Origin of the sequence: Microbacterium sp. MYb72, assembly GCF_002979415.1 — a bacterium.
GTDB lineage: Bacteria > Actinomycetota > Actinomycetes > Actinomycetales > Microbacteriaceae > Microbacterium > Microbacterium natoriense.
Genome location: NZ_PCOT01000001.1, coordinates 1 through 114,153, shown reverse-complemented (window position 1 = coordinate 114,153; position 114,153 = coordinate 1). Strand labels below are relative to the sequence as shown.

101 protein-coding genes and 1 tRNA gene (1 of these 102 only partly in view) are annotated in these 114,153 nt (G+C 70.5%); 57 read left to right on the top strand and 45 right to left on the bottom strand.

The annotated features are described in order from the left end of the window. Both CQ047_RS00505 and CQ047_RS00500 read left to right on the top strand, forming a co-directional pair. On the top strand, positions 1-355 hold the 3' portion of the coding sequence (locus CQ047_RS00505) for an aldo/keto reductase family oxidoreductase (RefSeq protein WP_105672322.1). Its footprint begins 575 nt before the window's first position; only the last 355 of its 930 coding nucleotides appear in the window; its start codon lies off the left edge, out of view; the stop codon is at positions 353-355. Between the two features lie 44 nt (positions 356-399). Continuing rightward, positions 400-774: a PLDc N-terminal domain-containing protein gene (locus CQ047_RS00500; RefSeq protein ID WP_105672321.1), complete on the top strand. Its 375-nt coding sequence runs from the start codon at positions 400-402 to the stop codon at positions 772-774. Here CQ047_RS00500 and CQ047_RS00495 read toward each other — a convergent pair. Genes CQ047_RS00495 through CQ047_RS00485 form a run of 3 tightly spaced genes read right to left on the bottom strand, consistent with a single transcriptional unit; the run spans position 771 to position 2,983 of the window. Then, positions 771-1,730 (bottom strand): epimerase, encoded by a 960-nt coding sequence (locus tag CQ047_RS00495; protein ID WP_105672320.1) that lies wholly within the window; start codon positions 1,728-1,730, stop codon positions 771-773. The two genes, CQ047_RS00500 and CQ047_RS00495, sit on opposite strands and share 4 nt — an antisense overlap. Continuing rightward, a complete protein-coding gene (locus CQ047_RS00490) occupies positions 1,727-2,347 on the bottom strand; it encodes a DUF4166 domain-containing protein (protein WP_105672319.1) in 621 nt (206 codons plus the stop codon). The genes CQ047_RS00495 and CQ047_RS00490 overlap by 4 nt, the downstream gene beginning before the upstream one ends. Before the next feature lie 9 nt (positions 2,348-2,356). Continuing rightward, on the bottom strand, positions 2,357-2,983 hold the full coding sequence (locus CQ047_RS00485) for a TetR/AcrR family transcriptional regulator (protein ID WP_105672318.1): 627 nt from the start codon (positions 2,981-2,983) through the stop codon (positions 2,357-2,359). 112 nt (positions 2,984-3,095) lie between these two features. On the opposite strand from CQ047_RS00485, the gene CQ047_RS00480 reads away from it, so the two are divergent. Next, positions 3,096-3,902 carry a sugar phosphate isomerase/epimerase gene (locus tag CQ047_RS00480; RefSeq protein WP_105672317.1) on the top strand — a complete coding sequence of 269 codons (807 nt, stop codon included), beginning with the start codon at positions 3,096-3,098 and terminating at the stop codon, positions 3,900-3,902. Beyond that, entirely contained in the window at positions 3,902-5,041 is a 1,140-nt protein-coding gene (locus CQ047_RS00475) for a Gfo/Idh/MocA family protein (protein ID WP_105672316.1), read from the top strand. Before CQ047_RS00480 ends, CQ047_RS00475 begins: the two co-directional genes overlap by 1 nt. A gap of 13 nt (positions 5,042-5,054) precedes the next feature. Here CQ047_RS00475 and CQ047_RS00470 read toward each other — a convergent pair whose 3' ends face one another. The 3 genes from CQ047_RS00470 to CQ047_RS00460 are packed head-to-tail and all read right to left on the bottom strand — an operon-like array spanning position 5,055 to position 8,338. Continuing rightward, on the bottom strand, positions 5,055-6,014 hold the full coding sequence (locus tag CQ047_RS00470) for an NYN domain-containing protein (protein ID WP_105672315.1): 960 nt from the start codon (positions 6,012-6,014) through the stop codon (positions 5,055-5,057). Next, complete coding sequence (locus CQ047_RS00465; protein ID WP_105672314.1) at positions 6,007-7,017, bottom strand: Gfo/Idh/MocA family protein; 1,011 nt, start codon at positions 7,015-7,017, stop codon at positions 6,007-6,009. The genes CQ047_RS00470 and CQ047_RS00465 overlap by 8 nt, the downstream gene beginning before the upstream one ends. A gap of 28 nt (positions 7,018-7,045) precedes the next feature. Continuing rightward, on the bottom strand, positions 7,046-8,338 hold the full coding sequence (locus CQ047_RS00460) for an O-acetylhomoserine aminocarboxypropyltransferase/cysteine synthase family protein (RefSeq protein WP_105672313.1): 1,293 nt from the start codon (positions 8,336-8,338) through the stop codon (positions 7,046-7,048). A 117-nt stretch (positions 8,339-8,455) separates the two neighbouring features. Here CQ047_RS00460 and CQ047_RS00455 point away from each other — a divergent pair, with 117 nt between their 5' ends. From CQ047_RS00455 to CQ047_RS00420, 8 genes are all read left to right on the top strand, one after another. Then, positions 8,456-9,826 carry an NtaA/DmoA family FMN-dependent monooxygenase gene (locus CQ047_RS00455; protein WP_105672312.1) on the top strand — a complete coding sequence of 457 codons (1,371 nt, stop codon included), beginning with the start codon at positions 8,456-8,458 and terminating at the stop codon, positions 9,824-9,826. Between the two features lie 110 nt (positions 9,827-9,936). Further along, the gene (locus CQ047_RS00450; RefSeq protein WP_105672311.1) at positions 9,937-11,571 is read left to right on the top strand and encodes a TIGR04028 family ABC transporter substrate-binding protein; all 1,635 of its coding nucleotides are present in this window, start codon (positions 9,937-9,939) and stop codon (positions 11,569-11,571) included. Then, on the top strand, positions 11,571-12,518 hold the full coding sequence (locus CQ047_RS00445; protein WP_105672310.1) for an ABC transporter permease: 948 nt from the start codon (positions 11,571-11,573) through the stop codon (positions 12,516-12,518). The genes CQ047_RS00450 and CQ047_RS00445 overlap by 1 nt, the downstream gene beginning before the upstream one ends. Then, positions 12,515-13,393 (top strand): ABC transporter permease, encoded by an 879-nt coding sequence (locus CQ047_RS00440; protein WP_105672309.1) that lies wholly within the window; start codon positions 12,515-12,517, stop codon positions 13,391-13,393. Before CQ047_RS00445 ends, CQ047_RS00440 begins: the two co-directional genes overlap by 4 nt. Then, positions 13,390-15,081 carry an ABC transporter ATP-binding protein gene (locus CQ047_RS00435; RefSeq protein WP_105672308.1) on the top strand — a complete coding sequence of 564 codons (1,692 nt, stop codon included), beginning with the start codon at positions 13,390-13,392 and terminating at the stop codon, positions 15,079-15,081. The genes CQ047_RS00440 and CQ047_RS00435 overlap by 4 nt, the downstream gene beginning before the upstream one ends. Continuing rightward, a complete protein-coding gene (locus CQ047_RS00430) occupies positions 15,078-16,094 on the top strand; it encodes a putative FMN-dependent luciferase-like monooxygenase (protein WP_105672307.1) in 1,017 nt (338 codons plus the stop codon). The genes CQ047_RS00435 and CQ047_RS00430 overlap by 4 nt, the downstream gene beginning before the upstream one ends. Then, entirely contained in the window at positions 16,091-16,675 is a 585-nt protein-coding gene (locus CQ047_RS00425; RefSeq protein WP_105672306.1) for a CMD domain protein, read from the top strand. The genes CQ047_RS00430 and CQ047_RS00425 overlap by 4 nt, the downstream gene beginning before the upstream one ends. Then, positions 16,672-17,280, top strand: a complete 609-nt coding sequence (locus CQ047_RS00420; RefSeq protein WP_105672305.1) for an alkylhydroperoxidase domain protein — start codon at positions 16,672-16,674, stop codon at positions 17,278-17,280. The genes CQ047_RS00425 and CQ047_RS00420 overlap by 4 nt, the downstream gene beginning before the upstream one ends. Before the next feature lie 3 nt (positions 17,281-17,283). Here CQ047_RS00420 and CQ047_RS00415 read toward each other — a convergent pair whose 3' ends face one another. The 3 genes from CQ047_RS00415 to hrpA are packed head-to-tail and all read right to left on the bottom strand — an operon-like array spanning position 17,284 to position 22,912. Further along, positions 17,284-18,087: an alpha/beta fold hydrolase gene (locus tag CQ047_RS00415; protein WP_105672304.1), complete on the bottom strand. Its 804-nt coding sequence runs from the start codon at positions 18,085-18,087 to the stop codon at positions 17,284-17,286. Further along, entirely contained in the window at positions 18,084-19,028 is a 945-nt protein-coding gene (locus CQ047_RS00410; protein WP_105672303.1) for an NADP-dependent oxidoreductase, read from the bottom strand. The genes CQ047_RS00415 and CQ047_RS00410 overlap by 4 nt, the downstream gene beginning before the upstream one ends. A 53-nt stretch (positions 19,029-19,081) precedes the next feature. Continuing rightward, positions 19,082-22,912, bottom strand: coding sequence for an ATP-dependent RNA helicase HrpA (hrpA, locus tag CQ047_RS00405; protein ID WP_105672302.1), 3,831 nt, complete (start codon positions 22,910-22,912; stop codon positions 19,082-19,084). Positions 22,913-22,955: 43 nt separating this feature from the next. Here hrpA and CQ047_RS00400 point away from each other — a divergent pair, with 43 nt between their 5' ends. Then, positions 22,956-24,092 carry a heparan-alpha-glucosaminide N-acetyltransferase domain-containing protein gene (locus tag CQ047_RS00400; RefSeq protein ID WP_105672423.1) on the top strand — a complete coding sequence of 379 codons (1,137 nt, stop codon included), beginning with the start codon at positions 22,956-22,958 and terminating at the stop codon, positions 24,090-24,092. A 5-nt stretch (positions 24,093-24,097) separates the two neighbouring features. On the opposite strand, the gene CQ047_RS00395 is transcribed toward CQ047_RS00400, so the two are convergent. Continuing rightward, positions 24,098-24,883, bottom strand: coding sequence for an SDR family NAD(P)-dependent oxidoreductase (locus CQ047_RS00395; RefSeq protein ID WP_105672301.1), 786 nt, complete (start codon positions 24,881-24,883; stop codon positions 24,098-24,100). Positions 24,884-24,962: 79 nt separating this feature from the next. On the opposite strand from CQ047_RS00395, the gene CQ047_RS00390 reads away from it, so the two are divergent. The 4 genes from CQ047_RS00390 (at position 24,963) to CQ047_RS00375 (ending at position 28,878) form a co-directional block, all read left to right on the top strand. Continuing rightward, positions 24,963-25,550 carry a TetR/AcrR family transcriptional regulator gene (locus CQ047_RS00390; RefSeq protein WP_258132417.1) on the top strand — a complete coding sequence of 196 codons (588 nt, stop codon included), beginning with the start codon at positions 24,963-24,965 and terminating at the stop codon, positions 25,548-25,550. 20 nt (positions 25,551-25,570) lie between these two features. Then, positions 25,571-26,407 carry an aldo/keto reductase gene (locus tag CQ047_RS00385; protein WP_105672421.1) on the top strand — a complete coding sequence of 279 codons (837 nt, stop codon included), beginning with the start codon at positions 25,571-25,573 and terminating at the stop codon, positions 26,405-26,407. Between the two features lie 76 nt (positions 26,408-26,483). Then, the gene (msuE, locus tag CQ047_RS00380) at positions 26,484-27,053 is read left to right on the top strand and encodes an FMN reductase (protein WP_105672420.1); all 570 of its coding nucleotides are present in this window, start codon (positions 26,484-26,486) and stop codon (positions 27,051-27,053) included. Between the two features lie 25 nt (positions 27,054-27,078). Further along, positions 27,079-28,878 carry a thioredoxin domain-containing protein gene (locus CQ047_RS00375; protein ID WP_105672300.1) on the top strand — a complete coding sequence of 600 codons (1,800 nt, stop codon included), beginning with the start codon at positions 27,079-27,081 and terminating at the stop codon, positions 28,876-28,878. Between the two features lies 1 nt (position 28,879). Here CQ047_RS00375 and CQ047_RS00370 read toward each other — a convergent pair whose 3' ends face one another. Next, a complete protein-coding gene (locus tag CQ047_RS00370) occupies positions 28,880-29,098 on the bottom strand; it encodes a hypothetical protein (RefSeq protein WP_105672299.1) in 219 nt (72 codons plus the stop codon). A 22-nt stretch (positions 29,099-29,120) separates the two neighbouring features. Beyond that, on the bottom strand, positions 29,121-30,170 hold the full coding sequence (trpS, locus tag CQ047_RS00365) for a tryptophan--tRNA ligase (RefSeq protein WP_105672298.1): 1,050 nt from the start codon (positions 30,168-30,170) through the stop codon (positions 29,121-29,123). A 310-nt stretch (positions 30,171-30,480) separates the two neighbouring features. Here trpS and CQ047_RS00360 point away from each other — a divergent pair, with 310 nt between their 5' ends. Genes CQ047_RS00360 through CQ047_RS00350 form a run of 3 tightly spaced genes read left to right on the top strand, consistent with a single transcriptional unit; the run spans position 30,481 to position 33,413 of the window. Then, on the top strand, positions 30,481-31,542 hold the full coding sequence (locus CQ047_RS00360) for a histidinol-phosphate transaminase (protein WP_105672297.1): 1,062 nt from the start codon (positions 30,481-30,483) through the stop codon (positions 31,540-31,542). Beyond that, positions 31,539-32,927: an amino acid permease gene (locus CQ047_RS00355; protein ID WP_105672296.1), complete on the top strand. Its 1,389-nt coding sequence runs from the start codon at positions 31,539-31,541 to the stop codon at positions 32,925-32,927. Before CQ047_RS00360 ends, CQ047_RS00355 begins: the two co-directional genes overlap by 4 nt. A gap of 3 nt (positions 32,928-32,930) precedes the next feature. Next, positions 32,931-33,413: an Lrp/AsnC family transcriptional regulator gene (locus CQ047_RS00350; protein WP_105672295.1), complete on the top strand. Its 483-nt coding sequence runs from the start codon at positions 32,931-32,933 to the stop codon at positions 33,411-33,413. Here the strand turns inward: CQ047_RS00350 and CQ047_RS00345 are convergent. Both CQ047_RS00345 and CQ047_RS00340 read right to left on the bottom strand, forming a co-directional pair. Further along, entirely contained in the window at positions 33,410-34,300 is an 891-nt protein-coding gene (locus CQ047_RS00345; protein WP_105672294.1) for a DUF2262 domain-containing protein, read from the bottom strand. The genes CQ047_RS00350 and CQ047_RS00345 overlap by 4 nt on opposite strands. Further along, positions 34,300-35,853 carry a dolichyl-phosphate-mannose--protein mannosyltransferase gene (locus CQ047_RS00340; RefSeq protein WP_105672293.1) on the bottom strand — a complete coding sequence of 518 codons (1,554 nt, stop codon included), beginning with the start codon at positions 35,851-35,853 and terminating at the stop codon, positions 34,300-34,302. Before CQ047_RS00340 ends, CQ047_RS00345 begins: the two co-directional genes overlap by 1 nt. A gap of 35 nt (positions 35,854-35,888) precedes the next feature. On the opposite strand from CQ047_RS00340, the gene rsmI reads away from it, so the two are divergent. The 5 genes from rsmI to CQ047_RS00315 are packed head-to-tail and all read left to right on the top strand — an operon-like array spanning position 35,889 to position 41,373. Beyond that, entirely contained in the window at positions 35,889-36,710 is an 822-nt protein-coding gene (gene rsmI, locus CQ047_RS00335) for a 16S rRNA (cytidine(1402)-2'-O)-methyltransferase (protein ID WP_105672292.1), read from the top strand. Continuing rightward, complete coding sequence (locus tag CQ047_RS00330) at positions 36,707-37,360, top strand: class I SAM-dependent methyltransferase (RefSeq protein ID WP_105672291.1); 654 nt, start codon at positions 36,707-36,709, stop codon at positions 37,358-37,360. Before rsmI ends, CQ047_RS00330 begins: the two co-directional genes overlap by 4 nt. Then, positions 37,357-38,874 (top strand): molybdopterin-dependent oxidoreductase, encoded by a 1,518-nt coding sequence (locus CQ047_RS00325; RefSeq protein WP_105672290.1) that lies wholly within the window; start codon positions 37,357-37,359, stop codon positions 38,872-38,874. The genes CQ047_RS00330 and CQ047_RS00325 overlap by 4 nt, the downstream gene beginning before the upstream one ends. 42 nt (positions 38,875-38,916) lie before the next feature. Continuing rightward, positions 38,917-40,494, top strand: coding sequence for a methionine--tRNA ligase (metG, locus tag CQ047_RS00320; RefSeq protein WP_105672289.1), 1,578 nt, complete (start codon positions 38,917-38,919; stop codon positions 40,492-40,494). A 3-nt stretch (positions 40,495-40,497) separates the two neighbouring features. Next, on the top strand, positions 40,498-41,373 hold the full coding sequence (locus CQ047_RS00315; RefSeq protein WP_105672288.1) for a TatD family hydrolase: 876 nt from the start codon (positions 40,498-40,500) through the stop codon (positions 41,371-41,373). Here the strand turns inward: CQ047_RS00315 and CQ047_RS00310 are convergent. Then, the gene (locus CQ047_RS00310) at positions 41,355-42,581 is read right to left on the bottom strand and encodes an MFS transporter (protein ID WP_105672287.1); all 1,227 of its coding nucleotides are present in this window, start codon (positions 42,579-42,581) and stop codon (positions 41,355-41,357) included. The two genes, CQ047_RS00315 and CQ047_RS00310, sit on opposite strands and share 19 nt — an antisense overlap. A gap of 36 nt (positions 42,582-42,617) precedes the next feature. Here CQ047_RS00310 and rsmA point away from each other — a divergent pair, with 36 nt between their 5' ends. The 5 genes from rsmA (at position 42,618) to CQ047_RS00285 (ending at position 47,010) form a co-directional block, all read left to right on the top strand. Beyond that, positions 42,618-43,475, top strand: coding sequence for a 16S rRNA (adenine(1518)-N(6)/adenine(1519)-N(6))-dimethyltransferase RsmA (gene rsmA / locus CQ047_RS00305; protein WP_105672286.1), 858 nt, complete (start codon positions 42,618-42,620; stop codon positions 43,473-43,475). A gap of 9 nt (positions 43,476-43,484) precedes the next feature. Next, entirely contained in the window at positions 43,485-44,552 is a 1,068-nt protein-coding gene (mgrA, locus tag CQ047_RS00300) for an L-glyceraldehyde 3-phosphate reductase (RefSeq protein WP_105672285.1), read from the top strand. Positions 44,553-44,559: 7 nt separating this feature from the next. Beyond that, the gene (locus CQ047_RS00295) at positions 44,560-45,492 is read left to right on the top strand and encodes a 4-(cytidine 5'-diphospho)-2-C-methyl-D-erythritol kinase (RefSeq protein WP_105672284.1); all 933 of its coding nucleotides are present in this window, start codon (positions 44,560-44,562) and stop codon (positions 45,490-45,492) included. A 138-nt stretch (positions 45,493-45,630) separates the two neighbouring features. Beyond that, positions 45,631-46,479 carry a universal stress protein gene (locus CQ047_RS00290; protein WP_308737037.1) on the top strand — a complete coding sequence of 283 codons (849 nt, stop codon included), beginning with the start codon at positions 45,631-45,633 and terminating at the stop codon, positions 46,477-46,479. 111 nt (positions 46,480-46,590) lie between these two features. Next, positions 46,591-47,010, top strand: coding sequence for a hypothetical protein (locus CQ047_RS00285; RefSeq protein WP_105672283.1), 420 nt, complete (start codon positions 46,591-46,593; stop codon positions 47,008-47,010). Positions 47,011-47,208: 198 nt separating this feature from the next. Here CQ047_RS00285 and CQ047_RS00280 read toward each other — a convergent pair whose 3' ends face one another. The 13 genes from CQ047_RS00280 to CQ047_RS00220 all read right to left on the bottom strand — a co-directional run bounded on the left by CQ047_RS00280 (position 47,209) and on the right by CQ047_RS00220 (position 66,299). Continuing rightward, entirely contained in the window at positions 47,209-48,831 is a 1,623-nt protein-coding gene (locus CQ047_RS00280) for a helix-turn-helix domain-containing protein (protein ID WP_219844571.1), read from the bottom strand. 148 nt (positions 48,832-48,979) lie between these two features. Continuing rightward, a complete protein-coding gene (gene menC / locus CQ047_RS00275) occupies positions 48,980-50,086 on the bottom strand; it encodes an o-succinylbenzoate synthase (RefSeq protein ID WP_105672282.1) in 1,107 nt (368 codons plus the stop codon). After that, positions 50,083-50,958: a GNAT family N-acetyltransferase gene (locus CQ047_RS00270; protein WP_219844570.1), complete on the bottom strand. Its 876-nt coding sequence runs from the start codon at positions 50,956-50,958 to the stop codon at positions 50,083-50,085. Before CQ047_RS00270 ends, menC begins: the two co-directional genes overlap by 4 nt. After that, a complete protein-coding gene (locus CQ047_RS00265) occupies positions 50,955-52,070 on the bottom strand; it encodes a M20 family metallopeptidase (RefSeq protein WP_181155781.1) in 1,116 nt (371 codons plus the stop codon). Before CQ047_RS00265 ends, CQ047_RS00270 begins: the two co-directional genes overlap by 4 nt. After that, positions 52,070-55,402: a serine hydrolase gene (locus CQ047_RS00260; protein ID WP_105672281.1), complete on the bottom strand. Its 3,333-nt coding sequence runs from the start codon at positions 55,400-55,402 to the stop codon at positions 52,070-52,072. The genes CQ047_RS00265 and CQ047_RS00260 overlap by 1 nt, the downstream gene beginning before the upstream one ends. Before the next feature lie 19 nt (positions 55,403-55,421). After that, a complete protein-coding gene (locus tag CQ047_RS00255; RefSeq protein WP_105672280.1) occupies positions 55,422-56,465 on the bottom strand; it encodes an ABC transporter ATP-binding protein in 1,044 nt (347 codons plus the stop codon). Beyond that, entirely contained in the window at positions 56,462-58,372 is a 1,911-nt protein-coding gene (locus CQ047_RS00250; RefSeq protein ID WP_105672279.1) for a dipeptide/oligopeptide/nickel ABC transporter permease/ATP-binding protein, read from the bottom strand. Before CQ047_RS00250 ends, CQ047_RS00255 begins: the two co-directional genes overlap by 4 nt. Further along, positions 58,372-59,370 (bottom strand): ABC transporter permease, encoded by a 999-nt coding sequence (locus CQ047_RS00245; protein ID WP_105672278.1) that lies wholly within the window; start codon positions 59,368-59,370, stop codon positions 58,372-58,374. Before CQ047_RS00245 ends, CQ047_RS00250 begins: the two co-directional genes overlap by 1 nt. A 16-nt stretch (positions 59,371-59,386) precedes the next feature. Further along, positions 59,387-60,979 carry an ABC transporter substrate-binding protein gene (locus CQ047_RS00240; RefSeq protein ID WP_105672277.1) on the bottom strand — a complete coding sequence of 531 codons (1,593 nt, stop codon included), beginning with the start codon at positions 60,977-60,979 and terminating at the stop codon, positions 59,387-59,389. Between the two features lie 54 nt (positions 60,980-61,033). Continuing rightward, positions 61,034-61,957, bottom strand: coding sequence for a serine hydrolase (locus CQ047_RS00235; protein ID WP_105672276.1), 924 nt, complete (start codon positions 61,955-61,957; stop codon positions 61,034-61,036). Further along, positions 61,954-63,342: a serine hydrolase gene (locus tag CQ047_RS00230; protein WP_105672275.1), complete on the bottom strand. Its 1,389-nt coding sequence runs from the start codon at positions 63,340-63,342 to the stop codon at positions 61,954-61,956. Before CQ047_RS00230 ends, CQ047_RS00235 begins: the two co-directional genes overlap by 4 nt. A gap of 141 nt (positions 63,343-63,483) precedes the next feature. Then, positions 63,484-64,815, bottom strand: coding sequence for a serine hydrolase (locus CQ047_RS00225; RefSeq protein ID WP_105672274.1), 1,332 nt, complete (start codon positions 64,813-64,815; stop codon positions 63,484-63,486). Beyond that, positions 64,812-66,299: an amidohydrolase family protein gene (locus CQ047_RS00220; RefSeq protein WP_105672273.1), complete on the bottom strand. Its 1,488-nt coding sequence runs from the start codon at positions 66,297-66,299 to the stop codon at positions 64,812-64,814. The genes CQ047_RS00225 and CQ047_RS00220 overlap by 4 nt, the downstream gene beginning before the upstream one ends. Before the next feature lie 179 nt (positions 66,300-66,478). On the opposite strand from CQ047_RS00220, the gene CQ047_RS00215 reads away from it, so the two are divergent. The 4 genes from CQ047_RS00215 to CQ047_RS00200 all read left to right on the top strand — a co-directional run bounded on the left by CQ047_RS00215 (position 66,479) and on the right by CQ047_RS00200 (position 71,692). Further along, complete coding sequence (locus tag CQ047_RS00215; protein ID WP_105672272.1) at positions 66,479-67,492, top strand: LacI family DNA-binding transcriptional regulator; 1,014 nt, start codon at positions 66,479-66,481, stop codon at positions 67,490-67,492. A 154-nt stretch (positions 67,493-67,646) separates the two neighbouring features. Continuing rightward, positions 67,647-69,167, top strand: coding sequence for a multiple monosaccharide ABC transporter ATP-binding protein (gene mmsA / locus CQ047_RS00210; protein ID WP_263294988.1), 1,521 nt, complete (start codon positions 67,647-67,649; stop codon positions 69,165-69,167). Then, positions 69,164-70,513, top strand: coding sequence for a multiple monosaccharide ABC transporter permease (mmsB, locus tag CQ047_RS00205; protein WP_105672270.1), 1,350 nt, complete (start codon positions 69,164-69,166; stop codon positions 70,511-70,513). Before mmsA ends, mmsB begins: the two co-directional genes overlap by 4 nt. Before the next feature lie 60 nt (positions 70,514-70,573). Further along, positions 70,574-71,692: a sugar-binding protein gene (locus CQ047_RS00200; RefSeq protein WP_105672269.1), complete on the top strand. Its 1,119-nt coding sequence runs from the start codon at positions 70,574-70,576 to the stop codon at positions 71,690-71,692. An 89-nt stretch (positions 71,693-71,781) separates the two neighbouring features. On the opposite strand, the gene CQ047_RS00195 is transcribed toward CQ047_RS00200, so the two are convergent. The 3 genes from CQ047_RS00195 to CQ047_RS00185 all read right to left on the bottom strand — a co-directional run bounded on the left by CQ047_RS00195 (position 71,782) and on the right by CQ047_RS00185 (position 74,654). Beyond that, a complete protein-coding gene (locus CQ047_RS00195) occupies positions 71,782-72,252 on the bottom strand; it encodes a hypothetical protein (protein ID WP_105672268.1) in 471 nt (156 codons plus the stop codon). A 323-nt stretch (positions 72,253-72,575) separates the two neighbouring features. Next, the gene (locus CQ047_RS00190; RefSeq protein ID WP_105672267.1) at positions 72,576-73,127 is read right to left on the bottom strand and encodes a hypothetical protein; all 552 of its coding nucleotides are present in this window, start codon (positions 73,125-73,127) and stop codon (positions 72,576-72,578) included. 138 nt (positions 73,128-73,265) lie between these two features. Continuing rightward, positions 73,266-74,654 (bottom strand): HNH endonuclease signature motif containing protein, encoded by a 1,389-nt coding sequence (locus CQ047_RS00185; protein WP_105672266.1) that lies wholly within the window; start codon positions 74,652-74,654, stop codon positions 73,266-73,268. Between the two features lie 100 nt (positions 74,655-74,754). Here CQ047_RS00185 and CQ047_RS00180 point away from each other — a divergent pair, with 100 nt between their 5' ends. From CQ047_RS00180 to CQ047_RS00155, 6 genes are all read left to right on the top strand, one after another. Then, a complete protein-coding gene (locus CQ047_RS00180; RefSeq protein WP_105672265.1) occupies positions 74,755-75,513 on the top strand; it encodes an alpha/beta fold hydrolase in 759 nt (252 codons plus the stop codon). Positions 75,514-75,540: 27 nt separating this feature from the next. Then, entirely contained in the window at positions 75,541-77,334 is a 1,794-nt protein-coding gene (locus tag CQ047_RS00175) for an ABC-F family ATP-binding cassette domain-containing protein (RefSeq protein WP_105672264.1), read from the top strand. A 53-nt stretch (positions 77,335-77,387) separates the two neighbouring features. Continuing rightward, positions 77,388-79,115, top strand: a complete 1,728-nt coding sequence (locus CQ047_RS00170; RefSeq protein WP_105672263.1) for a Na+/H+ antiporter — start codon at positions 77,388-77,390, stop codon at positions 79,113-79,115. Positions 79,116-79,205: 90 nt separating this feature from the next. Further along, on the top strand, positions 79,206-80,117 hold the full coding sequence (locus CQ047_RS00165; protein WP_105672262.1) for a MetQ/NlpA family ABC transporter substrate-binding protein: 912 nt from the start codon (positions 79,206-79,208) through the stop codon (positions 80,115-80,117). Between the two features lie 75 nt (positions 80,118-80,192). Beyond that, positions 80,193-81,236: a methionine ABC transporter ATP-binding protein gene (locus CQ047_RS00160; RefSeq protein WP_105672261.1), complete on the top strand. Its 1,044-nt coding sequence runs from the start codon at positions 80,193-80,195 to the stop codon at positions 81,234-81,236. Beyond that, positions 81,236-81,895, top strand: coding sequence for a methionine ABC transporter permease (locus CQ047_RS00155; protein ID WP_105672260.1), 660 nt, complete (start codon positions 81,236-81,238; stop codon positions 81,893-81,895). The genes CQ047_RS00160 and CQ047_RS00155 overlap by 1 nt, the downstream gene beginning before the upstream one ends. Here the strand turns inward: CQ047_RS00155 and CQ047_RS00150 are convergent. After that, on the bottom strand, positions 81,882-82,802 hold the full coding sequence (locus CQ047_RS00150; protein ID WP_219844574.1) for a pseudouridine synthase: 921 nt from the start codon (positions 82,800-82,802) through the stop codon (positions 81,882-81,884). The two genes, CQ047_RS00155 and CQ047_RS00150, sit on opposite strands and share 14 nt — an antisense overlap. 16 nt (positions 82,803-82,818) lie before the next feature. After that, positions 82,819-83,757: a GlxA family transcriptional regulator gene (locus tag CQ047_RS00145; protein ID WP_219844569.1), complete on the bottom strand. Its 939-nt coding sequence runs from the start codon at positions 83,755-83,757 to the stop codon at positions 82,819-82,821. Between the two features lie 107 nt (positions 83,758-83,864). Here CQ047_RS00145 and CQ047_RS00140 point away from each other — a divergent pair, with 107 nt between their 5' ends. Next, a complete protein-coding gene (locus CQ047_RS00140; protein WP_105672257.1) occupies positions 83,865-84,806 on the top strand; it encodes an NADP-dependent oxidoreductase in 942 nt (313 codons plus the stop codon). 18 nt (positions 84,807-84,824) lie between these two features. Here CQ047_RS00140 and CQ047_RS00135 read toward each other — a convergent pair whose 3' ends face one another. Then, complete coding sequence (locus tag CQ047_RS00135; RefSeq protein WP_105672256.1) at positions 84,825-85,574, bottom strand: SDR family oxidoreductase; 750 nt, start codon at positions 85,572-85,574, stop codon at positions 84,825-84,827. A 61-nt stretch (positions 85,575-85,635) separates the two neighbouring features. Here CQ047_RS00135 and CQ047_RS00130 point away from each other — a divergent pair, with 61 nt between their 5' ends. Then, positions 85,636-86,100, top strand: coding sequence for an Rrf2 family transcriptional regulator (locus tag CQ047_RS00130; protein ID WP_105672255.1), 465 nt, complete (start codon positions 85,636-85,638; stop codon positions 86,098-86,100). A 6-nt stretch (positions 86,101-86,106) separates the two neighbouring features. On the opposite strand, the gene CQ047_RS00125 is transcribed toward CQ047_RS00130, so the two are convergent. Further along, positions 86,107-86,601 (bottom strand): MarR family winged helix-turn-helix transcriptional regulator, encoded by a 495-nt coding sequence (locus CQ047_RS00125; protein WP_105672254.1) that lies wholly within the window; start codon positions 86,599-86,601, stop codon positions 86,107-86,109. 73 nt (positions 86,602-86,674) lie between these two features. On the opposite strand from CQ047_RS00125, the gene CQ047_RS00120 reads away from it, so the two are divergent. From CQ047_RS00120 to CQ047_RS00095, 6 genes are all read left to right on the top strand, one after another. Beyond that, a tRNA-Gln gene (locus CQ047_RS00120) sits at positions 86,675-86,746 on the top strand. 1 nt (position 86,747) lies between these two features. Beyond that, entirely contained in the window at positions 86,748-88,178 is a 1,431-nt protein-coding gene (glmU, locus tag CQ047_RS00115; protein ID WP_105672253.1) for a bifunctional UDP-N-acetylglucosamine diphosphorylase/glucosamine-1-phosphate N-acetyltransferase GlmU, read from the top strand. Positions 88,179-88,184: 6 nt separating this feature from the next. Beyond that, positions 88,185-89,219, top strand: a complete 1,035-nt coding sequence (locus CQ047_RS00110) for a ribose-phosphate diphosphokinase (protein ID WP_105672252.1) — start codon at positions 88,185-88,187, stop codon at positions 89,217-89,219. An 86-nt stretch (positions 89,220-89,305) separates the two neighbouring features. Then, entirely contained in the window at positions 89,306-89,776 is a 471-nt protein-coding gene (locus CQ047_RS00105; protein ID WP_105672415.1) for an FMN-binding protein, read from the top strand. Positions 89,777-89,791: 15 nt separating this feature from the next. Next, complete coding sequence (locus CQ047_RS00100) at positions 89,792-90,643, top strand: FAD:protein FMN transferase (RefSeq protein WP_105672251.1); 852 nt, start codon at positions 89,792-89,794, stop codon at positions 90,641-90,643. Between the two features lie 28 nt (positions 90,644-90,671). Further along, positions 90,672-92,219 carry an FAD-dependent oxidoreductase gene (locus CQ047_RS00095; RefSeq protein WP_105672250.1) on the top strand — a complete coding sequence of 516 codons (1,548 nt, stop codon included), beginning with the start codon at positions 90,672-90,674 and terminating at the stop codon, positions 92,217-92,219. Positions 92,220-92,249: 30 nt separating this feature from the next. Here the strand turns inward: CQ047_RS00095 and CQ047_RS00090 are convergent, their stop codons facing one another. The 3 genes from CQ047_RS00090 to CQ047_RS00080 are packed head-to-tail and all read right to left on the bottom strand — an operon-like array spanning position 92,250 to position 95,499. Beyond that, positions 92,250-93,713 (bottom strand): cell wall metabolism sensor histidine kinase WalK, encoded by a 1,464-nt coding sequence (locus CQ047_RS00090; protein WP_105672249.1) that lies wholly within the window; start codon positions 93,711-93,713, stop codon positions 92,250-92,252. A gap of 26 nt (positions 93,714-93,739) precedes the next feature. Continuing rightward, entirely contained in the window at positions 93,740-94,468 is a 729-nt protein-coding gene (locus CQ047_RS00085) for a response regulator transcription factor (protein ID WP_105672248.1), read from the bottom strand. Positions 94,469-94,512: 44 nt separating this feature from the next. Then, complete coding sequence (locus CQ047_RS00080) at positions 94,513-95,499, bottom strand: acetylxylan esterase (RefSeq protein ID WP_219844568.1); 987 nt, start codon at positions 95,497-95,499, stop codon at positions 94,513-94,515. Between the two features lie 100 nt (positions 95,500-95,599). On the opposite strand from CQ047_RS00080, the gene CQ047_RS00075 reads away from it, so the two are divergent. Continuing rightward, entirely contained in the window at positions 95,600-99,622 is a 4,023-nt protein-coding gene (locus CQ047_RS00075; RefSeq protein WP_146114241.1) for a hypothetical protein, read from the top strand. A gap of 69 nt (positions 99,623-99,691) precedes the next feature. Here CQ047_RS00075 and CQ047_RS00070 read toward each other — a convergent pair whose 3' ends face one another. Beyond that, positions 99,692-100,852 (bottom strand): mandelate racemase/muconate lactonizing enzyme family protein, encoded by a 1,161-nt coding sequence (locus tag CQ047_RS00070; protein ID WP_105672245.1) that lies wholly within the window; start codon positions 100,850-100,852, stop codon positions 99,692-99,694. A 91-nt stretch (positions 100,853-100,943) separates the two neighbouring features. Continuing rightward, entirely contained in the window at positions 100,944-101,747 is an 804-nt protein-coding gene (locus tag CQ047_RS00065) for an IclR family transcriptional regulator (RefSeq protein ID WP_105672244.1), read from the bottom strand. Positions 101,748-102,078: 331 nt separating this feature from the next. Between CQ047_RS00065 and CQ047_RS00060 the strand changes: the two genes are divergently transcribed. The 3 genes from CQ047_RS00060 to CQ047_RS00050 are packed head-to-tail and all read left to right on the top strand — an operon-like array spanning position 102,079 to position 105,124. Next, on the top strand, positions 102,079-102,909 hold the full coding sequence (locus tag CQ047_RS00060) for a carbohydrate ABC transporter permease (RefSeq protein WP_223586148.1): 831 nt from the start codon (positions 102,079-102,081) through the stop codon (positions 102,907-102,909). Then, positions 102,909-103,766 (top strand): carbohydrate ABC transporter permease, encoded by an 858-nt coding sequence (locus CQ047_RS00055; RefSeq protein WP_105672242.1) that lies wholly within the window; start codon positions 102,909-102,911, stop codon positions 103,764-103,766. The genes CQ047_RS00060 and CQ047_RS00055 overlap by 1 nt, the downstream gene beginning before the upstream one ends. Before the next feature lie 50 nt (positions 103,767-103,816). Further along, complete coding sequence (locus CQ047_RS00050; RefSeq protein WP_105672241.1) at positions 103,817-105,124, top strand: ABC transporter substrate-binding protein; 1,308 nt, start codon at positions 103,817-103,819, stop codon at positions 105,122-105,124. Positions 105,125-105,197: 73 nt separating this feature from the next. Here the strand turns inward: CQ047_RS00050 and CQ047_RS00045 are convergent, their stop codons facing one another. Both CQ047_RS00045 and CQ047_RS00040 read right to left on the bottom strand, forming a co-directional pair. Beyond that, positions 105,198-105,917 (bottom strand): SDR family NAD(P)-dependent oxidoreductase, encoded by a 720-nt coding sequence (locus tag CQ047_RS00045; protein ID WP_105672240.1) that lies wholly within the window; start codon positions 105,915-105,917, stop codon positions 105,198-105,200. Then, positions 105,914-106,807: a dihydrodipicolinate synthase family protein gene (locus CQ047_RS00040; protein ID WP_258132416.1), complete on the bottom strand. Its 894-nt coding sequence runs from the start codon at positions 106,805-106,807 to the stop codon at positions 105,914-105,916. The genes CQ047_RS00045 and CQ047_RS00040 overlap by 4 nt, the downstream gene beginning before the upstream one ends. 136 nt (positions 106,808-106,943) lie before the next feature. On the opposite strand from CQ047_RS00040, the gene CQ047_RS00035 reads away from it, so the two are divergent. The 3 genes from CQ047_RS00035 to CQ047_RS00025 all read left to right on the top strand — a co-directional run bounded on the left by CQ047_RS00035 (position 106,944) and on the right by CQ047_RS00025 (position 110,125). Next, positions 106,944-107,828: an SMP-30/gluconolactonase/LRE family protein gene (locus tag CQ047_RS00035; protein WP_105672238.1), complete on the top strand. Its 885-nt coding sequence runs from the start codon at positions 106,944-106,946 to the stop codon at positions 107,826-107,828. A gap of 87 nt (positions 107,829-107,915) precedes the next feature. Continuing rightward, the gene (locus tag CQ047_RS00030) at positions 107,916-109,370 is read left to right on the top strand and encodes an ABC transporter permease (RefSeq protein WP_105672237.1); all 1,455 of its coding nucleotides are present in this window, start codon (positions 107,916-107,918) and stop codon (positions 109,368-109,370) included. A gap of 29 nt (positions 109,371-109,399) precedes the next feature. Next, on the top strand, positions 109,400-110,125 hold the full coding sequence (locus CQ047_RS00025; RefSeq protein WP_105672236.1) for an ABC transporter ATP-binding protein: 726 nt from the start codon (positions 109,400-109,402) through the stop codon (positions 110,123-110,125). 57 nt (positions 110,126-110,182) lie between these two features. Here the strand turns inward: CQ047_RS00025 and gndA are convergent, their stop codons facing one another. Together gndA and CQ047_RS19020 are read right to left on the bottom strand one after the other, a co-directional pair. Then, the gene (gndA, locus tag CQ047_RS00020; RefSeq protein ID WP_105672235.1) at positions 110,183-111,631 is read right to left on the bottom strand and encodes an NADP-dependent phosphogluconate dehydrogenase; all 1,449 of its coding nucleotides are present in this window, start codon (positions 111,629-111,631) and stop codon (positions 110,183-110,185) included. 118 nt (positions 111,632-111,749) lie between these two features. Then, on the bottom strand, positions 111,750-111,875 hold the full coding sequence (locus CQ047_RS19020) for a hypothetical protein (protein ID WP_258132415.1): 126 nt from the start codon (positions 111,873-111,875) through the stop codon (positions 111,750-111,752). 223 nt (positions 111,876-112,098) lie between these two features. Between CQ047_RS19020 and CQ047_RS00015 the strand changes: the two genes are divergently transcribed. Together CQ047_RS00015 and pth are read left to right on the top strand one after the other, a co-directional pair. Next, positions 112,099-112,701: a 50S ribosomal protein L25/general stress protein Ctc gene (locus CQ047_RS00015; RefSeq protein ID WP_105672234.1), complete on the top strand. Its 603-nt coding sequence runs from the start codon at positions 112,099-112,101 to the stop codon at positions 112,699-112,701. 99 nt (positions 112,702-112,800) lie between these two features. Further along, entirely contained in the window at positions 112,801-113,382 is a 582-nt protein-coding gene (gene pth / locus CQ047_RS00010) for an aminoacyl-tRNA hydrolase (protein ID WP_105672233.1), read from the top strand. Between the two features lie 12 nt (positions 113,383-113,394). On the opposite strand, the gene CQ047_RS19015 is transcribed toward pth, so the two are convergent. Then, a partial coding sequence (locus CQ047_RS19015; RefSeq protein WP_258132414.1) for a hypothetical protein occupies positions 113,395-114,153 on the bottom strand: 759 nt, incomplete at its 5' end.

Below are 114,153 nucleotides of genomic sequence, written 5' to 3'. Positions count from 1 at the left end.
TGAGGAGCAGAGCGTCGTCCGCGACGGCGGCGGGATCGTCGACTACTGCCGCGTCAACGGCATCACGATCCAGGCCTGGTCGCCGTTCCAGGGCGGCTTCTTCACCGGGGTGTTCCTCGGCAACCCCGAGTACGCCGACCTCAACGCGGTGATCGACCGGCTCGCGGCCTCCTACGGCGTCGCCCCGATCGCGATCGCGACGGCGTGGATCACCCGCCACCCGGCGAAGATGCAGGTGGTGCTGGGCACCACGACGCCCGGGCGGGTGCGGGATGCCGCGGCCGGAGCCGACGTGGAGCTGACCAGGGCCGAGTGGTACGAGCTGTTCCGGGCGGCCGGGCACCTTCTGCCCTGATCCGGTGCTGCCCTGATCCGGCGGGCGTCGTCTACCCTGAGATCATGCCGTTCCTGTTCTCGCTCCTCGTCATCGCGCTGATGGTCGGCGCGCTGATCGACATCATCACGCGCGAGGACTCGCAGGTGAAGTACCTCCCGAAGATGGTGTGGATCATCCTCGTCATCCTCCTGCCGCTGATCGGCGGCCTGCTCTGGTTCGCGCTCGGCAGGGAGTACGGCGACGGCGGCATCCGGATCCCGCAGATGCGCCGCGCCGCTCCGACGACCCGCACGGCGCCCGCTCCGCCGGCTCCGCCCGCCGACCTGCGGACCACAGAGCAGCAGATCGCCGACCTCGACCGTGAGATCGAGGAGTGGCGGCTCCGCGAGGAGCTCGAGAAGCGCAAGCGCGACCAGCCGCCTGCGGCCGAGGGCTAAGCCCGCGCGAAGGACTCCCGCAGCGCCTCGTCGAGAAGCGGATAGCGGAACTCGAAGCCCGCGGCGGTGAGCTTCTCGGGCAGCACCCAGCGGCTCTTCAGCACGAGCTCCGTCTCGGTGCGGATGCCGATGGCTCCGAGCTCGAGCATCCATCGCGGCATCGGCGGCCCGATGCGCGCCCCGAGCACGGCCCGGACCGCCGCCATGAAGCCGACGTTGTCGACGGGGTTCGGCGACGCCGCGTTGACCGGGCCGTCGAGCGACGGGGTCTGCTCGAGGAAGTCGATGATGCGGGCGATGTCTTCGACGTGCACCCAGCTGAACCGTTGCCGTCCGCGCTTCGCCCCGGGGAAGTGGCCGGTGCCGGCCGCGCGCCGCGCTCTGCTCACGGGCCAGCGGCCGTCGTACTGGGGGCCACCGAGGCCCAGTTTCGCCAGGGTGCGGAGCGGGCCGAGGACTCCGCCGTCGCCCAGCACGATCGCGCTGCGGAGGGCCACCCTGCGTGTCGACGGGAGGTCCTGCGCGAACAGGGCCTTCTCCCACGCCGTGGCGACCTCGACGGAGAAGCCCGTGCCGATCTCACCCGTGGACTCCGTCATCGGACGGTCTTCGGCGTGGCGGTAGATCGTCGCGGTCGAGGAGTTCACCCACAGCGGCGGCGGGGAGTCGGCCCGAGCGATGGCTGTGGCGAGGGAGGAGGTGGTGTCCAGGCGCGACCGGAAGATCTCCGCCCGGTTCTCCGGGGTGTAGCGGCAGTTCACGCTCTTGCCCGCGAGGCCGATGACGAGAGCGGCGCCGTCGACGGCGCGGTCGATGCCCGCCTGGTCGCCCCAGCGGAGGTCGGCGTGCGAGCGGGAGATCGTGATGACCTCTCGCCCGGCCTCGCGCAGCCGCTGCTGCAGATACCCGCCCATGAATCCGGTGGAACCGCCGATCACGACGTGACCCGTGCTCATCCCTGTGCCTCCTCGATGCGATAGTCGAAGTCCCCGCGGTACTCGTACACGCGTCCGATGAACGGCGCATCGACGGTGAGGGCGATGCGCTGGCGTCCGACCTCGTCGTCGAACCTCTCGGTCAAGCGCACGACGGGGGAGAGCGCGCGCGGCGCGCGGAGCCGCAGACGACCGAGGCGGACGCCGACCGCGCGGCTCGTGAGACGGAGGGCGCCGTCTCGCACGTCCACGTCGAAGCACGCGACGACGACGCCCGGTTCGCCGAGCTCATCGACCACGCGGCCGTGGCGGGAGAGGACGACGGCATCGCGCATGGTCCAGGCGCCGGTGGGGAAGTCGAACCGGCGCATGCCGATCGCCCGCGAGGCCACGGTCACGTTCTCGACCCGGAACGGCACGTCGCGCTCCCACCGGGCGGCCACGACGCCGCGGCGCTCCAGTGTGCGCAGCAGCGGCCACAGCCAGCGCCGCGGAGTGCCGACGCGCTGGAAGACCCCTTCGCCGACCCCGACATGGCCGTCGGGGACGCCGCGGAAGTACTCGCGGAGGCGCGGATGCAGCTCCTCGATGCGGTCGCCGAGCGCCCTGGCATACGGGGACTGCGGAACCGGCGTCACGCTCCGAGCCTACCGACCTCGTGCGGGAGGTCGTGCCGGGGAGCGGAGCATCAGCTCGAGCGCGGCGAGGGCGTCGTGCTGCGGGGCGCTGTCGTCGAGCAGCCACTGCGTCTGCAGGCCGTCGGATGCCGCGATGACGAGAGCGGCGACCGCGTCCGGCGGCACGTCGTCGCGGATGAGACCCGACTCCTGCTGCAGCCGTACGCGCTCGGAGAGCTCGTCGCGCAGCCGGGCGAAGCGGGTGGTCGCGAACTCCCGTGCGGCGGGGTGCCCCTCTTCCAGGGCGGTGGCGATGAGCGAGGAGTACAGCTGCACGAGCCCCGGCACCTCGCGGTTGGTGCGGGCCGACTCGATCATGAGCTCGACCGGCGTCATGTCGTCGGGGATGGGCTGGTGCTCGTCGTCCTCATCGCCGCTGGCGAGGTAGACCGCGACGAGGAGCTCTTCCAGAGAGCCGAAGTAGTGGGTGAGGGCGGCGTGCGTGACGCCGACCTCCTTGGCGATCGCGCGCAGGCTCGTGCGGTCGGCGCCTCTCGCCGCGAACACCTCGATCGCCCTGTCCAGGATCTCCTGGCGGCGAGCGACGCCCTTGGCGTAGGCCCCCCGCTGGCGTGGTCGCTCGTTCTGTCCGGACATGACGCGAGTCTATCGAACTAAAACTTCCGCTTGGAGGTTTTCGGTGATAGCCTCCTGTGCACAGGGCGGCACCGGCCCGCGCGTCACCGAAGACCACGAAGGAGCACCACCGATGACGGTTCAGACATCCATCCAGCTGTTCACGCTCAAGAACGAGCTCGACGCCGATCTCGACGGCACGCTCGCCGCCGTCGCCGCCCGCGGATTCGTCGCCGTCGAGCCCTACGACTTCGTGCACCGCGCCGAGCCGCTCGCCGCGGCCCTCGCCGCCGCCGGCCTGGTCGCACCCAGCGGTCACGCCTTCCTCGCCTCGGAGTCCTTCGTCAACCCCGACGGCAGCGGCACCAGCGTCCCCGTGCCGACCCCCGCCGAGGTGTTCGCGGCGGCGAAGACGCTCGGCATGGGCACCGTCATCGACCCCTACACCGAGCCCGCCCGCTGGGAATCGGTCGAGCAGATCGCGGAGACCGCGCGCCTGCTCAACGCGGCCGCCGAGATCGGCGCCGCATCCGGCATCCGAGTCGGATACCACAACCACGCCCACGAGCTGGAAGCGGTCTTCGACGGCGTCACCGGTCTCGAAGTCCTCGCCGGGCTCCTCGACGAGCGCGTCGTGCTCGAGGTCGACCTGTACTGGGTCGCCCGAGGCGGCGTCGATCCCGTCGCGCTGCTGCAGCGCCTCGGCAGCCGTGTCGTCGCCGTGCACGCCAAGGACGGCACGCTCGATCCGGAGCTCGTGAACGCGTACCCGCCCGCCGACCAGGTCCCCGCAGGAGACGGCGCCGTGCCGCTCGTCGCGGCGATCGCGGCCGCACCGGCGCTCGAGCTCGCGATCGTCGAGTTCGACCACTACGAGGGCGACCTCCTCGACGCCGTCGAGCGCAGCCGCATCTACCTCGACGAGAACGTGGCCGCCTGATGGCCGCCGACAGCACGACGGTGGGTGTCGGCATCATCGGCGCCGGCAACATCAGCGACCAGTACCTCAGCAACCTCACCACCTTTCCCGACGTGCGGGTGCTCGCCATCGGAGACGTGATCGTCGAGCGCGCCGCTGCACAGGCGGCGAAATACGGAGTGCCACGCTCCGGGGGCGTCGATGTCGTGCTCGACGACCCCGAGATCGACATCGTCGTGAATCTCACGATCCCGGCCGTGCACGTCGAGGTCTCCGAGGCGATCATCGCGGCGGGCAAGCACGTGTGGACCGAGAAGCCGCTCGGAGTGAGTCGCGAGGAGGCGCGCGGACTGCTGGAGAAGGCGGATGCCGCCGGCCTCCGCGTCGGCGCGGCGCCCGACACCGTGCTCGGCCCCGGAGTGCAGACCGCCAAGCGTCTGATCGCCCGCGGCGACATCGGCCGTCCGCTCTTCGCGCAGACCACCTTCCAGTGGCAGGGTCCGGAGATCTTCCACCCCGACCCCGCTTTCCTGTACGCCAAGGGCGGCGGTCCGCTGCTGGACATGGGACCGTACTACGTCTCCACCCTCGTGCACGTGTTCGGCCCGGTCGCGACCGTGGCCGCACTCGGGCTGAAAGGTGCAGAGACGCGGCGCGTGCAGCAGGGGCCTCTGGCCGGACAGGAGTTCCCCGTCGAGGTGCCCTCGACGCTGAGCGTGCTGATGGACTTCGAGCGCGGCGGTCAGGCGCAGAGCCTGTACAGCACCGACTCCCCGATGCTCCGTCAGGGCATCGTCGAGATCACCGGCACGGAGGGGACCCTCGTGATCCCCGATCCGAACACCTTCGGCGGTGCGATCTCGATCACCCGCCCGCTCACGCGGATGTTCATCCCGCCGGAGCCCATCCAGCAGGAGATCGTCGACGTCGAGCAGGAGGGCGTGCTCTCCGGCCGCGGCATCGGACTGCTCGACATGGTGCGCTCGGTGCGCGACGGCCGTCCGCACGTCGCGACCGGCGAGTTCGGCTACCACGTGCTCGACACGCTGCTGTCGATCGAGGAGGCCGCGGCCTCGCGCTCCTTCGTCGCCGTGGAGAGCACTCTCGACGAGGTCGGGGCGCTGGACGCGTCGTTCGACCCGTACGCCAGGACGTTCTGAGGCGGGCGCCTGGTCAGGCCGCGGGTTCGCGGAGCCTGACCAGGCGCTCGTGACCGGTCTCCTCGAGCTCGGCGATGTCATCGCGCGACTTGAGGAAGTCGGAGAACGAGCGATAACCCAGGGCCTTCTCGCTGAAGGACGGGTCCATGCGCCGCATGTGGGTCTTCACCGCCGAGCTGTGCAGCCACTCGTCGGCATCCGCCTTGTCGTGGCCCAGACGCAGCGCGCGCTGCAGCAGCGCGGTCGCCTCGCCCTGCTCGTCGAGCTTCGCGGGAGCGGGCGCATCCGCCGTCGATGCGGCCTTCGAGCGGGAGGCCTTGGCCTTGGGCGCCGCCTTGGCCTTGGCGGCGGGCTCAACCTGATCGACGGTCTCGGGCGCGGGGGCAGGAGCGGCGATCCGCGTCGGCCTGACCACGCCAGGCAGCGAGTCGTACGACTCGAACTCGTCGCACGCGGCCGCGAGGGACTTCGCGGTCGATCCGGCGACGCCGACGCCGATCACGTAGCGCCCCAGCCGCTTGCAGCGCTGGGCGAGGGGCACGTAGTCGCTGTCGCCGGCGACGATCACGGCGTGGGTGAGGTCGGGGAGGCGGAACATGTCCTCGACGGCATCCACGGCGAGGCGGATGTCGGCGCCGTTCTTCGCGTACGCCGCGGCGGGGAAGAGCTGCACCAGGTCGACGGCGCGGGCCACGAGCTGCGTGCGGTACTCGGCGTTCACCGGCGACGACCAGTCGGCGTAAGCGCGCGTGAGGACGAGGGTGCCGAACGACGCGGCGTAGTCGATGATGGCGCCGACGTCGATCATCGCGGCGCGCAGTCGCTCGGTCACCTCGGGGTCGTCTGGGCGCTCGGTGATGCGCTGGCGGTCCTTGCCGTAGGCGTTGCGCCCGTGCACCCGGTCGTACCAGGAGATGACGATGTTGTCGAAGTCGAGGTAGACCGCGACGCGGGCCTCCGATGCCTCAGCCATTGTGCGACTCCTCTGTGGGGTAGGTCACGCCGATCTGAGCGCGGATCTCGTCGAGCGTGCCCATGATCGCCACGGTCTCGGCGATCGGCAGGATGTCTCCGTCGAGGAGCCCGTCGCGCACGAGGCGCTCGGCGGCGTGGGCCTCGTGCTCCATGCCGCGGGGCGCATCCGGAGCCGGTGGGCCGCCGATCTCCTCGAGGACGGTGCCGTCGGGGGCGATGAGGCGGAGGGTGGATGCCGACGACCACGCCGGCTGGATCTCGATGCGCGCCCTGGTGCCGAGGATCGACGCCGTGTTCGACCCGGCCGCTCTCGACGAGGAGAAGCTCGTCGAGACGGCGCCGCCCTCGTGGACCATGACCGTGGCGACCTCGGCGTCGGCGCCGGTCTCGACGAGACGGCCCGCGGCCTGGATGCTGGTCGGGGCGCCCAGCACGTCCCAGATGAACGAGATCGGGTAGATGCCGAGGTCGAGCAGAGCGCCGCCGCCGAGTTCCAGCGCGTTGAGGCGGTGCGCGGGGTCGGAGGGGAGGAGCTGGGTGTGCGAGGCCGACACCGTGCGGATCTCGCCCAGGGCGCCAGAGGCGATGAGCTCGCGCATCCGCACCATCTGCGGGAGGTAGCGCGTCCACATGGCCTCCATCACGAGCAGGCCGCGCTCGGCGCCGAGGCGCTGCAGGGACTCGGCCTCCGCCCGGTTGACCGTGAACGCCTTCTCGACGAGGACGTGCTTGCCGGCCTCGAGCGCGAGTCGCGCGTTGTCGTGGTGCATCGGGTGCGGCGTCGAGACGTACACGATGTCGACGTCGGGGTCGGCGACGAGCGCCTCGTAGGTGGGGTGGGTGTGCTCGGGGGCGATGCCGTGCGCGGCGGCGAAGGCGTCGGCGGACTCCTGCGAGCGTGAGCCGACAGCCACCAGATCGAGCCCTGCGCTGCGCAGATCGGATGCGAACGCGCCGGCGATGCCGCCGGTCGCGAGGATTCCCCAACGAAGACCAGTCATGGTCTCAGCGTAGAGGGTAGGGGCGCGGTCAGGCCTTCGCGAGCGCCTGATCCAGGTCGGCGATGAGGTCGCGGGGATCCTCGAGGCCGGCGGACAGTCGGATGGTGGTGAGCGAGATGCCCGCCGCCTCGCGCTGCTCGGCGTTCAGGTGCGAGTGCGTCATCGACGCGGGGTGCGCCACCAGGCTGCGCGCATCGCCGATGTTCGCGACGAGACGGACCACCCGCAGGGCGTCGATCACCCGGCCGACGCGCTCCTGGGCGCCCTCGTCCGCAGGGCCGGCCAGGTCGAAGGAGAACACCGACGGCACGCCGTCCGGCAGGTAGCGCTGCGTGAGCCCGTGCCAGGGATTGCCCTCGAGACCGGGGTGGTTGACCCTGGACACCGAGGGGTGCTCGGCGAGGAAGCGGGCGACGGCGAGGGCGGTGGCGCTCTGCCGCGACACGCGCAGGTCGAGGGTCTCGATGCCCTGCAGGATCTGCCAGGCGTTGAACGGCGAGAGGGACGGGCCGAGGTCGTGCACGTACTTCGACTTCACCAGCGCCGCGAACGCCTGCCCGATGCCGAACCGCTCCCACAGCACGAGCTCGCCGAAGCGCTTGTACGGGGCGGTGAACTGCGGCCAGCGGTCGGGCTCCGCTCCGAAGTCGAACGTGCCCTGGTCGACGACGACCCCGCCGAGGGAGGTGCCGTGCCCGGAGAGGAACTTGGTGGCCGAGTGCACGACGAAGTCGGCGCCGTGCTCGCCGGGGCGCACCAGGTACGGCGTCCCCACGGTGTTGTCGATCACGAGCGGCACCCCGGCCTCGTGCGCGATGTCGGCGACGAGTCCGATGTCGAGCACCTGAGCGACCGGGTTCGCGACGGACTCGGCGAACAGGGCGCGGGTCTCCGGACGGATCGCGGCCCGCCAGGCGTCAGGGTCGTCCTGATCGACGAAGGTCACCCCGATGCCGAAGTCCTCGAACGTGTCCTGGAACAGGTCGACGGTGCCGCCGTAGAGCTGGTTCGCGGCGACGATGTGGCCGCGCACGCCGACGAGCGCGAGCAGGGTCACCGCGACGGCGGCCTGACCGGAGGCGACGGCGACCGCGGAGGCGCCGCCCTCGAGCGCCGCGACGCGCTCCTCCAGAACCTGCTGGGTCGGGCTGGCGTTGCGGCTGTAGAGGTTGCCCGTGGTGCGCAGCGCGAACAGGTCCGCAGCATCCGCGAGCGAGGAGAACTGGTACGCGGCCGTCTGGTAGATCGGCGGCACGGCGCTGTTCTGGGGTGTCCCTGGGACGTAGCCGGCCTGGATCTGCCGGGTCGCGAACTCGCTCATCAGACCATTGTGATGAGCGAGCGGTCCGTGCTTCGGCGTGTGTCGAACTGTTGCACCGCGTGAACCTCCGAATCGCCGCCGTGGCGCGGTGGAGCGACCGCTCGTACCGTGGCCGCCATGACCGAACCGCTCATCATCGGCGCCATGGTGCGCACTCTCGGCGCGTACCCCTCCGGGTGGCGTCACCCCGACGCCCACCGCGACCCGTCCGCCGACCACGCCGTCCTGCGGCGCATCGCGGAGGAGGGAGAGGATGCCGGTCTCGACTACCTCTTCTTCGGGGACTGGCTGGCCACGGGGCCCGACCTCGAGTTCCGCGACCCCTACCTGCTCGCACGGATCGACCCGGTGAGCGCCGTGCTGTTCCTCGCCGGGCTCACCTCCCGTATCGGGCTCATCGCGACGGTGAACACCACCTACGCCGATCCCTACACGACGGCGCGCTCGCTCGCATCGCTCGACGTGCTCTCCGGGGGCCGCGCCGGCGTCAACCTCGTCACCGGCGCCGAGCCGCGGGCTGCGGGCAACCACGGCCGCGACGCGCACGCCGACAACGAGGGCCGCTACGACAGGGCGGAGGAGTTCGTCACCGCTCTCCGCCGACTGTGGGACTCGTGGAGCGAGGACGCCTGGGTCGCCGATGCCGAGCGCGGCGTGCTCATCGATCCGGAGGGTCTGCGCCCCGCCGACGTCCGCGGCGACCACGTGCGGGTGGACGGTCCTCTCAACGTCGCCCGACCTCCGCAGGGGCAGATCCCGATCGTGCACGCGGGCACCTCGCCCCGGTCGCGCCACCTCGCCGCGACCGAGGCCGATCTCGCGCTCATCGCGGCGCCGACCCTCGCGGACGCGATCGCGACGCGCGGCACTCTGCGCGACATCGCGGCAGAGGCCGGACGCTCTCCCGACGACGTGAAGGTCATCGCCCCCGTGCTCCCGGTGGTCGCGGAGTCGGATGCCGAGGCCCACCGCATCGTCGAGAGGCTGCTCTCCCTCGTGCCGCTGGCGGAGGGGCATCAGCGGGATCGGACGGCCTTCCCTCCGAACCGCACGGTCGAGGCGGTGGCCGACGCGCTCGGGGTAGCGGCCGACGACCCGCTCAGGGCGGCGTCCTTCGATGCGCCGGTGACCGCCCACGAGGCCGCGCGGCTCGGATCGGCGGGAGAGGCGCTGATCGCCCGCGTCGCGCGCATCGCCGGTCTCGGCGTCGGCGGAGAGCATCCGGTGACCTGGCGTCATCTCGTGGCCGCGCACGCGGTGCCGGCGGCCTTCGTGGTCGGCGACGCCTCGGCGATAGCCGACCACTTCGAGACCTGGCGCGACGAGGGGGCGGCCGACGGATTCAACGTCCTCTCCGCCTTCCAACCCGCGCAGTTCGAGGCGTTCACCCGGCTCGCCGCCCCCGAGCTGCGCCGCAGAGGGCTGCTCGGACGCGACGGCGGCACCCTCCGCGACCGCCTGCGCATTACGTCGCATGTCGATGCGTGACAGCGGGTGACCGCTCGTGAACGGTCGTGTCCGCCGCATCGTCGCCCGGCATCCCTCGTCCCTAACGTGAGTCGCACCCTGCATACCCGAACCCTCCAGGAGGCCCCCGCATGAATCGTCGCCTTGTCCGCGCCGTCGCCGTCGCACTCCCGCTCGTCATGGCGGCCGGTCTCGCCGCCTGCGCCTCGTCTCCGGCGCCGGCGAACGCGCCCTCCGCCGGCGGCGACCCCGTCACGGGCGGCACGCTCACCTACCTCGAGCACCAGACCTACACGAACCTGTACCCGCCGCAGGCCGGCTTCTACCCGAACGGCGGCATCGTCAACAACATCACCGCTCGTCTGACGTGGCAGAACCCGGAGACGCTCGAGATCGAGCCCTGGATCGCCTCCGACTGGACGGTGAACGACGACGCGACCGAGTACACCTTCGACCTCCGCCCCGGGGTCACGTTCTCCGACGGCACCCCGCTCGACGCCGCGGCGGTCGCGAAGAACTTCGACACCTACGGGCTCGGAGCACCGGATCGGGGGCTCACGGTCTCCGAGGCGGTGAACAACTACGCCAGCAGCGAGGTCGTCGACGACGACACCGTCACGTTCCGCTTCTCCGCCCCGTCTCCCGGGTTCCTGCAGGCGACGTCGACCATCAACTCCGGGCTGCTCTCGCCGGACACGCTGGACGGCACGATCGAGGACTTCGGCGCAGGCAACGCGGCCGAGATCATCGGCTCCGGGCCGTTCACTGTGACGGGGGAGAAGCTCGGCACCGAGTACACGCTCCAGGCGCGGAAGGACTACGCGTGGGCTCCCGAGAGCGCCGCGAACCAGGGCCGCCCGTACCTCGACGACGTGCACGTGATCGTGACGCCGGAGGACTCCGTGCGCATCGGCTCGCTGCTCGCCGGTCAGGCCGACCTCGTCCGGTACGTCCAGGCCTTCGACGAGGCCCGCGTCTCGGGCGCCGGCTTCACGCTGTACGCGCCGCAGACCCGCGGTGTGAACAACTCGATCGCCCTCCGCCCGGGGAACCCGATCCTGAGCGACATCACGGTCAGGCAGGCGCTCGTCGCGGCGGTGGACGCCAAGGAGGTGGTCGACACCCTCTTCACCGAGAACTACCCGGTGGCCACGTCGGTGCTCTCCTCCGAGGCGCTCGGCTACAAGGACGAGTCCGAGCACTACGTCTACGACCTCAAGAAGGCGAAGAAGCTCCTCGATGAGGCCGGGTGGGAGGTCGGAGGCGACGGGATCCGCGAGAAGGACGGCCAGCGGCTCTCGATCACCGTCTACGAGGCCAAGCCGCAGCCGCAGTCGAAGGCCACGCTCGAGCTCGTCGCCCAGCAGCTCGCCAAGGCGGGCGTCGAACTGACCGTCAAGCCGGGAGACGCGGGCAGCTACGCCGAGGACACGCGCGATCCGCTCAAGACGGGCTTCTACCACTCGATGGTCGGCCGCGCCGATCTCGATGTGATCAAGAGCCAGTTCTTCACGAAGAACCGCGACGTGCTCATCTCCGAGGATGCCGAGCTCGACCGCCTGCTGCTCGCCGTGGCCTCCGAGCCCGACGCCGACAAGCGCGTGAAGGCGTCGCAGGCGGTGCAGGACTACATCGCCGAGCAGGCGTACGTCATCCCGCTGTTCGAGGAGCCGCAGGTGTACGGAGCGGCGACCTACGTGCAGGGCTTCGCGTCCGAATCGGTCGGCCGCCCGACCTTCTCCGAGGTCTGGCTCCAGGAGCACTGATGACCTTCGTCCTCCGACGAGCCGGGCAGGCCGCGATCGTTCTGATCGCGGCCTTCACGGCCACCTTCTTCCTGCTGCAGCTGCTGCCGGGGGATGCGATCCTCATCAAGTTCTCCGACCCGAGTCTGGGGCTCTCGCCCGAGCAGCTCGACGGCATCCGCGCGGCCTACGGCGCCGACGTGCCGTGGTGGGAGCAGTACGTGCACGCGGGCCTCGGCTTCGTCGCCGGGGACTTCGGCTACTCGACCCAGTTCGGCACCCCGGTGCTCAGGATGCTGGCCGAGGCGCTGCCCGCGACGCTGCTGCTGGCCGCGCTCGGTCTCGTCGTCGCCCTGCTGCTCGCCGTGCTCATCGCGGCCGTGTCGTCTCTGGCCCCGTTCGCGTGGCTCCGCGACGGACTGCGTCAGGTGCCCGGCCTCTTCGTCGCCGTGCCGGTGTTCTGGCTCGGCATCCTCCTCATCCAGGTGTTCTCCTTCGGCCTCGGCTGGGTGCCGATCGTGGGCGCCGATCCGGTGCGGGGGCTGATCCTGCCGGTGCTCACGCTCGCCGTCCCGATCTCGGCTCCGCTCGCCCAGGTGCTCGTGCGCGCCGTCGATCAGGTGCAGGCGCAGCCCTTCATCACCGTGGTGCGCGCGAAGGGCGCCCCTCCGACGTGGGTGCTCACGCGATCGGTCGCGCGCAATGCGGCCGTCCCCGCGCTCACGATCGCGGGCGTCCTGTTCGGCGAGCTCGTCGGCGGCGCCGTCGTGACCGAGACGGTGTTCGGACGCACGGGCATCGGCAGGCTCACGGAACAGGCCGTGGCGAACCAGGACATCCCGGTGCTGCAGGGCGTCGTGCTGCTGTCCGCCCTCGGCTTCGTGCTCATCTCCTTCGCCGTCGATCTGGTCACCCCGCTCATCGACCCGCGTCAGCGTGTCCGCCCCGCGATCGGAGTCCGTTCATGACCGCGCTCGTCGCTGCTCCTGCCCCTGCGCCGGTGTCCGAGGACGTCGCCCGGGTCGTCGCCAGCCGTCGGCCCCGTCGGCCTCGTCGCCCGTGGGGCCTCTACGTCGCGGTGGCCCTCGTCGCGGTGGTCGTGCTGTGGGCCGTGATCCCCGGGGTGTTCGCTCCGGGGGATCCGCTCTCCGGGGCGCCGGCCGACAAGCTCCTCCCGCCGAGCGGGTCGCACTGGTTCGGCACCGATGCCCTCGGCAGGGACCTGTTCGGGCGCGTCGTGCACGGGTCGGTGCACTCGCTCTCCGGGGCGCTCATCGCCGTCACGGTCGGGCTCGGCCTCGGCACCCTGATCGGCGCGGTCGCCGGGGCGCTTGGCGGCATCGTCGACGACATCCTCATGCGGGTCGTCGACGTGCTGCTCGCGATCCCCGGACTGCTGCTCTCGCTCTCGGTCATCATCCTCCTCGGGTTCGGGACCGTGAACGCCGCGATCGCTGTCGGTCTCGGCAGCATCGCCGCCTTCGCGCGGCTGATGCGCTCCGAGGTCGCGCGGGTGCGGCGCACCGAGTACGTCGAGGCCGCGTACGGGAGCGGGGGCACCTTCTTCGCCGTGCTCCGCCGGCACGTGCTCCCGAACTCTCTCACGCCGATCGTCGCGCTCGCCGCCCTGCAGTTCGGCACCGCGATCCTCGCGATCTCCACCCTGGGCTTCCTGGGGTACGGAGCCCCGCCGCCCACCCCGGAGTGGGGTCTGCTGATCGCGGAGGGACGCAACTACATCTGGACGTCGTGGTGGCTCACGGCCCTCCCCGGTCTCGTCGTGGTCGCCGTCGTGCTCAGCGCCAACCGCATCAGCCACCGCCTCGGAAGGAACATCCGATGACCGTCAACGCTCCCACGGGCGGGACCGTCCTCACCGCCGCCGACCTGCGGGTCTCCTATGCGGGCCGAGAGGTCGTGCACGGGGTGTCGTTCGAGCTGAACGAGGGGGAGACCCTCGCCCTGGTCGGGGAGTCCGGATCGGGCAAGTCCACGACCGCGCACGCGATCCTGGGGCTCCTGCCGGAGGGCGGCCGCGTCGACGCGGGCTCGGTGCGCCTCGGCGACCTCGACGTCTCGGGGTGGTCGGACCGGGCACTGCGCGGCATCCGCGGTCCGATCGTCGGCCTCGTGCCGCAGGATCCGGTGACCTCCCTCGACCCCGTGCGGCCGATCGGCGCGCAGGTCGAGGAGATCCTGCGCCTGCACGGTCATCGCGACCGCCGGCGGCGTCGCGCCCGCGTGCTCGAGCTGCTCGACCGGGTCGGCATCGACGACCCCGACCTGCGGGCGCGCCAGTACCCGCACGAGCTCTCCGGCGGCATGCGCCAGCGCGTGCTGATCGCCACGGCGATCGCCCTGCGACCGCGCGTGCTCATCGCCGACGAGCCGACCAGTGCGCTCGACGCCACGGTGCAGCGGCGCGTGCTCGATCTGCTCGACGAGCTGCGGCGCGAGGAGGGCACCGGCATCCTGCTCGTGACCCATGACCTCGGCGTCGCCGCCGACCGCGCCCAGCAGCTGGTGGTGCTGAAGGACGGCGCCATCGTCGAGCAGGGCGCGAGCGCCGACGTGCTGGCGGCCCCCTCCGACGCCTACACGCGGCAGCTCCTCGCCGACGCCCCGGCGTTCGTCACCGGCTTCCGTCGTCCCGAGGCGCCGCCGTTCCTGCGCGACGCCGCCGCCGTCGCCGCCGAGGATCCGTACGCGATCGTCGCCGAGGGGCTCGTGAAGGAGTTCAGGGTCAAGAGACGCGAGAGCTTCCGCGCGGTCGACGACGTCTCCTTCCGCGTGCGCCGTGGCACCACCCACGCGCTGGTGGGGGAGTCGGGGTCGGGCAAGACGACGACGGCGCGGCTGATCACGCGCTTCCAGCGGGCGGATGCCGGAACGATACGGCTGGACGGGGAGGACGTCACCGGGGTGTCCGGCGAGGGACTGCGGGCGCTGCGCCGACGGATCCAGCTCGTGTACCAGAACCCCTTCGCCTCGCTCGATCCGCGACAGCAGGTTGCCGACATCGTCGCCGAGCCGCTGCAGAACTTCCGTGTGGGGTCGAAGGCCGAGCGGCGCGAGCGCGCTCTCGCCCTCATCGACAGGGTGGCGCTGCCCGCCGATCTGGCCCGGCGGACTCCGCGCGAGCTCTCCGGAGGCCAGCGGCAGCGCGTCGCGATCGCGCGGGCGCTGGCCATCGACCCCGAGATACTCGTGCTCGACGAGGCGGTGTCCGCCCTCGACGTCACCGTGCAGGCGCGCATCCTCGAGCTGCTGGCCTCGCTGCAGGCGGAGCTCGGGCTCACGTACCTGTTCATCTCGCACGACCTCGCGGTGGTCCGCAGGATCAGCCACACGGTCTCGGTCATGCGCCGCGGCCGGATCGTCGAGGAGGGCGCCACCGAGGAGCTCTTCCGCGACCCGCAGCACGACTACACCAGGGAACTGCTCGCCGCGGTCCCGGGACGCGCTGCCGAACGCACAGCCGAACCGGCAGCCGCACTCACCGCCGCACTCACAGGAAGAGCCCTCTCATGACCGCGCCCACTGTCGCCTTCTTCACCCGGCTGCTCGACGACGCCGCCCCGGCGGAGCGCTACGCGCTCGCGACGGAGCAGATCCAGCAGGCGGAGAGGTACGGCGTCGGCCGCGCCTGGGTCGCGCAGCACCACTTCCGCGCGGCGGAGGGAGGCCTGCCGTCGCCGCTCGTCCTGCTCGCGAACGTCGCGGCGCGCACCACGAGCATCCGCCTCGGCACCGGCGTCATCACTCTGCCTCTGGAGGACCCCGTGCGGGTCGCGGAGGACGCGGTCGTGACGGATTTGCTCTCTGGTGGGCGGCTGGACCTCGGTCTCGGCAGCGGCGGCACGCCGTCGTCGTTCGCGCCCTTCGGGGAGGACGTGCGCGCGAAGGCGGCGACCTACGACCGCAAGCTCGGGGTGCTGCTGGATGCGCTGGCCGGACGCGACATCGGCGCGGACAACACGCTCTACCCGGATGCCGGCTCGCTCGCCGACCGCATCTGGCAGGCGACGTTCTCGGCGCCGGGCGGTCACAGGGCCGGCGTGCACGGTCACGGCCTGCTGCTCTCGCGCACGCAGCCGCGTCGCGCCGACGACCTGCACGCCCCGCTGTCGGCACTGCAGGACCCGATCATCGACGCGTACCTCGAGGCGCTGCCCGAGGGCGTCGCGCCGCGGATCACGGCGTCCCGCACCGTGTTCGTGGCGGATGACAGGGCCGAGGCGCTGCGCTTCGCCGAGGTCGGGCTGCGCCGGGCCGCCGAAGGCTTCCGGAGTCAGGGGCAGACGATCCCCGGCGACGACCTCGACGACCTCATCGCGGCGCTCGACACCCACCTGGGCACGCCGGACGAGGTCGCCGAGTCGCTCGCCGCCGACACCACGCTCGCGCGGGCCACGGAGGTCGCGTTCCAGGTGCACTCGGTCGACGCCCCGCACGAGCACGTGCTGCGCTCGATCGAGCTCTTCGCCGACAGGGTCGCCCCGGCCCTCGGCTACACCCTCGACACCATCAAGGAGAAGGCATGACCACCGACATCGTCGATCAGATCGCGGGGGTGACGCCCGAGCTCGACGAGCTGCGGCGCCGCCGTCCGGTGACCAGGGAGCAGCTGCAGGCGAGCTTCGACGCGCTGTTCCGGCCCGTCTCCGTCGCGCACGTCTCGCAGGAGGAGCGGGAGCTGGTCGCGGCCTTCGCGACGCGGCTCGCCGGCGACACCGACGCCACGGGCACGTTCTACGCCGACCGCGCGCTCGCCGCCGACCCGCGGCGAGCGGCGATCGTCCTCGCGGAGGCCGCCGAGGCCGCGACGACGGGCCCGTACGGCGCCTACACGGAGGAGGGGCTGCGCTCCGAGAGCACGGACGGACCCCGCTACACCCCGGACGGTGACGCCGTCGATGCGCTCGGGTCGCGGCTGGCCGCTGCGCTCGCGCACACGCACCTGCTCATGCTCCGGCCGCGCGAGGCGTCGGGCGACGACATCGAGCGACTGCTGGACGCCGGCTGGTCGGCAGACGGCATCGTCACGCTGTCGCAGCTCGTCTCCTTCCTCGCCTTCCAGCAGCGGGTCGTCACCGGCCTCCGCGTTCTGGGGGCGGCGGCATGACCGTCGCGGACTCCGTGCTCGTGCACCACGACGCCCCGCATCCGCACGCCTTCACGCGTGCCGAGGTCGGCTGGCGACCCCACCTCGCGCCGCTCGCCGAAGAGGAGCTCACCGAGCGCCACTACGACGGACTCGTCGAGGCGGCGCGCGCGAAGAACGACTACTTCCGGCTGCTGGCGCGCGACCCCGAGGTGCTGAAGGCGCGCACCCTGGTCGACAAGGACATCTTCTACAACGTCGCGGAGGGCCTTCCCCGTGCGGAGCGCGAGCTGGCGGCGACGGCCGCGTCTCGTCGCAACGGCTGCGTGTTCTGCGCCTCCGTGCACTCGCGGTTCGCGGCGCACTACGGCAAGCGGCCCGACGACGTCGACCTCCTCCTCGACGAGGGGACGGACGCCGATCTCGGCGAGCGGTGGAACGCCGTGGTCGCGGCATCCGTCGCCCTCACCGACACTCCGAGCGCCTTCGGCCCCGCTGAGGTCGCCCGGCTGCGTGCGGCGGGTCTCGACGATCTCGAGATCTCCGACGTCATCCACGGCGCGGCGTTCTTCAACTGGGCCAACCGGCTCATGCTGTCGATCGGGCGTCCGGTTGCGCCGGACTGATCCTCAACGCGCCGCAAGGAACCCCGCGACGGCGTCGAGTGCTCCGTCGTGCGCCTCCAGATGGGGGAGGTGAGCGACATCCCGCAGCTCGAGGAACGTCGAATTGGGGATGCTCGCGGCGACGTGGAGGGCGTAGCGCCGGATGTGTTCGAGGTCGAGGTCGCCGACGATGACGAGCGTCGGCACCGCTATATCGCCGAGGCGCGTCCAGGCGTCGCCAGGCTCGGACTGCTCACCCGGATCGGCTGCGCGCAGGGCGACGCCGTTCATCGCCAGAAAGTGCTCGCGGGCCGTGTGCGAGGCGCGACCGGGGCGTTCCGGCCCGTCGAGCCAGACGATCGCCTCGAGGCGGTTCACCTCATCGACGTCTCCGTCGGCGTCTGCTGCGTCGATCAGTTGATCCAGCTCAGCAACCCTCGGGGCGAGCACGGGCGCGGGAGCACCGCTCACGGCTGGTGCGATGAGCACGAGCGCCGACACCCGGTCCGGGTGCGCGAGCGTCAGATCGAGCGCCGTTCTGCCGCCCATCGAGCATCCGATCACGACTGCGGCGCCCGGTTCGCAGGCATCCAAGACGGCGAGCGCGTCTGCGACGGGTGACCACCCGTCCTCGGTCTCGTAGGCGGTCTCCCCGTACCCTCGGGCGTCGAACCTGACCGTGCGGAAACCGTCTCCGAGCCGTGCGACCAGGGAGTCCCACGATGTCCTGTCGGTCACACCGGCGTGGATCATCAGCACGGCGCCGCCGTGACCGGTCGCCTCGGCGGCGAGCTGCGCGCGCCCGGAGGCGACGGTGATCAGAGTCACGGGACGAGGATGAGCTTGCCGTCGGCGGCGTGGGACTCCACGAGTTCGTGGGCTCGCGCCGCCTCGGCGAGCGGCAGCTCCTGACCGAGCTCGACCGTGAAGTCGCCCGCGGCGATGAGCGCGATCGTGGCGGGCAGCGCCTCGGCGCGCCAGGCGAGCTCCTGCTCCGTGAGCGGGATCGGCGATCCGCCGGAGAACGCACGGATGCCGAAGGACGCGGCGTCCGGTCCGCGCACGATCGTCGCGATGCGGTCGCGGTCGGAGACGAGGGCGAGCGAGGTCTCGATCGCCTCGTCGGTGCCAGCGCAGTCGAGGGCGACGGTCGCTCCGTGCGGCGCGGCGGCGCGCACGCGATCGAGCAGCCCGTTCCCGTAGGCGACGGGGATCGCGCCGAGCTCGCGCAGCTGATCGTGTCGTGCCGGGCTCCCGGTCGCGATGACCGTCGCACCCCAGGCCACCGCGAACTGCACGGCCGCCTGGCCGACAGCCCCGGAGCCCGCGTGGACGAGGAGGACGTCGCCGGCGGTCACGGCGAGTGAGCGCAGCGCCTGATACGCCGTACCCGCGGGGATCGCGATCGCCGCGCCCTCGGCGACGGTGACGCTGTCGGGGAGCGGGGCGAGATGAGCAGCCGGGACCGCGAGCGCCGAGGCGTAGGTGCCGAGCGTGTCGCGGATCGCGACGCGGTCTCCCACGGCGAACCCCTCCACGCCCTCGCCGATGGCCTCGACCACGCCGGCGCCGTCGAAGCCGATCCTGCGCGGCTCGGTGATCGGGGCCGAGGGCCTCCTGCCTCCGCGGAGCTTCGCGTCGATCGGATTCACCCCCGCTGCCTCGATGCGGACGACGACCTCGCCGGCACCAGCGACCGGGTCGGGGATGTCGCTGAGATGGAGGACGTCAGGGGAACCGAACTCTGTGTAGACGATCGCGCGAGCCATGTCTCCAGGCTAGCTCCGGCAACCGATCAAGGGGGCGGATGGCCGGCAACCCCTCAGCGGGCCGCGAGCGCCTTCGTGATGCGCTGCGGCGACACCGGCTGCGCGGTTCCGAGGCGCTGCGCGAACACGCTGATCCGGTACTCCTCCAGCAGCCACCGCGTCTCCACGAGGGCGGGCGCGGCGTCGGCGGCGAGCGGGATCGTTCCGCCGGCATCCTCGAACGCCTTCGCCATCCGCTCGAACTCGCTCATGCGCGAACGGTCCTTGCCCGGCTCGCTCGCGAGCGTCTTCAGCCGGTCGAGCATGCCGTCGAGGTAGCGCGGGAAGTGCGCCAGACGGTCGACGCCGGCCGCCGAGATGAACCCGGGGTGCAGGAGCCCTGCGAGCTGGGTGCGGATGTCGTTCAGCGGCCCGAGGAGGGAGAGGGAGTTCTGCGACTTGATGCCGCGCTCCACCTCGCGCGCCTTCGTGAGGACGCGCGCCACCAGCGACACGCACGCGAACAGGTCGTCGACCAGCGTCGCGGACACGGCGTCCCTCGCCTGCGCGAACGCGGCCTCGGTGCGCAGCGGGCCGCGCGCATCGAGCACGCGGCGGGCCACGGCGGTGCGGGCGTCCTCGATGAGCGCCGCCGCATTCTGGTACGGGGATGCCGCGAGTGCCAGCTTCTCCTGGCTGGTCAGGTGCTCCTGGATGTACGAGGAGGGCGTCGGCACGGCGAGGAGCACGAGGCGCAGCACGCCGTCGCGGGTCGCCGCCGCCGCGGCATCCGCCGTCGCCTCGACCCGCACCGCGACGGTCCTGCCCTGGTCGACGATCGCCGGGTATCCGCGCACGACTCCGCCGGCGACCCTGGTGTCGAGCACCTCGGGGAGATCGCCGAAGGTCCACGTGGTGAGCCCGCTGCGCTCGATGGAGGCCGTGGCGGCCGGTGCCGACGGTCCCTTCGCGCCCGCGGGACGGGGGGAGGCGACCGAACGAGCCACGCTGCTGCGCGCGCGGTCGGCCAGACCCTTCTGCAGCGCGGCGAGGTCGCGGTCGGAGCCGACCACGCGTCCGCGCTCATCGACCGCGCGGAAGTTCATGCGCAGATGCGCCGGCACCCGATCGTCCTCGAACTCCGCAGCCGAGACGAGCTGGTTGGCGAGCGGCTGGATGAGACGGGCCAACGCCTCCTTCAGCGTGCGCGACGGGCGGCCGTCGTGCGACTCCGGTCCCTGCCCTGCGAGCTCGACGCCGAACTTCTCCGCCCAGTCCGCTGCGGGCACCACGTGCCGTCTGATGGCCTTCGGGAGGGCGCGCAGGAGTCCGGTGATGAGCTCAGCGCGCAGTCCGGGCACCTGCCAGTCGAAGCCCGTGTCCTCGATCTGCGCGAGGAGTGCGAGCGGCACCACGACGCTCACGCCGTCGTCGGCGGCGCCGGGCTCGAAGCGATAGGCGAGCCCGAGCACCTGGTCGCCCTGCGTCCACCGGGTCGGGAACTCGCTCTGGTCCGCGCGGCCGTCGTCGTCGAGCAGATCGGCCTCGCGCATCACGAGGAGCTTCGGCGTCGCCGTCAGGGCCTCGCGCCACCACTTCTCGAAGGACCGCACGTCGAAGACGTCGGACGGGATGCGCTCGTCGTAGAAGCGGAACACCGCCTCGTCTCCGGCGAGGATGTCGCGGCGGCGCTCGCGCTCCTCCAGCTTCTCGAGGCGCTTGCGCAGTTCGGCGTTGCTGCGCCAGAACGCGCTCACCCTCTTGTCGATCCGGGTCGGGTCCCACTCGCCCTCGACGAGCGCGTGCCGCACGAACATCTCCCGAGAGGCGGCGCGGTCAATACGGGCGAACTGCACGCGGCGTCGGGGGATGATCTCCACGCCGAACAGCGTCACCTTCTCGAAGGCGACGGCCGCTCCGGCATCCTTCGACCAGTGCGGTTCGCTGATCTGACGCTTCGCGAGGTCTCCGGCGAGGGACTCGGCCCATGCGGGGTCGATCTCGGCCACCGTGCGCGCGAACGTCCGCGAGGTCTCCACGATCTCGGCCGCCATCACGGCGCGTGGGCTCTTCTTGCGCAGCCCTGACCCGGGGAAGATCGAGAAGCGGATGCCGCGGGCCCCGCGGTACTCCGACACCGTCCGCTTCTTCGGGGTGCCGCCCTTGGCGGTGCTGCGCTCGTCGATGATGCCGATCTGCGAGAGCAGCCCGGACAGGAGCGCCCTGTGGATCGCATCGGGGTCGGCGGTGCCGGAGCCGTCCTTCTCGCGCACCAGGGAGCGCAGCTGCCGGTGCACGTCGAACCACTCCCGCACGCGCACGTAGTTCAGGTGCTCGCTGCGGCACATCCGACGGAACGCGCTGGAGCCGAGCTCCCGCTGCTGCTCGCGCAGGTGGTTCCACAGGTTCAGCACGGCGAGGAAGTCGCTGGTCGGATCCGCGAAGCGCGCGTGCATCCGCTCCGCCTCGTCGCGCACCCCCTGCGGGGCGTCTGCGGACGGGCGCTCGCGCACGTCCTGGATCGTCAGGCCGGCCACGATCGGCAGCACCTGGGCGGTGACGCCGGTGCGCGAGGCCTCGACGAGCATCCGGGCGAACCGCGGGTCCATCGGCATCCGCGCGAGGTCCCGGCCGATGCGGGTGAGCCTGCCGTCGGCGACCGCTCCCAGCTCGGTGAGCAGGTCGAACGCGGCCTTGACCCCGCGGGAATCCGGAGGGGTGAGGAAGGGAAACTCGGTGATGTCGCCGAAGCCGAGCGACAGCATCTGCAGCACGACGGAGGCGAGTGACGTCCGCAGGATCTCCGGCTCGGTGAACTCGGGGCGCTTGTCGTAGTCGTCCTCGCCGTACAGGCGGATGGCGATGCCGGAGCTCGTGCGCCCTGCGCGACCGGAGCGCTGGTTGGCCGACGCCTGCGACACCGGCTCGATCGGCAGCCGCTGCACCTTCGAGCGGTTGCTGTAGCGGGAGATGCGCGCGGTGCCGGTGTCGACGACGTACTTGATGCCAGGCACCGTGAGGCTGGTCTCGGCGACGTTCGTGGCGAGGATGACGCGGCGCCGCAGCCCCGCGACCGTGGAGCGCTCGAAGACCCGGTGCTGCTCGGCGGCGGAGAGCCGCCCGTACAGGGGCAGCACCTCGACCGGCGAGGTCTGCGAGCGGTAGGCGCCGCGCACCGCGTCGGCCGCATCGCGGATCTCCGCCTCACCGGGGAGGAACACGAGCACGTCGCCCGGGGCCTCCCGGTCGAGCTCGCGCAGCGCCGTGACGATCTCGGCGACCTCGTCGTCCTCCGTCTCCTCGGTGCGCGCGCGGTAGCGGACCTCGACGGGGTAGGTGCGGCCGGAGACCTCGATGATCGGCGCGGGGCGCCCGTCGGCATCGGCGAAGTGCGCCGCGAAGCTCTCCGGATCGATCGTGGCCGAGGTGATGACGACCTTGAGGTCGGGGCGCTCGGGGAGGATCCGCACGAGGTAGCCGAGCAGGAAGTCGACGTTGAGGGAGCGCTCGTGGGCCTCGTCGATGATGATCGTGTCGTAGCGGCGGAGCAGACGGTCTCGGTGGATCTCGTTGAGCAGGATGCCGTCGGTCATCAGCGCGATGCGCGTGGCGTCGGAGACCTGGTCGGTGAAGCGGACCTTGTAGCCGACGGCCCCGCCGAGCTCGACCTGCAGCTCCTCGGCGACGCGCTCGGCGATCGTGCGCGCGGCGAGGCGGCGCGGCTGGGTGTGGGCGATGCGCTCACGGCCCAGCTCGAGGCAGATCTTCGGCAGCTGCGTCGTCTTTCCCGATCCCGTCGCACCGGCGACGATCACGACCTGGTGGTCGCGGATGGCGTCGGCGATCTCCTCCCTGGCCGCGCTGACGGGCAGCTCAGGGGGGTAGGAGATCACGGGAGAAGACATAGCCCTCCATCGTATGCCGGGATCGAGCGCATACGATCATCGGGTGACGAGAGTGCTGCGATGGTTCCGCGAGTTCGGCCTCCCTCCGCGGATCCTGGGGCTCGACATCGCCCGCGGCCTCGCGATCCTGGGCATGGCCGGCGCCCACGTCGGCGAGACGGGGGAGTTCGATCTGCTCGACCCCTCGACCTGGCTGGCGATCGTGCACGGCCGCTCGTCGATCCTCTTCGCGGTGCTCGCCGGCGTCTCGATCGCGCTCATGACCGGGCGCAGCGAGCTGCCGGATCCCGCCAGGATGCCGGCGCTGCGACTCAACCTCGTCGGCCGGGGCGCCGTCATCTTCGCGATCGGCCTGGTGCTGGAGATGTTCAACACCCCGATCGCGGTGATCCTCACCCTCTACGGCATCCTCTACGTCGCGATCATCCCGTTCCTGCGGTGGCGTCCCTCGCACTTGCTCCTGCTCGCGGGGCTGCTCGCCGTCGCCGGGCCCGCGGTGCTGGCGCTGATCACCGCAGTGACGCTGCATCCCTACGGCGCGGGGATCTCCTTCGCCCTGTACGGCTCCTATCCGATCACCGTCTGGTTGGCGTTCGTCCTCGGCGGCCTGGCACTCGGCCGTCTGCGGGTCGAGCGCGTCGAGACCGCCCTCGTCGCGTTCGGCGTCGGGCTCGGGCTCGCGGTGGTCGGCTTCGCGCTCGAGGTGGTCGGAGCGGTCGCGGGCATCGGGACGTCGGAGTCCGAGGGGGCGTGGTCGGGAGGCGACGGCTGGAGCGGATATCCGGACGCGCTGGCCGATGCTGATCCCTTCGGCGCCGTGCTGTCGGCGATCTTCGCGTCGTACCCGCACTCCGGGGGCACTGCCGAGATCCTCGGCTCCGGGGGATTCGTGCTCGTGGTGATCGCGCTGTGCCTGCTGCTGAGCCGCCCGCTGCGTCGGGTGCTGCTGCCGCTCGGCGCCCTGGGGTCCATGCCGCTGTCGGCATACAGCCTGCACGTCGTGTCGGTGTCGCTCATCGCGGGCCCCGGCGGCTTCATCCAGAGCAACGCGTTCTGGGCGCTCACGGCCATCGTGCTGCTCCTGCTGGCCACCGTGTGGTCGATCTTCTTCGGGCGTGGTCCGCTGGAGCGGCTCGTCGGCACCGCGGCCACGGCGATGGCTGCGGTGCCGACGAGGTGAGCCGATCAGAAGTGCGTGCCGCCGTCGATGCGCACCTCGGTGCCGGTGATGAAGGCGCCGTCTTCGCTCGCCAGCATCGCGACGACGCCGGCGACGGACTCCGGTCCGGCGAAGCCCTGGCCGATCGCGGGGGCGAGCTTCATGAAGAGGCTCATGTCGGCGTCCTCGGGCAGGCCGGGGCCCACGCTCTGACGGCTCTGGCCTGAGCCGTCCGTCATGCCGGAGGAGATCGAGCCCGGCTGCACGGCCGTGAAGCGGATGCCGCTCTTGGCGTACTCCGCGGCGAGCGCGTGGGTCATCGACTGCACGCCGCCCTTGCTGGCCGCGTAGGCGGCCATGTAGGGGTGCGCGAAGCCGGCCGACGTCGAGCTGAAGTTCACCACGGCCGACGAGGCGCCGTCGCGCAGCGCGGGGATCGCCTCGCGGATCACGAGGAACGTGCCGACCAGGTTGATGCGGATGATCTGCTCGAACTGGTCGAGCGTCGTCTCGTGCGTGTGCGAGGAGCGCAGGATGCCGGCGGCGTTGACGAGCACGTCGAGCCCGCCGAGGGCCTCGACGGCGGCGGCCACCCCGGCGCGGACGGACGCCTCGTCTCCGATGTCCATGGTGACGGTGGTGAGGCGGTCGGAGAGCGCCCCTGCCTTCGCGACCGTGTCGTCGAGGCCGGCGGCGCTGACGTCGGCCGCGACGACGCTGCCGCCCTCGCTCAGCATCCGCAGCACGGTGGCCTGGCCGATGCCAGAGCCTCCGCCGGTGACGAGCGCCCGACGTCCTTCGTAGCGGTTCATGATCTTCCCTTCGTCGATGTGTGATCACTTGGCAGGATATGCCTGGGTGGCACGATGTGCCAACCAGTACTCTGGGGCGGTGGAGACGCAGACCCTGACCGCGCGGCGCAAGGCTGCGACCGAGCGCGACATCGCGGGCGCGGCGGCCGCCCTCTTCGCGGAGCAGAGCGTGGCGCAGGTCACCGCCGAGCAGATCGCCCAGCGCGCCGGGGTGTCTGTGCGCACGTTCTACCGCTACTTCGCGCGCAAGGAGGACGCGATCGCGCCGATCCTCACGGTCGGCGCCGCCCGCTGGCAGGCGGCGTTCGCGGAGGCGGGGGACGGCCCTCTCCGCGAGCGCATCCCCGCCGTGATCGCCGGACAACTCGGCGCCGACGGCGAGGGAGACCTCCAGGTCATGCGCGCGCTGCTGATCGGGATCGAGTCCGACGATGCGCTGCGCGACGTGTGGCTGCGCGTCAACAACGACTCCGAACGGCGGCTGAGGGAGATCCTGCAGGGCCGAGGTGCGGCCGGAGCCGATGCGCGGATCCTCGCCGCCGTCGCGACGGACGCGATCCGCATCGCCTTCGAGGAGTGGGCCTCCACCGACGACGGACCACGGCCCGACGTGCTCGCCGTCGAGATGTTCCGGCTCATGTCCGCGCGGATCTCCGGGCTCGACTGAGCGGTCGTAGGGTGGAGATCATGACGATTCCTGCTCTCGAACTGAACGACGGCCACTCCATCCCGCAGCTCGGCTACGGCGTCTTCAAGGTGCCGCCGGCGGAGACCGAGCGCGCGGTGAGCGAGGCGCTCGAGATCGGCTTCCGGCACATCGACACGGCCGCGATCTACGGCAACGAGGAGGGCGTGGGGGCGGCGATCGCGGCATCCGGCATCCCGCGCGAGGAGCTGTTCGTCACCACCAAGCTGTGGAACGACCGCCACCACGACGACGAGCCCCGTGCCGCGATCCGCGAGAGCCTCGACAAGCTGCGCCTCGACAGCGTCGACCTCTACCTCGTGCACTGGCCGACGCCGGCGAAGGACGACTACGTGCACGCCTTCGCGAAGCTGATCGAGCTGCGCGAGGCGGGGCTCACGCGCAGCATCGGCGTCTCGAACTTCCTGGTGCCCCACCTGGAGCGCACGGTGGCGGAGACGGGGGTCGTGCCCGCGGTGAACCAGATCGAGCTGCACCCCGCCTACCAGCAGCGCGATGTCGTCGCGTGGGCCGAAGCCCACGACGTCCGCATCGAGGCGTGGGGACCGCTCGGCCAGGGCAAGTACGACCTCTTCGGCGTGCCCGCTGTCGCGGATGCCGCGGCCGCCCACGGCGTCACCCCGGCGCAGGCGGTGCTGCGCTGGCACCTGCAGAAGGGGAACATCGTGTTCCCGAAGTCGGTGCGCGCCGAGCGCCTGCGTGAGAACCTCGACGTCTTCGGCTTCGAGCTCACCGCGGACGAGATCGCCGCGATCGACGCACTCGACCCGCTGGACGGGTCGGGCCGCGTCGGATCCCACCCCGACGACGTGAACTGAGTCCCTCTCGTTCCTTGCATGACGCCCTGTGTCGCGACCCGCGACACAGGGCGTCGTCGCGGGTAGCTTCGTCGGCATGACAGCTGCCTACCGTGTCGTCGCCGTCTCGGGTTCCCTGCACGAACCGAGCAAGACCACCGCTCTCATCCGCGCCATCGGCGCCGCGATCGCCGAGCGCGCCGACATCGAGTTCGAGCTCATCGAGCTCACCGACATCGGTCCGGACCTCGCCGGTGCGCTGCGCCGCGACCAGCTGCCCGCGCGGGTGGAGGACAAGCTCCTCGCGGTCGAGAAGGCCGATCTGCTGATCGTCGGCAGCCCCGTCTACCGGGCGTCGTTCACGGGTCTGTTCAAGCACCTGTTCGACTTCGTGGGGCAGTACGAGCTCGTCGGCAAGCCGGTGCTCCTGGCCGCCACGGGCGGCGGCGAGCGCCACGCCCTGATCATCGAGCACCAGCTGCGTCCGCTGTTCGCGTTCTTCCAGGCGCTCACGCTTCCGCTCGGCGTGTACGCGAGCGACACGGACTTCGCGGGGTACGAGATCAGCTCCGAGGTCCTGCACAGCAGGATCGCCCTCGCCGCGGAGCGCGCGCTGCCCCTCGTCGGCTACGCGGCCACCAGACCCGTCGAGCTGCTCGCCGGCTGATCCGACGGCGGCGTACGGTGAGGCTATGACCAACCGGCTCGCCGACACCCTCAGTCCGTACCTGCGCGCGCACGCCGAGAACCCGGTCGACTGGTACCCCTGGGGTCCCGAGGCCTTCGCCGAGGCCCAGCGACGGGATGTGCCGCTGCTGATCTCGATCGGCTACTCCACCTGCCACTGGTGCCATGTGATGGCGCGCGAGTCCTTCGCCGATCCGGCCATCGCGGCGCTGATCGACGAGGGGTTCGTCGCGGTGAAGGTCGACAGGGAGGAGCACCCTGACGTCGACGGCGCCTACATGGCGGCGGCATCCGCCTTCACGCAGAGCCTCGGCTGGCCGCTCACCGTGTTCGCGACCCCGCGCGGCCGCGCCTTCTACGCCGGCACCTACTGGCCCCCGGAGCCGCGCCCGCCGATGCCGTCGTTCCGCGAGGTGCTGGCGGCGGTGCGTGAGGCCTGGACGCTGCGGCGCGCGCAGGCGGAGGAGTCGGCGGATGCGGTGTCCGACGCGCTCGCGAGAGCGACGGGGTCGGCTCCCTCCGACCTGCCGACCGCCGCTGATCTGGCCGCTGCGGCCACGGCGATCGCCCATCGGGAGGACCGGGTCCACGGAGGGTTCGGCGGAGCGCCGAAGTTCCCGGTGGCGACCGCGCTGAGCTTCCTGCAGACGCCGCTGGTGCGCCGGGAGGCTCCCGAGGCGGCCGCTGCCGCCGAGAGAGCGCTCCTCGCGATGGTCGGCTCCGAGCTGCGGGATCGGGACGGCGGGTTCTTCCGCTACGCCACCCAGCGCGACTGGACGGTTCCGCACTACGAGCGGATGCTGACCGACAACGCGCAGCTTCTCGACGTCGCACTCGCCTCCGGCGACGATGCGACGGCCGAGGGGGTGGTCTCGTTCCTGCGGGGCTCCCTGCGCCGCGAGTGCGGAGGGTTCGGCGCCGCCCAGGACTCGGAGTCGTGGATCGACGGAACCCGCAGCGAGGGCGGCTACTACGCGAGGACCGCGCAGGAGCGCGCCGGTCTCGAGCCCCCGGAGGTCGACGGCAAGATCATCACGGGCTGGAACGGACTCGCGATCGGGGCGCTCTCGCGGGCGGGCGCCCGGCTGGGGGAGAGCACCTGGATCGACGCCGCGGCGGAGGCTGCGGAGTCCGTCCTGCGCGCCAACCGCGCCCCGGACGGCCGGCTCGTGCGCACATCGCTCGCGGGGATCCCCTCGTCCGCCGCCGCGACGGCATCCGATCTCGCACTGCTCGCCGACGGGCTCTTCGCGCTCGCCCTGGCGAGAGGAGAGGTCGCATGGGCGGTCAGGGCACGGGAGCTGCTCGACCAGGCGATCGCCGGCGTCGCGGGCGATCCGCTGCTGTCCGCGCAGGGCATCGCCGGCTCACCCGATCACTCCGACGGCGACCTCCCGTCGGATGCGTCCGCCGTGGCGGCGGCCGCCCTGACGGCGTGGCGGCTGGGAGCGGGGGAGCGCTATCGGGAGGCGGCGTCCGAGATCGTGCGCGTCCACGGCGCGGCCTCGGTGGCGCAGCCCTTCGCGCACGGCAGCATGCTGCGTGCGGCCGCGGGGCTCGTCGATGCGCCGCGGCAGGTCGTCGCCGTGACATCGGCGCCGGACGGCCCTCTCGCGGTCGCGGCGCGCGCGGCGGATGCCGAGGCGGTCGCCGTGGTCTCGCCCGCGCAGGCGCGCGCCTTCGCGGAGGCCGGGTTCGAGCTGTTCGAGGGCAAGGACGCGGTGCCGGAGCGCGTGCACGACTGCCGTGCGTTCGTGTGCCGTCTCCCCGTGAGCGATCCGGCGGAGGTCGTCGCGACGCGCTGAGTCAGCTCGCGTTGCGCGGATGCCGCTTCGCCGCGCGTTCGTTGCCGCGGCGGTAGTTGCCGGTGACCCGCGCCATCAGCAGCTGCGGGTCGCCGGCGTCGACCTCGGCGAGGAAGGCGGCGGCCGTCGCTCCGCGCAGCACGGTCGCCGTCGTGCCGTGATGGCGGATGACGACGTCGCCTCCGCGCACCACGTACTCGAATCCTGCCGGGGCCGCCATGAGGCGATCGTAGACCGTGAGATCAGACGTTGGCGTAGCCCATGCCCATCGCGGACCTGACCTCGCGCAGGGTGGCGTCGGCGATCGAGCGGGCGCGGGCGTTGCCCCTGCGCAGCACGTCGTCGACGAGACCCGGCTCCTGGGCGAGCTCGGCCCGGCGGGACCGATGCCCGGCGAGGAAGCCGTTGACGGCCTCCGTCGCGAGGGTCTTGAGTCCGGAGGAGCCCGCCGCGCCGACCTCCTCCGCGACGCGCTCCGGGGTCGTGCCGAGGCATGCCGCCGCGGCCTGGAGCAGCCCCGACACTCCGGGGCGCCGCTCGGGGTCGAAGGTGATGAGGCGCTCCGAATCGGTCGGGGTGCGGCGGATCAGGGCAGCCGTCTCGTCCGCCGTCATCGACAGGGAGATCGCGTTCCCGTAGCTCTTCGACATCTTGCGGCCGTCGAGTCCCGGCAGCTCCGGCGTCTCCGTCACGAGCGCTTCGGGTTCGGGGAACACCTCGGCGTAGCGTTCGTTGAACCGTCGGGCGATGAGCCGGGTGATCTCCACGTGGGGGAGGTTGTCCTTCCCCACGGGCACGAGGGTGCCCTTGCAGAAGAGGATGTCGGCGGCCTGGTGCACGGGGTACGTCAGCAGCAGTCCGCTCAGAGCCCTGCCGGATGCCGCGTGCTCGGCCTTCACGGTCGGGTTGCGGCGCAGCTCCGCCTCGCTGACCAGGCTGAGGAACGGCAGCAGGAGCTGGTTGAGCTCCGGCACGGCGGAGTGCGCGAAGATCGTCGTGCGCTCGGGGTCGAGCCCCGCGGCCAGGTAGTCGAGGATCGCCGAGCGGACGTTCGCGGCGACGCCGTCCGACGCGTCGCGGTCGGTGATCACCTGATAGTCGGCGAGGATCACGAAGGTCTCGACCCCGAGCTCCTGGAGTCGGACGCGCTCCCTGATCGTGCCGAAGTGATGGCCGAGGTGCAGGGCGCCGGTGGGGCGCTCTCCCGTGAGGATGCGGAAGCCGGACGGGTCGTCGGTGATGCGGCGCTCCAGGGAGGGCATGCGTGCGGCGGTCGCGGTGAAGGAATCCATGTGTGCTCCAGGTCGATGGGTGCACGAACGGACATCCGCGGGTCGCGGGCCGCCGTGCAGCCCGCGAGACATGCGTCAGAGGGCTGCTACCGCAGCCACCAGCTCACCGAGAGGAGAGAACGCATGCATCCATCCTACGGCGGGGGAATCACTGTGCAGACTGCTCAGCGATTCGAGGGAAGCACCCGCTCGGCTGCGCGCCCTGCGCAGGGAACGCTGCACCGTTTGCCCAGCGGGCGACATCCGGTCTAGTGTTGCGCGACAGCGGCCGACGCCGGTCGCCTCCGATCTCAGCAAGGATGCTCTGACGATGACCCTCCCCACCCGTCCAGGCCTCGAGGCCGTTCCCGCCTATCGTCAGGGCCGTTCGGCGCCGGCCGGCGCGTCCAAGCTCTCCTCGAACGAGTCTCCGCACCCGCCGCTCGCCTCGGTGGTGGCCGCCGTGCAGGATCGTCTCGGCACGATCAACCGCTATCCCGACATGAGCGCCGCCGCGCTGCGCGACGCCCTCGCGGTCAGGTACGACGTCGACGCCGCGCTCGTCACGGTGGGCGCGGGCTCGGTGGAGCTCGCCGCACAGCTCATCCACGCCGTCGCGGGCGAGGGAGACGAGGTGATGTTCGCGTGGCGATCGTTCGAGGCCTACCCCTCGCTCGTGCGCATCGCCGGGGCCGTTCCCGTGGCCGTGCCGCTGGACGCCGAGCACGCGCACGACCTCGACGCGATGCTCGCCGCGATCACCCCGCGCACCCGCGCGATCTTCGTGTGCAACCCCAACAACCCCACCGGCACCGTCGTGAGCGCGGCGGAGCTGGAGCGCTTCGTCGCCGCGGTGCCGCACGACATCCTCGTCGTGATCGACGAGGCGTACGTGCACTTCGACCGCACCGACAGCTACGGCGCCGGCATCGAGCTGTTCCGCCGGCATCCGCACGTCGCGGTGCTGCACACGTTCTCGAAGGCCTACGGGCTGGCCGGTCTCCGCGTCGGCTACGCGATCGCCCCGCGCGAGGTCGCCGACAATCAGCGCAAGGTCGCGGTGCCGTTCGGCGTCACCGACCTCGCGCAGACGGCGGCCAGGGCGTCTCTGGATGCCGAGGACGAGCTCGCCGTGCGCATCGAGGAGGTCGTCGTGCAGCGCGACCGCCTGCAGGCTCTCCTCGTGGATGCCGGGTGGCCGGCCGTCGCCTCTCAGGCGAACTTCGTGTGGGTGCCGGCGGGGGAGCGCACCTCGGAGCTGGAGGCGCTGCTCCACGAGGGCGGCGTGATCGCCCGCGCCTTCCCCGGCGAGGGCGTGCGCATCTCGTCCGGCAGCATCGACGACATCGACCGCGTGGCAGCCACGCTCGTTCGCAAGGAGGCGACCGTATGACCGATGTGCCCACCACCACGACCACGACCAAGGGCCTGCATCCGGGACTCACCCGTCGGCAGATCTCCATGATGGGGCTCGGCGGCGCGATCGGCGCCGGCCTGTTCGTCGGATCCGGCCAGGCGATCAGCATCGCGGGTCCCGCCGTGCTCGTCTCCTACCTCGTCGCCGGCGGCATCGTCGTCCTCGTGATGGCGATGCTCGCCGAGATGGTCGCCGCCCGCCCCAGCTCCGGGGCGTTCAGCTCCTACGCGCAGAAGGCGATGGGCCGCAGCGCGGGCAGCGCCGTGGGGTGGCTGTACTGGATCCAGCTCGTCGTCGTGATCGCCGCCGAGGCGACGGGCGCCGGCGGCATCATCGCCCAGTGGGTGCCCGGCATCCCGGCCTGGGCCTGGGTGCTGGTCTTCGTCGTCGCCCTCACCGCGGTGAACCTGTTCGGCGTGCGCAACTACGGACGCTTCGAGTTCTGGTTCGCCGCGATCAAGGTCGCCGCGATCATCGCCTTCCTCGTGGTGGGCGTGTGCGCCATCATCGGGCTGATCCCCGGCGTCCCCGCGACGGGCGTCTCCCACATCGTCGACCACGGCGGCTTCGCTCCGAGCGGCATGACCGGCATCGCCGCCGCGCTGCTCATCGTGGTGTTCGCGTTCGGCGGCACCGAGGTCGTGGCCATCGCCGCGGCGGAGTCCGACGACCCCTCTCGCAACATCCGCCGCATCGTCCGCGAGGTGCTCGTGCGCATCCTCATCTTCTACGTCGGCTCGATCTTCGTGATCGTCGCCGTGCTCCCGTGGAACGACCCGGCGGTGAAGAAGGGGCCGTTCTCCGCGGTGCTCGACACGCTGAACGTGCCCGGCGTGGGGCTCGTGATGGACCTCATCGTCGTCATCGCGCTGCTCTCGGCCATGAACGCGAACATCTACGGCGCCTCGCGCATGGCGTACTCGCTCGGAGAGCGCGGCCTCGCCCCTCTCGCCGCCACCCGCACGAGCGTCAAGGGCGTGCCCTACATCGCCGTGCTCGCCTCGGTGGCGTTCGGCTTCGTGACCGTGGCGCTGAACTGGATCTACCCCGACGCCGTGCTGCCCGCGCTGCTCAACGTCGTCGGCTCGACGATCCTGGTCATCTGGACCGCGACGGCCGTGTCGCAGATCATCCTCCGTCGTCGCGCCGACCGCGACGGCGAGGCGATGCCGATGCGGATGTGGGGCTTCCCGTGGCTGTCGTGGCTGTGCCTGGTGCTGCTCGGCGTCGTCATCGCCCTCGCGATGATCGACGAGGGCGCGCGCGTGCAGCTGCTGCTCACGATCGGCCTCACCGCGGTGCTCCTCGTCGTCGCCCGCCTCACGCGCGGCGTCGCACGGCCCGGCGTGGTGCGGGAGTAGCCCGTGCGGATCGACCGTCTCGATGCGGCGCTGATCCGCCTGCTCACCGAGGAGCCGCAGCTGCCGATCCTCGAGTGCGCACGGCGGCTCGGCGTCGCCAGGGGCACCGCGACGAGCAGGCTCGCGCGTCTGCACGAGGGAGGCGTGATCCAGGCGATCGTGCCGCAGCTGGACCCCGCCGGCTTCGGCTACGCGGTCGTGGCGTTCTGCCTGGTGGAGATCGACCAGAAGGTCGGCCACGATGAGGTCGCGGTCGCCCTCGCCGACGCGGTGCCCGAGATCGTCGACATGCACACCGTCACCGGGGCGAGCGACATGCAGCTGCGCCTCGTCGCTCGGGACGCCGCCCAGCTGCAGGAGGTCCTCGACAGGGTGGCGCTGGTGCCGGGGGTGGCGCGCACGGCATCCTCGATCGCGATGCGCACCCACCTGTCCGGCCGCGTGCTCCCGCTCGTCGAGCACGTCGCCGAGGCGGAGAACGGCTAGATTCCCGCGTTCGAGAACTCGCCGGTCAGCGTGCCGTCCAGATGCACGCCGTGCCCGCCGAACATGTCCGCGTCATCGAACTCCAGCGAGAACGAGCCGTCGTCGTGCGCGACGTGGATCGAGATGAGTCGCAACCGGGCGGCGAACTCGTCGCCCGTCAGCCGCGCCTCCTCGGTCTCCGCCCAGCTCTCGTTGTACATCTCCAGGAGCGCCTCGGCGGCGAACCCCGTGGCCGCCGACTGCCACTCCGAGGGTGCGGAGAGGAGCGTGGCGATCGTGCCGCACATCGTCGCCATCCGCGCATCCGTCGACGAGACGATCGACACCTCGGCGTCGTGTCCCATCCACCCCCGCCGCATCGAGTACCACCCCGTGGAGCGGTCCTCGGTCAGCGCGCCGAGATCGGCGGACAGGAAGGTCTTCGGCGTCGTCCGCGCCGCGAGGAACGACTCCAGCGCGGGGACGGACCTGGTGGGAAGAACCTCGACCAGGAGGAAGCGGCGCGGGTCGGCGAACGAGAAGCCTCGTTCTTCGAGCTGGCGTCGCGCATCGGCCTCCTCGGGGGAGAGATAGCCGTTGGAGCGCCGCACCCGCACGGTCAGGATGCTGTCGCCGGTGAGCCGCTCGCGCAGAGCGGCCAGGCCGTCGTCGTCGACGAGCTGTTCCAGTCGGCAGCTCTCGCTGATGAGGGGAGCGCCGGCGTCGATGTCCCCGTCGATCCAGGCCGCGATCTCGATCGACGCGGCCCACAGCTGGGCCGGTCCGGACGGGTGCTGCGCTCCGTGCTTCGAGGCCGAGACGCCGTTCGGCCCCGTGACGACGGTGATGTCCTCGGTGCTCCGCTCGAACTTCTGATCCTGCAGGGCGAGCTGGTGAGCCGCGTCCATCACACCCAGCCCGGCAGCCAGTTGTGCAGCAGCCAGAAGTCGTAGGGCACGCTCATGCCGGTCCACACCGGGTAGAAGAACGCCGAGACGAGCACCGCGAACGCCAGGAAGATCAGCACGGTGCGCTCACCCGACTGCCTCCGATGCAGAGGATCCTCACGACGCCCCGCGATCACGCGCATCGTGACGGCGAGCCCGATCACCATGAACGGCATCATCGCGACCGTGTAGAACTGGAAGATCGTGCGCTCGGGGAACAGCAGCCACGGCACGTAGGTCGCGGCCAGCCCGATCAGCGGGTAGGTGAGCGCGGGGTCGAGCGGCTGCTTCGCGATCCAGCTGCGCACCAGACGGTAGAGCAGGTAGACGGATGCCGCCACCGCCGCGTACCAGATGAGCGGGTTCGGGATGCTGGAGATCACCGCGATGCAGTGGTCGGTGCCGCACCCGCTGGGTTCGGCGCCGACCCACACCGCGGTGGGGCGCAGCAGGAGGGGCCACTCCCACGCGGGGCTCGCGTACGGGTGCCCGCTGGTGAGGCCGACATGGAAGTTCAGGATCGCCTGGTGGTAGCGCCAGAGCGAGGCGAAGGGGTTCGGGTCGAGGTCGCGGTTGTAGCCGCCGGAGGTGACGAGCCAGCCCGTCCAGCTCGCGAGGTACACGGCGAACGCCGGGACCACCAGGAGCACGAACGACACGGGGCCCTGCTTGAAGGCGGCGGCGGTCGGCCACAGCACGACTCCCGCCCGGCGCCGGGCGAGAGCATCCGTCACCACGACGTAGAGTCCGAAGGCCGCGAGGACGTACAGCCCCGACCACTTCACGGCGCACGCGGCGCCGAAGGCGAGCCCGGCGGCGACGAGCCATGGGCGTCGCCAGAGCACGCGCCCCCACATCGGATCGGGGGCGTCGTCGTCCCTGCGCTCCAGGAGGGGGATCGTGCGCTCCCTGTCGTACAGGACGAACAGGACGCCGAGCATGATGAAGAAGGTGAGGATGCCGTCGAGGAGGGCGATCCTCGAGAGCACGATGCTGAGCCCGTCGATCGCGAGCAGGCCGCTCGCCACCGACGCCACGACGACCGAGCCGGTGAGCCTGCGCGCGATGAGGTAGGTGAGCAGCACGGTCCCGGTGCCGAGGAGAGCGGTGGCGAGGCGCCAGCCGACGCTGTTGTCGGGTCCGCCGAGAGCCATGCCGAGAGCGATCAGCCACTTGCCCAGAGGCGGGTGGACGATGAACGCGCCCTTCGCGTCGAGCGGGAGCTGCTGCAGCGTGATGAACGCCTCGTTCGCGTTCTCACCCCACGTCCCCTCGTACCCCAGGGTCCACAGCGACCAGGCGTCCTTGACGTAGTAGGTCTCGTCGAAGGCCAGCTGATGGGGGTGCCCGAGGTTCACCAGTCGCAGCACACCGGCGAGCAGGGTGATGACCAGCGGCGCGAACCAGTGGATCATCCGCCCCCAGTCGGGGCTGCGCAGGATGCTGTCGCGCAGCTGTCCGTAGCGGGTGAGGCGCTCCTCGGGGGCGGGCAGCAGGGGCACGGGCGCGGTCACGGGTACAGCCTAGACAACGCGCATAGGCTGAGCGTGTGATCATCCTCGCCGCCACGCCCATCGGAAATCTCGGCGACGTCTCTCGCCGCCTCATCGAGGTGCTGGAGAACGCCGAGGTCGTGGTCGCGGAGGACACCCGCACGACCGGCCGCCTGCTGCAGGCGCTGCAGATCGCGAACCGCCCGAGGCTCATCGCCCTGCACGACCACAACGAGAAGCAGAAGGCCGGCGAGCTCGCGGCCCTCGCCCTCGAATCGGACGTCGTCGTGGTGAGCGACGCAGGGATGCCGGCCATCAGCGACCCCGGCTACGGTCTCGTCGCCGAGGCCGTCGCCCAGGGGGTCACGGTCACGGCGATCCCCGGCCCGAGCGCGGTGCTCATGGCGCTCGCGATCTCTGGCCTGCCGACCGACCGCTTCACCTTCGAGGGCTTCCTCCCTCGCAAGCCGGGGGAGAGACGTTCGACGCTCCGCGCGCTCGCCGCAGAGCCGCGCACCATGGTGTTCTTCGAGTCCCCGTCCCGGCTCGCCTCGTCGCTGGCCGACATGGGCGCCGCCTTCGGAGACGACCGGCGGATCGCCGTGTGCCGCGAGCTGACCAAGTTCTACGAGGAGGTGCGCCGCGGCTCGGCATCCGAGCTCGCAGAGTGGGCCGCCGACGGCGTGAAGGGCGAGATCGTCGTCGTCGTCGAGGGCGCACCGCGCCGAGAGGCCTCGCCCGACGACGCGCTGGCGCAGGTGCAGTCGCTCGTGGCGTCGGGCCTCAGGCTGAAGGAGGCCGCGGCGGAGGTCGCCGGACTCACCGGCCTGTCCTCGCGCGATCTGTACCAGGCCGCGCTCGCCGCGAAGAAACCGTGACGCCCTCCGCGGATGCCGCGGTCGGCGCCGCCTACGACGAGCGTGCGGACGAGTACATCGATGTGGCCGGCACGCTCGCGCAGATGGATCAGCGCGACCGTGACACGATCGCGCAGTGGCGGGACACGTGCTCCGGCCCGCTCCTCGACGCCGGATGCGGTCCGGGGCTGTGGGCGGAGTTCCTCGCCCGAGGGGGACGCGAGGTGCGCGGCATCGACCTGTCGGCCGCGTTCATCGCCGCTGCTCGCGCCGCGCACCCTCAGCTGAGGTTCGACGTCGGCTCGTTCCGCGCGCTCCCCGTCGAGGACGGCTCGCTGGGCGGCATCCTCTCCTGGTACTCGCTGATCCACACCGAACCGGACGAGGTCCCCGCCGTGCTCGCGGAGTTCGCCCGCGCGCTCGCGCCCGGCGGAGGCCTTCTGCTCGGCTTCTTCGACGGGCCGTCGCGGCAGGGTTTCGACCACCGGGTGGCGCCGGCCTGGTTCTGGACGCCGGCGACCATGAGCGAGCTGCTCGCGGATGCCGGATTCGAGGTGACACGCACCGAGGTCCGCGGGCGCGACGCCGCGGAGATCAGCGTGCGCCCGCATGCGGCGGTCGCGGCGGTCCGCTCTCCGTCGACGCGGCGAGAGCGTACGCTCTCTCCATGACGCGCAGGCGATCGGGGCTTCGGCCGGGGGTGCTCGGCATCGTCGCCGTGCTGCTCGGCGCCGGCCTCGGCGAGCTCGTCGCCGCGTTCTTCGCCGCGTCGGCCAGCCCGTTCGCCGCGGTCGGCGGCGCGCTGATCGACCTCGCCCCGGCCTGGGCGAAGGACACCGCGATCGCCCTGTTCGGCACGGGGGACAAGATCGCCCTGCTCACCGGGATCGCCATCGTCCTCGCGGCCGTCGCCTTCGGTGCGGGGATGCTGGAGCGACGGCGTCGCTCCGTCGGCGCGGCCGTCGTCGCGGCGATCGGCATCGCCGGTGCGGTCATCGCCGTCATCCGCACCGACCTCGGCCTGCTGGCGGCGCTGCCCTCCCTCGTCGCGGGCGGCGCCGGAGCGATGACGCTGCGCGCGCTCGTGTCGCTCGGCGAGACCGAGCAGGAGAGCGCTCAGGACCAGGACCGGCGGCGGTTCCTCATCTGGACGGGAGCCGCGACGGCCGCGGGCCTCCTGGCCGTCGCGGCGTCGCGCATCGCGACGGGAGCGTCCAGGGCCGTCGAGGCCGTGCGCGCCGCCCTCCGACTGCCCGCGCCCGCGACGTCGGCGCCGGCCGTCCCTGCGACCGCAGAGCTCGGCATCCCCGGCCTGGCGCCGGTCGTCACACCGAACGCCGACTTCTACCGCATCGACACGGCGCTCGTCGTTCCCCAGGTCGACCCGAAGGACTGGTCGCTGCGCGTGCACGGGATGGTCGATCGGGAGGTCGTGCTCACGTGGGACGAGCTGATCGCCTCGCCGCTCACCGAGGCCGATGTGACGCTCGCGTGCGTCTCCAACACCGTCGGCGGCGATCTCATCGGCAACGCGCGGTGGCTCGGCCTCCCCGTGCGAGAGGTGCTCGCCCGCGCCGGGGTGGATGCGGATGCCGACATGGTCCTGTCCACGTCGATCGACGGCTTCACGGCGTCCACCCCGCTCGAAGCGCTCACCGACGATCGCGATGCGCTGCTCGCGATCGGGATGAACGGCGAGCCGCTGCCCATCCCGCACGGCTTCCCCGTGCGGCTCGTGGTGCCGGGGCTCTACGGCTACGTGTCGGCGACGAAGTGGGTCACCGAGCTCGAGGTCACCCGCTTCGACCGCGCGACGGCGTACTGGACGACCCGGGGGTGGTCGGAGCGCGGACCCATCAAGCTGCAGTCGCGCATCGACGTGCCGCGTGGCTCGATCGACGCGGGCGACACGGTCATCGCCGGCATGGCCTGGCAGCAGCACGTCGGCGTCCGCGGCGTCGAGGTGCGCATCGACGGAGGACCGTGGCGGCCCGCGACGCTCGCGACGGCCATCTCCGACGACACCTGGGTGCAGTGGAGCCTCCCGTGGGCGGCCGAGAGCGGGCAGCACGACATCGAATGCCGGGCGGTCAGCGCCGACGGCGTCACGCAGACCGATGCGCTCGCGCCCCCTGCTCCGGACGGCGCCACGGGGTGGCACCGCATCTCGGTGACGGTGCGCTGACGCGGCGTAACCACCCTCGGCATCCCACCTAGAATTGTCCCCATGCCCGCAGGCGAATCGTTCTACATCACCACGCCCATCTACTACCCCTCCGATGTGCCTCACATCGGCCACGGGTACACGTCGGTGGCTGTCGACGCGCTCGCGCGCTGGCACCGCCAGGGCGGTGACGACACCTGGATGCTGACGGGCACCGACGAGCACGGGCAGAAGATGCTCCGCGCCGCGGCGGCGAACAACGTCACGCCGCAGGAGTGGGTAGACAAGCTCGTCACCGAGGCGTGGTTCCCGCAGCTGGCGACCCTCGACGTCGCGAACGACGACTTCATCCGCACCACGCAGGCGCGGCATGAGGAGCGCGTGAAGAAGTTCGTGCAGGCCATCTACGACCGCGGGTACATCTACGCGGGCGAGTACGAGGCGCTGTACTGCGTGGGCTGCGAGGAGTTCAAGCCCGAGTCCGAGATCCTCGACGGCACCGGACCGTTCGAGGGGCTGAAGGTCTGCGCGATCCACTCGAAGCCGCTGGAGCTGCTCCAGGAGAAGAACTACTTCTTCAAGCTCAGCGAGTTCCAGGACCGCCTGCTCGAGCTGTACAAGACGGAGCCCGACTTCGTGCGCCCCGAGTCGGCCCGCAACGAGGTCGTCTCGTTCGTGCGCCAGGGGCTCAAGGACCTGTCGATCTCGCGGTCCGCGTTCGACTGGGGCATCGAGGTCCCGTGGGACAGCTCCCACGTCATCTACGTGTGGGTCGATGCGCTGCTCAACTACGCCACCGCCGTCGGCTACGGCGAGGACGAGGAGACGTTCGCCCGTCGCTGGCCCGCGTACCACGTGGTCGGCAAGGACATCCTCCGCTTCCACGCCGTCATCTGGCCCGCGATGCTGATGGCCGCGGGGCTCGACGTGCCCAAGGGCGTGTTCGCGCACGGCTGGCTGCTCGTCGGCGGCGAGAAGATGTCCAAGTCGAAGCTCACCGGCATCGCGCCGACCGAGATCACCGACGTCTTCGGCTCCGACGCGTACCGCTTCTACTTCCTGTCGGCGATCGCGTTCGGGCAGGACGGCTCGTTCTCCTGGGAGGACCTGTCGGCCCGCTACCAGGCCGAGCTCGCCAACGGGTTCGGCAACCTGGCCTCGCGCACCACGGCGATGATCGAGAAGTACTTCGAGGGGATCGTGCCGCCCGCGGCCGAGTACACCGAGAAGGACCTCGAGATCCAGCGGATCGTCGCGGATGCCGCGTCGAACGCGGACGCCGCGATCGAGCAGTTCCGCATCGACGAGGCCATCAAGGAGATCTGGACCATCGTCGACGCGCTCAACGGCTACATCACCGAGAACGAGCCGTGGGCGCTGGCCCGCGACGAGGATCAGCGCGCCCGCCTCGGCACCGTGCTGTACACGTGCGCGGAGGGGCTGCGCGCCCTCGCCGTGCTGCTCTCGCCGGTGATGCCGAAGTCGACCGAGAAGCTGTGGATCGCGCTGGGCGCGGCCGAGACGCTCGGACGTCTGCAGGACCAGCCGATCCGCGAGGCCGGAGCCTGGGGCGTGCTGCGCCCCGGCACGAGCGTCAACGGTCTCGCACCGCTGTTCCCGCGGGTGGAGTCGACCGTCTGACCCATGGCTCACACCTACGTGCAGTCCCGGGACGGCGACGGGCGCAAGGATCTGCGGTACCCCGCGGCTCCTGAGCCCCTCGCCGTCCCGGTGTACGACAACCACGCGCACCTGGAGATCCTCGACGGCGACGAGCCGCTCTCCTTGACGGAGCAGCTCGATCGGGCGCAGGCCGTCGGCATCGCCGGTGTCGTGCAGGCGTCGGGTGACATCGAGTCGTCACGGTGGGCGGTGGAGGCGGCGGCATCCGACCCCCGCGTCCTCGCGGCCGTGGCGATCCACCCCAACGACGCCCCGGTGTACGCGGAGCAGGGGCGCCTCGACGAGGCGATCGCGGTGATCGACGAGCTCGCGGCGCACCCCCGCACGCGTGCGATCGGCGAGACGGGGCTCGACTTCTTCCGCACGGAGCCCGACCGCAGGGATGCGCAGTTCGAGTCGTTCGAGGCGCACATCGCGCTCGCGAAGAAGCACGGCATCGCGATGCAGATCCACGATCGCGACGCGCACGACGCCGTGCTGGAGACGCTGACGAGGGTCGGCGCCCCCGAGCGCACGGTCTTCCACTGCTTCTCCGGCGACGACGTCATGGCGAGGACGTGCGCGGATGCCGGCTACCACCTGTCGTTCGCCGGCAACGTGACCTTCAAGAACGCGCAGAACCTCCGCGATGCGCTCAAGGTCACCCCGATCGAGCGCATCCTCGTCGAGACGGACGCGCCGTTCCTCACCCCGACTCCGCTGCGCGGCCGCCCGAACGCGCCCTACCTCGTGCCGATCACGGTGCGCTTCATGGCCGCCGAGCTCGAGGTCGACGTCGACGAGCTGTGCGCGCAGCTGGCCGCCAACACGCTCCGCGTCTACGGCGCTTTCGCCTGAACGATGGCGGAGATCGGCCGCCACACGAACAGCAGCGTGAGGGCCGCTCCGGCGAAGGCGAACCACCACGGCGCGGTGAGACCCCACACCTCGGCGATCACTCCGCCGAGCGCCTGGCCGATGACCATGCCGCCGAACACCCCGACCATGTTGACCGAGGCCACCCTGCCCTGCAGGGCCGCGGGGACGAGCCGCTGCCGGACGGTCGTGGAGATCGTGCCCCACACGAACGCGTACGCGCCGAAGACGAACATGATGATCAGGGCGACCCAGCCCGCGGTGGTGAGGGCGAACGCGAGGTGCATGACCACCTCGAGCGACAGCACCACGCGCATGAGCGTCGCGAACGACACGTGGCGCTCCAGCCAGCCGAAGCTCACCGTGGCGAGCAGACCACCGGCCGCCGACGCCGTCGTGAGGGCGCCGTAGCCCACGGCGCCCATGTGCAGGTGCTCGGTCGCGTAGAGCACCAGCACGCCCCACGGGGCGGCCCACGTGACGTTGAAGAGCAGGATGATCAGCACGAGCATCCGCACCGGGGGATTGCGCCACAGCCAGCGCACGCCCTCTGCGATGTCGGTGTGCACGGGGGCGTGGGTCTCGCGCGGCGGCACCGGCGTCTTCGCCATGCGGGAGATGAGCACGACGGCGAGCCCCACGCACACGACCTCCAGCAGGAACGGCCACGCCGTGCCCGCCGCGAAGAGGAACGCGCCGAGGGGAGGACCGGCGAACTGGTTCGCCACGAGGTATCCGGCCTGCAGCCGCGCGTTGCCGATCCCGAGGTCGGCCGGCTGCACCAGCATGGGCAGCAGCGTGCTGCCCGCGGTGTCGACGAACACCTCGGCCGTGCCGTACAGGAACGCCACCGCGAGCACGACCCAGATGTTCGCGGTGCCCGTCACGAGGAAGACGCACAGGGCGAGCAGCACGACGGCTCTCGCCGTGTTGGCCATCATCACCAGGCGGCGGCGGTCGAAGCGGTCGGCGATCGCCCCCGCGTGCAGGCCGAAGACCAGCCACGGCAGGAACTGCAGGATGGCGCCGGCGGCGACGAGGATCGGCGAGGACGTCATCGACGCGATCAGCAGGGGAGCGGCGGCGAGAGCCACCCCGTCTCCGACGTTGCTCGTCCACGACGACGCCAGCAGCCACCGGAAGTCGCGACCCATGCGGCGGGGCGCGATCAGTTCACCGATGGAGGGCATCCCAGAAGACTACTGAGGGTAGGAGACAATGGGAGGATGACCGTCACCCTCCTCGGCGCCACCGAGATCCGCAGTCTTGCCGCCGAGCTCGACGTCACCCCCACCAAGAAGCTCGGACAGAACTTCGTCGTCGACGCCAACACCGTGCGCAAGATCGTGCACGCGGCTCGCGTGCAGCCGGGGGAGCGCGTCGTGGAGGTCGGCCCCGGCCTCGGATCGCTGACCCTTGCGATCCTCGAGACGGGGGCATCCGTCACCGCCGTCGAGATCGATCACCGTCTCGCCGCCCGTCTCGCGCAGACGGCCGTCGAGCACGGGGTCGACCCCGAGCGGCTGACGGTGGTGGACGCGGATGCGCTGCGCATCACCGAGCTGCCCGGCGAGCCGACGGTGCTGGTCGCGAACCTGCCCTACAATGTCTCGGTCCCCGTGCTGCTGCACTTCCTGGAGAACTTCGACTATCTGCAGCGCGGGGTGGTCATGGTCCAGGCCGAGGTCGCCGAGCGGATCGCGGCGAAGCCGGGGTCCAAGATCTACGGCGCCCCCAGTGTGAAGGCGGCCTGGTACGGCGAGTGGAAGCTCGCGGGCACCGTGTCGCGCCAGGTCTTCTGGCCCGTGCCGAACGTCGACAGCCTCCTGGTCGGGTTCGACCGCGCCGAGGGCGAGCGCGGCCCGATCGAGGAGAGGCGGCGCACCTTCGAGATCGTGGACGCGGCCTTCAACCAGCGTCGCAAGATGCTCCGCCAGGCGCTGTCCGGGCTCTTCGGCAGCTCCGCCGCGGCATCCGCCGTGCTCGTCTCCGCCGGCGTCGCCCCGACGGCGCGCGGCGAGGATCTTACGGTCGATGACTATCAGCGCATCGCTCAGCACGCCCTGTCCGCCGCGGAGGACTAATCTGGCACGGTGACAGAGTCTCCGCGCTTCCGACCCGACGTCCCCGAACTGCACCGCCCGTACGCGGCCGACGAGAGCCGCTACCAGCGGTTCGGCTACCGCCAGGTCGGCAGCTCCGGCCTGTACCTCCCGCCGATCTCGCTCGGCCTGTGGTGGAACTTCGGCGACAACATCCCGCTCGACAACCAGCGCGCGCTGCTGCGTCACGCGTTCGACAACGGCATCACGCACTTCGACCTCGCGAACAACTACGGCCCGCCCTACGGATCCGCGGAGAAGAACTTCGGCCGCATCTTCGCCGAGGACTTCCGTCCGTACCGCGATGAGCTCATCATCTCGTCGAAGGCGGGATGGGACATGTGGCCCGGCCCCTACGGCGACTTCGCGAGCCGCAAGTACATCCTCGCGAGCGCCGAGCAGTCGCTGACCCGGATGGGGCTCGACTACGTCGACATCTTCTACTCGCACCGGGTCGACCCCGTGACGCCCATCGCCGAGACCGTCGGCGCGCTGGACACGCTCGTCCGTCAGGGCAAGGCGCTCTACGTCGGCATCTCCTCGTACAGCGCGGAGCGCACGGCGGAGGCCGTCGAGGTGGCGAGGGAGCTCGGCACCCCGCTGGTCATCCACCAGCCGGCCTACTCGATCCTGAACCGCTGGGTCGAGGACGGCCTGACCGACACCCTCCGGGAGAGCGGGCTCGGCGCGATCGCCTTCACCCCGCTCGCGCAGGGGCTGCTCACCGACAAGTACCTCGGCGACGGCACGGCGACCCGGGCGCAGAAGCGCGGTTCGCTGCCGGACGCCCCTCTCACCGAGGAGGCCGTGCAGACGCTCCGCGCGCTGAACGAGGTCGCGCGCGAGCGCGGCCAGTCGCTGGCCCAGCTCGCACTGCAGTGGACGCTGCGCGACCCGGTGGTGGCCTCGGCGCTCATCGGAGCCTCCCGTCCGGAGCAGCTCGACGAGAACATCGCCGCGGTGAACGGTCCTGAGCTGACCGTCGAGGAGCTCGCGCGCATCGATGAGCTGGCCGGCGCGATCGACGTGAACCTGTGGGCGAAGTCCTCGGAGCTCTGAGCGGGTCATGAGCATGGCATCGTCGTCGCCCCGCGTGCACGTGCGCGCACCGGGGAAGATCAACGTGTACCTCGGTGTCGGCGGACGGCATGACGACGGCTATCACGCGCTGGCGACGGTGTTCCAGGCGGTCTCCCTCTACGAGGACGTGATCGCGAGGCACGCGGATGACTTCTCCCTCGTCGTGCGCGGAGTGGAGGACCCGGATGCGGTGCCCCTCGACGACCGCAACCTCGCGATGAGGGCGGCGAAGCTGCTCGCGGCCGCCGCTGGTTACGAAGGGGGCGTCGCTCTGGAGATCCGCAAGAGCGTCCCCGTCGCGGGCGGGATGGGCGGCGGCTCGGCGGATGCGGCGGCGGCGCTCGTCGCGTGCGATGCGCTGTGGGGCACGGGCTTCTCGCAGGCACGCCTGCACGAGCTCGCGGCCCGGCTCGGCGCCGATGTGCCGTTCGCGCTGCACGGCGGCACGGCCGTCGGCACGGGGCGCGGCGATCAGTTGAATCCCGCGCTCGCGCGCGGACGCTTCGACTGGGTGCTCGTGACCAGCGAGGAGGGGCTGTCGACGCCGGTCGTGTACGGACGTCTGGACGCGCTCCGCGATGAGGAGGGCGCGCTCGCCGACGATCCTCCGCTGTCCCTCGACGTCCCTGTCGCGGTGCTGCAGGCGCTGAGGTCCGGCGACCCCGAGGCGCTCGCGGAGTGCCTCTTCAACGACCTGGAGGCGGCGGCGCTCGACGTGCGCCCCGATCTGGAGCAGACGATCCTTGACGGCATCCGCGCAGGGGCGCTGCGGGGGATCGTGTCGGGCTCCGGCCCGACCATCGCGCTGCTGTGCGCGGATCCGGAGGGCGCGCAGCACGTCCAGGCCGCGCTGCGCGAGGCCGGAGTGGATGCGCTGCACGTGCACGGGCCTGTGCCCGGCGCCCGCATCATGGGCTGAGCCCGACCGCCGAGCCACGCCGGAGCGGGATTATCCCCGGCTCTGCGGCCCACCCGTGTGACGGCCCCGAGGGTACGGTGAGGAGAGGACGTCCTTCGGCGGTCAGGTGCCGTCATGACGGCGTTCCGGACGGGAGTCATGATGTCTGAAGCGATCATCGTCGGAGCGGTGGAGTCATCGGCGGGAGCCCATGCGATCGCCTGGGCCGCCCAGCGTGCAGCGGACCGGGAGCAGCGCATCGTGCTGTACGGGATCGTCGGAGGCGCGGCAGGCGCCGTCGGCGCGTCGTCCATGATCTCCGACGCGCTGCAGGCGACGGAGGAGTTCCTCCAGGGGCAGGCGGAGACGCTGCGTGCCCGCGGGCTGTCGGTCGAGACGCGGACGGATGCCGGAGATCCGGTCGCGCTCCTCATCGAGGCGTCGAGGTCGTCTGCTCTGCTCGTCATCGGCAGCGACTATCGCGGTCCAGGGACGGGTCCTGCGCGCGGGGTGCACGGCATCCGCATCGCCGCGGGAGCCCATTGCCCTGTCGTCGTCGTGCCGGATCACGACCTCGACGCCACGGGACGGACCGGCGTCGTCGTCGGCGTCGACGGATCGCCCGTGTCGGAGGCCGCCGTCCGCTTCGCGGCGAGTGAGGCCGACCGGCTGGGCGAGCCGCTCATCGCGGTCACGACCTGGACTCCCCTCCCCGCGCCCCGGCACAGCGGCGCCTACCCCCACGGCTATCTGGAGTCGATGAGCGCGATGGCCGAGGAGACGCTCGCCCTCGCGCTCGCCGGTCTCCGCCAGGACTATCCCGACCTTCGGATCGACGCCAGGACGCAGCGCGGATATCCGTCGGAGGTGATCAACGGCATCGCGGCGACGTCCCGACTGGCCGTTATCGGTTCGCACGGCCGGGGGCCGATCGCGAGGTTCCTGCTCGGCTCGATCAGCCATGAGGTGCTCGCGAGGCTCGCGACCGCGACCGCGATCGTCCGGTGACCGGGCTCTCCGCCGAAGCCGGACGTTCATCGGCGGTTCATCCGGACCCGTGATCGGTAGACGCCGGAGTCTCCTAGCGTGGCGGTACGCAAACCACCACAGGGAGTGATCATGGGACTGTTCAACCGCAAGTCGCCGCAGGACCGCCAGGAGGAGGCCATGCAGATGGCCGACGACATCGCGGCCGGGCGGGGGTTCATGGGCAAGATGACGAAGGCCTTCATGGGCAGCGAGTTCACCGACGCGATGAAGCAGGCGACGTCGTCGATCCATCAGGCGGAGCACGTGGCGGCCCTGCGGGCGGCCGGCGTGCCGACGCAGGAGGCGACCGTGCTCGGGATGCAGGACACCGGGCAGACGATCAACGACAATCCGAGCATCGTGCTGACACTCCAGGTGGGGGCGCAGGCCGTGGCGATCCAGGCGCTGGTGTCGCGTCTGGAGATCCCGCGGGTGGGGGAGCAGGTGCTGGTGCTCGCGGACCCGCAGTCCGGGGGGCTGCTGTACGCGGGGCTCGCTCCCCGCGGCTGAGGGGGGCGCATGTCGCGCCCTCTCGGGTTTCGGGTCCCCGGGAGGGCGCGAGCCTCCTCGCGGAGTGCGTCAGTCACGCTGCGTCCCCAGAACCCAGCAGACAGCCCCAGCTGCTCTTCGAGACTAACCCGATATTCCGATGTCCCCCAAATGGGGGACACGCTTTCGACCTGGGAGATCGCTGGGAGAAGTATCGAGCTATCGCTGGGCGCCCGCACTCGCGTCGGCGGCGAGCAGCCGCAGCTGCACCATCGCGGAGAACCGCGCATCGGGGTCGGAGAGATCGAGACCGCTGATCTCCGACAGTCGACGAAGCCGGTAGCGGAAGGTGTTCGGGTGCGTGTAGACGCGCGCGGCGGCTACGCTCACATCGCCGAAGGCGTCGAGCCAGGCCCGAAGCGTCTCGACAAGACGGGTGCCACGCTCCCTGTCCTGCTCGATCAGGAGAGCGACGGGACCGGTCGGGCGCTCCCCTCGTGCGCGCACGAGGTCGCCGAGCTCGACGAGCAGGGCCTCCATCTGCACCGCCGAGAAGAGCGCGACCGGCTCGCGCTGTGGTGACTGCCGCAGCACCCGCAGTGCGCGGTCGGCGTTCGCCCGCGATGAGGGGATGCCGGTGCTGTCGTCTGCGACGGTTCCGACGCCGACCCGGATCTCGCTGGTGGCCCCCAGGCGCCCGAGGAAGTCGGCGGCGACCCTGGCGGCCCGGATGTCGGCGTCGCTGTGTCCAGGGCGTATGCCGACGACGGCATAGACGACGTTGCCGATCAGGGCGACCGCGGACCGGAGGTAGACCGCGCCCAGGTGCACCGCGAACGCGTCGGCGATGCGGTGGCGCTCGGCGATGCTGCGGGCGTCCGCCGAGGCATCCGCGCCGAGCTGATCCGATGCCGACAGGGCCAGCACGACGCAGCTGTGGTCGTTCAACCGCAGCCGGGCCGTCGCGTCCGAGGCGCCGGGACCGCCCTCCAGGATGGTCGCGAGCAGGTCCGCCCGCAGGCGGCGCTCGACATCGGCGCCGGCCCGCAGACGCAGCATGTGCAGGGCGACGAGACCGGCGGAGTCCTTCAGCGCCTGCACGCGATCGAACGACAGCGGCTCCTGCACGGCGGCCCAGATCGATCCGAGGATCTCGTCGCCCGCGCGCACCGCGAGGGCGACCCGCGGGTACGAGGGGAGTCCCTCGGTGTTCTCGACCGGGCCGACGTCGATGGGGTCCTCGCTGCGGTAGAGCTCCTGGAAGACGCCGCGCTCCTCGAGCTGGCGCGCGAACCGCTCCGGCACCTGCCGCCCGAGCACGGTCTCGATGCGGGCCGGGTCCGCCTCGTCCTGTCGCCCGGAGAACGCGACGACGCGGGAGTTGCGGTCTTCGATCGTGACGGGGGCGTTCAGCAGCGTCGCGATCGCGTTGGCGAGCGCGAAGAGGTCGCCCGACGGCATCCCTCCGAGCGTCTGGGCCCCCTGGTCTCCGACGTCGCCCTCCGCGATGAGGGAGCGCAGCATGGCGGTCAGCTGCGCCCACGACGCGCCTCGCGTGAGCGCCAGCACGGGGATGCCGGTCTCCTCCGACGCGGCGGTGACCGACGGCTCGGCCCTGACCGGCGCGCGGAGCACGAGCGCAGAAGCCTGCTGGGAGCCCAGGGCCCTGAGCAGCTCGGCGATCTCCTCCGGATCGCTCAGCCCGACGCCGAGGACGAGGGCGCCGCGCATCGGCATCGCGTCGTCGAGCACGTCGTGGATGATGACCGTCTCGATCTCGACGTCGCGGTCGGCCGCGCCGCTCACCACCTCGAGCAGGGTGTTGCCGAGATCTTCGATCACACGGCCGAGGCTGGCGCGGGGTCGTGTCGTCACTGACATGAGCACGGACCCCACAGTAGGCGGCGTGCGGGGAGGGGGGACCTGTGGGGCACGACGAAAGAATACCGATGTTTCGTCGTGCCCCACAGGTCCGGGTGGGATCAGCGCATCAGAACGTGATCCACTCCGTCCGGGTGGTCACGGCGTCCAGAGCGTCCGCGTGCGGCGTCACGCCGATGCCGGCGCCGGTCGGCACGCGGAGCGCGCCGTTCTCGACGACGAACGGATCGGTGATGTCACTCGAGTAGTAGCGGCCGGACCCCGACGTGTCTCCGGGGAGGGTGAAGCCGGGGAGGGCGGCGAGGGCGACGTTGGCGGCGCGGCCGATGCCCGTCTCCAGCATCCCTCCGCACCACACGGGGATGTCGTTCGCCACGCAGACGTCGTGGATGCGGCGGGCCTCCAGGTAGCCGCCGACCCGGCCCGGCTTGATGTTCACGATCGAGCAGGCGCCGAGGGCGATCGCGTCCGCAGCGGCCCTGGCCGACACGATCGACTCGTCCAGGCAGATCGGGGTCGTCATGGCCTCGGCGAGCTGGGCGTGACCGATCAGGTCCTCCTCGTCGAGGGGCTGCTCGATCAGGAGGAGATCGAACGGGTCCAGTCGGGCGAGGTGCCGCGCATCCCCACGGTGGTACGCGGTGTTCGCGTCGACCTGCAGCAGCACGTCGTCGCCGAAGCGCTCCCGCACGGCGCGCACCGGCTCGATGTCCCAGCCGGGCTCGATCTTCAGCTTGATGCGGACGTAGCCCTCGTCGATGTACCCGCCCACGGCATCCAGCAGCTCGGGGATCGAATCCATGATGCCGACCGAGACGCCGCAGTCGACGGCGTCTCGCACCGCGCCCAGCTCCCGCGACAGCGGAACGCCCTTCGCCCGCAGCTCGGCGTCGAGGATCGCCAGCTCGACGGCCGCCTTGGACATCCGGTGGCCCTTGAACTTCGCCAGCGTCGGCGCCACGGCGTTCGCGTCGAGGTCCTTCACCTGAGCCAGCGCGGGCAGGAGGAAGCGCGTGATCACGTCGACGCTCGCCCCGACGTACTCCGAGGAGTAGAGCGGGTTGTTCATCGCCACGCCCTCGCCCCAGCCCTCGGCCTCGTCGGTGACGGCGCGCACGATCAGCGCCTCGCGCACCGTCTGCACGCCGAACGAGGTGCGGAAGGGCGACACCAGCGGCATCTCGATGACGCGGAGCTCGAATCCGGTGAGCTTCATTGCAGTTCTCCTCTGTCGATGGTGTAGGTGCCTGTGCGATCGAAGGAGAGCACGCGCGCTCCGTCGTCGAGCAGATCTCCGAGGGTGTCGCGCAGCGCGAGACGCCAGTGCGTCGCGTGCTCGGGAGCGGTCACCCGCAGCGCCTCGATGTCGCGGGGGAGCGAGACCCGCACGAAGCGCGCCCCGGTCGGATGCCGCACGGGGTCCTGGTCGTCGCCGACGGTGAGCAGGGGCTCGCCCTCCGGGGCGGAGGCGGAGTCCCGCGAGGATTCGCCCCGGCAGGCCGCGGCGACCCGCGGATCGTGCACGTACCAGGTGACGAGCATCCGGTCGGTGTCGTCGTCGCCGTTGAGGGCGTCGCTCATGTGGCCGTAGAAGTTGCGGTGGTACGCGGTCGGCGTCGCGGCGAGCTTGACGAGGTTGAAGTACGCGTTCCTGCTGATCAGCGGGTCGAAGGTCCAGGAGATCTCGTCGAGATGCTCGTCGATCGCCCAGGAGCGCTGGTGGACCTTGAGGGCGAAGCCGACGCTGCGGCCGCGCATGCGCTGCGAGACGCCCGCGATGTGACTGTGCAGCGCACGCCGCTCCGGGGCGGCGAAGAAGCCGAAGCACGCGCCGACGAGCTCGTCGCCGTCGAATGCCCCTCCGACGTAGCTGCCCGACTTCGACAGCGCGCGCAGGGTCTCCACGTTCACCGGCATCCGATCACCGCCTGCGCTCCAGATGCTCTGGAAGAGCGCGGCGACCTGCGCGAACTCGGTCACCGTCGAGAGGAGGCGGATCTCGACGCCCGCGGCGTCGGCCGCGGCCCTCGCGAGGTCGGCGGCCTCGTCGCGCGCGGACCTCTGTGCGACGTCGTCCGTCATGGTCATGCCCCTTCTCCAGCCAGGACCTCGACGACGAGCGTCTCGAGGAGGGCGAGCCGCTGGGCGATCATGTCGACCTCGACGTGCTCGTCGTCGGCATGGGCGCCTCCGCCGACGGCGCCGAGACCGTCCAGGGTGGGCACGCCCAGCCCCGCCGTGAAGTTCCCGTCTGACGCGCCGCCCACGGCGACTCCGTCGAACGGGGTCAGGTCCAGGCGCTCCGCGATGTCGCGGGCGCGGGCGAAGAGCGCGGCCGAGGAGGAGGTCTCCATCGGAGGCCGGTTCGGCCCGCCGTCGATGCGGACGAGCGCGCCGGGAGTGCGTGGAACGAGGGCGCGCATCGCGGCCTCGACCCTGTCCTGCTCCGCGACGGTCCGCACGCGCACGTCGACCGCGAACTCCGCATCGGCCGGCACCGTGTTGGTCGTGCTCCCCGAGCGCAGGAGCGTGGGGGTCACCGTCGTGCCGGCATCCGCGTCGCCCAGCGCCGCGACGGCGAGGACGAGATGCGCGGCCTCGATCGAGGCGTTCACGCCGCGCTCCGGTTCGAGACCCGCATGGGCCGCGCGACCGGTGACGACGACGCGGTACAGCGACACCCCCTTGCGGGCGATCTTGAGATGACCGCCCTCGGCGGCGGCTTCGAGCACGAGCACGGCGGAGCACCCGTCGGCCTCGGTCGTGATGAGGTCCTTCGACGTCGGCGAGCCGAGCTCCTCGTCACCCGTGATGAGGATGCTCACCCCGTCGCGGTCGGGCAGCGCGGCCACCGCGTGCAGGGCCATCGCCACACCCGTCTTCATGTCGAAGCAGCCGGGGCCGCGCAGGACGCCGTCGCGCACCGCGAACGGGTGCGTCTCCAGCGAGCCCACCGGCCAGACCGTGTCGTGGTGTCCGAGCAGGAGAACCCGCGGCTCGCCGAAGCGCCAGCGCAGATGCGTCCTGCCGTCGATCACGATGCGCTCGGGGCCGACGCCCAGCACTCGTTCTCCGAGGGCGGCGACGACCTCGGCGCTGCGGGCCACGGCATCCAGGTCTCCCGAGGGCGACTCGCACCGGATCAGCTCCTCGACGTCGGCGATCAGCCGGTCGATGCCGACGACCTCTCCGACGCTCATCACGAGACCTTCGGCGCCGCGCGGACACCGTAGTGCATGTACTGCTCACCCGTGGCGAGGCGGTAGAAGACGACGGAGTTCCACGCCTGCATCCCCTCGGGGCGGAGCACGAACTCGTTCTCCCTGACCGGCACGAGCGGGTGCTCCTGCACGGGGTCGGGGAGGAGCGCGGCGAGGGGCCCGGTGATCGTGGTGCGCAGCCGCACGCCGTCCTCGGATGCGAAGACCTCGGAACGGACCCCCTCGCGATCGTAGGTGCCGAGCAGCTCGGAGACATCGGCGTCATAGGGCTCCTGCGGCGGAGCCTGCTCCGCGGGCAGATGCACGTCGGCGACCTCCGAGAAGATCTCCTCGTAGAGCTCGAGGTAGAGGTCGTGCGCGTTGCCGCCGTTCGTCAGCAGCGTGACGGCGACCCCCTCGTCGGGCAGGACACGCAGGAACGCGGACTGTCCGATCGTGTTGCCGTCGTGACCGTAGAGCCTGCGGCCGCTCCAGTCGAAGAGGATCCAGCCGACGCCCCACGCATCGCCCAGCGTGTAGGGGTTCGGCACGTCGACCTCGCGCTGCTGCATGCGCTCCACGCTCGCGGCGGAGAGCACACGGGTGCCGTCGGCGGCGAGCCCGCCGGTGAGGTGCAGTCGCGCGAACGCGAGCACGTCGGCCGTCGTGGAGCAGACGAGACCCGCGGGGCCCATCGCCCGCGGCAGCATCCACGCGGGGGCGACCTGCGGGCCGTCCTCGCCGATCTCGGTGTGCCCGACGGCCGCGCTGTGCAGCAGCACATCCTCGGGGAGGGTCGCCGAGTGGGTGAGCCCGAGCGGGGTGATCACCAGATCCTTCAGCGCCTGGTCCCACGTCGTGCCGGTGATCTTCTCGATCACACGGCCGGCGAGCACGAAGCCCGAGTTGCAGTACGACATCGTCGCGCCGATCGGGTGGTTCTGCGCGACCCCGTCGAGCAGCGCGACGTACTTCTCGAGCGTGTCGTCGCCTCGTCCGGTGTCGGTGAACACGTCTCCGTCGATGCCGCTGGTGTGGTTCAGCAGGTGCCGCATGGTGACCGTGCGGGTGATGTCGTCGTCGGACGAGCGGAACTCGGGGACGTACTCCACGACCGGACGGTCGAGGTCGAGGCGTCCCTCGTCGACGAGCTTCATGGCCGCCGTCGCCGTCCACACCTTGGTCATCGAGCCGATCTGGAACAGCGAGTCGTCGGTGACGGCGACCCCCGTGCGGGCGTTCAGGATGCCGTGATGCGCGTAGACCGGATCCTCGCCGAGGCGGAGGATGCCGAGGGTCGCTCCGGGGACCTTGTGCGCGGCGGCGAGGACGCTGAGCCGCTGCTGCCAGTGCCGGGCGTCGAGCCGAGCGCGGCCGCGGACTCCGGCGGCGGGGGCGTACTGCTCGACCCAGTCGATGAGCCGCTGCGAGAAGTCGGCGCGGTGGGATGGCGGGCCCGACAGCGGGAACAGGTGAGCACCGCCGGGGTAGAGCACCAGGCGCGTGGGGACGTCTCGTTCGCGCAGGGCGGCGAACCACTGCTCGGCCTGTCCGACGGGGCAGCGCTCGTCGGCTGCACCGTGCAGGATCAGGGTCGGGGTGACGACCCTGTCGACGTGCGCGTACGGGGACTGCGCCGAGATGCGCTCCTCGTCGCGCCAGGGGAGTCCGCCGTTCTCCTTCGCGGAGAGGTAGTGGCCGACGTCGGAGGTGCCGCCCATCGAGAAGAGGTCGGTGACGACGCCGCCGGCGACGGCAGCCGCGAAGCGATCGTCGCGGGAGGTGAGGTAGCAGGTCATGAAGCCGCCGTAGCTGTAGCCGGTGACGGCGAGGCGGGCGGGGTCGGCCACACCCTCGGCGACCAGCTGGTCGATCGGCTCCAGGAAGTCGTTCGCGTCGCGCACGCCCCACCCTCCGGACACGGCGGAGAAGAACGCATCGCCGTAGCCGTCGCTGCCGCGCGGGTTGATCGTGAGGATCGCCCAGCCGCGCTGCGCGAGCACCAGGTGGTACGGGTGGGTCAGATCCGCGGCGCCGTTCCAGGCGTTGTGGGGGCCGCCGTGCACATCCAGCAGCAGCGGCACCGGGCCCTCGGCATCCGGGTCCCGTCGCAGCCAGCCGGTGACCACGGTGCCGTCGGAGATGGTGAACCGGCGCTCCTCGGCGGGGAGCACGGGCAGGTCGGTCGTGCCGTAGGACGTGAGGGTGCGGATCCCCCCGTCGGCGATGTCGACGACGGCCACGTCGCCGAAGGAGTCCGGCGTCGCAAGCACGATCGCCGCGGTCGGACCCGCCACCGAGAGCCCGGAGACGTTCGCGGTGCCGCCCACGAGGGGACGGATGCCGGAGCCGTCGACGGCGACCCGGTACAGGTGGGTGTACCCGTTGTCGCGCAGGCAGAACACGAGCGTCTCGTCGTCGGAGAACCGGGGCATGCCGCCCGGGTAGCCCGGCCCGCCGGGCATCACGTTGCGGTCGACCGACGAGGTCAGGTCGACCGCTGACCCGCCGCCGACGGGGAACAGGAGGAGACCGGCGTTGCCGACCGCGGTGTTCGTGCGTCCGACGGCGACGATGTGGAGCCCGTCGGGCGTCCAGCCGACCGCGCTCGCCTGGACGTCGTCGGCGCTGACCCGCACCGGGGCGCTGTTGGGGTCGGTCGAGGACGTGACGTGCACCTGGATCCGCATCGTCAGGTCGGCGTCGTCGTCGGGGGACGATGAGAAGGCGAGCCGGCCGCCGTCCGGCGACCAGAACGGGTCGGAGGCGTGAGCGTGACCGCGGGTGAGCGCGGTGACGGCGCCGGACTCCGCATCGACGACGTGCAGCTGCTGCACGAGCGTGCCCAGGTTCCCCGCGCCGTCCGCCTTGTAGCCGAGACGATCCGCGGCGCTCGGCGCCGAGCGCCTGGCGAGGATCGTCGCGGCGTCGTCACCGGGGAGCGCGGCGCTGTCGACCGGCGCGGCGAAGGCGAGCCTGGTGCCGTCGGGGCTCCACACCGGGGTTCCGGCGCCGAGCGGCAGGGTCGTCAGGCCACGAGCCTCCCCACCGTCTGCGGGCAGGATCCAGAGCTGGGCCGGACCGTCCTGCGCACGCAGGAACGCGAGCTTCGATCCGTCGGGGCTCCACACGGGCGACGTGTCCGCGGTGCCGCGGGTCAGCCGGACGGGATCGCCTCCCGAGGCCGGCACCTGCCAGAGCGAGCGGGTGTAGCCGTCGGCTTCCCTGTCCGCGGTGCGCAGCACGTAGACGACGCGCGACCCGTCGGGGGAGAGGGCGGGCTGCTCCGGCGAGCTGATGGACAGGAGGTCGTCGACGGTGACGCGGGTCATGAGGGCTCCAATCGGAAGGTCAGTCCACTGTGTCCGCTGCGAGGGCGTGGCGTGTTGTGCCCGCGTCCGAAACAGCGGAGGTGCTTTGGGGTTCGGGCACAGTTCCGATCGGGAGGGTCGAATCCGTGCCGGCGAAGTGGCAGGCCGCGCCGTGCAGACCGTGGGGGCGCACGGGGGCCGACGTCAGACAGAGCTGACGGTCGGGGCGAGCGGCGGGCCCGATCGGGCAGCGCGGGTGGTACCGGCATCCGCTCGGCGGCGCATGCGGATCGGCGGGCTCGACGCCGATCGGGGCGAGGGGGTCGATCGCGAGCAGATCGCCTGTCCTGGTCGGCGCGGCCTGCAGCAGGTCCTTCGTGTACGGATGCTGCGGATCGGCGAGCACCTGCTCGGTGGGTCCGGTCTCGACGATCTGCCCGAGGTACATCACGGCGATGCGATCGCACAGGTAGCGCACCACGGCGAGGTTGTGGGAGATGAAGAGCATCGTGAGGTCGAGCTCGCCCCGCAGCTCCCGCACGAGGTTGAGCACGGAGCCCTGCACCGACACGTCCAGAGCAGAGGTGATCTCGTCGGCGATGATCACCTCGGGGCGGGCCGCGAGAGCTCGGGCGAGGGCGATGCGCTGACGCTGCCCTCCGGACAGTGCAGCGGGCAGCGAGGAGGCGCGCTCCGGGTCGAGGCTCACCAGCTCGAGCAGCCGCGCGACCTCGGCGCGGCGCGCGGCGGGTCGACGAAGCTCGCGGGGGAGGGCCTCGGAGATCGACTCGCCGATCGTCATCCTCGGATCGAGAGAGGAGAAGGGATCCTGGAACACCATCTGGATCGGCCGGCGCCGACGGAACCCGCGGACGTCGGCGCCGTCGAGGGTGATCGCGCCCTCGCTGATCGGGGCCAGTCCGATCGCCGCCCTGGCGAGGGTCGACTTGCCCGAACCGGACTCGCCGACCAGGCCGACGACCGATCCGGTCGGAACGACGAGGCTCACGTCGTCGACGGCCGTGAGACCCGACCGGTGCGAGCCGAAGCGCACGCTGACGTGGTCGAAGCGCAGTTCGCTCATCGGGTCGCCGCCTCTCGTTCGAGCCGCGGAGTCGCGGGGTCCTTCATGACCGGATGCCAGCACGCGACCCGGTGGCCGTCGGAGGCGACCGCCAGCTCCGGGTCGCTCTCGCGGCAGAGCGCGGATGCCATCGGGCAGCGATCCGCGAACGCGCACCCGGCGGGGAAGGCGCCGGGTGCGGGCGGTCGCCCTGGGATGGTCCGGAGGGGGATGTCGCGGTCGGTGTCGAGCTCCGGGATCACATCCAGGAGGGCACGGGTGTACGGATGCTGCGCATCGGAGTGCAGGACGCCGGCGGGGAGATCCTCCACGATGCGTCCGGCGTACATGACCAGCACGCGGTCGCACGTCTGCGCGACGACGGCGATGTCGTGGCTGATGAGCAGGATCGCGGCATCCGTGTCGCGCCGCACCGTGGCGAGCAGCTGCAGCACCTGGCGCTGGACGGTGACGTCGAGGGCCGTGGTCGGCTCGTCGGCGATGATGAGACGAGGGTGGTTCATCAGACCCATCGCGATCATCGCGCGCTGGCGCATGCCACCGGAGAACTCGTGCGGGAACTGGCGCACCCGCCGCTCGGCCGCGGGCACGCGCACGGCCTGCAGCCGCTCCACCGCCCTGGCCATCGCCGCACGTCTGCTGAGGCCTTGATGCTCCGATGCGGCCTCCGCGAGCTGCGATCCGATCCGCCGCGTCGGGTTGAACGAGGTCATCGGGTCCTGGAACACCATGGCCAGCGACGTGCCGAGGAGTCCGCGGAGTGCGCGGTCGGGTGTCGTGAGCAGCGAGGTGCCGCAGAAGTCGAGGGCTGCCGCCGACACATGTCCCGGGGTCTCGATCAGCTTCGCGGCCGCGAGCGCCGTGAGGCTCTTGCCGGAGCCGGACTCGCCGACGACGCCGATCGCCTCGCCGCGGCGGATGTCGAAGGTCACGCCGCGCACCGGCGTGAGCCATCCGGCCGGGGAGGGGAAGGAGACGCGCAGGTCGTCGACGCGGAGCACCACTTCTTCGCCGTCGACCTGCGCGGGCACGGGGGCGCCGCTGCGGGCGACGAGGGGCAGTCGCGCACGGCGCCGGGCGGAGCGTCCGCCGAGCGCGGCGGCGGCGGTCTCGCCGAGGAGGTTGAAGGCGAGTCCGGCGATCACGACCGCGACCGCGGGGCCGAGTGCCGCGGCCGGGTTGAGGTAGATGCGGTTGAGGCCCTCTCCGAGCAGTCGGCCCCAGTCGTAGGCGGGGACCTGCACGCCGAGTCCGAGGAACGACAGCCCGGCGAAGGCGAGCAGGGCAGAGCCGGCGGCGACCGTGGCGTTCACGATGAGCGGCTCTCCGATGTTGGGGAGGATGTGCCTGATCAGGATCCGGAATCGGGAGACCCCCGCGACCTGCGCCGCGGAGATGAAGTCGCGCCCGGCGATCGCCGAGGACAGCGTCTGGGTGAGGCGGGCGAAGCCCGGGGCCATCGCGAAGCCGATCGCGAGCACGGAGCCGGTCGTCCCGACGCCGAAGATCACGGCGAAGAACAGAGCGAGGAGGAGCCCGGGGAAGGCGACGGCGATGTTCACGAACCCGGCGATCGGGCGTCCTGCCCATCGGGGGAGCACGGACGGGGCCGTCCCCAGGATCGCGCCGATGGTCACGCCGATGACGACGGCGATGACGGCCAGGAGCACGGACAGCCGCGTGGCGACCATGACCCTGGCGAGCACGTCGCGGCCCAGGGCGTCTGTGCCGAGGAGATGGGCGGCGCTGGGGCCCTGCGTGATGGCGGTGGGGTCGACCTGCTCCGCCTGCGCGCCCCAGAGGATCGGGGCGAGGATCGCGGTCAGTGCGACGAGGGTCACGAGGGCGAGGGAGGTGATCCCCAGGGGCGAGCGGACGATGCCCGCCCAGACGGTGCGCGCGGACATCAGGCCTCCCGGATGGTGGAGCGAGGATCGAGGATCGCGAGGATGACGTCGATCACGAGGTTCACGAGCAGCACGCCGATGCCGTAGACGAGCACGATGCCCTGGACGACCGAGTAGTCCTTCGACAGGATCGACTGCACGATCATGGTGCCCAGTCCCGGCCACGCGAACACGTTCTCCACGAGCACGGTGCCGGCGACCATCCCCGTCAGCAGGAGACCGGTGAGCGTGAGCGTCGCGGTCATCGCGTTGGGGAGGGCGTGGCGGGAGTAGATGCGATGAGGGGCCAGCCGCTTGGCCCTCGCGGTGCGGATGAAGTCCTGACCGAGCACGGAGAGCACCTCCACGCGGATGATCCGCGAGAACACGGCGATCGGTCCGAGCGCGAGCGCCACGATCGGGAGCACGAGAGCGAACGGCGCCGTGTTGCCCGCGACCGGGAACCAGCCGAGGGAGACGGCGAAGATGTAGACGAGCCCGACCGCGAGCAGGAACTCCGGGATGGCCGCGAGCACGACGCTGCCGGTCGCGAAGCCCAGCTCGAGGCCGCGTCGTCGGCCGCCGCGCGTGGCGACGGCCATCGTCACGCCGAGCGGGACCGAGACGAGCAGGACGAGAAGGACGGCGAGGATCGCCAGCTGGAGGGTCGCGGGCAGACGGGTGGAGATGATCTCGGAGACCGGCTGGCTCGTGAGCATCGACGAGCCCATGTCTCCCGTGAACAGTCCGCCGATGTAGCGGACGTACTGCACGGCGAGGGGCTGGTCGAGGCCGAGCGCCGCGCGGCGCGCCTCGACCAGCTCGACGGGGGCGTTCATCCCCAGCGCCGCGCGCACCGGGTCGCCCGGGACCAGGTGGATCATGAGGAAGGCAGCCGTGACCAGCACCCACACCGAGAGGATGAACTGTCCTCCGCGACGGACCAGGAAGGACACCCACGGGTTGTCCGACCGTGCGGATCTGATCAGGATCGCCTGAGTGGTGGTGGTGCTGGCCATCGGCTGCTTCCGGTCCTTACTCGTACATGCGGATCGACGTGGGGTCGATGCCGTCGCCCTCGGTGAACGTCGCCTTGTTCGCGAAGGTCGAGCGCACGATGTTCGCGTAGGGGACGACGCTCGTCGTGGAGAACAGCGCCTGCTCGGCCGCGCCCCAGTCGTCGCATCCGTCTGCGCCGGCCTTCTGCGCCGCGGCGGTGACCGCTGCCGTGTACTCGGAGTTGTCGACGCCGGCGAAGTTCGTGCCGTTCGGCGGCGTGGGGCCCGAGTAGAAGGGAACGAGCATGCTCGGCAGTGCCACGGTGAGGGGTGCGGCCGAGACGTCCCAGTCGCCGGTGGAGAACAGGGTCTCGCTGAGCTTCGGGGAGTCGACCGCGGTGACGGTGAGCGAGACGCCCAGCTCCTTCCAGGTCGACTGGATGAGCTCGGCGGCGGCGTTGCCGGCGTCGCCGAACAGCGAGGGGTAGATCATCCGCAGCTCCAGCGGGGCGCCGTCCTTGCTGCGGATGCCGTCGGCGCCGAGCGTCCAGCCCGCGTCGTCGAGGGCTGCGGCAGCCGCCTTCGCGTCGAACTTCGGCAGGAAGCCGCTCACCACATCGGCGCGGCAGGGGTTCGGCGAGACCGTGACGAGGCCGGTGGGCACCGTGCCCTCGCCGCCGGTGAGCACCTTGCGGAGCTGGTCGAGGTCGAGCGACTCGACCAGTGCCTCGCGCACGGCCTGGTCGGCGGTGGGGCGGCCCTCGTTCTGGTTGAAGACGAGTTGTCCGCCAGGCGTCGGGATCTCGGTGTGGAACAGGCCCGCATCCTGCAGTCTCTTCTTGTCAGGGCCGAGCACGAGCGCCGCGTTCACCTCGCCGGAGAGCACGAGGTTCACCGATGTCGTCTCGTTCGGCACGACGCGGAACACGACCTCGTCGGGGAGCCCCTTCTGGTCGGGGTCCCAGTCGCCGGGGCCCCAGGTGAAGTCCTTGCGCCGGGTGAGGGTGTACTGGCTGTTCGGGACGATCTCGCCCATCGTGAACATCCCGGTCGACCCCTCGCCGGCGGCGAGAGCCTTCGGGTCGTCGATCACGGAGCCGCAGACGATGGAGATGCTGCCGATGTTCTCCACGAGGAACGCATCGGGGCGCCCGCTGGTGACGGTCACGGTGCGCGCGTCGTCGTCGCCCGTCGCGGTCGTGCCCGGCTGCACCTGAAGGCCGATCAGCGGTGAGCCGTTGGCCGGGTCGGTGATGTGCGTGATGTTCGCCGCGACGTCGGATGCCGTGAGCGGGGTGCCGTCCTCACAGGTGAGACCCTCGCGGAGGGTGAAGACGGCCTGGGTGGTGTCCGACTCCCACTTCTCGGCGAGGCCGGAGACGACGCTGCCGTCTTCGAGCACCTCGACGAGCCGCCCGTAGAGGAACCGGTCGATGGAGCGGGCGACCGACATCACCGTGACGAACGGATCGAGACTGCCGGGGTCGGTCGAGATGACCGAGGTGAACGTCTTGCCGTCGACGAGGGTGCCGGAGCTCCCTCCGCCGCCGGTGTTCGCGCCGGCGGCGCACGAGGTGAGGGCGAGCGCCGTCACGCTCAGCAGCGCGACCAGCGGGGTACGAGAACGCATCAGAAGCCTCCAGCAGTGAGTCGGGTGAGGTGTGGGGGAGAGAGGTGACGACGGTCAGTCCGCGAGTCCGCGCAGGTGCTCGACCGCGGCCAGCGCCGCACGGCCGATCGACGCGTCGACGAGTGGCTGACGGTCGGCGAGGGTGTCGGCGAGTGTGAACACGGCGACGGCGAACTGCCGTCCGTCGGGGTAGGTCACGACGCCGGCCTCGTTGCGCCAGCGGGGCAGAGTGCCCGTCTTGGCCGCGATCTGCACGCCGTTCGGGAAACCGGACGAGAGCCGGTGCGGCCAGATCTGCTGCGCCATGATCGTGCGCGCCTGCTCGCACGCGGATGCCGGAGCCGCCGCATCCGTCCAGAGCGCGGTGAGAAGCCTGGTCACGTCCCGCGGCGTCGAGTGGGATGTGCGAGGGGGATCGAGGGCGCGCAGTGCGAGCAGGTCCTCCGCGGAGGCCGAGAGGAGGAGCTCGTCGAGGTCGTCGTCGGGCGAGCCGCCCAGATCCTCCACCACCGAGGCGAACAGGTCTTCGCAGCATCCGATGAGGGCCGTGCGATCGAGACCGAGGTCGGAGATCACGCGGTCGACGGCGTCGCCGCCGAGGCGATGGTAGATGACGTCGGTGGCGGCGTTGTCGCTCATCGTCATCATCAGGAGGGCGAGGTCGCGCCAGCTGGCCTCCACATCGTCGGCGAACCCTGCGGTCCCGACACCGCCGATGCGGTACCGCGCCGTCACGGTGGTGCGCGCGGTCTGATCGAGCGCGCCCGCGGCGACGTCACGGACGAAGGCCGTGAGCACGAGGATCTTGAACACGGAGGCGAGCGCGACGGGGTCGTCCGATCCCACGCCGACCTCCGGACCGCCCTCGACGCCGATCTCGCGGGCGTGCAGGAAGCCTCGGGCTCCGGCATCCGCGAAGATCCGGGCGATATCGGCCTCCACCGCGGTGGAGGCTGTCGCCGCGGGCGCGGCGCTCACGCGTCGATCCGACGGTCGGCGCGGCCGGTGTGCAGGTAGAGAGCGCGACCCTCTCCGTCGTCTCCGACGAAGGCGTGGGGCATGTGCATGCCGTGCTGCGGTTCGCGCGGGAGCAGGCTGTCGCCGCTCCACCCGACGAGCTCGACGGGCTCGGGTGCGGGGCCGAGCTCGGCGAAGATGCCCTTCATCGTGCGCTCGAGCCAGATCCGTCCGTCGTCGTCGACGCTCACGACCGAATCCGAGACCGACGACGAGTACGTGCCGAGGATGCGATCGAGGTCCACCTCGACGGGGGAGGCGGGGACCTCGGGGAGGGCGGGCATCGTGACCCCGGCGAGGGCGCTGAGCACCTTCGCGGTGATGGTCTGGTACGCCTCGACCGCGCGTCCTCCGTTGGTGAGGATCGCCACGGCCACTCCGGCCGACGGGACGATGCGCAGGAAGGCGCTCTGTCCGATCGTGCCGCCGTCGTGTCCGATGACCGGTGCACCGTCCCAGTCGAAGAGCTCCCAGCCCAGGCCCCATGCGTCGCCGAGGACGCCGAGGTCGGGCAGCTCGACCTGCTGCTCCTGCATGGCGCGCGTGCTCTGCTCGGAGAGCACGCGGGTGCCGTCGGCGGCGACCCCTCCCTCGATGTGCATGCGGGCGTAGCCGAGCAGGTCGCGCGGCGTCATGGCGAGCATGGAGCCCGCCGGTGCGTTCGAGCGGACCAGGCTCCAGACCGGGGCGGGGACGGGCTCGTCGCCGTCGCCGGAGGGGACGTGGCCGAGTGCGGCGCGGAACATGATCGCCTCCGGCGCCGAGGTGGCGACGTGCGTGAGCCCGAGCGGGGCGATCAGGTGGGTGCGGAGGGCCTGGTCGAAGGGCATGCCGCGCAGCACCTCGATGATGCGGCCGAGCACGACGAATCCGGCGTTGTTGTACGAGAAGCGCTCACCGGGTGCGAACAGCTGCGGCGCATCGGCGATGGTCGCCAGGTACTTCTCGACGGCGTCGTCGCCGACCCCGGTGTCGTTGAACAGGTCGCCCTCGAAGCCGCTCACGTGGCTGAGCAGCTGCCGGGCGGTGATCGCCGAGGCGGCGGCGGCGTCGGCGATGGCGAACTCCGGCACGACGTCGCGCACGGGGGCGTCGAGGTCGAGCAGGCCGTCGTCGACCAGCTGCATGATGAGCGTCGCCGTCCAGGTCTTCGTGATCGAGCCGATCTGGAAGACCGAGTCGTCATCGGCTTCGACTCCGGTGTTCCGGTTCAGGATGCCGGCCGACGTCGTGAAGATCTCGCCTCCGGCGAGGACTCCCACGGATGCGGCGGGGATGTGCGCGTCGGCGATCAGGGCGGGAAGGTTGTCCCGCAGCCAGACGCCGATCTCGTTCAGGTCGGACATGTGCGCTCCTCTTCATCGAGTGCGCCGTCGATAGGGGTGCGACGGCGATGGGCCGAGACTATTCGCGTGTGCGGAGACGCCGTTGGTCGGCGGCGACGAGACTTGCCGGGAGCTTGGTGCTCGCGGACGAAGCCCCGCGGATCACCGTCGTCGCACGGCGCGGAGTCCGATGTGCAGCAGGTCGGGGCCGCCCTCCGCGGCGTCGAGCAGCCGACCGACGGCGACGCCCTCGTCGGTCACGAGCGCCCGGTCCTCGCGGACGCCCAGTCGCAGCGGCGGACGCGGCGGGATGCCGAGGGCGGCGATGTCCTCGCGCAGCACCATCGTGAACTCCAGCGCGTCTCCCACCCGCGTGACGTCGTAGTGCCACTGGCCGGCGTCGTACCGCCCGACCGTCTCGTCGAGCGCATCGATGGTGCGCTGGTCGAGCGGCGTCTTCTCCGGAGCGATCCCGCGGAGGTGCTCGAAGCACCAGTCGATGACCCTGGTCCCGAGGGCCTTGCCCGCGCCGCTGTTGGTGAGCACGGTGATCGCGAGATCCTGGTCCGGGGCCATCACGAACTCGCTGAGCTGGGTGTCGGCGATGTTGCCGCCGTGCATCACGAGCCGGGCGGAGCCGTGGTGTGAGAGGAGCCAGGGGAAGCCGATCGCGTCGACCGGCGGACCGGCGCTGAGCTGCGGCTGCTGCATCCGGAGCCTGGTCGCCTCGCTCACGGGCGGAGTGCCCTCGCTCTCCCCGCGCATCTGGAACCGCGCATAGCGCAGCTGATCGCCCACGGAGGAGACGAGCCCGCCCTCGGGGTCGATGTCGCGGGTGATCGGCCACTGGCCGAGGGGGGAGACGGTGCCGTCCTCCGCCGTGACGTGGCCGAGCGCGTGGGGGCGGGCGATCACCTCCCACGGGAAGAAGAAGGTGTCGGCCATCCCGAGGGGATCGAGGACGACGCGTCGTACGGCCTGCTCGAACGGTTCGCCCGCGACGACCTCGACGATGCGCCCCAGAAGGCGGATCCCGGCGTTGCTGTACGACGCGATCGTGCCGGGGGCGAAGAACTGGGGGAGCTCGGCGAAGCTCGCGACGTTGCGGGCGAGGGAGTCGGCATCCCAACCAGGCTGCTCGTCGGCATCGCCGAGGAATCCGCCGGAGTGGGTGAGGAGGTGTCGGACGCGCAGGGCGTCGAGGGCCGCGGCATCGCCGAGGCGGAAGTCGGGGAGGATGTCGATCACACGGGCGTCCAGGTCGAGAAGCCCGTCGTCGACGAGGCGCATCGCCGCCGTGCCGGTGAACGTCTTCGACGTCGAGCCGATCTGGAACAGGGTGCGCGCGGTCACCGGCGCACCCGTCTCGGTGGAGGCGACGCCCGTGACGGCGATGAGCTCGTCGTCGCCGTCGAGCACGCCGACGACGGCCCCCGGCACGCCGAGTTCGGCGGCGGTGGCGTCCAGGAAGGACTGCAGGTCTTCGGTCATCATGCGTCTCCTCGTATCGCGCGACCGGGGAAGGCATCGGTCACGATCTCTCCGGCGTGCACGACGGGGATGCCGTGCACGTACAGCTGCCGCACGCCCTGGGAGGGCCGCGTGGGATCGGCGTAGGTGGCGCGATCGGTGATCGTCACGGGGTCGATCACGACGACGTCGGCGTCGGCGCCGACGGCGAGATGTCCCTTGCCGCGCATGGCGGACGAGACCTCGTCGAGGACCCGCGCCGGAAGGTAGGAGCAGCGTCGGAAGGCCTCGACCCAGGTCCAGGTCTCGGATTCCCTGACCATGAGGCGCAGCGACTTCGTGAAGGTGCCCGCCGTGCGCGGGTGCGTGTGACCGCCGGGAGGCAGCGGCCACTCCCGCTGCTCGTATGCGGTCGGGGCGCCGGCGGTGCTGGTCCAGGACACGGGCATGGCGTCGCTCGCGACGATCGAGTCGGGGTAGGCGAGGGCCCGGTGCAGATGCGCGCGGTCGAGCGGATCTGCCTCGTCGAGGAAGGTGACGATGCACGTGGCGCCGGGGTCGGCGGCGCGCACCTCGCGGAGGCGCGCCTCGTCGGCGATGCGCTCTCCGGTGTCGACCAGCACGAGCGAGCTCGGCGTGATGCCGAGTCCCCGCAGCTTCTCGGGGGCGAGGAAGAACGCGCCGATCGCGGTACTCCCCGCGCCGTACGGATATGCCTCGACGGTCACGCGCGACCCGGCCGCACGGCTGCGATCGAGGAGCGTGAGCACGCGGTCGATATGCCGCAGGGACGTGCTGTTCACGTGGCAGTGGTGCATGGCCGCACCGGTCTCGGCGGCGGCGCGCACGAGCTCCTCCGACCCGTCGATCGGTGTCGCCGGATCGGCCTCGATGAGCTCGCGGACGTGTGTGAAGGTGGGGGCGTGCGCCGCCGCGGCCAGGCGGGAGAGCGCGAGGTACTCGTCCGGATCGGAGCGGGGCGCGTAGCCCATGAGGACTCCGATGCCGAGGGCCCCGGCGGCCAGCTCGCCCTCCAGCAGGCCGAGCCAACGCGTGCGCTCGGGGGCGCTCGACGATCGCTGCCACTCGCCGTTGCCGAGCAGGTCCATCGACGCGGTGAAGTCGGCGACCGGGACGCGGTCGAGGTGCGCGAACGCTCTCGCCTGCGCCCAGGATGCCGAGAAGCCGTAGTTCAGCGGGCGACCGTCCGCCGCGGCCCTGGCCATCGCCTCGGCCACCGGCATGAGGCCGGCCTCGAGGTCGAGCGCGGTGGTCACGCCGTCCATCGCCTGCAGCCGCTGTCCGGCGATGGAGTGGACGTGGCTGTGCAGGTCGACGAAGCCGGGGCCGACGATCAGCCCGCGGACGTCGACGACCGCGGTGCCGGGGGGAGCGATCAGATCGACGCCAACGGCGGCGATGCGTCCGTCGGACATGAGGAGGTCGGCGGTCCGGTCGGCGCCGGTCTTCGGGTCGATGACCCGGCCGCCGCGCAGCAGTGTGTTCACGCGCCCAGCGTGGCATCACGGGTGCGGAGGAGTCCGGTGCGGGGGTACGAAATCAGACGGGTCATCCGGTACCGGAGCACAAGCCGCGCACCCGCCGCGCAGCTCGGAGGTGCGCCGGAGGGCGGGGAGAGACATAATGGGGACGATAGATGTGACCGTGCACATGCGAGGAGGCTGTGATGTCGACGGCCTCAGAGCGCGCACGGATGCCCAGCATCCGCGACGTCGCCCGGTTGGCAGGGGTCTCGCACCAGACCGTCTCCCGGGTTCTCAACGATCATCCGAGCATCCGTCCGGAGACCAAGGCCAAGGTCCTCGACGCGATCTCCGTGCTCGACTACCGGCCCAATCTCGCGGCCAGGGCGCTCGTGACGAGCAAGTCCAACATGCTCGGCATCCTGTCGGCGACGGTGGGGGAGTTCGGTCCCACCTCGTCGATCGTGGGGATCGAGGATGCCGCGCGCGAGGAGGGGTACTCGGTCTCGACGCTGAACCTCTCGGCCACCACGCCGGAGGCGATCGGCAATGCGCTGCGACAGCTGTCGCGGGAGCAGGTCGACGGCATCGTGGTGCTCGCCCCGCAGGTGCGGGTGTTCCATGTCCTGCGCGGCATGACCGTCGACATGCCCTTCGTGACGCTGCAGACGGCGTCCGGATCCGACGGCGTCAGCCACTCCGCAGACCAGGTCGCCGGAGCCAGGGCGGCCACGGAGCACCTCATATCCCTCGGGCACACCGACATCCTCCATCTGGCCGGGCCGCAGGACTGGATCGAGGCGGAGTCGCGCATGAGGGGCTACCTCGATGCGCTGAGGGAGGCCGATCTGCCCACGTTCCCGCCGATCCGCGGCGACTGGACGGCGGACTTCGGCTTCTTCGCAGGTCAGGAGCTGTCGCGGCGCCGGGACTTCACCGGGATCTTCGCGGCCAACGACCAGATGGCGATCGGCCTCATGCACGGCTTCCGGGTCGCGGGTGTGCGGGTGCCGGAGGACGTGAGCGTCGTCGGCTTCGATGACATTCCGGTCGCGGCACATGTCGCCCCGTCGCTGACGACGGTGCATCAGGACTTCCCCGAGCTGGGCAGGAGAGCCGTGCGGATCCTGCTCGCTCAGATCCGCGGTGAGGCGGTGCCGGAGTTCGGCGCGCTGCAGACGATGCTGCGTCCGCGGGAGTCCTCCGCGCCGCGATAAGGGCACGATTCGATCACGGGCTTGACACTGCCCCGTGGAGAGTGGACCATATAAACCAATGTGAACGGTCACATGGAAGATGACCGCAAAGGCGCGAGGAAGATCCGTGAGCACCACAGCAACGTTGCCGGTCGTGTCAGGCCCGATCCTGGAGATGCGAGACATCACCAAGGAGTTCCCGGGCGTCAAGGCACTGTCCGACGTGTCGATCACCGTCCGCGCGGGAGAGATCCACGCGATCTGCGGTGAGAACGGCGCGGGAAAGTCCACCCTCATGAAGGTCCTCTCGGGTGTGTACCCGTACGGCACCTACGACGGCGACATCCTGCTCTACGGGCAGGAGCAGCGCTTCAAGGACATCGCCGCGAGCGAGCAGGCCGGCATCGTGATCATCCACCAGGAGCTCGCGCTGATCCCCGAGCTGTCCGTCACCGAGAACATCTTCCTCGGCAATGAGATCCGCAGCTTCGGGCGCATCGACTGGCAGGCGCAGAAGCAGCGTGCGATCGAGCTGCTCGCCAGGGTCGGCCTCGACGAAGACCCCGACGCGCCGATCAAGACCCTCGGCGTCGGCAAGCAGCAGCTCATCGAGATCGCGAAGGCGCTCAACAAGGACGTCAAGCTGCTCATCCTCGACGAGCCCACCGCCGCACTCAACGAGAACGACTCGCAGCACCTGCTCGACCTGATCCTCGGCCTCAAGGCCAAGGGGATCGCGTCGATCATGATCAGCCACAAGCTCAACGAGATCGAGCAGATCGCCGACGAGATCACGATCATCCGCGACGGACGCACGGTCGAGACCCTCGACATCTCCCGCGGGGAGATCAACGAGGACCGCATCATCCGCGGCATGGTGGGCCGCTCGCTGGAGAGCCGCTACCCCGACCGCGAGCCCGAGATCGGCGAGGTGTTCTTCGAGGTCAAGGACTGGTGGGTGCAGCATCCGACGGTCTCCGAGCGCATGGTCGTGAAGGGCTCGAGCCTCAACGTCCGCCGCGGCGAGGTCGTCGGCATCGCCGGCCTCATGGGTGCAGGACGCACCGAGCTCGCGATGAGCATCTTCGGACGCTCGTACGGCACGTTCCTCTCCGGCACGATCGTGAAGGACGGCAAGGAGATCGAGCTGCCCGACGTGGCGTCGGCCATCAAGCACGGTCTCGCATACGTGAGCGAGGACCGCAAGGTGCTCGGGCTCAACCTGCTCGACACGATCAAGCGCTCGGTCGTCGCCGCGAAGCTCTCGAAGATCGCGAAGCGCGGGGTCGTCGACTCGCGGGCCGAGTTCGCGATCGCCGAGGACTACCGCAAGGCGCTGCGCATCAAGACCCCGTCGGTCGAGGAGGGCGTCGGCAAGCTGTCCGGCGGCAACCAGCAGAAGGTCGTGCTGGCGAAGTGGATGTTCACCGACCCCGACCTGCTGATCCTCGACGAGCCGACGCGAGGCATCGACGTCGGCGCGAAGTACGAGATCTACGCGATCATCAACCAGCTCGCCGCGCAGGGCAAGGGCGTCATCGTCATCTCCAGCGAGCTCCCCGAGCTGCTCGGCATCTCCGACCGCATCTACACCGTTTTCGAAGGTCGGGTCACCGACTGCATCCCGGCCGACCAGGCGACACCCGAGGCTCTCATGCGCAGCATGACCTCCACGAACCAGAAGGCATCCGCATGAGTACCGATCTCACTCCTACGAAGCGCCCGTTCCACTTCGGCGACATCACGAAGATGTTCGGCGGCGGACAGTCCACCCTCCGCCAGTTCGGCATCCTCGGCAGCCTGATCGTGATCCTGGTGTTCTTCCAGATCCTGACCTGGCTCGCGAAGGGGACGGGGCTCACCCTGTCGCCCGAGAACCTGATCAACGTCGTCAACCAGTACTCCTACATCCTGATCCTCGCGATCGGCATGGTGATGGTCATCATCATGGGGCACATCGATCTGTCCGTCGGCTCGGTCGCGGCCTTCACCGGCATCATCGTCGCGAAGGCGATGACCGAGTGGAGCCTGCCGTGGCCGCTCGCGATCGTGCTCGGCATCGGGGTCGGCGTGGTCGTCGGCGCCTGGCAGGGCTTCTGGGTCGCGTACGTCGGGGTGCCGGCGTTCATCGTGACGCTGGCCGGCATGCTGCTCTTCCGCGGCGCGAACCAGTTCATCGGCCAGTCCACGACGATCCCCGTGCCTCCGGAGTTCCGTGTGATCGGCGCCGGCTACCTGCCCGAGGTCGCTCTGCCCGTCCCGTTCAACGTGCCGACCATGATCCTCGCGATCCTCGGCGCCGGATGGATCGTGTTCTGGGAGATCCGCACCCGCCGCGTGCAGAAGAAGATGGGCTCTGACTCCGCGCCCCTGTGGGTGAGCGTCGTCAAGGTCGTCGTGCTCTCCGCCGTCATCCTCGTCGCAGGCTGGCTGTTCGCCACCGGGCGCCCCGGCACGAGCTTCCCGGTGTCGGGTGTCATCCTGCTCGTGCTGGTCATCCTGTACTCGTTCGTCACGAACAGCACGGTGTTCGGCCGTCACATCTACGCCGTCGGCGGCAACCGGCAGGCGGCCCGCCTGTCGGGTGTCAAGGACCGCTGGGTCGACTTCTTCGTGATGATGAACATGTCCGTGCTCGCCTCGCTCGCCGGAATGATCTACGTCGCCCGCGCTGCGGCATCCGGACCTCAGGACGGCAACGGCTGGGAGCTCGACGCGATCGCCTCGGTGTTCATCGGTGGCGCCGCGGTGTCGGGAGGCATCGGCACGGTGATCGGATCGATCATCGGTGGTCTGGTCATGGCGTTCCTGAACAACGGACTCGCCCTCATGGGCGCCGGCGCCGACCTCGTGTCGATGATCAAAGGCCTCGTGCTGCTGTTCGCCGTCGGTGTCGACGTGTGGAACAAGCGGCAGGGACGCCCCTCCGTGACGGGGTTCATCATGCGCAACATCGGTCGCAAGAACGATCCGGGCAGCGCGACCTTCGACCCCACTCAGACCTATCAGGCCCCCGCCGTCGAGAAGACGAGCGGAAAGTAGGCGGATGCTGCACGCGCCGCCCGCGTGCATCATCTGTCCCTCACCACAGAAAGAGATCACATGAAGAAGATCATCGTCACCGCGACAGCGCTTGTCGCAGCGGCAGCCTTCACTCTCACCGGGTGCTCCTCGGAGCGCGGGGGAGACACCGGCGGGGGCACCTCGACGGAGGCCAGCAAGGGCTTCGCCGCGGACGCCACGATCGGCGTCGCCCTTCCCGACAAGACCAGTGAGAACTGGGTGCTCGCCGGCCAGCTGTTCACCGACGGTCTCGAGAAGGCCGGTTTCAAGGCCGACGTGCAGTACGCGCCCGCCAGCAACACGGTCGCCGAGCAGCAGAACCAGATCCAGGCGATGGTGACCGGCGGTGCCAAGGTCATCATCATCGGCGCCAAGGACGGCAAGCAGCTCGCGACGCAGGTCGAGGATGCCCAGTCCAAGGGCGTCACGGTCATCGCCTACGACCGTCTGATCGAGAACACCAAGGCCGTCGACTACTACGTCGCGTTCGACAACTTCAAGGTCGGCGAGCTGCAGGGCCAGGCTCTGCTCGACGGTCTGAAGGAGCGTTCGGGTCACGACGCGCCGTGGAACATCGAGCTGTTCTCGGGTTCGCCTGACGACGCCAACTCGAAGGTGTTCTTCGACGGCGCGATGAGCGTGCTGAAGCCGGAGATCGAGAAGGGCGACCTGAAGGTCGTCTCGGGTCAGACCGAGATCGCGCAGACGGCGACCGACGGCTGGAAGGCTGAGAACGCCCAGCGCCGCATGGACTCGCTGCTGACCTCGTCGTACGGCACCGAGACGCTCGACGGCGTCCTGTCGCCGAACGACACCCTGGCTCGCGCCATCATCACGTCCGTCCAGGGCGCGGGCAAGCCGGTTCCGGTCGTCACGGGTCAGGACTCCGAGGTCGAGTCGGTCAAGTCGATCATGGAGGGCATCCAGTACTCCACGATCAACAAGGACACCACGCTGCTCGTCGAGCAGTCCATCAAGATGGTCCAGCAGCTGCAGAAGGGCGAGAAGGTCGACGTCAACGACACCGAGTCGTACGACAACGGCGTGAAGGTCGTCCCGGCGTTCCTGCTGAAGCCGATCATCGTCACCAAGGCCAACGCCGCTGAGGCGTACGCGAACGTCCCGAGCCTGCTCGAGATCGTGAAGTCGTACCAGTAAGCAGCAGCGCTCCGATTCCTGGGGACGCGCGAGCCGTCCGGACCTTCTGGTCCGGACGGCTCGTCTTCTTGTATGAGGCGATGGTCGGGTCAGCAGCCGACCGCGGCGGGGTTCTCGAGGCAGGTGCGTGCGACGAGGGCCGTGTGGGCCTCGAAGATGCGGATCTGCTGGCTGGGGCTGTCGATCGTGAGTTCGCCGATCACGGGGAACCAGCCGCCGCCGAGGTCGACCTGGGCGGAGTAGCGGATGCTGAGGGCGGCCGTGTAGGTGCCGCGTGCGGAGTAGACGTGGCTGGTCGGCGTCGGGGTGAACGGCGCCTGGCCGAGCTCTTCCCAGGTGCGGCCAGGGACCGTGACCGTGGCGGTGGAGCCGTCGCCGTAGGAGTAGTCGTACGCGATGGGCGTGAAGCGAACGCTGATCGGGTTGCCGAACAGCGTCCCGGTCTGCGTGCGGACGGACGCGGCGCCGAGGAGGTTCGTCGGCATGCCCGCGATTCCGGCGTTGCCGGGCTCGACGGCGAAGTCCGCAGCCGGAGGGGCGAACTGCGCGAGGTCGGTCATCGTGACCGAGGGTGCGGGGGTCCCGTCAGGGTTGGCCCGTATCCGTGCGCGGATGCAGCGGCCATCCTCGTCCGTCGTGATGAGACACCCGTCGGCGTCGTAGGACGACGAGGGCGACGAAGGGGAGTCGGAATCGTCAGAGCTGACATCCCTCTGGCCCGTGGATGGAGTCGTGCCCATTTGGGTCGCTGAGCTGCTGACTGTGAGCGATGATCGCCCCGTTGCAATGGCTGCGCTCCCCAAGGGGTTTTCGGGATCAGTTGTCGAGTCTTGGGACGGATGCTGGGTCATGAGCAGGACACCTCCGATCGCGAAAATCGCTGCTACTCCACTACGCATGCGACATCCTCTCGTTCCGCTGCGGAGTCGATTGAGAGGCTGTGGTTCTTCTCGGACACGAAGGTGATCTCAAGTGCGTAAGTAGAAGGACGGTCGGAGCTCACTTGGGACACCCCGGACGAGTCGACGATGGAAACTGATGACACATCGAGGCAGACGTTCGCAACGACGGTGGTAAAGGGTGGTTTGGACCTCACTCCGTCGAAGGAGAGAACCCTTGTTTCTCCGCTCATGATGAAACCATCGGCATGCATCGTGGAGTAGGCCTCGCGATCTGCAGCCTCGAATGAACCGCTGGAGAGCTCGAACAATGGTTCAAAGGTCCTCGTATCGCTGAGATCGACTTCATTCAATCGAGCATTGAACGCCCGGTACACCTCCTCGGCTTTCGCAAACGCCTCCTCCTCGCTCGCGAAGGCCGCGGTGGGCGTCGGCGTCGGGGCCGGAGTGGGTGCGCATCCGGCGACTGCTCCCGCGATGAGTGCGAGGGCGCCGAGTCCGCTGAGGGAGTGGGTGGCTGTTCTCTGGAGAATCACTCGCACACGGTAACCGGATTCGCGAATGCGTCGCCGGAGTTATCCACAGGCCATGATCGTGCGGGAATGCGCGCGCGTGAGCTCAGGAGACCAGAAGACCGGAAGCTCAGAAGACCGGAACCTCAGAAGACCGGAACCTCAGAAGGGCGCCCGGGCGCGTGCGAGCAGTGCCGTCCCCGTCGGGGGCGCACCGTCGGCCTCGGCGACGAACACCACCGTGTGCGGTACCGGGGGAGTGTCGGTGTAGGTGCGGCCGGCGGGACTCGTCCATTCGAGCACTCCGCCGGGGTGATGTTCGACATGCCACGGCGAGGCGTGTTTGAGCGTGTGGTGCCTGCGGCAGAAGCAGCAGAGGTTGCACTCGGCGGTCGCGCCACCCGTGGACGCCGGATCGTTGTGGTCGATGTCGCACTTCCTGGCGATGATCCCGCAGGTCGGGAACCGGCACCGCTGATCGCGTGCCCTCAGATGCCGTCTGAGCTGCTCCGACGGGCGATACCGGTCGACCGCGAGCATCGCCCCCGTGATCGGGTGGGTGAGCACTCGGTCCCACCCTGTCGCAGAGCCTGCGAGCGCACGAGCGGTGTCGGCGTCGATCGGCACGACACCGTCGAGCATCGCAGGCGGCGGCGTGGTCGAGGACGCGTCGCCGTCGGCGGAGGCCGCCTCCGCGGCATCCTCCGCCATCAGGGTGATCACGGGCACGGTGATCTCCACGCGCCCGCGGATCTCGCCGAGCGTGCCGTCTGCGCTGTCGTGGGCGACCGGGGTACCGGTGAGTACGAGGTCGGCGAACAGATCGGCGCGGATCTCGTCGACGGACCGGGTGTCGGGGTCGAAGGGGATGCCGTCGGCTGCGGCTTCGCGCGCCTCGCGGATGTTCTCGGTACGGATCCGGTGGGCCATCTCGGACACGCGATCCTTCATCGCGTGCACCAGCACGGCCGGGGCGTGCACGTGGAGATCGGCCATGCCGTCTTCGCCATCCGTCGCCCAGACGCGCCTCCGTTCGCGGGCGGCCCGATGCCGCTCGTCTATCGTCTGCCCCTGAAACCTCTCGGCGATGCGCTTCGCGACCGCCCGCAGCCGATTCGGAGACTCGACCTCGGCGACGGCGAGCACCGCCTCGGCGTACTCCGCCCGCTGGTCGTCGTCGGTCAGCTGTGCGCCGGCGTCGATGATGACGTGCGCGTGCGCTGCCGTGATGCGCCCCGCGCCCTGTGCCTGCCACACGGCGGGGAAGCCGTCGACCAGCCACGACGCCTCGCCGATCTTCCGCTCGACCGTGCGGTCGCTGACCCGGAGCCGCTGCCCGATCTCGGCCGCCACCGCGCGGATCGTCATGTCACCCCGATCGGGGTGATCGCCCTGCTTCGCGATGTCGACGGCCATCCGACCCGCCAGCGCGAACAGCCCGTCGCGGGCCGCCATCATCGCGTTCACCGTCGCATCGGCGATCTCCAGCGACTCGACCAGATCGGCGAGCATCGCCATCTGGGAGTCGGTCGCGTCGATCAGTGCGGTCATGAGTCCAGTACACCAGGGGCCACCGACATTCGAACAAAGATTCCACAGCTCGCAGACTCGAAATGTCACAGAAGAATAACGACCGTGATTGACTGACCGGATGCTCCTCCACGCCCTCGACACGGCCGACTCCGCCGACTCGGACAGCGCGGCGACGCCCCCGCTCCGCACCGCCCTGCTCCTGCACGGAGCGATGGGATCAGCCGAGAGCTGGTGGCGCGTCATCCCGCTCCTCGTCGACCGCGGATACCGTGTGCTCGCCCTCGATCTCCCCGGCCACGGACGCTCTCCCCGTGACGCGCAGCTCACCGTCGACGCGGCCGCAGCCGCCGTCGTCGAGACGATCAGGCGGCTCGCGCCCGAGGGGCCGCTCCACGCCCTCGGACACTCCTACGGGGCCACCGTGCTGGCAGCGGCCGCCGCGGCTCTCGACCCGAGCCTCACCGTCTACGTCGATGCCGCGCTGTCGATCGAGGGCGGTCATGACCGCGCTGAGCTCGTCGCCCGGTACGAGCGCGACCGCCTCGCACGCATGGATGCCGATGCCCTGCGCCGGAGCCGCCCCTTCTACTCCGAGAGGGATGCCGAGGTCGAGGCTCGTGCCGCCGAGCGGTTCGACCCGGAGACCTTGGCATCCGTCTCCTGCGGAGCCGACGGCGAGTGGCCGCCGGCTCCGGGGTCGGTCGTCGTCAGGGCCGAGCCGAGCTCGTGGGTGAGCGACGCCGACGTGCGGAGGCTCACGGAGCACGGGGTCGGCATCCGCAGCATCCCCGGCGCCGCGCACACCGTCTGGTACAGCCACTTCGAGGAGTTCACTGCGTCCCTCCCCGAGCTGTTCGGAGGCCCGGCCGTCGGGTGAGGCGAGCGCGACTACCCTTGAAGTGACATGGCACATCTTCTCGGGGCAGAAGCCCTCCAGCTCGAATACCCGACCAGGGTCGTCTTCGACTCCGTGACCCTCGGAATCGAGGAGGGCGACCGCATCGGCATCGTCGGCCGCAACGGCGACGGCAAGTCCAGCCTCCTCGGGATGCTGGCAGGCATCAAGGAACCCAACTCCGGCCGCGTGACGGTCCGCGGCGGCACCACGATCGGCGTGCTCGACCAGGCCGACACCCTCGGCGACGGTCTCACGATCAGCCAGGCCGTCGTCGGCGACACCCCCGAGCACGAATGGGCCGGCGACGCGAAGGTCCGTGACGTCATCGACGGGCTGCTGCGGGATCTGCCGTGGGATGCCGAGATCGGCTCACTCTCGGGCGGCCAGCGCCGACGGGTCTCGCTCGCGAAGCTGCTCACCGGCGACTGGGACGTCATCGCGCTCGACGAACCCACCAACCACCTCGACGTCGAGGCGATCACCTGGCTCGCCGGGCACCTGAAGAAGCGGTGGAGCCCGAACTCCGGGGCCCTCATGGTCGTCACCCACGATCGCTGGTTCCTCGACGAGGTCTGCACCGAGACCTGGGAGGTGCACGACCGGATCGTCGAGCCCTTCGAGGGCGGCTACGCGGCGTACATCCTGCAGCGCGTCGAGCGCGACCGGATGGCCGCAGCCACCGAGGCGAAGCGGCAGAACCTCGCGCGCAAGGAGCTCGCCTGGCTGCGCCGCGGCGCCCCGGCACGCACGGCCAAGCCGAAGTTCCGCATCGACGCCGCCAACGAACTCATCGCCGACGTCCCCGAGATCCGCGACAAGATCTCCCTGCAGTCGCTCGCCGTCTCCCGCCTCGGCAAAGACGTCGTCGACCTTCTCGACGTGGGGGTGTCCTACGGCGACAAGGAGGTGCTGCGCGATGTGGAGTGGCGCATCGCGCCGGGGGAGCGCACCGGCATCCTCGGGGTCAACGGCGCGGGCAAGTCGACGCTGCTCGGCCTGATCTCCGGCACCGTCGAACCCACGGTCGGGCGTGTCAAGCGCGGCACGACCGTCAAGGTGCAGACGCTGACCCAGCGCCTCGACGAGCTCGACCAGCACTGGAACGACCCGGTGCGCGTGGTCATCTCGGGTCTGCGCACCTCGTACACGATGGGCAACGGCTCGAAGGCGCAGGACCTCACTCCCGGGCAGCTGCTGGAGCGCCTCGGATTCTCGTCCGCCCAGCTCTCGACCCCGGTGAAGGACCTCTCCGGAGGTCAGCAGCGCCGTCTGCAGCTGCTGCTCGTGCTGCTCGACCAGCCCAACGTGCTGATCCTCGACGAGCCCACGAACGACCTCGACACCGACATGCTCGCCGCGATCGAGGACCTCCTCGACTCGTGGTCGGGCACGCTGCTCGTCGTCAGCCACGACCGGTACTTCCTCGAGCGCGTGACCGACCAGCAGTTCGCGATCCTCGGCGGCAGACTCCGACACCTCCCCGGCGGAGTCGACGAGTACCTGCGCCTGCGTCAGCTGCAGGACGCCGAGCCCTCCAAGGCGTCCGCCGGAGCTGCGAAGGCGGCTCCGAAGGGGCTGGACGGAGCGGCGCTGCGCACCGCGCAGAAGGAGGTCTCCGCCCTGGAGCGGCGCATCCAGAAGCTCACGGAGCAGGTGGATGCCGCCAAGCACTCGCTCGCCGACCACGACCAGTCCGACTACGCCGGACTCGGCGAGAAGATGAAGGCGATCGGGGATCGGGAGGCGGAGATCGAGGAGCTCGAGCTGCGCTGGTTCGAGCTCACGGAGGAGATCGGCTGACCTGAACCCCCGAACGGGGAATATCCTTCTCTCACCGCTGTTGGGAGGTAGAGATGGAAGGTCTAGAAGTCACCGTCCTGCTCGGACTCACGATCCTCGCAGGAACCCTGCTCGCTCCGCGTATCCGCGTCGCACTCCCCCTCGTCCTCGTCGTCTTCGGGCTGCTGCTCGGCTTCGTGCCGCAGCTGCGCGAGGTGCAGCTGCCGCCGGAGACGGTGCTGCTGCTGTTCCTGCCCGTGATGCTGTTCTGGGAGAGCCTGACGACGTCGCTCCGGTCGATCCGGCGCGACTTCCGCTACATCCTGCCGATGAGCACGCTGCTCGTGGTGGCCTCGGCCTTCGCCGTCGCCGGAGTGGGCGTGCTGTTCGGGATGCCGTGGGAGATCGCGCTCATCCTCGGCGCCGCCGTCGCCCCTCCTGACGCCACGGCCGTCGCGGCTCTCGGGCGACTGCTGCCGCGACGCATGTTCATGAAGCTGAAGGCGGAGAGCCTGACGAACGACGGCACGGCCCTCGTGCTGTACGCCATCGCGATCTCGCTGGCGGTCGGCGGCGACGTCACGCCGCTGAGCATCACCTGGACCGTCCTGGTCTCGTACGTCGGCGGCGTGCTCGCCGGCGCGGTGATCGCTGCCCTCGCGTACCTGCTGCTGCGCCGGTCGACGAGCACGGCGGTCATCAACGTGACCCTGCTGCTCGTGCCGTTCACGGCGTTCCTGCTGGCGGAGATCATGCACGCCTCGGGTGTGCTCGCGGTCGTCGTGGCTGGGCTCGTCATCGCGTACGTGTCTCCGCGCATCACCACGGCATCCTCCCGCCGCCAGTCCGAGGCCGCCTTCCCGTTCGGCGTCTACCTGCTCAACGGCGCGCTCTTCGTGCTGATCGGGCTCGAGGTGCAGTACGTCGTGCACGAGATCTCCGCCGCAGCCGTGGGCCGCCTCGTGCTCATCACGCTCGGAGTGTGGGTCGCGCTGCTGGCGGTGCGCTATCTGTTCCAGCTGCTGAGCGCCGTGGTGCGCCGCCCGACCGACGCGCGACCACCACGCAGTCTCGCCGCACGCGTCCGCCTCCTCTCCACGTTCGCCGGCATGCGCGGAGCGGTGTCCCTCGCGATCGCGCTCTCCATCCCCGTCGAGATCGGCGGCGAAGGACGCGACGAGGTCGTGGTCGTCACGGCCGGCGTCATCCTGCTCAGCCTGCTCGTGCAGGGTCCGCTCCTGCCGGCCGTCGTGCGCTGGGCCAAGCTCCCCGTCGACACGGCGGAGGTCGAGGAGTACGAGCTCGCAGAGCGCACCATCTCGGGTGCGGCGCTCGCGGCGCTCGACGACCTCGCGGCCGAGCACGGCGTCGGCCAGGAGATCCTCGACCGCGTGCGCAGCGAAGGCTACCTGATGCTCGAGTACGCGAACGCGCGCGCTCTCGCCAGGGAGCAGGCGGCGGTGGATGCTGAGGCCAGCGCCCTCGACGCCATGCTCGACGAGCCGGACCCCTACGGCGGCGGCAGCGCGGGCCTGGAGCTCGTGGAGCAGCGGGAGGATGCCGTCGACGGCTCGAGTCTGCAGATCATCGCGACCTCGACCGCGGTCGACGTCGCGCAGCGGTCCCCGCTCATCCGCCACGAGGAGCACACGCGCCTCAAGCTCGCGCTGCTCGACCGCAAGCGCGAGGTGCTGCTGGGGCTTCGCCGTTCGGGCACGGTCGACGACGTGGTGGTGCGCCGCATCTCCGCGCGTCTCGACCTCGAGCAGGTGCGCCTGCAGGGGATCGAGGAGTTCGACTGATCCGGCTGTGACGCCGTGTGACACCCGATTCCTCGGGGTGGGGAGGCCCTGCCTACCGTTGAAGAGTCCCCCAAGAGAGGAACTCTTCACATGACTCGTCGCACAACGTCCATCCTCGCCGCGCTGGCCGCGGTCCCGCTCTTCGTCGCCCTCGCGGGCTGCGCCACGGCATCCAGCGACGCCGGCGCCGGCAGCGGCGACTCCGCCAAGGACGAGACCGTCAAGATCGGCGTCGTCGGCAAGGGCGACGCGCAGTGGGCGCCCTTCGTCGAGGCTGCGGCCGACGAGGGGATCACGGTCGAGCTCGTCGACTTCGGTTCGTACGAGCAGCCGAACCCGGCGCTCGCCGAGGGCGAGATCGACCTCAACCAGTTCCAGCACATCGTGTACCTCGCGGACTACAACGTGAACTCCGGCAAGGACCTGGTGCCGGTCGGCTCCACCGCGATCTACCCGCTCGGCCTGTACTCCAAGAAGTACGACGACGTGAAGGACATCCCGAAGGGCGAGACCGTCGCCGTTCCGGATGACGCGTCCAACCAGGCTCGTGCGCTTCTCGTGCTGCAGTCGGCGGGCCTCATCGAGCTGAAGAGCGGCGGGTCGATCTTCTCCGACATCGCCGACGTCGACACGGAGAAGTCCAAGGTCCAGGTGAAGGCGCTGGAGGCGGCCCTGATCCCGACCTCGCTGCCCGACGTCGCCGCGGCGATCATCAACAACGACTTCGTCAAGGACGCCGGTCTGACATTCACCGACGCGATCGCACAGGACGACCCGGAAGACCCGAACGCGCTGCCGTACGTGAACATCTTCGCGGCTCGCGCCGAGGACGCCGACAACGCGACCTACAAGAAGCTCGTCGAGATCTTCCAGACGAACAAGGACGTCCAGGCCGGACTCCAGGAGTCGTCGGGGAACACGGCGGTGCCGCTGCAGACCCCCGTCGCCGACCTCCTCTCCTCGTTGAAGAAGGTCGAGAAGGACACGAAGGCTCAGAAGTAATCAGCGACTGAGAGAATCGGGTGGCGCTCAGCGCCACCCGATTCTTCGTCGCCACGCACCACACCGGAGCAGCACATGCCGATCGTCACCCTCACGAACGTCTCCAAGGCGTACCCCTCGCGGTCCGCCGGGGCGGGCGACGTCGTCGCCGTCGACGACGTGACCCTCTCGATCGAGAAGGGCGACGTCTTCGGCATCATCGGCTACTCCGGGGCGGGCAAGTCCACTCTGGTCCGACTCATCAATGCCCTCGAACCCGCGACCGGCGGCACGATCACCGTGGACGGCGTCGACATCACGGCGCTCGGTGAGCGGGAGCTGCGCAAGATCCGCGGCGGCATCGGGATGATCTTCCAGCAGTTCAACCTCTTCGCCGCGAAGACCGTCAGGGCCAACATCGCCTACCCGCTCAAGCTCGCCGGCTGGTCGAAGGACGACATCGACGCGCGTGTGACGGAGCTGCTCAGCTTCGTCGGTCTCGCCGACAAGGCGAAGGCGTTCCCCGAGCAGCTCTCCGGCGGGCAGAAGCAGCGCGTGGGCATCGCCCGCGCCCTCGCCACCGGCCCCGCGATCCTGCTGGCCGACGAGGCCACCAGCGCCCTCGATCCGCAGACCACCCACGAGGTGCTCGAACTCCTCTCCAGGGTCAATCGGGAGCAGGGCGTCACGATCGTCGTGATCACGCACGAGATGGATGTCATCCAGACCATCGCGACCAAGGTCGCCGTCATGGAGAACGGCCGTGTCATCGAGCAGGGAGACGTGTTCGACGTGTTCTCCTCGCCTCAGAACCCGGCATCCCAGCGCTTCGTCGGCACGGTGGTCAAGGGCATCCCCTCGCCCTCAGAGCTGGCGGTGCTGCGGGAGCGGCACCGGGGTCGCATCGTGACCTTCTCGTTCCGCGACGGCGACTCCTCCCAGGCGCAGGTGTTCCTCGATCTCGCCGGCGCCGGTCTCGATTTCGAGCTGATCTTCGGCGGCATCAACGACATCCGCGGACGCGCCTTCGGGCATCTCACACTCGCGATCCGCGGCGACGGCGCCGCGATCGACCGGGCGCTCGCCGAGATCGGCACGCGCGTCGACGTCACCGAGATCGCCGGAGAGGAGGTCCGCTGATGGAACGTCTGATGGAACTGTGGCCGGAGTTCTGGAAGTCCGCGCTCGAGACGCTGTACATGACCTCCGTGGCGCTCGTGATCTCCGGGATCCTCGGTCTCCTGATCGGCGTGATCCTCTACGTCACGCGCCCTGGCGGTCTCGTCGAGAACCGCGTCGTCTCGTTCCTCATCAACCTCGTCGTGAACTTCTTCCGCCCGATCCCGTTCGTGATCTTCATGGCGGTCGCGCAGCCCCTCGCACGCGTCGTGGTCGGGGTGGGCATCGGCACCACCGCCGGCGCCTTCATCATCGGCCTCGCGGCCTCCTTCGCCATCGGGCGCATCGTCGAGCAGCATCTCGTGTCGGTCTCGCCCGGCGTGATCGAGGCGGCGAGGTCGATGGGCGCAGGCCCCCTGCGCATCCTGTTCACCGTGGCGATCCCCGAGTCGCTCGGGCCGCTGATCCTCGGGTACACGTTCATCGTCGTGGCGCTGATCGACATGACCGCGATGGCAGGTCTGATCGGCGGCGGCGGCCTCGGCGCGTTCGCCCAGATCTACGGCTTCCGGCAGTTCGAGCCGGTCGTGATGTGGGCCGCGATCATCCTCATCGTCGTGTTCGTGCACCTCGTGCAGGTGCTCGGCACCCGTCTGGCGCGCAAGGTCATGCGGCGCTAGGGGCCTCCTTCAGAGCGAGACCGGTCGCGAATTCGCGCTCGGCGCCGCTCAGCGGATCGACGAAGCGCAACTCCCGCGCCAGCAGCTGGAGGGGGGCCTCGAAGTCGTCGGGCTTCTCCGGCCGCAGCACGGGATAGAACCCGTCGTTGAGGATGCCGAGACCGAGGGCGGCGAGATGCACGCGCAGCTCGTGCATCTTGCCGCTGTGCGGGCGCAGCAGCGTGTGCACGACGCGCTCATCGGCGGCGATCAGCTCGATCAGGGTCTCCGCGTTCGGCTCGCGCTCGGCATCCACCCGCACGCGCACCTCGCCGCGGTGCTTCACGATGTGGTTGCGGTAGACCAGGGGGAGCATCGCGGCATCCCAGTCCGCCGGTCGCGCCGACACCGCTTCGTACACCTTCTGCACCTGACGGTTCTCGAACAGCAGCTGGTACGCGCCCCGCGTCTCGGGGCGTGCCGAGAACATCAGCAGACCCGCGGTGGCGCGGTCGAGGCGGTGGATGGGGGTGAGCTCCGGGATGCCGAGGAGGTTCCGCAGGCGGACCAGCGCCGAGTTCTGCAGGAACCTGCCTCCGGGTGTCGTCGGCAGGAAGTGCGGCTTGTCGACGACGACGAGGTCGCGATCCTGATGCAGCAGGACGATCTCGAAGGGGATGTCCTTCTCGGGCGGCGGGTCGCGGTAGTACCAGACGAACTCCTCGGCGCCGAGCGGGGTGTCCCTGGCCAGTGCGCTGCCGTCGCGGGCGACGATCTCACCGCGGTCGAAGCGCACCAGCAGCCGCTCCGGATCCATGTGGAAGAACCGTTCGACCATGTAGGCGGAGATCGTCGGCCAGGCGCCGCTCATCGGCACGTGCAGACGGGTCGCGCCGACGCCGTCGCGCATGGGGAGGGGGGAGGGCATGCCCATTCGGTCAAGCCTACGCGGCCTGCGTGAACCGGGAGCGGTACTGCTGCGGGGCCAGTCCGATCCGGTCGCGGAAGTGCTTGCGCAGCGCCGCCCCGGTGGCGAAGCCCGAACGCGCGGCCACGTCGTCGACGAGGAGGTCGGTCGTCTCCAGCAGCTCGCGGGCGCGGTCGACTCTGGCGTCGGCGAACCAGTCGCCCACCGTCCGCCCCGTCTCGGCGCGGAAACGGCGGGTCAGAGTGCGCACGCTCATCCCGAAGCGATCGGCGACGTCCGTGAGCGACAGCGGCTCGTCGATGCGGGAGATCAGCCAGGTCTGGATGTCGCTCGCCGAGCCGACCGTCGGGGAGGACGCCACCGCCGGCCTGGCGACGAACTGCCGCTGACCGCCGCCGCGGTGCGGTGCCGCGAGCGTGACCTGGGAGACCGTCGCCGCGACCGCCGCGCCGAAGTCGTTCGCGATCAGATGCATGGTGGCGTCGACCGCGGCCGACGCCCCGGCGGCGGTCAGCACACGACCGGTGTCGACGAAGAGCTCGTCCTCGCGCATGCGCACCAGCGGGAAGCGCCGAACGAACTCGTCCGACGAGCACCAGTGGGTGGTCGCCTCCTTGCCGTCGAGGAGTCCGGATGCCGCGACCGTGAACGCGCCGGTGCAGTAGCTGACGATCCGCCGGTCGCCGAACTCGGCCAGTCCGATCGGGTCGTCGGAGGTCTCTGCGGCGCTCCACGGGGGCACGATGATCGTGTCCGCGGTGTCGAGCGCGCGCCGGTCGGAGGCCGGGGTCACCGTGAAGTCGGCGTTCGTGGGCACGGGGAGTCCGTCGAGGGTGCAGGTGGTGACGGAGTACAGCGGCTCGCCGTCACGGTGGGCGGCGCGGAAGAAGCGGGCGGGGATCCCCAGCTCGTACGGGAAGACTCCGGGGAGGGCGACGACGACGATGCGGTGCATGGCTATATCGTGACACATATTGACCATCCGGCCACTGTCGGGGCGATGATCGACAGGCCAGGCTGGGTGGAGCGGTCGGATCGGCCGCATGAGAGAAAGGCAGACCAGTGCGTTCAGCGAAGTACTCGGGTGCAGGGGCGGCGGCTGAGGTCGTCTCCGTCATCGACACCGAGATCCCGTCTCCCGGCCCCGGAGAAGTGCTCGTCAGGGTCGGCGCCGCCGGCCTCAACCCCGTCGACGTGAAGATCCGCGCCGCCGCCGTCGACTTCGGGCCCATCATCTACACCGACCTCCCGGGGTGGGACGTCGCGGGGGTGGTCTCGGACGTCGGGCCCGGCGTCGACGAGTGGGCGGAGGGCGACCGGGTGTTCGCGCTCGCCGCGTTCCCCGCCGCCGCGCACACCCTCGCCGAGTACGCCGTCGTCGCCGCAGGGGATCTCGCCGCGTCGCCGAGCACATGGAGCACCGCGCAGGCCGGGGCTGCCCCGCTCGCCGCCCTGACCGCATGGCAGGCGCTCGAGACCGCGGGCGTCCGTTCGGGGCAGCGGGTGCTCGTGCTCGGCGGCGCGGGCGGCGTCGGCCATCTGGCCATCCAGCTCGCCGCCGCGAGGGGCGCGGAGGTGGTCGCCACCGCGAGCCCCGCCAAGCACGAGCTGCTGCGCTCGTGGGGCGCGAGCGAGACCGTCGACTACCGCGACGAGGCCGCACTCGCGGCGATCGCTCCGGTGGATGCCGTGATCATCACGGTCGACGACACCCTGCCTCCGCGCGGGGCGGTCGCGGCCGGGACCTCCGTCGTCACGATCACCGGGCTGACAGACGAGCGCAGGGCCGAGCTCGCGTCGTGGGGCGCCGGACCGGTCGAGCGGATCCTCGTCTCCGCGAACGGCGGGCAGCTCGCGGAGATCGCCGCTCTCGCCGAGTCCGAGGCGGTGACCGTGCACCTCGACTCCGAGTTCGGCCTCGACGAGCTCGCCGCCGCGCAGGAGCGCGTCGAGTCCGGCCGTGTCACCGGCAAGGTGGTCGTGGTCGTCGATCCCCGCGTGTGAGCCGTGCGCCGGGGCGCGTCAGCGCGCCCCGGCGGCGAGCCAGTCGTCGAACGTGGTCGGCGCGATCCGGGCGTCCTCGCCGGGGAGCAGCACCTCGCCGGCGAACTCGATCCCCAGTGCGGCGCCGCGCCAGGATGCGCGCAGCGCCAGGGTGCTTCCCCTCGCGGCGAGGGTGCGACGCGCCATGTCCACCGCATCCTCCGTTCGTGGGCCCGCGAGGTCGAACGACCCCTGGAGCGGTGCCGAGATCGCGGCGGCGACGAGGGTCGAGGCGACGTCGGCGGGGGCGATCGGCTGCAGCAGCAGCGGTGGGACGACGCCCTCGCCGTCGATGACCGACCACTCGGCGATCATCGCGGGGAAGTCGTGGAACTGGGTCGCCCTCACGATCGTGAAGGGCACGGCACCCGCCGCCACCTCGCGCTCCTGGGCGCGCTTGCCGAAGTAGTGAGCGTTGCCTCGGACCGCGTCGAGTGCGGCGATCGAGAGCGCCACGTGGTGCCCGACTCCGGCGGACCGCTCCGCCTCGAGGAGGACGCGCGAGATCGTCGTGAACGTGGCCTCCGCCTCGGCCGCGTCCGCGACCGGGGGATTCGTGGCGTCGATCACCGCGTCGACGCCCTCGAGGCGTGCGGCGAGCCCGTCCCCGCTGCGCAGGTCGACGCCTTCTCCGCGGGTCAGCGACACCGCGTCGTGTCCCTCCCTCTCGAGCTCGGCGACCACCAGTCGTCCGATCCGTCCCGTTCCGCCTGCCACTGCGATGCGCATGTCCGCTCCTTAATCATGGATATTGCATGTCCACAATATGGGTGTCGCGTAGGATGGGCAAGTGAAGCTTCCCGAGACGTCGGAATGGGTGCTGCACACCGCCACGGTGATCGCACAGCTCCCGCCGGGCTCGACCGTGTCCGCGGCGCAGCTGTCCGAGCACTTCGGCGTCGCCGGTCCGTACCTCTCCAAGCAGCTCGCCAAGCTCGTGCGCGCAGGGATCCTCACCGGGAGCACGGGGCCGCGCGGCGGCTTCCGGCTGGCGCGGGAGCCGGAGCGCATCAGCATCCTCGACCTCGTCATCGCGGTCGACGGCGCGGCGGACCCCTACGTGTGCCGAGAGCTGCGTCAGCAGGGGCGCGGCGCCGCCCGCCCGGAGGACTGCCGGAACCCCTGTGCGCTGGCTGCCGCCATGCGTGCGGCGCACGAGGCCTGGCGGGCGTCGCTGGCGAACGTGACCCTCGCCGGGATCGTCGACGGACTGCCCGCGTCGGTCATCGAGAAGAACCGCCGGCTCCTCGGCTGACGGCTCTCAGGCGTCGAAGCTCAGGCTGAGCTTGCGGAGCAGCCCCGCCAGACGATCGCGGTCGCCGCGGGACAGACCCTGCAGCAGGTCGGCCTCCACATCGACGAGACGGGTGATCGCGGCATCCACCCTGATCCGCCCGTCGTCGGTCAGGATCACCAGCACGCTGCGGCCGTCGCCGGGGTCGGCCTCCCTGCGCACGAAGCGGCGTCCGACGAGCCGGTCGATGCGGTTCGTCATGGTGCCGCTCGACACCAGCGTCTGCTGGAGCAGCTGTTTGGGGGAGAGCTGGAACGGCGCCCCCGCCCGGCGGAGGGCAGACAGCACGTCCCACTCCCACGGCTCCAGATCGCTGCGCCGGAACACGTCGCGGCGGGCGCGGTCGAGCAGCCGGGTCAGCCGGTCCATGCGGGAGAGGACCTCGAGGGGGGAGAAGTCGAGGTCGGGGCGCTGGGTGTTCCACGCTCCGACGATCCGGTCGACCTCATCCGCCTCGCTCATCCGTCCATTATCGCCGTACGCACAGGGGTGAGCATGGCAGACTTGACGGGCGGCGCCCACTCGGATGCCGCGGTCCGCCGTGGTGTAATGGCAGCACGACAGCCTTTGGAGCTGTGAGGTCTAGGTTCGAGTCCTGGCGGCGGAGCATGACTGGGAACAATCTCGCCATCATCATCCTCGCCGCAGGCCAGGGCACGCGCATGAAGTCGCGCCTGCCGAAGGTGCTGCACCCGATCGGCGGGCGTCCGCTGGTGGGGCACGTGCTCACCACCGCCGCACGGCTGAGCGCCGACCACATCGAGGTCGTCGTGCGCCACGAGCGCGACCAGGTGGTCGCGGCGCTCTCCGCCGACTACCCCGACGCGATCTTCGTCGACCAGGATGACGTGCCGGGCACCGGCCGCGCCGTGCAGGTCGCGGTCGACGCCCTCCCGGCCGACTTCGACGGCGACGTCCTCGTGCTCTCCGGCGACTGCCCGCTCGCCGATGCCGACACCCTCGCCTCCTTCCTCGACGAGCACCGCGCGGCGGGCGCCCCGGCGACGCTGATGACCGCCGTCGTCGACGACCCGACGGGCTACGGGCGCGTCATCCGCGACGCCGACGGCGGCGTGGACCGCGTCGTCGAGCAGAAGGATGCCAGCGCCGACGAGGCCGCCGTCCGCGAGATCAACGCCGGCATGTACGTCTTCCGGGCGGAGACGCTGCGCCGCTACCTCCCCGAGATCGGGGTGGACAACGCCCAGGGCGAGATGTACCTCACCGACGTGCCCGGGCTGCTCCGCCGCGACGGCGACCGGGTCGCGGCATCCGTCGTCTCCGACGTCACCGTGACCTTCGGGGTCAACGATCGCGCGCAGCTCGCCCTGGTGGGTCGGCTCCTCAACGAGCGCATCGTGCGCCGCTGGCAGCTGGAGGGCGTCACGATCATCGATCCGGCGACGACGTGGATCGACGACGACGCGACCCTCGCACCCGATGTGACGATCCTCCCGCACACGCAGATCCTGCGGGCGACCGCCATCTCCGCCGGTGCGGTGATCGGCCCCGACACGACTCTCGTCGACTGCGAGGTGGGGGAGGACGCGATCGTCCGCCGCACCGACGCCACCCTCGCCGTGATCGGCGCGGAGGCCACGGTCGGCCCCTTCTCCTTCCTCCGCCCAGGCACCGTCCTCGGCGCCAAGGGCAAGATCGGCGCCTACGTCGAGACCAAGAACGCCGAGATCGGCGAGGGCAGCAAGGTCCCGCACCTCTCGTACGTCGGCGACGCCACGATCGGGCGGGGCGTCAACCTCGGCGCGAGCACCATCACCGCCAACTACGACGACGTCAACAAGCACCGCACCATCGTCGAGGACGAGGTGCACACCGGGTCGCACACGACCCTCGTCGCGCCCGTTAGGCTGGGGGCAGGCGCCAAGACGGGCGCCGGCGCCGTCGTCCGCAAGGACGTCCCCGCCGGATCGCTCGCCATGAGCGTCGCGCCTCAGCGCAACATCGAGGGCTGGGTCGAGAAGAACAGGGCAGGCACGGACGCTGCGGATGCCGCAGCCCGGGCCCGAGTGGCGGAGTAGGGACCAATGGCGCGCAAGAAGAAGACGGTCGAACTGGACCGCGACAACGATGTGGCCCCCGGTCTCGTCGCCAAGACGAAGAAGCGGCTGGTCATCGCCGGCGGACGCTCCCACCCCGAGCTGACAGCGGCCGTCGCCGCTGATCTCGGCACGGAGATCGCTCCCGTCGAGCACCGCACGTTCGCGTCGGGTGAGATCTACGCGCGCTTCGAGGTCTCGATCCGCGGCTGCGACCTCTTCCTCGTGCAGACGTTCGGCGAGCCGGTCAACGAGTGGCTCATGGAGACGCTCATCATGATCGACGCGGCCAAGCGCGCGTCCGCCAAGCGCATCACCGTCGTCGCCCCGTACTACCCCTACTCGCGTCAGGACAAGAAGGGCCGCGGTCGTGAGCCGATCAGCGCCCGTCTCGTCGCCGACCTGCTCAAGACGGCCGGCGCCGACCGCGTCATGAGCGTCGACCTGCACGCCGCGCAGATCCAGGGCTTCTTCGACGGCCCCGTCGACCATCTCTTCGCGAAGCCGGTGCTGCTGGACTACTTCCAGCGCACGCTGTCGAAGGAGGACCGTGAGATCCTCACGGTCGTCTCGCCCGACATGGGCCGCGTCCGCGTGGCCGACACCTGGTCGGACAGCCTCGGCGCTCCTCTCGCGATCATCCACAAGCGTCGCGACCCGAAGGTGGCCAACCAGGTCTCCGTGCACGAGATCGTCGGCACCGTCGAGGGGCGCACCTGCCTCCTGGTCGACGACATGATCGACACCGGCGGCACGATCGTGAAGGCGGCGCAGGCGCTCAAGGCCAACGGCGCGCACCGCGTCATCGTGGCCGCGACCCACGCGATCTTCAGCGACCCGGCATCCGAGCGTCTGCAGGACTCGTCGATCGACGAGGTCGTCATCACCGACACGATCCCGCTCACCGAGTCGCGTCGCTGGGACAAGCTGACGATCCTCCCGATCGCCCCGCTGCTCGCTCGCGCCATCCACGAGGTCTTCGAGGACGGCTCCGTGACGAGCATGTTCGGCGGAGACGCGTAGCAGAGGCACAGCGGCCGCATAGGACGAATGCATACGGTCGAATGCATCGACAGATCGTCGACCAGCACACAGCCGGGAGGACCATCATGATCCGCACGACCGTACCGACCTCCGTCCGCAAGGGCTCCGCTCTCGTCGGCGTCGCAGGACTCCTCGTCCTGGCCGGCTGCTCCGGTGCTGCAGACGCAGACAACACCGCGACCACCGGCGGAGACACCGGTTCCGGCGCCTCCTCGGCGCCGAGCGACAGCAGCTCGACGACCTACAAGGACGGCACCTACACGGCCGACGGCTCCTACCAGACCCCCGAGACCGTCGAGAAGATCTCGGTGTCGCTCACCATCGCCGACGGCGTCGTGACGGAGGTCGAGGTCACGGGCGACCCGCAGGCGCGCGAGACCGAAGAGTACCAGGGCAAGTTCATCGGCGGCATCGCGGACGAGGCGGTCGGCGTCCCGCTCTCCGAGCTGAAGGTCAGCCGCGTCGCGGGCTCCTCGCTCACCAGCGGCGGCTTCAACCAGGCGGTCGAGTCGATCAAGGAGCAGGCGGCCTCCTAGGCGCCTGACGGGGCGATGACGATCTGGCGTTTCGACGCGATCGGCACCCGCTGGGAGATCGAGGGAGAGCTCTCGTCCGACGATCGCGCGGCGGTCGCGGCGGAGATCGAGCGGTTCGATCGGGAGTGGTCCCGCTTCCGGTCCGACTCCGACGTCACGCGGCTGGCCGCGCACGGAGGACGCCTGATGTCTCCCGACGCGGGGCCGATGCTGAGTCTCTACCGCGAGCTCTCCACGGCGACCGCGGGGGCCGTCGACCCGCTGGTCGGCGCCGGTCTCGAGGCCCTCGGCTACGACGCGGCGTACTCGCTGCGCGCCGGAGAGCCCGTCGCCGCTCCGTCGGACTGGACGTCTCTCGTCTCGTGGAGCGACCGGGATGCCGAGGTCTCGGCTCCCGCGCTCCTCGACGTCGGCGCGCTCGGCAAAGGACGGCTCGTCGACCTCGTGTTCGCTCTCCTGGCCCACGTGCCGGGAGGCCTCGTGGTCGACGCGGCGGGAGACCTCAGGGTGCGGGGGAGTGCGGTGCGCATCGGCCTCGAGCATCCGTTCGACCCCACGAAGGCCGTCGGCATCGTCTCCCTGCAGGATGCGGCGCTCTGCGCGTCCGCGATCAACCGCCGGGCCTGGGGCGACGGACTCCACCACGTCCTCGACGCGCGCACCGGCGTTCCGGTGCAGACCTGGGCGGCGACCTGGGCGATCGGCGCGGATGCGATGAGAGCGGATGCCGTCGCCACCGCGCTCTTCTTCGACGGCGGCCCCGAGCTCGCCGACGACTGGGGCGTCGAGTGGGTGCGGATGACGACCGACGGACGCATCGAGCGTTCGGCGGACTGCAGGGCCGAGCTGTTCGTCGCCCGCCCCTGACCCGGAGAAGTAGGGAAGAGTAGAAGCCGTGATCACCGCTTTCACCACTGTCAGGCAGCGAGTCCTCGCGATCCTCGGGGCACTGTCGATGTACCGGCTCGTGCTGTTCTCGCTGCTCGCGCTGGCCGCACTCGCCGAGGTGCTCTCCTTCTTCGGGCTCGTCTCGCCGACGCCGCTCGCGCTGGTGGTCTCCTTCGCCGTGCTGGCGGTCGTGATCTCGGCCGTGGATGCCGCCGCGCAGCGAGTGCTGCGGCTGCCGTGGCGCATCGAGTCGTCTCTGGTCACGGCGCTCATCCTGCTGTTCGTGCTGCAGCCGGGCGCCGATCTCCCCTCTCTCGGCGGACTGGCTCTGGCCGGGGCGCTCGCCAGCATCTCGAAGTACGTGATCGCCTGGCGCGGCCGTCACATCCTCAACCCGGCGGCGTTCGGCGCCGCGGTGGTCACGATCACCGGTCTCGGGACCTTCTCGTCGTGGTGGGTCGGCACGCCGGCGCTGTTCGTCCCCGTCGCGCTCCTCGGACTGATCGTGCTCTGGCGCACCGAGAAGGTGCGGATCGTGCTGGTCTTCCTCCTCGTCGCGATCGTCGTCGCGCTGCTGCGGCAGTACGTCCAGCTGTCGCAGGGAGGGCTTCCCTTCGACCTCGCGACGGCGCTGTCGTTCGCGCTGATGCAGTCGCCCTACCTGTTCCTCGGCGCGTTCATGCTCTCCGAGCCGCTGACCCTGCCGCCGCGGCGGTGGCAGCAGTTCTCCGTGGCCGCGCTCGTCGGCGTCCTCGCGGGCTGGCCGATCCTGATCGGCGGGATCACCCTTGGTCAGGAGCGGGCGCTGCTGATCGGAAACCTGCTCGCCTTCGCGTTCGCCGTGCGCGGCTCGGTGCGGCTCACCCTCGAGAAGCGGGAGTTCATCACCCCGACCGTGCAGGAGCTGACGTTCCGCACCAGGAGCAGGCTGAGGTTCCTCCCGGGGCAGTACCTCGAGCTGGACGTGCCGCACCGCCGTGCCGACGCTCGCGGAACGAGGCGCGAGTTCAGCATCGTGTCGGCCCCGGGCGATCTGCCGACGCTGCGCATCGCCTACAAGGACGGCGACCAGAAGCATCCGTCCAGCTACAAGCGCGCGCTGGCGGCCGCTCAGCCCGGTGCGACTCTCGCGGTCACCGGCACCTGGGGCGACTTCCTGCTGCCGCGCTCGCAGGCGCCGGTGCTCATGGTGGCGGCCGGCATCGGCGTGACGCCGTTCGTCTCCCAGCTGCGCCAGCTGCAGCTGGCGGGGGAGATCCGAGACGTCGTGCTGGTCTACGTGGCGTCGGAGCCCGCCGAGCTGGCGTTCCGCGACGAGCTGGCCGCCACGGGCGCCCGGGTCGTCGTGTTCACGCGCGAGGAGCCGGCCGATCTCCCCGCGCACTGGACCTGGGCGCGGGGCGTGCGCCTCGACGCCGCGGAGCTCGACCGGTACGTTCCCGACATCGCGGCGCGGCACGCCTTCATCTCCGGCCCTCCGCGGCTGATCGCCGACCTCGCTCCGGCCCTGCAGAAGGCGCACAGCCTCACGACCGACGCGTTCGCCGGGTACTGAGCGTCACGAGGACGCGACGTCCGCACCGGCTCAGGCACCGACGACCGGCTCGATCGGGAGGCGGACGCTGAACGTCGTGCTCCCCGGAACGCTCTCGACCGTGATGTGCCCGTGGTGCCCCTCGACGATCGCCTTGACGATCGCGAGCCCGAGGCCGGTGCCTCCGGTCTGCCTGGCGCGCGAGCTGTCCCCGCGGGCGAACCGCGCGAACAGCTCGTCGCGGACGGCCGGGTCGATGCCGGGGCCGTCGTCGTGCACGCGCAGCACCGCCTCCTCGCCCTCACGGCTGACGCTGAGTGTGATCTCGGTGCCGGCGGGAGTGTGGGTTCGCGCGTTGGCGAGGAGATTCGTGACCACCTGGTGCATGCGGCCGGCATCCCCGACGATCACGACGGGCTCGTCGGGGACCTCGATGTTCCAGCGGTGATCGGGTGCGGTGGGGCGCGCATCCGACACGCCCTCCAGTCCCAGCTGCGTGAGGTCGACCGTGCCGTAGACGAGCTCCCTGCCCTCGTCGAGGCGAGCGAGGAGCAGCAGATCTTCGACGAGGCGCGTCATCCGCAGCGACTGCGCCTGGATGCGTTCGAGAGACGTGGTCGTGCTCTCGATCACCGCCGGGCCCTCCTGCTGGCCGAGCGCGCGCAGGGAGAGCTCAGAGTACCCGCGGATCGACGCCAGGGGAGTGCGCAGCTCGTGGCTCGCGTCGGCGACGAAGCGCCGCATCCGCTCCTCGTTCTTCTGGCGCGCGGCCAGGGAGGTGTTGACGTGGTCGAGCAGCTTGTTCAGGGAGGCGCCGACCAGCCCGGTCTCGGTGCGGGGGTCGGCCTCGGACGCGGGTATGCGCTCGGTGATGTCGACCTCGCCGCGGTCGAGCGGCTGGTTCGCGACGCGGGTCGCGGTCGCGGCCATCGCCCGGAGCGGGCGCAGGCTCAGGCGGATGGTGATGGCCGTGGTGAGCGCGAGCAGGATCAGCCCGCCCAGCGTCGCGAGCACGATCACCGTGAACAGGGTGGCCATCTGGTTCTGGATGCCGGTGCGGGGAAGACCCGCGACGACGACGGAGTGGGAGACGGGTGATGTGGCCACGACGACGCGGTAGGAGCCGAGGCTCTCGATCGTCACGGTCGCGGTGCGACCGCCGTTCAGCGCATCGTTGATCTGCACCAGCTGCGCCTTGGTCAGGCTGCGGGCGCCCCCGGTGAGCTCGTTGTTCTGGCTGCTCAGCACGATGCCGCCCGTGCCCGCCTGGCTCGAGACGGCGAACAGCGACCCGTTCTCCACGGGCATCCCCGAGAGTGCCTGCTCGGTGGTGGCGAAGCTCCCGGGGAGCTGATCGATGCGTCCGACGACCTCGCTCGCGGTGGTGAACAGCTTCTGATCGAGCTGATCCTCCAGCGTCCGCCCCAGGATGGCGCTGGTGATGACCGCGACGATCACGAGGATGAGCGACACGAACCCGATCACGGCGGACATCAGCCGCGTCTGCAGGCTCATCGGGCGCCGCGGCATCCTCGTGATGCTCACTGAGGGGCCTTGATCATGTAGCCGACGCCGCGCACCGTGTGCAGCAGCGGCGTGCGGCCCGCATCGATCTTCTTGCGCAGGTAGGAGATGTACAGCTCGACGACGGAGGACTTGCCGCCGAAGTCGTAGCTCCAGACGCGGTCGAGGATCTGCGCCTTCGACAGGACGCGGCGCTCGTTGCGCATGAGGTAGCGCAGCAGCTCGAACTCCGTCGCGGTGAGCTCGATCTCGGTGCCGTCGCGGACCACCTCGTGGCTGTCCTCGTTGAGCGTCAGGTCGGCGACGCGCAGGATCGACTGCCCGTCGTCGGCCGTGGCGTGACCCGTGCGCCGGATGATCGCGCGGAGGCGGGCGATGACCTCCTCCAGACTGAACGGCTTGGTGACGTAGTCGTCGCCGCCGGCGGTGAGTCCGGCGACGCGATCGCCGACGGCATCCTTCGCGGTCAGGAAGAGCACGGGGACGAGGCTCCCCGACTCGCGCAGCCGCCGCAGCACCGACATGCCGTCGAGGTCGGGCATCATGATGTCGAGCACGAGCGCATCGGGCTCGAACTCGCGTGCGACCTGCAGCGCTTCGAGACCGGAGGACGCGGTGCGCACCTCCCAGCCCTCCATGCGGAGCGCCATCGCGAGCAGGTCGGTCAGCATCTGCTCGTCGTCGACGGCGAGGATGCGCAGGGGGGAGCCGTCGGGGCGGCGCAGATCGGGATGCACAGTGCTCATGCACCCATTCTGCGGAATCTCCTATGTGATTTCTATGGAGAGCGCTATGTGTTGTCTGGGAGCTCCGGCGCGAGGCGATCCGCCGGGAGCGCGAGGAAGTCGATGCCCTGCTGGAGGGCGAGGCGATCGGCCGCGGCGCCGAGGGGGCCGTCCAGGTGTCCGTTCGCCCTCACGCCGAGGCGTGAGGGCGCCGGGATCGCGTGATGCACGGCGAACTGCCCGCGCGGATCCACGGCCGGATCGAGCACCGCGGCGATCGTGAGGGTGGGGATGCGCAGCCGCCGTGCGGCGATGGCCGCATCGAAGTAGTCGATGACGGGCCGGTGCTCCGGATGCTCGTGCAGCAGCCGGCGGACGGCCTCTCCGCTGCCCGTGCACCGCCGGGTGAGGCGGATCGCGTGATGACCGAAGCTCGGGACGTCGAGGACAGCGCGGCGGAACCGCGGATCCCAGGGGAGGGCCATCGCACCGATGCCGCCGCCGAAGCTGCTGCCGCTGAAGTCGAGGGCGGGCGCGGCGGACGGCGCGATGTCGAGCAGGATCGTCGCGGCGCGCCAGATGTCGGCGGCGGCGAAGCGGTGCGAGTACGTGTCGCGGTGCGCGATCCCGGCGATCACGTGCTCATCGGGGACGGCGGGGAAGCGGCTGGGCGTGCCGGGGTGCGTGCCGGGGGCGCACGGGAAGATCGCGGCGGTATCCGACGGGACGCGGTCGGGATCCGGGGCGGTGCGGCCCCCGTAGCCGTGACCGACGACGAGACCACGGCGGATCGCCGAGGGGTCGAGGGGCAGCATCAGGTAGGCCGCTGCGGATTCGCCCGCGGACGAGGCGAACGTCAGCGCCGAGACGCGATGCGTGTCGGTCGGGGCGAGCTCGTGCGTCGTCGCCCACTCCACGGGGCCGACGCCGAACTCCTCGTGGGTCGCCGTCCAGAACTCGTCGAAGTCGTCCGGTTCGATCGGCGGAGCCGGCGGCAGGAGCAGAGCGCTCAGCGCGTACTCCGTCAGCTCTTCCGGCGTGTCCTGGGGCACCTGGTGGGTCCTCTCGGGGGTGAGGGCGATCGACGGCGCCATCGTATCGGCGCGGGGGCATCCGTTGACATTGTCGCATACAGATTGCATCATGTGCATCATGGATTCAATTTCGAACACGGGGGCCGGCGACGACGCCACGCTCTGGAGTCGTCGGGCGGTTCTGCGGATGCTGGTGATCGCCGGGGTGCTGCCTCCGGTCCTCGGGGGCAGCCCCTCATCGGCCTCGGCGTCGATGATGGGCGTCGGAGCCACGGTCACCGGAACCGGCGGGGCCTTTCCCGACGCGCTGCGCCGGCTGACGAAGCCCAACCTGGCACTGACGCAGGTCGCACAGCTCGTGGGGCAGAACCACCGGATGACGTTCCACCACGCCACATGGGACGGCGGGGAGACGATCGTCCGCGACCTCGAGGTCAAGCGGAACGGCGCCTGGCTGCCCATCACCGATCAGGCGCACCGCTTCGACGAGCAGTGGGTCGTGCTGACGGGCACCCTGCCGTCCGGCAGTGCTCCAGAGCTCTACGGACCGCTGGCGACGAGCTGGCTGGGCTTCACGTCGTATCAGGTGCTCGGACCACAGGCGATCGAGCTCCGCACGAGCACGGACGACGTCGACCTGGTCGTGCGCTGGCGGCTCGAAGGTGACAACCCGGAGGCGCACTACGTGCTGACGGCGAAGACGGCGGGCGACTACATCGTCGGGTACCAGAGCCAGGACACGAGGTCGCTGGACGACGTCGACGAAGTGCTCTGCGGCTCGTACCAGCACGCGCTCTCCGTCCTCGACGGCTCGGCGCCCCTCGGCGCATGGGAGCTCTTCGCGCCGATGGCGCTGACCCAGTACGAGGTCGGCGGGGTCGCGGTCACCTCGGGGCTGTACCTCCCCGCGGAGGTCGCCGAGTTCGTGCACGAGCGTCAGCTCATGTCGGATCGCCAGCCCTACGGCATGAGCCTGCGCAACGACAGCCTCGACGTCGTGCCGAGCATGTACTCCCCGCAACCGGGGCTGCGCACCGCGATGACGGTCGGACAGCAGCGCGGGTTCGCCTTCGGCATCGCCGCCCGCGCCGACACCCTGTACGGCACCTACACCCGGCTGTGCCGCGACGAGTACGGGCTCACCGCGTACCGGCGGAACGTCTACGACCGCTCCCTGACCGACGCCGTGCACTCGATGACCGAGCTCATCGCCATCGAGCCGAACGGCGACGACTCGACCGACTACATCCCGTCGTTCTCGGGCTGGTGGAGCCGGGCCAAGGGATTCGTCGACGTCGAGAACGAGGATGCCGTCCGCACCGCCGCGAGCGGCGTCGTGCTGGCGGCGCACTACCTCACGGGCACGGCGGACAGCACCCTGTACGAGCGGCGAGCGCGACCGCTCATCGAGTACCAGCTCTCCCGCAAGGGCATCGGGCACTCGCCGGTCATCGGCAGCCCCGTGTACAACGACACGACGCAGTACCGGCTGGGCAAGATCGCCACGGATGCCGTGAACCTCGCGTCCCTCTATCAGCTCACGCACGGGCGCAACGCGTCGATCCAGCGCCTCGCCGTGCAGGCCACGAAGGCCGGCGTCGTCGGGCAGAGCAGGGCGCCCTTCTCGAACGCCCTGGCCACGTACCGGATCACCGGAGACCCCGCGTACCTCGCGGAGGCGAGCCTGATCGGCAAGAGGTACACGCGCGAGCAGATCCTCACCCCGTACCGCAGCAACGGCCAGCCGCCCGGCGGATTCGCCTACAGCTTCTCGAAGTACTGGGTCGACCTGCTTGAGCTGTTCGAGGTCACCGGCGACACGGAGTTCCTCGACGGCGCGTACCGCGAAGCCCAGCGGTTCATCACGCAGACGGCCGTGCGTCCGGTCCCCGATCAGAACGTCACCGTCCCCGACGGCCACGTGATCACTCAGCAGTACGACTGGGAGACGCGCAGCTCGCTCCCGAGCTATCCGACGACGAGCGTCGCGACCGAGACCGTTCCCGCGTGGTACGTCTCGCCGTCAGGACTCACGTTCGAGGCCCTGTCGTCGTTCAAGCTGGGCGTCAGCTCGCTGACCGATCCGGGAGGCGGCTACGTCTTCAACCCGTGCTGGGCCGGGGCGCTGCTCCGGCTCGCGCACCACACCGGCGACGATCTGCTCGCCGATGTGGCGCACAACATGGTGATCGGACGCTTCACGACCTACCCCGGCTACTACGGACGTCAGTTCCAGGTCGCCCACATGAAGCCCGACTTCGCCACGAGCGGGCCCGTCGGGATCACCGGGTACTACTTCCATCACGCCCCCGCACAGCTGGGGCTCGCGATGGACTACCTCATCAGCGAGAGCTTCTACCGCAGCTCGGGCAGCATCGACTTCCCGCATGTGTTCGAGGCTGACTTCGCGTACTTCAAGTTCTTCGCGTACGGTCACGCCCCCGGCACGTTCTTCGGCGAGACCGGAGTCTGGCCGTACCTCCCCGCGGGTCTCATCTCGCTCGACAACCCCCTGGTCAACTGGATCGGCGGCGTCGGCAACGACGCGCTCTACCTCAGCCTCACCAACTCCGCCGCCGGTGCGCAGCAGGTCGTGGTCGACCTGTCCAGCGACCTCACCGGAATCCCTCGCGGCTCCGCACCCGTGGTCGAACTGGTCGCGGCGGACGGCAGTCGCTCGTCCGTCTCGGGGCACAACGGCAGGGTCACGGTCACGGTCCCGGGGCACGGCCTGCTCGCACTCGTCGTGCGCGATGTGACCGTCGAGCGCCCCGCGCTGCCCTCCGACGACATCGTCGACCACGGATCCGACAGCTTCAGCGAGGTCGATTCCGATCCGTCGGGGGAGTACGGGCTCGTCCGCGGGCTGCTGCTGGTCAGGCCGGGCGGGGAGGGGTACGACGCCTACGTCCAGATCGACACCGAGCAGGCGGCCACGCTGAGCTATCGCATCGGCTCGCAGCCCGTGCAGCAGGCGCCGGCCAAGGGCTACCCCTACGAATGGACGATCGGGGTCGACGACCCGACCAAGAGCATCAGCTACACGGTCACGGCGGGTGGGGTCACCACGTCGGAGGTCACGCTGCGGCTGCCCTCGCGCATCAGCGGCGCGCACTCCGGCGTCGCGGGAGACGTCGTCGCCCAGGCCACGGGGACGGCGGGGGATCGCGTGCCGCTGACGATCGAGGTGCGCAACGCCACGAACGCGGCGATCAGCGGGTCGGTCACCGCGACCCTCCCGACCGGGTGGCAGCTCGAGGGCCCCGTGCCGGCGGTGTCCGTCCCGGCGCACGGCACCGCCCGCGTGGAGGCGGCGGCGGTCATCGCGGCGGCTGCCCCGCTCGGGGAGGTGCAGATCGCGGCATCCCTGTCGGTGCCCGGAGGGGCGCCGATCGTTCTGCGTCCGGCTCCCATCGAGGTGATCGACAGGCGCCGCCTCGTGTCGCTGACCTCGGACAAGGAGATCGTGAGCGGTCCCGGCGCTGTCGCCACCCTGACCGCGCTCGTCATCAACACGGGCGTCACCCCGCTGCAGGCGACGCTGTCGCTGTACGGAACCACGGCGTGGAGCATCGCCCAGCGGGATGCCGTCGTGACGGTGCCGCCGCGGTCCGACCTCACGCACTCGTGGACGGTCACGGCGGGACCGACCGTCGCGCCCGGATCGACGATCAGGTTCGAGGCGCGGCTGGATCAGACGCTGCGGCGAGGGGTGCTCGTGCGGGTCGCCGACGAGGGCGTGATCGCCCACACGCAGTCCCCGTGGCCCGGGTATCTCGAGGCGGGGCGGTGGTACCCGAGCGGGCTCTCCGGGTGGAACGGCACGCGCACCCGCTACAGCGACGCCGACTCGGTGGGCAGCACGGTCACCTGGAACGCGAATCTGCCGCAGGCGGGGCTCTACCGGGTGTCGGTCTGGTACCCGACGAACCCCACGACCACGACGTCCGCGGCCTACATCGTCCAGCACGAGTCTGGCAGCACGGAGGTGATCGTGGACCAGACCGTTGGCGCCGCGGCCTGGCGCTCTCTCGGGACGTTCCGCTACGGCGCAGGCGCGGTCGGCGTCGTGAAGCTGGAGGTGCGCAACACGAGCATCCACCGCGTGAGCGCGGCGCAGTTCGTCCGGATCGGCGACTGACGACGAGAAGGGGGGTGCGCCGGGAGAGATCCCGGCGCACCCCCTTCTCGTGTGCGTGGTCGGCTGCGCTCAGCTGCGCACGTACCCGCGGACCACGTCCTCGTCGACCTCGACGCCGAGGCCGGGGCCGGTGGGGACGAGGAAGCCGCCGTCGGGCTGCACCTCCAGCGGAGTGGTGAGGATGCGGTTCGCCACCGGAAGCGTGAACGGCTGGTACTCGAACGCGAGCAGGGAGGCGGAGCTCGCCGCGACGTGCACGCCCGCGGCCATCGCGATGCCGAAGGCGGCCGAGTGGTGAGGGGCGACCTGGGCGTGGAACGCGTCGGCCACGGCGGCGATCGCGAGACCCTCGGTGATGCCCGTGCGTCCGATGTCGGGCTGCGTGAGCCCGACCGCCCGGCGGCTGAGCCAGTCGGCGAACTCGAAGCGGCTGCGCATCGCCTCGCCCACGGCGATGGGGGTGGCGAGGCTCGCCGCGAGGTCGCGGTGCCCCTCGACGTCCTCCGGAGCCAGCGGCGCCTCGAAGAACCAGGCCCTGCGGTCGTCGAGCTCGCGGCCGAGCGCCTTCGCCTCTCCGAGGCGGTACGTCCAGTGGGCGTCGAGCGCGAGATCGAGGTCAGGGTGCACCGCCTTGATCGCGTCGAAGGTCGCGAGGTCGGTGCGGATGTCGGTGCCGAGGTGCAGCTTGATCCGGCGCACGCCGGCCTCGACGAGCGCGGCGGCCTTGTCGGCGCGCTCCACGTCGTCGTCGCCGCGGATGCCGGAGACATAGGCGGGCAGGACCTCGGCGAAGCGTCCGCCGGCGAGTTCGGACACGGAGAGTCCGGTCGCGCGCCCCCAGAGGTCCCACAGGGCGATGTCGACCGCCGCCATCGCATCGGCCTGATGACCGGTGAGGTGGCCGCGCTCGCGCATCGACTCCGTCATGCGGTGCCAGAGGGTCCGCACCGAACGGGGGTCCTCCCCAATGATGAGCGGCGTGAGCAGACGATCCACGATCGCCGCGGCGACCTCGGGGGCGACGGGGGCGAGCGCCTCTCCCCAGCCGACCAGGCCGTCGTCGGTCTCGATCTTCACCATCAGGGTCTCGTAGCCGGGGGAGTACAGGCTCCGCCACGGCGGTCGGATGACGTAGCCGCGATGCGCCACGCCCGTGTCGCCCGCGTAGGAGTCGTCGGCTTCCTCCCTCGACAGGAAGAGCGGGAAGGTCTGCACGCGCGCGATTTTCACAGGGGTCTCCGAAGACAGTCGTGAGGGAAGAGGCCGATGGCGGGTGCCTCGGCGAGGGATTCGAGCGTCGCGGTCGATGCCGCGCCGCGGGTCAGAGCGCGGCGAACGCCGACGCGGAGCGGGAGGGGCTGTAGCCCAGGGCCACGGAGATCTCGTCGGCCGCCTCGATCAGCTGCAGCGCGAGCTCCTGATGGGGTGCGTGCAGATCCAGCACCGAGAGCGGTCCGCTCGCGGAGAGCGCGGCGACGACCTCTCCCGCCCTGTTGCGGATCGGCGCCGCGATGCAGGCGCGGCCGAAGGCGAGCTCCTCGATCTCCGTCGCGTACCCGCGGCTGCGGGTCTCGTCGAGGGCTGTCTGCATGGCGTCGCGGTCGACGATCGTGTGGGGGGTGAAGCGCTGCGGGGACTGCTGGAAGTACTCGTCGACCGCGGCCGACGGCATCCCGGCCAGCAGAGCCTTGCCGAGGCCCGTGGCGTGCAGCGGGCCGGTGCGGCCGGCCATCGCGAACGACTTCGGTGCGAGCGCGCCCTCGAAGTTGCAGAGGTAGGTGAAGGTGAAGCCGCTGAGCTCGGCGACGTTCACGCCGATCTCGATGCGGCGGGCGAGGTTCTGCGCGATCTGCCGGGAGGCGCGGTGGATCGGGGAGCCGTTGAGGGCGATCGTGCCGAGCGCGACCGCGGCGGGGCCGAGGCGGTAGAGGCCGGTGCGTGCGTCCTGCACCACGAACTTCATGCGGTCGAGTGCCGACATCATGCGCGAGACCGTGGACTGGCCGAGGCCCGTCAGCGTGCAGAGCTCGGAGACGCGCAGCTCTCCCGACTCCTCGGTGAAGCATGCGAGCAGCGACATCGCCCGTTCGACGGTCTGGGTGCCTCCCACCGATTCCGATGCCATGTCGACTCCTCCTCCTTGCTGGCGCCGCATCAGCGGCGTCGCGACTCCACGCCGCTGCCAGTCATCCTAATGAGAGAAGTGGCATCGAGCAAGGCAAATGTGGGTGTCTTATGCATTTTGTGGATTTCGCATCCGCATTGTGGTTGACTAGCCGCACGTCAACGTCGACGACTGTGACGACGACGCGCACGATCCCGTACGGGATCTTCCCTACTCGAAAGTGAAAGCAATGCCACAAGCCACCCTCGAGCGGCCCGAGACACGCGAACGGGTCGAACCGCGTTCCGGTCGACGCTCGACGCTGGGCGCGAAGGATCGCACCTTCGGATTCATGATCGCACTTCCCGCGGTCCTGCTGTTCCTCGTGATCGCGATCTTCCCGCTCGTGTCGAGCATCGGCACGAGCCTGTACGATCAGTCGCTCCTCCGCCCGGAGCGGACCTTCGTCGGGTTCGACAACTACGTCGCGGTGTGGGACGAGTTCGTCGCCCGGCTGGGCACCACCCTCGTCTTCTCGTCGCTCTCCACGATCTTCCCCCTCGTGCTGGGCGTCGCGCTCGCGATCCTGCTCAACTCCCGCCTCCGCGGACGCAACATCCTCCGCGGCGCGCTCATGCTCCCGTGGCTGCTGCCCGGCGTCGTGGTGTCCTTCCTCTGGGCCTGGATCTTCAACGACAGCTACGGCGTGGTCAACCACGTGCTCGCCGTCTTCGGCCTTCCCGAGATCAGCATGCTCGGCAACCCCGTCGGCGCCATGGCCGCGGTCATCATCGCGAAGACCTGGCACTCGTTCCCCTGGATCATGGTCGTCGCCCTCGCCGTGCTCCAGACGCTCCCCAGCGAGCAGATCGAGGCGGCCACGATCGACGGCGCCACGCGGTCGCAGCGATTCCGCTACATCTCGCTCCCGCACATCGCCGGTCCCGTCGCCCTCGTCGCGGTGCTGGAGTTCATCTACAACTTCGGCAACTTCGACACGATCTTCGTGATGACCGGCGGTGGCCCCGGCGACTCGACGACCACCCTGGCGCTCAGCCTCTATCAGCTCGCGTTCGGCAGCTACGAACTCGGCAAGGCCTCCGCGATGGGCGCCCTCTGGCTCGTCCTCCTCGCGATCATCTCGAGCGGGTACCTGCTCCTCAACCGACGACTGGAGAAGTGATGAGCCGCAGCCGCGACATCGGAGAGTCGATCATCCGCCCCCGCCTCTCGCTCCCCGGACGCATCGGCCTCGTGCTGCTCGCGCTGTTCGGACTGCTGCCGATCTACTGGCTCACCGCCACGGCGTTCACGAAGAAGGAGGACGTCTTCGCGCAGGATCGTCCGTTCTTCCCGGTCGATCCGACGTTCGAGAACTTCATCGGCTTCTTCCAGAACGATGCGCTGATCAAGAACCTCGGCAACAGCGTCGTGGTCTCGACCGGCACCGCGGTGCTGGCCGTCCTGGTCGGCGGGCTCATGGCCTACTCGCTCTCCAAGTTCCGCTACCGCGGGCGCAACGCGATCATGTTCATGTTCCTCATCGGGCAGCTCATCCCCGGAGCGCTGCTGCTGATCTCCCTCTACCTGATGCTCAGCTCCGCCGGCCTGCTCTACACCTACACCGGTCTGATCATCTCGTTCACGACGTTCACGCTCCCGCTCACGGTGTTCCTGCTCAAGGGCATCATCGACGGGCTGCCGGACGACATCCTCGAGGCCGCGAAGGTCGACGGACTCTCGCGCACGGGGACCATGTTCCGGATCGTGTTCCCCCTCGTCGTGCCGGGGCTCATCACCGCCGCGATGTTCGCCTTCATGCGGGGCTGGAGCGATCTGCTCTTCGCACTCACCCTCGCCGGACCGGACAAGCAGACCCTGCCCGCGGGGCTCACGCAGGCGTTCATCCGCGAGGGGACGGCCGACTGGCCGGCGCTGATGGCGGCATCGCTCATCACGTCCCTTCCCCTCGTGATCATCTTCGTCCTCCTCCAGCGCTACTTCGTCTCCGGCCTCGCCGCCGGAGCGGTGAAGGGATAGCGCCGCCATGACCATCTCGACCCGAACAACTCGATGAAGGAGCAGTCTCCATGACCATCACGAACACGCAGCTGAGCCGCCGTGCCTTCCTCGGCGGAAGCACAGCCCTGGTCGCCCTCGGCGCCCTCACCCTCGCGGGCTGCGCCACCCCCGCCGGTCCCGGCTCCGTCACCGCGACGAACGCGGCGACGAAGGCGAAGACCATCAACTTCTACGGCAACTCCCTCGGCGAGGAGGCGCTCAAGCCCGCGTGGCAGGGCATCCTCGACGGGTTCTCGTCGAAGGCCGGCGTGAAGGTGGCCCCGGTCATCTACCCGTACGACCAGGCCGCGACGCAGCTCGCCCTCACCGGACGCTCCGGCAAGCTCCTCGGCGTCGGGCAGTCGGGCGGGTGGCAGGTGCTCACCCCGATGAACGTGCTCGCCGACCTCACCGACCTCGCCAAGGGCCTCGGCATCCCGCAGGGCGTGCTGGACTCGTACACGATGGACGGCAAGCTGCTCGTCCTGCCGCTGACGGCGGCCGGCATCGGCCTCATCACCAACGGCGAGATCGCGAAGAGCGTCGGGATCACCTCCGGCATGTCCGTCGAGAAGTTCGCGACGGCGCTCGAGAAGATCAAGTCCCAGGACTCGTCCCTCATCCCGTACGCCGCGGTGACCAAGGCCTCGGAGCTGAAGGATGCCGTGCACTGGATGTGGGGTTTCGGCAGCGATGTCGTGACCGACGACCTCGTCTGCACGCTCGGCGACGCGGAGAGCGTCAAGGCGATCACCTGGTACAAGTCCCTGCAGGACGACGGCCTCACGCAGACCAACGTCGCACGCAGCGATGCTCGCATCCTGTTCGCCAGCGGCAGGACGGCCCTGTACGACGACGCGCCCCTCGCGTCGACCTTCGTGAAGACCAACGGCGGGGCGCAGAACATCGTCGACAACATCGGCGCGATCTCCCGTCCGACCGTCGGCAGCAAGAAGTCGTACAACCGGGCATGGGGCAGCGGCCTCTTCGCGAGCGCGGGGGAGGGCGAGCTCACGAGCCGCGAGTTCATCACCTACGCCGCGACCAACGTGAAGGCGGCGACGGCGCTGTACGAGCGGTCGGCGGTGGCGCCGGCGGCGAAGACGGTCGCCGACCAGATCCCCGCTCTCGCCGCCGACAAGTTCCAGGCGGCGTTCCGGACCGAGGTCTCCGAGCACGCGCGAGGCGCTGCGTGGGACCGCGTGGCCGTGACCGCGCAGATCGACGCGGCCATCGGCGGCGGCATCGCCACGATCCTCGCCGGCCAGGTCGACGTGCAGGCCGGCCTCAACGCTCTGAAGAAGGAGGTGCAGGGGCTGCTCGACTCCAACAAGTAGCAGCCACCGCACACGAATGCCCCGCCGGATTCTCCGGCGGGGCATTCGTCGTCTCGATGCGAGGCGTGAGGTCTCAGAGCCAGCGCTCGCGCAGCACGGGCTTGAGCCACGCGGCGGGGGAGGAGATGGAGAGACCGCCGTCGACGGCGATCGACGCTCCGGTCACGAACGACGCGGCGTCGGACGCGAGGAACGCGACGACGGAGGCGACCTCGTCCGGTCGGCCGATCCGTCCGAGCGGGTAGCCCTCGCTCTCTCCGGTGTCGATCGCGGAGATGCTGCCGGGCTCGACCGCGTTGACGCGGATGCCCTGGGGACCGTACTCGAGCGCCAGCTGACGCACGAGCCCGGCCACGCCGGCCTTGGCCGCCGCGTACGCGGGCAGGCCCGGCGCGGCGAGGGAGGCGTTCACGGACGTCACGGCGACGATCGCCGCGCCGCGAGCGAGATGCGGGAGCGCCGCGCGAGCGACGAAGAACGCGGAGTCGAGGGTCGCGCCCAGCGCTCCGCGCCAGTCGTCGTCGCTCGTCGAATGCGCGGGGCTGACCGGCATCCGTCCTGCGGCGAGCACGACCACGTCGAGGCCGTTCAGTGCCTGTACGGCGTCTGCGACCGCGGTGTCCGCGGCCTCGGGCTGACTGCAGTCGGCGACGAGGTAGCGGGCGAAGACCGGATCGTCGGAGGGCTCGAGGCCGACGCCGACGACGGCGTCGCCGTCGGACGCGAACGCGCGCGCGATCGCGAGGCCGATGTCGGAGCTGGCGCCGATGAGCAGGACGCCGCGGCCGCTCACACGCGCACCGCTGACGGGACGGCGGGGAGAGCGAGCTCCTCGATCACGAGGTCGACCGCGGCGCGGCTGCCCTCGTCGAGTCGCGATGCCGGATACCGCACGGTCGCGTGCTCGATGATGCCGCGCGCGACGAGGATCTCCTTGTGCACCGCCCACGCGATGCCGCCCTGCAGTCCGATGAGCACGAGAGGGAGCATACGACGGAAGCCGGCGCGCGCCTCGTCGACGCGCCCCGCGACGAAGTCGGCGAGTACAGGGCCGAGCAGATCGGGGAACTCGCACGCCGGCATGGTGCCGACGGCGCCGCGGGCGTACTCCTCCAGGCAGAACTGGGCGTTCTGCCCGCCGAGCACGGCGAAGTCGGCGTCGCCGATCGCCTCGACGACGGCGCCCACCTTGGGGGCCGTGGGCGGGGCCTCGACCTTGACCGAGTCGACGTTGTCGAGGCGGGCGAGCTGCGCGATGAGGGCGGGCGGCATGACGACGCCGGTGACGCCGGGGGCGTCCTGCACCATGACCGACAGCGATGTCGCCGCGGCGACATCGCCGTAGAAGTCGACGAGGGTCGCTGCGGGGGGCTTGACCATGAACGGCGGGAGGACCATGAGGGCGTGAGCGCCCCCCTCCTCGGCCAGGAGCGCCTGCTCGATCGAGGTGGCCGTCGAGGTGCCGTTCACGCCGGCGATGACGGGGACGTGCCCGTCGACGACCTCGACGACGTCGGCGAGGATGGTGCGCCGCTCGTCGGTCGTGAGGGCGAACCCCTCGCTGGCCATTCCGAAGACGGCGACGCCGTCGACCTCGGAGGCGAGCTGGAACTCGACCAGGCGTCGGAGGCCCGGCCGGTCGAGCGCGCCCGATTCGTCGAACGGGGTCGCCAGGATCGGCATCAAGCCGTGGAGTGTCGGAGGCATTGGCCAGTTCCCTGCTTTCGCAATCGGAGTCTCGCATTCACGCAAGCGTTATGCACATTGTGAGATAGTCTGCCATATAACGGTTATGGACTACCACTGAAAGCTGGCCCCGATGTCGCGTTCCCCCCGCTCACGCCGTGTCGAGATCCTCTCCGAGGAACGCTACGTACAGGCGGAGTCCCCGCGCTGGGACGCGCGCGACGGGACCCTGGCCTGGATCGACATGTCGACCGGCAGGTTCCATCGCGGCAGCATTGCCGACGGCAGGGTCGTGGCCGGTTCCTCCGTCGTCGTCGGCGCCCAGATCGGCGCTCCCGCTCCGCTCGCCGATGCGGGAGCGGGGTGGGCGGTCGCCGTCGACCGCGGACTCGTCCACGTCGGGGACGACGGGGCGGTGGTCCCGCTGATCGCCGACCTCGCCGCACCCGGCGACTACATGAACGACGGAGGCTGCGACCCCGCCGGACGCTTCTGGGTGGGTAGTCAGTCGATGCCCCGCGACCCGCACTGCGCACTGTGGAGCATCGACGCCGACGGGGTCGCCACCGAGAGGCTCGGCGGGGTCACCGTGTCCAACGGGCTCGTCTTCGACGAGTCCGGTTCGACGCTCTACTACATCGACACGCTGCCCCATCGCAGCATCGAGGCCTTCGACGTCGCCCCGGACGGGTGCCTCTCCGGACGGCGCACCGTGTGCCGCGTCGACGGCGGCAACCCCGACGGCATGACCATCGACGAGGAGGGCATGCTCTGGGTCGCGGTCTGGGATGCCGCAGAAGTGCGTCGTTACTCTCCCGCGGGTCGGCTCGTGGAGACGATCGAGCTCCCCGCGAAGCGACCGACCGCCGTCGCCCTCGTCGACCGACTCCTCGTGATCACGACGGCGAGCGTGGGGCTGGAGCACCCGTCGACCGCGGACGGCGCCCTGCTGGGCGTCGAGGTCGATGCTCCCGGCGCGCCCGCGCTGCCGTGGCGCGGGCGGCATCCGCGTCCATAGGCTTCCCATCGGGCGTCCCTCAGGTCCCCATAGCGGTGGTGCATACCGTCATCCTCACCCGCGAAATCGCGCGGAGGAAGGAGACACATGTACGGGACATATCTGCGGCGCGAACTGGCGGGCCGCAAGAGACAGACGCTGATCGTCGCCATCGGCCTGGCGATCGCCATCGGCCTGGTGATCGTCGTCAACGCGCTCACCACGGGAGTCCGCGATGCGCAGGCCCAGGCGCTGGAGTCGGTGTACGGGGTCGGCACCGACCTCACCGTGACCGGCGCCGCAGCAGAGCCGGGGGAGGGCGGACCCCAGCGCTTCGACTTCGGCGCTGACGACGGCAGCACAGACGGAGAGACGACGACCCTCAGTCGCTCGACGCTGCGGACCGACCTCATGCGCGGCACCCTGGAGAGCTCGGTGCTCGACACGGTGTCCTCGACGAAGGGCGTGGCCGCGGCATCCGCGGCGCTCAGCCTGACCGACTCCACGTTCACGGGCGAGATGCCGAGCGGAGGATTCTCTCCGCAGGGCGGCCAGAGTGCCCCCCAGGAGGGCGAGACCGCCCCGCAGGGCGGCGCAGACGGAGCGGGCGGCGGCTCGTTCGGAATCGACTCGTTCTCCGTGCTGGGGATCGACCCGGGGACGGCATCCGTCGGACCGCTCGCCTCGGTCGAGGTCAGCGACGGCCGCTCCTTCACCAGCGGCGATGCGGGGGCGCTCGTCGCGCTCGTCGATGCGACCTATGCGGCGACGAACGAGATCGCCGTCGGCGGCACGATCGACGTCGCCGGCTCGACCGTGCAGGTCGTCGGCATAGTCGCCTCGACCTCCGACACCGCAGACACCGCGGCGAACGTCTATCTGCCGCTCGACACCGCGCAGGAGCTCTCCGGCGCGGGCGACGTCGTCTCGACGATCTACGTGCAGGCCGACTCCGCATCGGGGATCGATGCGGTGCAGACGGCGCTGACGAAGGAGCTGCCCGATGCGACGGTCACCTCGCAGTCCGAGCTCGCCTCCACCGTGTCCGCGTCGCTCTCGAGCGCGACCTCGCTGATCACGAACCTCGGCACGTGGCTGTCGATCATCGTGCTCGCCGTGGCTGTGCTCATCTCGGTGCTGCTCACGCTCTCCGGTGTCTCGCGGCGCACACGGGAGTTCGGCACGCTCAAGGCGATCGGCTGGTCCAATGGCAGGGTCGTCCGTCAGGTCGCCGGGGAGTCGATGCTCCAGGGGCTGATCGGCGGCGCGGCGGGCCTCGTCCTCGGAATCGCGGGGATCGTGCTCATCAACGTGCTGAAGCCGACGGTCGCCGCCTCGAGCGGCGGTGCACAGGGCGGTCCCGGGGGTCAGGGCGGCCCCACGGGAGGCGGCATGTTCCAGGTGCAGCAGGCGGCGGACATCGTGCTCCACGCGCCGTTCACCCCCTGGGTGCTCGCCGCCGCGGTGGGCCTCGCCGTCCTCGGTGGACTGGTCGCCGGCGCCTTCGGAGGATGGCGGGCCGCACGGCTCAGCCCGGCCGAGGCACTGCGCTCGGTCGCATGACGGACTCGTACGGACAAGGAGAATCAGACATGAGCATCGCAGAAGCAGTGCACTCGGCGGAGGGTACGGAACCAGGGGTTCCGCTCTATCAGGCGGAGGGTCTCACCCGCACCTACGCGCAGAAGGGGCGCACGGTCACCGCGGTGACCGGCGTCGACCTCGCCATCATGCCGGGCGAGTTCGTCACGATCCAGGGGCCGACGGGCGGAGGGAAGTCGACGCTTCTGCAGCTCCTCGGCGCTCTCGACCGGCCGTCATCCGGATCGCTCCGATTCGGCGGAGCGGAGCTCGCCCGGGCGTCCGCCCGCGAGCTCAATCGGATTCGCGCCGAGGAGATCGGGTTCGTGTTCCAGGGTTTCAACCTGATCCCGACGCTCACCGCGTCGGAGAACGTGAACATGGCGCTGGAGCCGTTGTCCCTCGGTCGAGCGGAGCGGGAGTCGCGGGTCGCCGCCGCGCTCGCCCACGTCGGCCTCGACGACAGGGGAAGCCACCTGCCGACCGAGCTCTCCGGAGGACAGCAGCAGCGGGTCGCGATCGCCAGGGCCATCGTCAAGCGCCCACGGGTGCTGCTGGCCGACGAGCCGACGGGCAATCTGGACGAGAGCATGAGGGACGAGATCCTCACGCTGCTGGAGAACCTGTGCGCCGAGGGCATCACGATGATCGTGGTCACACACGATTCGGCCGTGGCCCGTCGGGCGACGCGGCGGCTGCGTCTGGCGAACGGACGAGTGCAGGACATCACGCGCTGAGCAGATGACGAAGGCCCCGGCGGTGAGCCGGGGCCTTCGTCATGGTGTCGGACGCGCTCAGTGCGTGTCTTCCGCCTCGATCTCGGTGCGGTCGCCCGACCACAGCGTGTGGAAGGTGCCGGGCTTGTCGATGCGCTTGTAGGTGTGCGCGCCGAAGAAGTCGCGCTGGCCCTGCACGAGGGCGGCCGGCAGGCGGTCGGCCCGGATGCCGTCGTAGTACGACAGCGACGAGGAGAACGCGGGAGCGGGGATGCCGGCCTCGGCAGCGGCGACGACCACGCGGCGCCACGCCGCCTGGGCGCGACCGAAGACCTCGGCGAAGTACGGCGCCGTCATCAGCACGGGCAGCCCGGGCTCGGCGTCGTAGGCGTCGGCGATGCGGTTGAGGAACTGCGCGCGGATGATGCAGCCGCCGCGCCAGATCTTGGAGATGGCGCCGAGGTCGATCTTCCAGTCGTACTCCGCTGCACCGGCGCGGATCTCGTCGAAGCCCTGCGAGTACGCGACGATCTTCGACGCGTACAGCGCGAGGCGCACGTCCTCGATGAACGCCTCCTGGTCGGCGACGGCGAACTCCTCGTCGGGGCCGGGGAGGGCGGATGCCACGGCGCGCTGCTCGGGGTGCGAGGACAGCGAGCGGGCGAAGGTGGCCTCGGCGATGCCAGAGACCGGGACGCCGAGCGAGAGGGCCGTCTGCACGGTCCATGCGCCGGTGCCCTTCGCGCCCGCCTGGTCGACGATGACGTCGACCAGCGGCTCGCCGGTGGCGGCGTCGATCTGGCGCAGCACCTCGGCGGTGATCTCGATCAGGTAGCTCTCCAGCTCGCCCTTGTTCCACTCGGCGAAGATCTCGGCGATCTCGGCCGGCGACTTGCCCGTGCCGCGGCGGATGAGGTCGTACGCCTCGGCGATGAGCTGCATGTCGGCGTACTCGATGCCGTTGTGCACCATCTTGACGAAGTGGCCGGCGCCGTCGTGGCCGACGTGCGTGACGCACGGCTCGCCCTCGGCGACGGCGGCGATCGACTTCAGGATCGGGCCGAGGGTCACCCACGACTCGTCGGAACCGCCGGGCATGATCGACGGGCCCAGGAGTGCGCCCTCCTCACCGCCGGAGATGCCGGCGCCGACGAAGTTGATGCCGGTCTCGCGGACGGCCTTCTCGCGGCGGATCGTGTCGGGGAAGAAGGCGTTGCCGCCGTCGACGATGATGTCGCCGGGCTCGAAGACCGAGACCAGGGAGTCGATTACGGCATCCGTCGGGCCGCCGGCCTTGACCATGATGATCGCGGTGCGCGGCTTCTGCAGAGAGTCCGCGAACTCCTGGTAGGTGGAGGCCGGGATGAAGCCCGCCTCCGGGTGCGCGTCGAGCACGGACTGCGTCTTCTCGTAGCTGCGGTTGAAGATCGCCACGGTGTTGCCCTCGCGGCTCGCGAGGTTGCGGGCGAGGTTCGAACCCATGACGGCGAGTCCGACGACTCCGATGTTCGCTGATGCTTCGGGCACAGAGGGCTCCTCGATCGTGAAGTAGGGGATGAACCCAGATTATCGCGACGTGGAGAGCGGGAGCGCGCGTGTGTCGTGGATGCGCGGAGCATCCGACGAACGAGGAGGCGCGGGGGAGTCAGTCCTTGCGGTAGCCCGAGCGGCCGAGGGAGAACAGCGCGCCGAAGGTGAATACCGCCGCGCAGACCGTCATCGCGCCGATCAGCCATGCGAGTGCGTGTGAGAGGAAGGCGCCGTCGAGCATGGGATTCTCCGTGATCTGGGTGGGATGATCGGTGGCTACAGCCTATCGGGTGATCGGGTACCATTGAGGATGTACCTCGGCGAGGGACGCTTCTGCGCGTGCGCAGGCGTCCGTTATCGACGCGGCGGAGCAGGCCCGGTGGCTTTCTCGCGCGTCTGCGTTCGAGATCATGACGAATAGACCACCGCGTGGCGCACCGCTGCGTGTCCCGAAGGAGAACCACATGTCTGAAGACACCAAGGTCCAGGCCGAGCTGCGCAGCAACTTCGGCAAGGGCTTCGCCCGCCGCCTCCGCGCCGCAGGCAAGATCCCCGCCGTCATCTACGGCCACGGCACCGAGCCGGTGCACGTCGCACTGCCCGGCCACCAGGTCTCGCTCATCATCCGTCGCGCGAACGCCGTTCTCGAGCTCCAGATCGAGGGCAAGGGCGACCAGCTCACCCTGGTCAAGGACGTGCAGAAGGACCCGGTGCACCAGATCATCGAGCACATCGACCTGCTCGTGGTGAAGAAGGGCGAGAAGGTCACGATCGACATCCCCGTCGTTCTCGTGGGCGAGTCCGCTTCCGGAACCATCGCGAACCTCGACGCGACCACCCTGTCCATCGAGGCCGAGGCCACGCACATCCCGGAGAACCTCGAGGTCTCGATCGAGGGTCTCGAGGACGGCGCGCACATCACCGCCGCCGATGTCGTCCTGCCCAAGGGCTCGACGCTGCTCTCCGACCCCGAGGTGCTCGTCGTCGCGATCTCCGTCCCGTCCTCCGGCACCGCCGCGGACGACGAGGCGGACGCCGCCGCCGAGGCCGAGGCCGCCGCGGAGTAATCTCCGACCGATTCACCGCAGAGGGGGCGCGAGCAGATCGCGCCCCCTCTGTCGTATCCTGACCGAGTCCTGCGGACGCGCGGGCGAAAGGACGATGAGATGGCATCCACCTGGCTGGTGGTCGGACTCGGCAACCCGGGACCCCGGTACGAGACGACGAGGCACAACATCGGGCAGATGGTCGTCGATGAGCTCGCCTCCCGTCGGAACGAGAGTTTCCGCGAGCACAAGGGCGGGGCGCGGGTCGTGGAGACCTGGCTGCGGCCCGGCGGCGACAAGCTCGTGCTCGCGAAGCCGAACACCTTCATGAACGTGTCGGGCACGCCGGTCGCGGCCCTCGCGCGCTTCTACTCGGTGCCGCCGGAGCAGATCATCGTCGTGCACGACGAGCTGGACATCCCGTTCGACACCGTGAAGCTGAAGACCGGTGGAGGCCACGGAGGGCACAACGGCGTCCGCGACATCGCGCGCGCCATCACCACCCCCGACTTCCCGCGCGTGCGCGTGGGCATCGGACGGCCGGTCGGGCGACAGGATCCCGCGGACTGGGTGCTGTCTCCGTTCGGCAAGGACGAGCGTGCGAACCTGCCCATCCTCGTCTCAGACGCGGCGGATGCCGTCGAGCTCCTCGTCGCAGAAGGACTGCTCGCGGCGCAGCAGAAGCACCACGCGCCGCGCTGATCCCGTCGGGGCTCAGGAGCCGCCGAGGCCCGTCGCGGTGCCGATCGAGACCGAGAACAGCAGGATCACCCAGAAGGCTCCGGCGCCGATCACGGCGAGGATCAGGCCGGCGATGCCGAGGCCACGCCGCTGCTTCTTGGCGATCGCGATGATGCCGACGACGATCGCCGCGATGCCGAGCACCGTGCCGACCCAGAACGAGATCTCCGTCCAGAGCACCTGATCCCGCGCGGGGGAGAGCAGCGAGAGGAACTCGGGATCGCTCGTGTTGATCCCCGACGAGGGGAGGCGGCGGCCGATCTCGAAGCCGGAGACTCCGGCGATGATCGGGATCACGATCGCGGCCACCACGGCGAGGATGAGCGAGAGGGTGCCGAGCAGGCCCTTGGGCTTCACGGATGCCGCTTCGGGTGCGGCGTAGGCTCCTGCGGGGGCCGCATAGCCGCCCACCGGGACCTGATACGCACCGGGAGGCGCCTGGTACGAGGGGCCGGGAGCGGGAGCGGGAGCGGGAGCGGGAGCGGGAGCGGGAATGCTGGCCGCCGCCGGGTATGTCGGGGGCTGCGTCGGGAAAGCCGGGGGCTGCGCCGTGAAAGCCGGCGGCTGCGCCGGATATGCCGGAGGCTGCGCCGGGTACGCGGTCGGCTCCGCGGGGAAGGCGGGCGGCTCTGCCGGGAAGGCGGGCGACGGCTGCGCGACAGGGGGAGCGACCGGAGGAACCGGCGGCATCTGCGGTGACGTCGTATCCGCACCCTGCGGGGCAGGGGGCAC

Coding starts and splice junctions, on each gene's coding strand:
- CQ047_RS00500 (WP_105672321.1), top strand. CDS start 400: ATGCCGTTCCTGTTCTCGCTCCTCGTCATCGCGCTGATGGTCGGCGCG.
- CQ047_RS00495 (WP_105672320.1), bottom strand. CDS start 1,730: ATGAGCACGGGTCACGTCGTGATCGGCGGTTCCACCGGATTCATGGGC.
- CQ047_RS00485 (WP_105672318.1), bottom strand. CDS start 2,983: ATGTCCGGACAGAACGAGCGACCACGCCAGCGGGGGGCCTACGCCAAG.
- CQ047_RS00480 (WP_105672317.1), top strand. CDS start 3,096: ATGACGGTTCAGACATCCATCCAGCTGTTCACGCTCAAGAACGAGCTC.
- CQ047_RS00475 (WP_105672316.1), top strand. CDS start 3,902: ATGGCCGCCGACAGCACGACGGTGGGTGTCGGCATCATCGGCGCCGGC.
- CQ047_RS00470 (WP_105672315.1), bottom strand. CDS start 6,014: ATGGCTGAGGCATCGGAGGCCCGCGTCGCGGTCTACCTCGACTTCGAC.
- CQ047_RS00465 (WP_105672314.1), bottom strand. CDS start 7,017: ATGACTGGTCTTCGTTGGGGAATCCTCGCGACCGGCGGCATCGCCGGC.
- CQ047_RS00460 (WP_105672313.1), bottom strand. CDS start 8,338: ATGAGCGAGTTCGCGACCCGGCAGATCCAGGCCGGCTACGTCCCAGGG.
- CQ047_RS00455 (WP_105672312.1), top strand. CDS start 8,456: ATGACCGAACCGCTCATCATCGGCGCCATGGTGCGCACTCTCGGCGCG.
- CQ047_RS00450 (WP_105672311.1), top strand. CDS start 9,937: ATGAATCGTCGCCTTGTCCGCGCCGTCGCCGTCGCACTCCCGCTCGTC.
- CQ047_RS00445 (WP_105672310.1), top strand. CDS start 11,571: ATGACCTTCGTCCTCCGACGAGCCGGGCAGGCCGCGATCGTTCTGATC.
- CQ047_RS00440 (WP_105672309.1), top strand. CDS start 12,515: ATGACCGCGCTCGTCGCTGCTCCTGCCCCTGCGCCGGTGTCCGAGGAC.
- CQ047_RS00435 (WP_105672308.1), top strand. CDS start 13,390: ATGACCGTCAACGCTCCCACGGGCGGGACCGTCCTCACCGCCGCCGAC.
- CQ047_RS00430 (WP_105672307.1), top strand. CDS start 15,078: ATGACCGCGCCCACTGTCGCCTTCTTCACCCGGCTGCTCGACGACGCC.
- CQ047_RS00425 (WP_105672306.1), top strand. CDS start 16,091: ATGACCACCGACATCGTCGATCAGATCGCGGGGGTGACGCCCGAGCTC.
- CQ047_RS00420 (WP_105672305.1), top strand. CDS start 16,672: ATGACCGTCGCGGACTCCGTGCTCGTGCACCACGACGCCCCGCATCCG.
- CQ047_RS00410 (WP_105672303.1), bottom strand. CDS start 19,028: ATGGCTCGCGCGATCGTCTACACAGAGTTCGGTTCCCCTGACGTCCTC.
- hrpA (WP_105672302.1), bottom strand. CDS start 22,912: ATGTCTTCTCCCGTGATCTCCTACCCCCCTGAGCTGCCCGTCAGCGCG.
- CQ047_RS00395 (WP_105672301.1), bottom strand. CDS start 24,883: ATGAACCGCTACGAAGGACGTCGGGCGCTCGTCACCGGCGGAGGCTCT.
- CQ047_RS00385 (WP_105672421.1), top strand. CDS start 25,571: ATGACGATTCCTGCTCTCGAACTGAACGACGGCCACTCCATCCCGCAG.
- msuE (WP_105672420.1), top strand. CDS start 26,484: ATGACAGCTGCCTACCGTGTCGTCGCCGTCTCGGGTTCCCTGCACGAA.
- CQ047_RS00375 (WP_105672300.1), top strand. CDS start 27,079: ATGACCAACCGGCTCGCCGACACCCTCAGTCCGTACCTGCGCGCGCAC.
- CQ047_RS00370 (WP_105672299.1), bottom strand. CDS start 29,098: ATGGCGGCCCCGGCAGGATTCGAGTACGTGGTGCGCGGAGGCGACGTC.
- trpS (WP_105672298.1), bottom strand. CDS start 30,170: ATGGATTCCTTCACCGCGACCGCCGCACGCATGCCCTCCCTGGAGCGC.
- CQ047_RS00360 (WP_105672297.1), top strand. CDS start 30,481: ATGACCCTCCCCACCCGTCCAGGCCTCGAGGCCGTTCCCGCCTATCGT.
- CQ047_RS00355 (WP_105672296.1), top strand. CDS start 31,539: ATGACCGATGTGCCCACCACCACGACCACGACCAAGGGCCTGCATCCG.
- CQ047_RS00345 (WP_105672294.1), bottom strand. CDS start 34,300: ATGGACGCGGCTCACCAGCTCGCCCTGCAGGATCAGAAGTTCGAGCGG.
- CQ047_RS00325 (WP_105672290.1), top strand. CDS start 37,357: ATGACGCGCAGGCGATCGGGGCTTCGGCCGGGGGTGCTCGGCATCGTC.
- metG (WP_105672289.1), top strand. CDS start 38,917: ATGCCCGCAGGCGAATCGTTCTACATCACCACGCCCATCTACTACCCC.
- CQ047_RS00315 (WP_105672288.1), top strand. CDS start 40,498: ATGGCTCACACCTACGTGCAGTCCCGGGACGGCGACGGGCGCAAGGAT.
- CQ047_RS00310 (WP_105672287.1), bottom strand. CDS start 42,581: ATGCCCTCCATCGGTGAACTGATCGCGCCCCGCCGCATGGGTCGCGAC.
- rsmA (WP_105672286.1), top strand. CDS start 42,618: ATGACCGTCACCCTCCTCGGCGCCACCGAGATCCGCAGTCTTGCCGCC.
- CQ047_RS00295 (WP_105672284.1), top strand. CDS start 44,560: ATGAGCATGGCATCGTCGTCGCCCCGCGTGCACGTGCGCGCACCGGGG.
- CQ047_RS00290 (WP_308737037.1), top strand. CDS start 45,631: ATGATGTCTGAAGCGATCATCGTCGGAGCGGTGGAGTCATCGGCGGGA.
- CQ047_RS00285 (WP_105672283.1), top strand. CDS start 46,591: ATGGGACTGTTCAACCGCAAGTCGCCGCAGGACCGCCAGGAGGAGGCC.
- menC (WP_105672282.1), bottom strand. CDS start 50,086: ATGAAGCTCACCGGATTCGAGCTCCGCGTCATCGAGATGCCGCTGGTG.
- CQ047_RS00270 (WP_219844570.1), bottom strand. CDS start 50,958: ATGACCATGACGGACGACGTCGCACAGAGGTCCGCGCGCGACGAGGCC.
- CQ047_RS00265 (WP_181155781.1), bottom strand. CDS start 52,070: ATGAGCGTCGGAGAGGTCGTCGGCATCGACCGGCTGATCGCCGACGTC.
- CQ047_RS00260 (WP_105672281.1), bottom strand. CDS start 55,402: ATGACCCGCGTCACCGTCGACGACCTCCTGTCCATCAGCTCGCCGGAG.
- CQ047_RS00255 (WP_105672280.1), bottom strand. CDS start 56,465: ATGAGCGAACTGCGCTTCGACCACGTCAGCGTGCGCTTCGGCTCGCAC.
- CQ047_RS00250 (WP_105672279.1), bottom strand. CDS start 58,372: ATGTCCGCGCGCACCGTCTGGGCGGGCATCGTCCGCTCGCCCCTGGGG.
- CQ047_RS00245 (WP_105672278.1), bottom strand. CDS start 59,370: ATGGCCAGCACCACCACCACTCAGGCGATCCTGATCAGATCCGCACGG.
- CQ047_RS00240 (WP_105672277.1), bottom strand. CDS start 60,979: ATGCGTTCTCGTACCCCGCTGGTCGCGCTGCTGAGCGTGACGGCGCTC.
- CQ047_RS00230 (WP_105672275.1), bottom strand. CDS start 63,342: ATGTCCGACCTGAACGAGATCGGCGTCTGGCTGCGGGACAACCTTCCC.
- CQ047_RS00225 (WP_105672274.1), bottom strand. CDS start 64,815: ATGATGACCGAAGACCTGCAGTCCTTCCTGGACGCCACCGCCGCCGAA.
- CQ047_RS00215 (WP_105672272.1), top strand. CDS start 66,479: ATGTCGACGGCCTCAGAGCGCGCACGGATGCCCAGCATCCGCGACGTC.
- mmsA (WP_263294988.1), top strand. CDS start 67,647: ATGCGAGACATCACCAAGGAGTTCCCGGGCGTCAAGGCACTGTCCGAC.
- mmsB (WP_105672270.1), top strand. CDS start 69,164: ATGAGTACCGATCTCACTCCTACGAAGCGCCCGTTCCACTTCGGCGAC.
- CQ047_RS00200 (WP_105672269.1), top strand. CDS start 70,574: ATGAAGAAGATCATCGTCACCGCGACAGCGCTTGTCGCAGCGGCAGCC.
- CQ047_RS00195 (WP_105672268.1), bottom strand. CDS start 72,252: ATGACCGACCTCGCGCAGTTCGCCCCTCCGGCTGCGGACTTCGCCGTC.
- CQ047_RS00185 (WP_105672266.1), bottom strand. CDS start 74,654: ATGACCGCACTGATCGACGCGACCGACTCCCAGATGGCGATGCTCGCC.
- CQ047_RS00180 (WP_105672265.1), top strand. CDS start 74,755: ATGCTCCTCCACGCCCTCGACACGGCCGACTCCGCCGACTCGGACAGC.
- CQ047_RS00175 (WP_105672264.1), top strand. CDS start 75,541: ATGGCACATCTTCTCGGGGCAGAAGCCCTCCAGCTCGAATACCCGACC.
- CQ047_RS00170 (WP_105672263.1), top strand. CDS start 77,388: ATGGAAGGTCTAGAAGTCACCGTCCTGCTCGGACTCACGATCCTCGCA.
- CQ047_RS00165 (WP_105672262.1), top strand. CDS start 79,206: ATGACTCGTCGCACAACGTCCATCCTCGCCGCGCTGGCCGCGGTCCCG.
- CQ047_RS00160 (WP_105672261.1), top strand. CDS start 80,193: ATGCCGATCGTCACCCTCACGAACGTCTCCAAGGCGTACCCCTCGCGG.
- CQ047_RS00155 (WP_105672260.1), top strand. CDS start 81,236: ATGGAACGTCTGATGGAACTGTGGCCGGAGTTCTGGAAGTCCGCGCTC.
- CQ047_RS00150 (WP_219844574.1), bottom strand. CDS start 82,802: ATGCCCTCCCCCCTCCCCATGCGCGACGGCGTCGGCGCGACCCGTCTG.
- CQ047_RS00145 (WP_219844569.1), bottom strand. CDS start 83,757: ATGCACCGCATCGTCGTCGTCGCCCTCCCCGGAGTCTTCCCGTACGAG.
- CQ047_RS00135 (WP_105672256.1), bottom strand. CDS start 85,574: ATGCGCATCGCAGTGGCAGGCGGAACGGGACGGATCGGACGACTGGTG.
- CQ047_RS00125 (WP_105672254.1), bottom strand. CDS start 86,601: ATGAGCGAGGCGGATGAGGTCGACCGGATCGTCGGAGCGTGGAACACC.
- glmU (WP_105672253.1), top strand. CDS start 86,748: ATGACTGGGAACAATCTCGCCATCATCATCCTCGCCGCAGGCCAGGGC.
- CQ047_RS00110 (WP_105672252.1), top strand. CDS start 88,185: ATGGCGCGCAAGAAGAAGACGGTCGAACTGGACCGCGACAACGATGTG.
- CQ047_RS00105 (WP_105672415.1), top strand. CDS start 89,306: ATGATCCGCACGACCGTACCGACCTCCGTCCGCAAGGGCTCCGCTCTC.
- CQ047_RS00100 (WP_105672251.1), top strand. CDS start 89,792: ATGACGATCTGGCGTTTCGACGCGATCGGCACCCGCTGGGAGATCGAG.
- CQ047_RS00090 (WP_105672249.1), bottom strand. CDS start 93,713: ATGAGCCTGCAGACGCGGCTGATGTCCGCCGTGATCGGGTTCGTGTCG.
- CQ047_RS00085 (WP_105672248.1), bottom strand. CDS start 94,468: ATGAGCACTGTGCATCCCGATCTGCGCCGCCCCGACGGCTCCCCCCTG.
- CQ047_RS00075 (WP_146114241.1), top strand. CDS start 95,600: ATGGATTCAATTTCGAACACGGGGGCCGGCGACGACGCCACGCTCTGG.
- CQ047_RS00065 (WP_105672244.1), bottom strand. CDS start 101,747: ATGGCATCGGAATCGGTGGGAGGCACCCAGACCGTCGAACGGGCGATG.
- CQ047_RS00060 (WP_223586148.1), top strand. CDS start 102,079: ATGATCGCACTTCCCGCGGTCCTGCTGTTCCTCGTGATCGCGATCTTC.
- CQ047_RS00055 (WP_105672242.1), top strand. CDS start 102,909: ATGAGCCGCAGCCGCGACATCGGAGAGTCGATCATCCGCCCCCGCCTC.
- CQ047_RS00050 (WP_105672241.1), top strand. CDS start 103,817: ATGACCATCACGAACACGCAGCTGAGCCGCCGTGCCTTCCTCGGCGGA.
- CQ047_RS00040 (WP_258132416.1), bottom strand. CDS start 106,807: ATGCCGATCCTGGCGACCCCGTTCGACGAATCGGGCGCGCTCGACCGG.
- CQ047_RS00035 (WP_105672238.1), top strand. CDS start 106,944: ATGTCGCGTTCCCCCCGCTCACGCCGTGTCGAGATCCTCTCCGAGGAA.
- CQ047_RS00030 (WP_105672237.1), top strand. CDS start 107,916: ATGTACGGGACATATCTGCGGCGCGAACTGGCGGGCCGCAAGAGACAG.
- CQ047_RS00025 (WP_105672236.1), top strand. CDS start 109,400: ATGAGCATCGCAGAAGCAGTGCACTCGGCGGAGGGTACGGAACCAGGG.
- CQ047_RS19020 (WP_258132415.1), bottom strand. CDS start 111,875: ATGCTCGACGGCGCCTTCCTCTCACACGCACTCGCATGGCTGATCGGC.
- CQ047_RS00015 (WP_105672234.1), top strand. CDS start 112,099: ATGTCTGAAGACACCAAGGTCCAGGCCGAGCTGCGCAGCAACTTCGGC.
- pth (WP_105672233.1), top strand. CDS start 112,801: ATGGCATCCACCTGGCTGGTGGTCGGACTCGGCAACCCGGGACCCCGG.